The sequence below is a fragment of the Methanosphaera sp. genome (assembly GCF_016282985.1).
Classification (GTDB): Archaea; Methanobacteriota; Methanobacteria; order Methanobacteriales; family Methanobacteriaceae; genus Methanosphaera.
In genome coordinates, this window is record NZ_JAEELZ010000087.1 from 1 (window position 1) to 101369 (window position 101369).

General features: G+C 29.8%; 113 protein-coding genes. 19 read left to right on the top strand and 94 right to left on the bottom strand.

Features of this window, described 5'->3' with window-relative positions:
• The first annotated feature begins 2 nt into the window (after positions 1–2).
• Positions 3–179 (top strand): hypothetical protein, encoded by a 177-nt coding sequence (locus QZZ11_RS09310; protein WP_365952814.1) that lies wholly within the window; start codon positions 3–5, stop codon positions 177–179.
• Here QZZ11_RS09310 and QZZ11_RS04975 read toward each other — a convergent pair.
• Complete coding sequence (locus tag QZZ11_RS04975) at positions 176–976, bottom strand: MBL fold metallo-hydrolase (RefSeq protein WP_292474120.1); 801 nt, start codon at positions 974–976, stop codon at positions 176–178. The two genes, QZZ11_RS09310 and QZZ11_RS04975, sit on opposite strands and share 4 nt — an antisense overlap.
• Positions 977–1091: 115 nt before the next feature.
• On the opposite strand from QZZ11_RS04975, the gene QZZ11_RS04980 reads away from it, so the two are divergent.
• Together QZZ11_RS04980 and QZZ11_RS04985 are read left to right on the top strand one after the other, a co-directional pair.
• The gene (locus tag QZZ11_RS04980) at positions 1092–2189 is read left to right on the top strand and encodes a stage II sporulation protein M (protein WP_292474121.1); all 1098 of its coding nucleotides are present in this window, start codon (positions 1092–1094) and stop codon (positions 2187–2189) included.
• Between the two features lie 45 nt (positions 2190–2234).
• Positions 2235–3023, top strand: coding sequence for a TatD family hydrolase (locus tag QZZ11_RS04985; RefSeq protein WP_365952816.1), 789 nt, complete (start codon positions 2235–2237; stop codon positions 3021–3023).
• Between the two features lie 13 nt (positions 3024–3036).
• On the opposite strand, the gene QZZ11_RS04990 is transcribed toward QZZ11_RS04985, so the two are convergent.
• Positions 3037–4179 carry an aldo/keto reductase gene (locus QZZ11_RS04990; protein ID WP_292474124.1) on the bottom strand — a complete coding sequence of 381 codons (1143 nt, stop codon included), beginning with the start codon at positions 4177–4179 and terminating at the stop codon, positions 3037–3039.
• A gap of 30 nt (positions 4180–4209) precedes the next feature.
• Complete coding sequence (locus QZZ11_RS04995) at positions 4210–4554, bottom strand: hypothetical protein (RefSeq protein WP_292474126.1); 345 nt, start codon at positions 4552–4554, stop codon at positions 4210–4212.
• 252 nt (positions 4555–4806) lie between these two features.
• Here QZZ11_RS04995 and QZZ11_RS05000 point away from each other — a divergent pair, with 252 nt between their 5' ends.
• Together QZZ11_RS05000 and QZZ11_RS05005 are read left to right on the top strand one after the other, a co-directional pair.
• On the top strand, positions 4807–7602 hold the full coding sequence (locus tag QZZ11_RS05000; RefSeq protein ID WP_292474128.1) for a hypothetical protein: 2796 nt from the start codon (positions 4807–4809) through the stop codon (positions 7600–7602).
• Positions 7603–7717: 115 nt separating this feature from the next.
• Positions 7718–8017 (top strand): putative quinol monooxygenase, encoded by a 300-nt coding sequence (locus tag QZZ11_RS05005; RefSeq protein ID WP_292474130.1) that lies wholly within the window; start codon positions 7718–7720, stop codon positions 8015–8017.
• A gap of 19 nt (positions 8018–8036) precedes the next feature.
• Here QZZ11_RS05005 and QZZ11_RS05010 read toward each other — a convergent pair whose 3' ends face one another.
• Positions 8037–8792 (bottom strand): mechanosensitive ion channel domain-containing protein, encoded by a 756-nt coding sequence (locus tag QZZ11_RS05010; RefSeq protein ID WP_292474132.1) that lies wholly within the window; start codon positions 8790–8792, stop codon positions 8037–8039.
• Between the two features lie 126 nt (positions 8793–8918).
• Here QZZ11_RS05010 and QZZ11_RS05015 point away from each other — a divergent pair, with 126 nt between their 5' ends.
• Positions 8919–11468, top strand: coding sequence for a U32 family peptidase (locus tag QZZ11_RS05015; protein ID WP_292474134.1), 2550 nt, complete (start codon positions 8919–8921; stop codon positions 11466–11468).
• Between the two features lies 1 nt (position 11469).
• Here the strand turns inward: QZZ11_RS05015 and QZZ11_RS05020 are convergent, their stop codons facing one another.
• Positions 11470–11913 (bottom strand): GNAT family N-acetyltransferase, encoded by a 444-nt coding sequence (locus QZZ11_RS05020; protein ID WP_292474135.1) that lies wholly within the window; start codon positions 11911–11913, stop codon positions 11470–11472.
• Positions 11914–12087: 174 nt separating this feature from the next.
• Here QZZ11_RS05020 and QZZ11_RS05025 point away from each other — a divergent pair, with 174 nt between their 5' ends.
• Positions 12088–12948 (top strand): hypothetical protein, encoded by an 861-nt coding sequence (locus QZZ11_RS05025; protein WP_292474137.1) that lies wholly within the window; start codon positions 12088–12090, stop codon positions 12946–12948.
• Between the two features lie 195 nt (positions 12949–13143).
• Positions 13144–14169, top strand: a complete 1026-nt coding sequence (locus tag QZZ11_RS05030) for an adenylosuccinate synthetase (RefSeq protein WP_292474139.1) — start codon at positions 13144–13146, stop codon at positions 14167–14169.
• Between the two features lie 124 nt (positions 14170–14293).
• Here QZZ11_RS05030 and QZZ11_RS05035 read toward each other — a convergent pair whose 3' ends face one another.
• The 71 genes from QZZ11_RS05035 to QZZ11_RS05385 form a co-directional block, all read right to left on the bottom strand.
• On the bottom strand, positions 14294–14563 hold the full coding sequence (locus tag QZZ11_RS05035; protein WP_292474140.1) for a type II toxin-antitoxin system mRNA interferase toxin, RelE/StbE family: 270 nt from the start codon (positions 14561–14563) through the stop codon (positions 14294–14296).
• A gap of 9 nt (positions 14564–14572) precedes the next feature.
• Positions 14573–14779 (bottom strand): hypothetical protein, encoded by a 207-nt coding sequence (locus QZZ11_RS05040; protein ID WP_292474142.1) that lies wholly within the window; start codon positions 14777–14779, stop codon positions 14573–14575.
• A 19-nt stretch (positions 14780–14798) separates the two neighbouring features.
• Positions 14799–15998: a hypothetical protein gene (locus tag QZZ11_RS05045; protein ID WP_292474144.1), complete on the bottom strand. Its 1200-nt coding sequence runs from the start codon at positions 15996–15998 to the stop codon at positions 14799–14801.
• A gap of 153 nt (positions 15999–16151) precedes the next feature.
• A complete protein-coding gene (locus tag QZZ11_RS05050; protein ID WP_292474145.1) occupies positions 16152–16364 on the bottom strand; it encodes a hypothetical protein in 213 nt (70 codons plus the stop codon).
• 156 nt (positions 16365–16520) lie between these two features.
• Positions 16521–18362: a hypothetical protein gene (locus QZZ11_RS05055; RefSeq protein ID WP_292474147.1), complete on the bottom strand. Its 1842-nt coding sequence runs from the start codon at positions 18360–18362 to the stop codon at positions 16521–16523.
• Positions 18363–18443: 81 nt separating this feature from the next.
• Positions 18444–19601, bottom strand: a complete 1158-nt coding sequence (locus QZZ11_RS05060) for a hypothetical protein (protein WP_292474149.1) — start codon at positions 19599–19601, stop codon at positions 18444–18446.
• Entirely contained in the window at positions 19594–22110 is a 2517-nt protein-coding gene (locus QZZ11_RS05065; protein ID WP_292474150.1) for a putative glycoside hydrolase, read from the bottom strand. Before QZZ11_RS05065 ends, QZZ11_RS05060 begins: the two co-directional genes overlap by 8 nt.
• A complete protein-coding gene (locus QZZ11_RS05070; protein WP_292474152.1) occupies positions 22107–22439 on the bottom strand; it encodes a hypothetical protein in 333 nt (110 codons plus the stop codon). Before QZZ11_RS05070 ends, QZZ11_RS05065 begins: the two co-directional genes overlap by 4 nt.
• 7 nt (positions 22440–22446) lie before the next feature.
• Complete coding sequence (locus tag QZZ11_RS05075) at positions 22447–24648, bottom strand: hypothetical protein (protein WP_292474153.1); 2202 nt, start codon at positions 24646–24648, stop codon at positions 22447–22449.
• A complete protein-coding gene (locus QZZ11_RS05080) occupies positions 24648–25136 on the bottom strand; it encodes a hypothetical protein (RefSeq protein WP_292474155.1) in 489 nt (162 codons plus the stop codon). Before QZZ11_RS05080 ends, QZZ11_RS05075 begins: the two co-directional genes overlap by 1 nt.
• A gap of 15 nt (positions 25137–25151) precedes the next feature.
• Positions 25152–26516, bottom strand: coding sequence for a baseplate J/gp47 family protein (locus tag QZZ11_RS05085; protein ID WP_292474156.1), 1365 nt, complete (start codon positions 26514–26516; stop codon positions 25152–25154).
• Between the two features lie 14 nt (positions 26517–26530).
• A complete protein-coding gene (locus QZZ11_RS05090; protein WP_292474158.1) occupies positions 26531–27721 on the bottom strand; it encodes a hypothetical protein in 1191 nt (396 codons plus the stop codon).
• Positions 27718–31023 (bottom strand): Ig-like domain repeat protein, encoded by a 3306-nt coding sequence (locus QZZ11_RS05095; protein ID WP_292474160.1) that lies wholly within the window; start codon positions 31021–31023, stop codon positions 27718–27720. Before QZZ11_RS05095 ends, QZZ11_RS05090 begins: the two co-directional genes overlap by 4 nt.
• Entirely contained in the window at positions 31020–32183 is a 1164-nt protein-coding gene (locus QZZ11_RS05100; RefSeq protein WP_292474161.1) for a hypothetical protein, read from the bottom strand. Before QZZ11_RS05100 ends, QZZ11_RS05095 begins: the two co-directional genes overlap by 4 nt.
• 27 nt (positions 32184–32210) lie before the next feature.
• Positions 32211–32513 carry a hypothetical protein gene (locus tag QZZ11_RS05105; protein WP_292474163.1) on the bottom strand — a complete coding sequence of 101 codons (303 nt, stop codon included), beginning with the start codon at positions 32511–32513 and terminating at the stop codon, positions 32211–32213.
• Between the two features lie 15 nt (positions 32514–32528).
• Positions 32529–33578, bottom strand: coding sequence for a peptidoglycan-binding domain-containing protein (locus QZZ11_RS05110; protein ID WP_292474164.1), 1050 nt, complete (start codon positions 33576–33578; stop codon positions 32529–32531).
• A gap of 13 nt (positions 33579–33591) precedes the next feature.
• On the bottom strand, positions 33592–35730 hold the full coding sequence (locus QZZ11_RS05115; protein WP_292474166.1) for an Ig-like domain-containing protein: 2139 nt from the start codon (positions 35728–35730) through the stop codon (positions 33592–33594).
• A complete protein-coding gene (locus tag QZZ11_RS05120; RefSeq protein WP_292474167.1) occupies positions 35727–35987 on the bottom strand; it encodes a hypothetical protein in 261 nt (86 codons plus the stop codon). The genes QZZ11_RS05115 and QZZ11_RS05120 overlap by 4 nt, the downstream gene beginning before the upstream one ends.
• Before the next feature lie 27 nt (positions 35988–36014).
• Positions 36015–36953 carry a hypothetical protein gene (locus QZZ11_RS05125; protein WP_292474169.1) on the bottom strand — a complete coding sequence of 313 codons (939 nt, stop codon included), beginning with the start codon at positions 36951–36953 and terminating at the stop codon, positions 36015–36017.
• Positions 36950–38770, bottom strand: a complete 1821-nt coding sequence (locus tag QZZ11_RS05130; protein ID WP_292474171.1) for a hypothetical protein — start codon at positions 38768–38770, stop codon at positions 36950–36952. The genes QZZ11_RS05125 and QZZ11_RS05130 overlap by 4 nt, the downstream gene beginning before the upstream one ends.
• Before the next feature lie 3 nt (positions 38771–38773).
• Positions 38774–39010, bottom strand: coding sequence for a hypothetical protein (locus QZZ11_RS05135; protein WP_292474172.1), 237 nt, complete (start codon positions 39008–39010; stop codon positions 38774–38776).
• A gap of 1 nt (position 39011) precedes the next feature.
• On the bottom strand, positions 39012–39842 hold the full coding sequence (locus QZZ11_RS05140) for a peptidoglycan-binding domain-containing protein (RefSeq protein ID WP_292474174.1): 831 nt from the start codon (positions 39840–39842) through the stop codon (positions 39012–39014).
• A gap of 20 nt (positions 39843–39862) precedes the next feature.
• Entirely contained in the window at positions 39863–43669 is a 3807-nt protein-coding gene (locus QZZ11_RS05145) for a hypothetical protein (protein ID WP_292474175.1), read from the bottom strand.
• A gap of 3 nt (positions 43670–43672) precedes the next feature.
• Positions 43673–44491, bottom strand: a complete 819-nt coding sequence (locus QZZ11_RS05150) for a hypothetical protein (protein ID WP_292474177.1) — start codon at positions 44489–44491, stop codon at positions 43673–43675.
• 26 nt (positions 44492–44517) lie between these two features.
• Positions 44518–44691 carry a hypothetical protein gene (locus QZZ11_RS05155; RefSeq protein WP_292474178.1) on the bottom strand — a complete coding sequence of 58 codons (174 nt, stop codon included), beginning with the start codon at positions 44689–44691 and terminating at the stop codon, positions 44518–44520.
• A 20-nt stretch (positions 44692–44711) separates the two neighbouring features.
• On the bottom strand, positions 44712–45344 hold the full coding sequence (locus tag QZZ11_RS05160) for a hypothetical protein (protein WP_292474180.1): 633 nt from the start codon (positions 45342–45344) through the stop codon (positions 44712–44714).
• Positions 45345–45491: 147 nt separating this feature from the next.
• Positions 45492–45899 (bottom strand): hypothetical protein, encoded by a 408-nt coding sequence (locus tag QZZ11_RS05165; protein ID WP_292474182.1) that lies wholly within the window; start codon positions 45897–45899, stop codon positions 45492–45494.
• A gap of 11 nt (positions 45900–45910) precedes the next feature.
• Positions 45911–47251, bottom strand: a complete 1341-nt coding sequence (locus tag QZZ11_RS05170; protein ID WP_292474184.1) for a hypothetical protein — start codon at positions 47249–47251, stop codon at positions 45911–45913.
• Entirely contained in the window at positions 47252–47839 is a 588-nt protein-coding gene (locus tag QZZ11_RS05175) for a hypothetical protein (protein WP_292474186.1), read from the bottom strand.
• Positions 47836–48357, bottom strand: a complete 522-nt coding sequence (locus QZZ11_RS05180) for a hypothetical protein (protein WP_292474187.1) — start codon at positions 48355–48357, stop codon at positions 47836–47838. Before QZZ11_RS05180 ends, QZZ11_RS05175 begins: the two co-directional genes overlap by 4 nt.
• A gap of 6 nt (positions 48358–48363) precedes the next feature.
• Positions 48364–48834: a hypothetical protein gene (locus QZZ11_RS05185; RefSeq protein ID WP_292474189.1), complete on the bottom strand. Its 471-nt coding sequence runs from the start codon at positions 48832–48834 to the stop codon at positions 48364–48366.
• Between the two features lie 3 nt (positions 48835–48837).
• Entirely contained in the window at positions 48838–49353 is a 516-nt protein-coding gene (locus QZZ11_RS05190; protein WP_292474191.1) for a carboxypeptidase-like regulatory domain-containing protein, read from the bottom strand.
• Between the two features lie 29 nt (positions 49354–49382).
• Entirely contained in the window at positions 49383–50630 is a 1248-nt protein-coding gene (locus QZZ11_RS05195) for a hypothetical protein (RefSeq protein ID WP_292474192.1), read from the bottom strand.
• Positions 50631–50646: 16 nt separating this feature from the next.
• A complete protein-coding gene (locus tag QZZ11_RS05200) occupies positions 50647–51750 on the bottom strand; it encodes an XkdF-like putative serine protease domain-containing protein (protein WP_292474194.1) in 1104 nt (367 codons plus the stop codon).
• A 219-nt stretch (positions 51751–51969) separates the two neighbouring features.
• Entirely contained in the window at positions 51970–52170 is a 201-nt protein-coding gene (locus QZZ11_RS05205; RefSeq protein ID WP_292474195.1) for a hypothetical protein, read from the bottom strand.
• A 5-nt stretch (positions 52171–52175) separates the two neighbouring features.
• A complete protein-coding gene (locus tag QZZ11_RS05210; protein WP_292474197.1) occupies positions 52176–52805 on the bottom strand; it encodes a hypothetical protein in 630 nt (209 codons plus the stop codon).
• The gene (locus QZZ11_RS05215) at positions 52806–54122 is read right to left on the bottom strand and encodes an Ig-like domain-containing protein (RefSeq protein WP_292474198.1); all 1317 of its coding nucleotides are present in this window, start codon (positions 54120–54122) and stop codon (positions 52806–52808) included.
• A 43-nt stretch (positions 54123–54165) separates the two neighbouring features.
• Positions 54166–55326 (bottom strand): Ig-like domain repeat protein, encoded by a 1161-nt coding sequence (locus QZZ11_RS05220; protein WP_292474200.1) that lies wholly within the window; start codon positions 55324–55326, stop codon positions 54166–54168.
• Positions 55327–55369: 43 nt separating this feature from the next.
• Positions 55370–56431, bottom strand: coding sequence for a hypothetical protein (locus tag QZZ11_RS05225; protein ID WP_292474202.1), 1062 nt, complete (start codon positions 56429–56431; stop codon positions 55370–55372).
• Between the two features lie 224 nt (positions 56432–56655).
• Complete coding sequence (locus QZZ11_RS05230) at positions 56656–56874, bottom strand: hypothetical protein (protein ID WP_292474203.1); 219 nt, start codon at positions 56872–56874, stop codon at positions 56656–56658.
• Positions 56861–57193, bottom strand: a complete 333-nt coding sequence (locus QZZ11_RS05235) for a hypothetical protein (protein WP_292474205.1) — start codon at positions 57191–57193, stop codon at positions 56861–56863. The genes QZZ11_RS05230 and QZZ11_RS05235 overlap by 14 nt, the downstream gene beginning before the upstream one ends.
• Before the next feature lie 7 nt (positions 57194–57200).
• Complete coding sequence (locus QZZ11_RS05240) at positions 57201–58922, bottom strand: hypothetical protein (protein WP_292474206.1); 1722 nt, start codon at positions 58920–58922, stop codon at positions 57201–57203.
• A 21-nt stretch (positions 58923–58943) separates the two neighbouring features.
• Positions 58944–60440, bottom strand: a complete 1497-nt coding sequence (locus QZZ11_RS05245; protein WP_292474208.1) for a hypothetical protein — start codon at positions 60438–60440, stop codon at positions 58944–58946.
• 5 nt (positions 60441–60445) lie between these two features.
• Positions 60446–61879, bottom strand: coding sequence for a phage terminase large subunit (locus QZZ11_RS05250; RefSeq protein WP_292474209.1), 1434 nt, complete (start codon positions 61877–61879; stop codon positions 60446–60448).
• Complete coding sequence (locus QZZ11_RS05255) at positions 61870–62472, bottom strand: hypothetical protein (RefSeq protein WP_292474211.1); 603 nt, start codon at positions 62470–62472, stop codon at positions 61870–61872. The genes QZZ11_RS05250 and QZZ11_RS05255 overlap by 10 nt, the downstream gene beginning before the upstream one ends.
• 230 nt (positions 62473–62702) lie before the next feature.
• Positions 62703–63062, bottom strand: a complete 360-nt coding sequence (locus QZZ11_RS05260) for a hypothetical protein (RefSeq protein WP_292474213.1) — start codon at positions 63060–63062, stop codon at positions 62703–62705.
• Positions 63049–63297: a hypothetical protein gene (locus QZZ11_RS05265; protein ID WP_292474215.1), complete on the bottom strand. Its 249-nt coding sequence runs from the start codon at positions 63295–63297 to the stop codon at positions 63049–63051. Before QZZ11_RS05265 ends, QZZ11_RS05260 begins: the two co-directional genes overlap by 14 nt.
• A complete protein-coding gene (locus QZZ11_RS05270; RefSeq protein WP_292474217.1) occupies positions 63294–63635 on the bottom strand; it encodes a hypothetical protein in 342 nt (113 codons plus the stop codon). Before QZZ11_RS05270 ends, QZZ11_RS05265 begins: the two co-directional genes overlap by 4 nt.
• On the bottom strand, positions 63632–63820 hold the full coding sequence (locus QZZ11_RS05275; protein ID WP_292474219.1) for a hypothetical protein: 189 nt from the start codon (positions 63818–63820) through the stop codon (positions 63632–63634). Before QZZ11_RS05275 ends, QZZ11_RS05270 begins: the two co-directional genes overlap by 4 nt.
• Positions 63821–63824: 4 nt before the next feature.
• Positions 63825–64031 (bottom strand): hypothetical protein, encoded by a 207-nt coding sequence (locus QZZ11_RS05280; protein ID WP_292474221.1) that lies wholly within the window; start codon positions 64029–64031, stop codon positions 63825–63827.
• 586 nt (positions 64032–64617) lie between these two features.
• On the bottom strand, positions 64618–64821 hold the full coding sequence (locus tag QZZ11_RS05285) for a TFIIB-type zinc ribbon-containing protein (protein WP_292474223.1): 204 nt from the start codon (positions 64819–64821) through the stop codon (positions 64618–64620).
• Between the two features lie 162 nt (positions 64822–64983).
• Positions 64984–65343: a hypothetical protein gene (locus tag QZZ11_RS05290; protein ID WP_292474225.1), complete on the bottom strand. Its 360-nt coding sequence runs from the start codon at positions 65341–65343 to the stop codon at positions 64984–64986.
• 49 nt (positions 65344–65392) lie between these two features.
• The gene (locus QZZ11_RS05295) at positions 65393–65797 is read right to left on the bottom strand and encodes a hypothetical protein (protein ID WP_292474227.1); all 405 of its coding nucleotides are present in this window, start codon (positions 65795–65797) and stop codon (positions 65393–65395) included.
• On the bottom strand, positions 65794–66099 hold the full coding sequence (locus QZZ11_RS05300) for a hypothetical protein (protein WP_292474228.1): 306 nt from the start codon (positions 66097–66099) through the stop codon (positions 65794–65796). The genes QZZ11_RS05295 and QZZ11_RS05300 overlap by 4 nt, the downstream gene beginning before the upstream one ends.
• Before the next feature lie 5 nt (positions 66100–66104).
• Positions 66105–66254: a hypothetical protein gene (locus tag QZZ11_RS05305; RefSeq protein ID WP_292474230.1), complete on the bottom strand. Its 150-nt coding sequence runs from the start codon at positions 66252–66254 to the stop codon at positions 66105–66107.
• Positions 66220–66528 (bottom strand): hypothetical protein, encoded by a 309-nt coding sequence (locus QZZ11_RS05310; protein ID WP_292474232.1) that lies wholly within the window; start codon positions 66526–66528, stop codon positions 66220–66222. The genes QZZ11_RS05305 and QZZ11_RS05310 overlap by 35 nt, the downstream gene beginning before the upstream one ends.
• Positions 66529–66530: 2 nt before the next feature.
• Positions 66531–66743, bottom strand: coding sequence for a hypothetical protein (locus QZZ11_RS05315; protein WP_292474233.1), 213 nt, complete (start codon positions 66741–66743; stop codon positions 66531–66533).
• Positions 66733–66975 carry a hypothetical protein gene (locus QZZ11_RS05320; RefSeq protein WP_292474235.1) on the bottom strand — a complete coding sequence of 81 codons (243 nt, stop codon included), beginning with the start codon at positions 66973–66975 and terminating at the stop codon, positions 66733–66735. Before QZZ11_RS05320 ends, QZZ11_RS05315 begins: the two co-directional genes overlap by 11 nt.
• Positions 66972–67658 (bottom strand): ERF family protein, encoded by a 687-nt coding sequence (locus QZZ11_RS05325; RefSeq protein ID WP_292474236.1) that lies wholly within the window; start codon positions 67656–67658, stop codon positions 66972–66974. The genes QZZ11_RS05320 and QZZ11_RS05325 overlap by 4 nt, the downstream gene beginning before the upstream one ends.
• Before the next feature lie 16 nt (positions 67659–67674).
• Entirely contained in the window at positions 67675–67893 is a 219-nt protein-coding gene (locus QZZ11_RS05330; RefSeq protein WP_292474237.1) for a hypothetical protein, read from the bottom strand.
• A complete protein-coding gene (locus QZZ11_RS05335) occupies positions 67880–68404 on the bottom strand; it encodes a hypothetical protein (RefSeq protein ID WP_292474239.1) in 525 nt (174 codons plus the stop codon). The genes QZZ11_RS05330 and QZZ11_RS05335 overlap by 14 nt, the downstream gene beginning before the upstream one ends.
• A complete protein-coding gene (locus QZZ11_RS05340) occupies positions 68401–68679 on the bottom strand; it encodes a hypothetical protein (protein ID WP_292474241.1) in 279 nt (92 codons plus the stop codon). Before QZZ11_RS05340 ends, QZZ11_RS05335 begins: the two co-directional genes overlap by 4 nt.
• A complete protein-coding gene (locus QZZ11_RS05345; RefSeq protein ID WP_292474242.1) occupies positions 68676–68822 on the bottom strand; it encodes a hypothetical protein in 147 nt (48 codons plus the stop codon). The genes QZZ11_RS05340 and QZZ11_RS05345 overlap by 4 nt, the downstream gene beginning before the upstream one ends.
• Positions 68819–69115 (bottom strand): hypothetical protein, encoded by a 297-nt coding sequence (locus tag QZZ11_RS05350; protein WP_292474244.1) that lies wholly within the window; start codon positions 69113–69115, stop codon positions 68819–68821. Before QZZ11_RS05350 ends, QZZ11_RS05345 begins: the two co-directional genes overlap by 4 nt.
• Complete coding sequence (locus QZZ11_RS05355) at positions 69115–69249, bottom strand: hypothetical protein (protein ID WP_292474245.1); 135 nt, start codon at positions 69247–69249, stop codon at positions 69115–69117. The genes QZZ11_RS05350 and QZZ11_RS05355 overlap by 1 nt, the downstream gene beginning before the upstream one ends.
• Positions 69250–69428: 179 nt before the next feature.
• Positions 69429–69917: a hypothetical protein gene (locus QZZ11_RS05360; RefSeq protein WP_292474247.1), complete on the bottom strand. Its 489-nt coding sequence runs from the start codon at positions 69915–69917 to the stop codon at positions 69429–69431.
• A 231-nt stretch (positions 69918–70148) separates the two neighbouring features.
• A complete protein-coding gene (locus QZZ11_RS05365) occupies positions 70149–70442 on the bottom strand; it encodes a hypothetical protein (RefSeq protein ID WP_292474248.1) in 294 nt (97 codons plus the stop codon).
• 240 nt (positions 70443–70682) lie between these two features.
• The gene (locus QZZ11_RS05370) at positions 70683–70880 is read right to left on the bottom strand and encodes a hypothetical protein (protein ID WP_292474250.1); all 198 of its coding nucleotides are present in this window, start codon (positions 70878–70880) and stop codon (positions 70683–70685) included.
• Between the two features lie 83 nt (positions 70881–70963).
• Complete coding sequence (locus QZZ11_RS05375) at positions 70964–71266, bottom strand: hypothetical protein (RefSeq protein ID WP_292474252.1); 303 nt, start codon at positions 71264–71266, stop codon at positions 70964–70966.
• Between the two features lie 41 nt (positions 71267–71307).
• On the bottom strand, positions 71308–71478 hold the full coding sequence (locus QZZ11_RS05380; protein ID WP_292474254.1) for a hypothetical protein: 171 nt from the start codon (positions 71476–71478) through the stop codon (positions 71308–71310).
• Between the two features lie 1659 nt (positions 71479–73137).
• Complete coding sequence (locus tag QZZ11_RS05385; protein ID WP_292474255.1) at positions 73138–73506, bottom strand: hypothetical protein; 369 nt, start codon at positions 73504–73506, stop codon at positions 73138–73140.
• A gap of 441 nt (positions 73507–73947) precedes the next feature.
• Here QZZ11_RS05385 and QZZ11_RS05390 point away from each other — a divergent pair, with 441 nt between their 5' ends.
• Positions 73948–74133 carry a hypothetical protein gene (locus QZZ11_RS05390; protein ID WP_292474256.1) on the top strand — a complete coding sequence of 62 codons (186 nt, stop codon included), beginning with the start codon at positions 73948–73950 and terminating at the stop codon, positions 74131–74133.
• Between the two features lie 51 nt (positions 74134–74184).
• On the opposite strand, the gene QZZ11_RS05395 is transcribed toward QZZ11_RS05390, so the two are convergent.
• Genes QZZ11_RS05395 through QZZ11_RS05405 form a run of 3 tightly spaced genes read right to left on the bottom strand, consistent with a single transcriptional unit; the run spans position 74185 to position 75795 of the window.
• Positions 74185–74616 (bottom strand): hypothetical protein, encoded by a 432-nt coding sequence (locus QZZ11_RS05395; protein ID WP_292474258.1) that lies wholly within the window; start codon positions 74614–74616, stop codon positions 74185–74187.
• A gap of 2 nt (positions 74617–74618) precedes the next feature.
• The gene (locus tag QZZ11_RS05400; protein ID WP_292474259.1) at positions 74619–75023 is read right to left on the bottom strand and encodes a hypothetical protein; all 405 of its coding nucleotides are present in this window, start codon (positions 75021–75023) and stop codon (positions 74619–74621) included.
• A complete protein-coding gene (locus QZZ11_RS05405; RefSeq protein WP_292474260.1) occupies positions 75007–75795 on the bottom strand; it encodes a TIGR04255 family protein in 789 nt (262 codons plus the stop codon). The genes QZZ11_RS05400 and QZZ11_RS05405 overlap by 17 nt, the downstream gene beginning before the upstream one ends.
• A gap of 182 nt (positions 75796–75977) precedes the next feature.
• Between QZZ11_RS05405 and QZZ11_RS05410 the strand changes: the two genes are divergently transcribed.
• Positions 75978–76829 (top strand): AAA family ATPase, encoded by an 852-nt coding sequence (locus tag QZZ11_RS05410; RefSeq protein WP_292474261.1) that lies wholly within the window; start codon positions 75978–75980, stop codon positions 76827–76829.
• Here the strand turns inward: QZZ11_RS05410 and QZZ11_RS05415 are convergent.
• Positions 76815–77960 (bottom strand): hypothetical protein, encoded by a 1146-nt coding sequence (locus tag QZZ11_RS05415; RefSeq protein WP_292474262.1) that lies wholly within the window; start codon positions 77958–77960, stop codon positions 76815–76817. The genes QZZ11_RS05410 and QZZ11_RS05415 overlap by 15 nt on opposite strands.
• Positions 77961–78683: 723 nt before the next feature.
• Between QZZ11_RS05415 and QZZ11_RS05420 the strand changes: the two genes are divergently transcribed.
• On the top strand, positions 78684–82184 hold the full coding sequence (locus tag QZZ11_RS05420; RefSeq protein ID WP_292474264.1) for a hypothetical protein: 3501 nt from the start codon (positions 78684–78686) through the stop codon (positions 82182–82184).
• Positions 82185–82334: 150 nt separating this feature from the next.
• Here QZZ11_RS05420 and cobM read toward each other — a convergent pair whose 3' ends face one another.
• The 3 genes from cobM to QZZ11_RS05435 all read right to left on the bottom strand — a co-directional run bounded on the left by cobM (position 82335) and on the right by QZZ11_RS05435 (position 85149).
• On the bottom strand, positions 82335–83111 hold the full coding sequence (gene cobM, locus QZZ11_RS05425; protein WP_292474265.1) for a precorrin-4 C(11)-methyltransferase: 777 nt from the start codon (positions 83109–83111) through the stop codon (positions 82335–82337).
• Between the two features lie 92 nt (positions 83112–83203).
• Entirely contained in the window at positions 83204–84064 is an 861-nt protein-coding gene (locus QZZ11_RS05430; protein WP_292474266.1) for a glycosyltransferase family 2 protein, read from the bottom strand.
• Between the two features lie 143 nt (positions 84065–84207).
• Positions 84208–85149 carry an NAD(P)-dependent oxidoreductase gene (locus tag QZZ11_RS05435; protein WP_292474267.1) on the bottom strand — a complete coding sequence of 314 codons (942 nt, stop codon included), beginning with the start codon at positions 85147–85149 and terminating at the stop codon, positions 84208–84210.
• A gap of 96 nt (positions 85150–85245) precedes the next feature.
• Here QZZ11_RS05435 and QZZ11_RS05440 point away from each other — a divergent pair, with 96 nt between their 5' ends.
• Positions 85246–86079 (top strand): deoxyribonuclease IV, encoded by an 834-nt coding sequence (locus tag QZZ11_RS05440; protein WP_292474268.1) that lies wholly within the window; start codon positions 85246–85248, stop codon positions 86077–86079.
• Between the two features lie 54 nt (positions 86080–86133).
• Here QZZ11_RS05440 and QZZ11_RS05445 read toward each other — a convergent pair whose 3' ends face one another.
• From QZZ11_RS05445 to QZZ11_RS05465, 5 genes are all read right to left on the bottom strand, one after another.
• Entirely contained in the window at positions 86134–86259 is a 126-nt protein-coding gene (locus QZZ11_RS05445; RefSeq protein WP_292474270.1) for a hypothetical protein, read from the bottom strand.
• Positions 86260–86418: 159 nt separating this feature from the next.
• On the bottom strand, positions 86419–86691 hold the full coding sequence (locus QZZ11_RS05450) for a metal-sensing transcriptional repressor (RefSeq protein WP_292474271.1): 273 nt from the start codon (positions 86689–86691) through the stop codon (positions 86419–86421).
• Positions 86692–86702: 11 nt separating this feature from the next.
• Positions 86703–87386, bottom strand: coding sequence for a ribose-5-phosphate isomerase RpiA (gene rpiA / locus QZZ11_RS05455; RefSeq protein WP_292474273.1), 684 nt, complete (start codon positions 87384–87386; stop codon positions 86703–86705).
• Positions 87387–87394: 8 nt separating this feature from the next.
• Positions 87395–87817: a UPF0179 family protein gene (locus tag QZZ11_RS05460; protein WP_292474274.1), complete on the bottom strand. Its 423-nt coding sequence runs from the start codon at positions 87815–87817 to the stop codon at positions 87395–87397.
• Positions 87818–87832: 15 nt separating this feature from the next.
• Positions 87833–88879 (bottom strand): NAD(P)-dependent glycerol-1-phosphate dehydrogenase, encoded by a 1047-nt coding sequence (locus tag QZZ11_RS05465; RefSeq protein ID WP_292474276.1) that lies wholly within the window; start codon positions 88877–88879, stop codon positions 87833–87835.
• Positions 88880–89519: 640 nt separating this feature from the next.
• Here QZZ11_RS05465 and QZZ11_RS05470 point away from each other — a divergent pair.
• Together QZZ11_RS05470 and QZZ11_RS05475 are read left to right on the top strand one after the other, a co-directional pair.
• On the top strand, positions 89520–90230 hold the full coding sequence (locus QZZ11_RS05470; protein WP_292474277.1) for an aquaporin: 711 nt from the start codon (positions 89520–89522) through the stop codon (positions 90228–90230).
• Between the two features lie 130 nt (positions 90231–90360).
• Positions 90361–90861, top strand: a complete 501-nt coding sequence (locus tag QZZ11_RS05475) for a hypothetical protein (protein WP_292474279.1) — start codon at positions 90361–90363, stop codon at positions 90859–90861.
• 24 nt (positions 90862–90885) lie between these two features.
• Here the strand turns inward: QZZ11_RS05475 and QZZ11_RS05480 are convergent, their stop codons facing one another.
• The 3 genes from QZZ11_RS05480 to QZZ11_RS05490 are packed head-to-tail and all read right to left on the bottom strand — an operon-like array spanning position 90886 to position 93407.
• Complete coding sequence (locus tag QZZ11_RS05480; protein ID WP_292474281.1) at positions 90886–91644, bottom strand: ABC transporter ATP-binding protein; 759 nt, start codon at positions 91642–91644, stop codon at positions 90886–90888.
• Between the two features lie 9 nt (positions 91645–91653).
• Positions 91654–92406, bottom strand: a complete 753-nt coding sequence (locus QZZ11_RS05485; protein WP_292474282.1) for an ABC transporter permease — start codon at positions 92404–92406, stop codon at positions 91654–91656.
• Positions 92407–92462: 56 nt separating this feature from the next.
• Positions 92463–93407: an ABC transporter substrate-binding protein gene (locus tag QZZ11_RS05490; protein WP_292474284.1), complete on the bottom strand. Its 945-nt coding sequence runs from the start codon at positions 93405–93407 to the stop codon at positions 92463–92465.
• Positions 93408–93662: 255 nt separating this feature from the next.
• On the opposite strand from QZZ11_RS05490, the gene QZZ11_RS05495 reads away from it, so the two are divergent.
• Together QZZ11_RS05495 and nifU are read left to right on the top strand one after the other, a co-directional pair.
• Complete coding sequence (locus QZZ11_RS05495) at positions 93663–94898, top strand: cysteine desulfurase family protein (RefSeq protein ID WP_292474297.1); 1236 nt, start codon at positions 93663–93665, stop codon at positions 94896–94898.
• Between the two features lie 10 nt (positions 94899–94908).
• Entirely contained in the window at positions 94909–95298 is a 390-nt protein-coding gene (gene nifU / locus QZZ11_RS05500; protein WP_292474285.1) for a Fe-S cluster assembly scaffold protein NifU, read from the top strand.
• 15 nt (positions 95299–95313) lie between these two features.
• Here nifU and QZZ11_RS05505 read toward each other — a convergent pair whose 3' ends face one another.
• The 3 genes from QZZ11_RS05505 to proS form a co-directional block, all read right to left on the bottom strand.
• Entirely contained in the window at positions 95314–96498 is a 1185-nt protein-coding gene (locus QZZ11_RS05505) for an NAD(P)/FAD-dependent oxidoreductase (protein ID WP_292474287.1), read from the bottom strand.
• Positions 96499–96598: 100 nt separating this feature from the next.
• Positions 96599–96784, bottom strand: coding sequence for a hypothetical protein (locus tag QZZ11_RS05510; RefSeq protein WP_292474289.1), 186 nt, complete (start codon positions 96782–96784; stop codon positions 96599–96601).
• 7 nt (positions 96785–96791) lie between these two features.
• Positions 96792–98198: a proline--tRNA ligase gene (gene proS, locus QZZ11_RS05515; protein WP_292474290.1), complete on the bottom strand. Its 1407-nt coding sequence runs from the start codon at positions 98196–98198 to the stop codon at positions 96792–96794.
• Positions 98199–98372: 174 nt separating this feature from the next.
• Here proS and QZZ11_RS05520 point away from each other — a divergent pair, with 174 nt between their 5' ends.
• From QZZ11_RS05520 to QZZ11_RS05530, 3 genes are all read left to right on the top strand, one after another.
• Entirely contained in the window at positions 98373–100211 is a 1839-nt protein-coding gene (locus QZZ11_RS05520) for an SAP domain-containing protein (protein ID WP_292474291.1), read from the top strand.
• A 52-nt stretch (positions 100212–100263) separates the two neighbouring features.
• Positions 100264–100953, top strand: coding sequence for a 2-phospho-L-lactate guanylyltransferase (gene cofC / locus QZZ11_RS05525; RefSeq protein WP_292474293.1), 690 nt, complete (start codon positions 100264–100266; stop codon positions 100951–100953).
• Positions 100928–101369 (top strand): hydroxymethylpyrimidine/phosphomethylpyrimidine kinase (locus QZZ11_RS05530; RefSeq protein WP_292474295.1); only part of this gene is annotated, 442 nt, incomplete at its 3' end. The genes cofC and QZZ11_RS05530, both read left to right, overlap by 26 nt.

Genomic DNA, 101369 nt, shown 5'->3' on the forward strand with positions numbered 1-101369 from the left:
CCATTAAAGCTAAAGGAAAAACAATTAGGAAAGCTGTAGATGTAGCTGAAACTGTTACAAATAGGTTCATAACTGATGCATATGATAATCAAATAAAAATTTCTACAGAAGAAATAATTCATGACGATGGTAATAAAACAAATGTTTCAACCATTGAAATTGTTATTAAAAGAGATTAAAGAGTAATTATTTCTAAATCATAGGGAACAAATAATTTTCCCTTAAAAATCTTTTCACCTTCAGACAAAAAGGATTCTTTTCTATTTTCTATATTTTTATCAATAGAATGATATAAAACCAAATTTTTTACCTTGAATTTTTCAGCTATTGCACATGCATCTGCAACCGTTGAATGATTCTTTTCATATGGTTTATACAAGAAATCTTCTGATTTAAGACAAAATGCTTCATGAATTAACCAATCTAATTTTTCCAAATATTGTTTATTTAATATATTAAAAGGTTCATCACCACAACAAGTTAATCTATGATTTTCTTCATATTCTATTTGAAAACCAAATTGTTTTGCTTTTTTTGAGCATATATCAAAGAAAGTAACTTTTTTATCATTAATCACAATTGTTTCATTGTTTTTTACTTCAATCAAAAATAATCTTTTATTTAATAGTTCAAAATCACGTTTTTCTAAAAATTTTTTCATAAAATCCTTAATTAAAAAGATTACTTCATTATGAGAATATATATAAAGATTTCCTTCATATTCATTACGATTAATGTGTTGACATGCCATTCTAACAATCCATAAAATTCCTATTAAATGATCCATATGTTTATGAGTAACAATAATTTTATTTATCAATTTCCAATCCAAACCAACAGCTTTTAGTTGATTAAATATATTACTACCTCCACCACCATCAACCAAAACATGTTTATTGTTTTCAGATAATAAAAAACAACTATTATAACATGCTGTGGCTGATGCATTACCCGTACCCAACATAATTAATTTCATTCAAGTAACCTCTTATTCTTTTAAATAATAAATTTTAATACTATGATTTTAAAAATATTTATTTATATTTCTAAAGTTTATAGATTATATTTTTTAAAGAAAAAAGATGTTTAAAATGAATAAAGAAAAAGAAAACAATCAAAAATATTCAGAAGATAATCGTCCAATTATCTTTTTTAATAACAATGAAACATTAATGAAAGAAAAAAATGAAAATCAATCTATAAAAAATTCAAATAATGACGTAAACAATCAAAATATCATTTATTACATTGCAACAAGTATTATTGCCCTAATAATATATTCATTTTGTGCATGGGGTACAAATATTGCTTTTACTGAGATATTAGATTTAGAACTACCGTTGATACTTCTTTTAACCATTGTTTTATCATCATGTATTTTACAAGGTTATTCGAAAGTATCTTATTTAATATACTTCATCATTAGTTGTACTTTGTATTTTATCAGTCCCAGTTATACATTTTTCTTTGTAACTGCACTCACAAGTAATATTATTGTCAAATATATTGCACTCATATGCAATAATAAATATGATTATGGTAATGAAAACTCTGGAAACTCAAAAAATATTGTTTTAAAATTTATGTTGAGGATGAAATATTATGTAATACTCTCATTATTCATATTTATCATATTTTTAATTATAGGTTACTTTTATGCAGGACTATTCCAACCGATTGTCTTACCTTCAGTTCAAGGATTAAGTGAAGGTGTCAAACAAGGAACTGTTAAACTTGAGACAGTATCATTGTTCATAAATAATTTTTCAGTAGCAATGAATATGATATTTGGAGGATTATATTTCAGTACAATGAGTACCTACCTCTTAATTTTCAATGCATTAGTAATAGGTTATTCTGCTTGTGCAACAAATCTGTTCTATTTCATATCATTCACATTACCTCATGGAATAATAGAATTGTTTGCAATCGTTCTAGCATGTGGGGCTGGTTTTAGAGTTACTCATGCAATTTTCGTACTAATCAGTGGTATAAAAATAAGTAAGGAAAATAGAAATGATATATTTGTTGAACATGTTGAAATATGTTGTAAAATGCTTTCAGATGTTTTAATTATGATAGTAATAATAGCAATTTTATTAATTATTGCAGCATATATTGAAGCTAATTTAACTATACCTCTGGGTAAGGGTTTATATGAAATGGTATATTTACCAAAACCTATATAATTATTGAGATAAATAAAAAATCTTAATTAAATAAAAGGAATAAATATTATGGAACTAATAGATATTGGACTTAATTTAATGCATAAATCATACAATAAAGATAGAATAGAAGTTATGGAAGAAGCAAAAAAAGTGGGAGTTTCAAAAGCGATAATAACGGGCAGTAGTATTAATTCAAGTAAAACTGCAGTTGAATTTGCCAGTCAACATAACGACATTGTTTATGCAACCTGTGGTGTACATCCTCATGATGCAAAAACATGTGACGAAAATACAATTGAAACATTAAAAACATTAGCAAAAGAAGATTGTGTTGTTGCAATAGGTGAATGTGGATTAGATTATAATAGAAATTTTTCTCCACAACCAGTTCAAAGAAAATGGTTTGAAAAACAGATTGAACTAGCAGAAGAACTGAATATGCCCTTATTCTTACATGATCGAGAATCTTATGATGATTTTACAAAAATTATGAAAAAACACAAACAAATAGCTTCAAATTCAGTAGTTCACTGTTTTACTGGAACTAAATATGAAGCAGAGGATTATTTGGATTTAGGTTGTTATATTGGTATAACCGGATGGATCTGTGATGAACGTAGAAATGATGATTTATTAAAAGCAATAAAAATCATTCCTCCAGAAAAATTAATGATTGAAACTGATGGTCCTTTTTTATTACCTAGAGATTTAAATCCAAAACCTAAAAAGAATAGAAATGATCCTAAATACTTACCCCACATATTAAAAAGAATAGCTAAAGAAAAGAATATGGACTTCGAAGAATTAGGAAAAATAGTAACAACCAATACAAAAAACTTCTTTAAAATATAAAAAAAATGAAAAATTATTCTTTTGTAAAACCGTATAATGGTTTTTCAAAAGTTTTTTTAACATCTTTCATTACTTCAGGAATATCGATATGTTGTGGACATTCTTTAACACACAATCCACAAGCAATACAATCAGAAGCAATTGAATTATTTTCTATTTTTGAATAATTTCTATATGCATTTCCAACTGCAGTAAACTCCTCATTATTTTCGATTTTTTCATTATTGTACCAGTCAAATAATTTAGGAATATTAATATTTTTTGGACAAGAACTAAGACAATAATTACACTTCGTACAAGGAACTGTTATTTGACTATTAATAATTCCAACCACTTTAGAAATAATTTCAATTTCTTCATCGGTTATTTCTTCAAGATTGTCCATAATTTGAATATTTTGTTCCATCTGCTCAATATTACTTACCCCATTTAAAACCATGAAAACACCATCTAAACTTGAAACATATTTTAAAGCCCAAGTAACAGGTTCTTCATCATTATATTCTTTAATTAACTTTTCGGCTTCTTCAGGAATATTTACTAAAAACCCACCTTTAAGGGGTTCCATAATAAGTATAGGCAGATTATATTTTCTAGCTACTTCATAACATTTTTTTGATTCAATAGCATCATTTTCCCAGTCAAGATAATTTATTTGCAATTGTATAAATTCCAATTCAGGATGTTCTTTTATAATATTTTCTATATATTCTGCATTAGCATGAGTTGAAAATCCCAAATGTTTGATTTTACCTTCTTTTTTCTTTTCTAAAGCAAATTCAAATGAATTTACACCAACAAAGCCTGCTTCGGAAAAAGCACTTACATTGTGTAATAAATAATAATCAAAGTATTCAACACCACAACGTTCCAGTTGTTCCTGAAAAATAGGTTCCAACTGTTCATTTTCAGTTATTAAAAAAAGTGGTAATTTATCTGCAATTACAAATGAATCTCTTGGATATCTTTCTACAACTGCTTTACGTAATGCAACTTCACTTGCACCATCATGATAAGGATATGCTGTATCAAAGTAGTTGAAACCTGCTTGCATATATTTATCTACCATTTCATTTATTTGATTTTGATCCACACTTTTTAAATCATTTTTATCCGTTAATGGTAATCTCATCATTCCAAAACCCATTTTTTTCATACAATCACCTTTAATCTATATTTCAAAAAATTATTCATCATAGTGTTTTTGTAAATATTCTAATTCTAATTCTAAAAAATGAATCTGCTTATTATAATATAATTCCTCTTTTTCTTTAGATTCCAAAAGATTTTTCATCAAGATGTCAATTTTTTTTTCACAATCTTTAATAGAAGCATCTCTTTCTTTTTTTAGCTTTTCAATCTTTAAGGATAAATCATCCATTTTTTGTTGAACATCAGAGACATTTGAAAGATTTAATTCTGCATCCATAGCTTTATCCAATAAATCTTGTAAATTTAAACCTTTTGCTTTAATTAAATCCATTTTATCCTTATTAACTTTAACACAAGTGCATTTATTAAATTCAGTCATAGCCCACCACTATCATGTATATAAATCGTTTATTTAGTTATTATATATACAAAAGATATAATAAATACTTATCATTCAACAAAAGAACGAGTTTATTATTAAAAAAACATCCAACCCCCTATTAAAATTATAAAAAAAATAATAAAAAATAAATAAAAATATAAATAATATAATAAATATTATTAATTATAGTCATTGTTTAATATGACTATATTTTTTTTATAAATTGTACAGGAGTTTTAAAAACAAGAAATGAAGATTAATAAAAAATCTATATTCATTATACTTTTACTAAGTATTTTATTACTTTGTAATAGCATATATGCAACAAACCCCAATGACACAGACAGAGAAATTAATAAAATAGATCATAACTCTCAAAGCAAAACAATTGAAAACAATGAAGACAGTTATATTCAAAATGTAAATAGTGACAATACTTTAAAAAGTGCATTATCAAATGTTACTAATTCCGAAAAGAAATATAATGAAATTAACTTCGAAACAAAAACATATAACTTAAGAAATACTTTTAATACCGAAAATACTAATCAAATTGAAAAAATAATTGTTTTGAATGGAAATAATTCCATAATCGATGGAAACAATAGAAGAAAATTTGCAAATATTGATAAAAGAACCACTTTAATATTAAATAACCTAACCATACGAAATATGAATTTTAACATAGGTGGAGCATTATCAAATAGTGGTACCTTAATTGTAAACAATTGTATTTTCGAAAATAATACTTCTACTGATGAAAATATGTTTGGTGGTGGTGCAATATTTAATGAAGGTTCAATGAATATTACAAACTCTTCTTTCAATAACAATTATGCTTTCAAATCAGGAAGTAGCATTTACACAACAGAAAATTTAATCAACAACACATACATAAATATTGAAAATTGTATTTTCGAAAATAATTACGCCAGTACAGAATCCACATTACATAGTTTTGGATCAACCGCAGTAAATATAATTAATTCAACGTTTAAAAACAATACTGCACTTAGTGGTTCAACTATTGTAAATGAAAACACTAATTTAACAATAAATAATACCCTGATATTAAATGAAAAATCATTAAATATTTTGACAAATAACAAAAACTTAATTGTTAATAACCTAAGCATAACCCAAAATGAAATTAAAAATAACGTTATACTCAATGATAACAATTTATTCATAAATAATTCAAAAATCTACAATAATTATGCCAACAACATTATTGAAAATAATATGAATGCCGAAATAAATAATTCAACAATTAATTACAACAGTGTCAATGAATCATTAATTACCAATAATGTAAAAAACATTTCAGAAACAAACCTAACAGTAAATCAATCTATAATTTCAAATAATGACCTTAACAGTTATGGTATAGTTAATAACTTAAACTCTACAAGCACATTTACGTCCACACTTTTCCAAAATAATACTTCAAAAAATAGTATTATTGAAGATTTTAATGGAAAAACTCGTATTTATAATTCTGAATTTATTAACAATACCTCCTTGAAATTATTTAATGGAAAACAGGAAAATTTTGTTGCTGTATCAAATAATTATTATTCAGGAAACAATTTGAATAGTAAAATAAACTTCAACTATTCATGTATCAACAATGTTGTGATAATTAATGGAAAAATCCAAACAGATGAAATTTATAATACTTCAGTAAATAAAGGATACTTTAGTTTATTACAAGAAGAAAATTTATTGAAGAGTATTGAATGTAATTGTTCAGAATTTAACATAGAATCCCCTTTTAATAAAAATTCCAATTTAACATTAATTCTTTCATATAATGGTGAAAACCATTTTAAAAACCAACAAGAGGATCTTATTGTTTCAAGTTATAACGATGAGTACGAGATAAAAATTACAAATTTAGTAGAAAAATACGTTTATGGTGACTTAATTAATTATGATGTTATTTTACATAATCGAGGAATATTTCCAGTAGAAAACATCCAATTACAATATTTAATACCATCCGAATTAACTTTAATTAACTCGACACATAAAATTGACAATGATAATTCATGTACTATACCTCAACTAAATGTTAACGAAACTCTAATAATTTCTATAAATTGTACACCAAAACATTATAAAAATTTAAATTTAATATTTGACATTTATGATATAAAACAAGATGTTTATACCACTTATGAAAAAAATATTACATTCATCCCGCCAAATATCGAATTAAATAGTACAAATGCACATATTGGAGATATAGTTAACATTAGCGCACATGTTAATAATTATAACAAAAAATCTATAGACAACATTTCCTTTAAATTCCAGTATAAACAAGCAAATGTAGACATATCTTTTGAAAATAACACAATATTCATAAATAACTACAAAATTAATGATAATTTAGTTAACAAAGGATATATTATTGAATTAATTTGTAATGATACTCTTTTAGAGAATACATTTTCAAACTCCTCAAAATTATATCTCTCTAAACTAAATACATATAGTAAAATTAATTATAACTATTCCAATAATTATGTAAACATTAGTGCGATCTTTTATGATGAAAATAATTGTTTAATTACTAACGGTTCTGTTATTTTAAAAATAGATGGTATCAGCATTAAAACATTTAAATTAAATAAGGGTATGTTAGACCTATTTAATTTAAGAATTGATAAAAAAAATCAATTAAATGAATCAGAAATTCTATTTATTTATATTGGAAACAATAAGTATAATAACAACAGAAATTCCAGTTACATAACATTAAACAAAAAAGAGATTAATATAAACGTTTCATATGAAATTAAAAACGGAGATATAACAATATATGCAAACTTAGATGGATTTGAAAATGAAACTGAAGAAAAAGGATATCTTTCTTTTAAAATTAATGGAAAAAGCATGTCCCCCAAAATTTACGTTATAAACAATACAGTTGTTGGAACATTCAATGCAAATTACTATAATTTAAATAATTTAACAATATCTTACTACGGAAATACGAATTATTTAGAAAAAACTATAACTATTCCCCTCAAAGAATAGCCTAAAAAATAAACTACAATTTCTTTTTAAGTATATATTTATATACTTTATTTTTTTTTTAAGTTAAATTATAAATAACTGATTATTTATAGTATTAATTAACGGAGATGTAAAAATGATTATTGTTCACGCTACATTAACACCAAAAGAAGGAAAATTAGACGAAATTGTAGAAAAAGCACAAGATTTACTAAAAGAATCAAGAGAACACAAAGGAAATATAAGTTATAATTTATATAAAAATGTTGAAGAGAATACTTTACTATTTGTAGAAAAATGGAAATGCCAAAAAGGTCTTGACAAACACATGGAAAAAGAAGTATTTATAAAATTTGGAGAATCCATTAAAGATTTATTAGCAAGTGAATTAGATATACAACTCTATTCATCAGAAAAAATAATAGTAAAAAAATAATTTAAAAGGTTAAAAATATTTAACTAATATCCTCCAAAATAATTTCTCTTTTAATTTTTTTAATTAGCTCAGCTATGACTTTATTGTCATCGTTTGGATTTTTAATATAAGATTTAACAGTAACATCTACTCCTGTTGTAGTAATATTTTTTATTTTTATTAAATATTTAGGTTCTTTCAATATTAAATTGGAATTATCCAAAATCTTTTCTAATTGAGAAATTTTTTCATCAAGATCATATTTATTCAAAATCCTAACATCAAAAAATATTGCATAATATCCATTTCTAGTATGATTTATAAATGGTTTAGTGGTAAAAAGAACATTAGGTATAACCATGTAAGTTTTTTTATATAATAATTCTACTGATTTAAAACCTATTTTTTTTACTTGACCTTTATGTCCATCAATCTCAATCATATCTCCTATTACAAATCTTTTTTCCAATAGAATAATTATACCTGATATTACATTGGATAAAGAATCTTTTGCAGCCAATGTTACAGCTAAACTAACTAATCCTAAACTAACTATTAATGAATGTAAATCAATACCCAATACCTCAAGAACAGCTAAGAAAATTATTAACACTACAATATATCTTAAAATTTTGTTTAATGTGACTAGAGACGATGAAGTAATTGAATTTTCATCTACAAATTTATGAATAACATAATTAAATATTTTTAATAATAATATTGGAACAATAATAGACAAAATTAGATTAATTATTAAGCCTAAATTTGTATATACTACATTTAAATGTAAATCCATCATATTTAACACATGCTGATTAATTATTTTAAATTTTAAATTTTTCTTAATTACTAAATTATTTGTATTTAAAGATTTATAAATAATATTAACTGATTTTATGAAATTTTTACCAGGAGTTTAATTATGGTTTTAACAGAGTTATTAGCACCAGCCGGCTCTTATGACATATTAGTTGTAGCTATAAATGCAGGAGCTGATGCTGTATATATTGCTGGTCAAAGATATGGTGCAAGAGCATTTGCTCAAAATTTTACATCAGAGGAAATTGAACAGGCAGTAAATTATGCTCATTTAAATGGAGCTTCAGTTCATGTTACTGTAAATACACTTTTTAATAGTAAAGAAATTCTTGAAGTTTTAAAATATATCCAATATTTATATAGAACGGGTGTAGATGCTGTGATAGTTCAAGATATTGGATTAATCTACTTAATAAATAAGTTTATTCCAGAAATGGAAGTCCATTCTTCTACACAAATGACTTTACGAGATTACAATAGTATTCTCTGGGCTCATGATGAAGGAATTAAAAGAGTAATTCTTCCACGTGAAATGAGCATAGATGAAATAAAGAATATTTCTACCCGTTTAGAAAAAGAAAATATTAAAATGGATTTAGAGGTATTCGGTCATGGTTCACTTTGTTATTGTATTTCTGGTGATTGTTATATGTCTTCATTTATATCAGGAAGAAGTGCTAACAGAGGTGCTTGTGCACAACCATGTAGATCCATGTATAAATTAAGATATCACAACCACAGTATAAGTAACGGTTGTTTAATTTCAACTCATGATTTAGCTACATATAAAAATGTTAAAGCAATATCAGATGCCGGTATAATTTCATTAAAAATCGAAGGAAGGTTGAAATCAGAGGATTATGTTGCAACTGTTGTTAATGCTTACAGAACAATGATTGATCATATGAATGATGAAGACAATTCCGATAGAATTATGCAATTAGAAGAAGATCTGAACCTAATATTCAATAGATATTATACTAATGGATATATTTTAAATGATAATCCAGGACAAGTAATGGGTCGGGAAAGTTCTTTTCATCAAGGATTATATTTAGGAAAAATTATTTCAATTGATAATGAAGATGTTATTATTGAATTTGAAAATAAAAATCACCCAATATTAGAAAAAGGTGATGGAATAGGATTTAAACACAATAATCACATTAGAGGAATCTATTTAGATAAAATTGTTGAACAAACTGAAGAGTTTATCCACATACAAACAACCAGAGATATCAGAGTAGGTTCGGAAGTTTATATTAGTTATTCAAAAAGGTTACATGACAAACAAAAACAGTTCCAAAAAGAAATTATAAAACCACATATACCATTATCTATGGACATTACACCAAATAAAAAACGAAGCTTGACTTTAAATGTCAGTTTTAAAATAGGTAATGATGTTATCAGCTTTGGATATAAATCAGAACGAAAATTTGATGAAGCTATTAATAAACCCCTTGATGAAGAAACTATAATTAATCAAATGAAAAAAAGTGGAAATACCCCATTCATAGTTGAAAATGTTAAAGTGACTAACTTACCAGACAATGTATTTATGCCTATTGGTAAACTTAATAATATAAGAAGAAAAGTTTTAGATATTGCTTCTGAAAAACTCTTAGAGTATTACGTACCTAACCCTAATGAAGCAGGTAGTATACGTAAAAATATTAAAAAATATATCAAGGATTATAAAAATACAAAGAGTAATGTTAAAAAATCAGATTATGTATCACTTAATGTATATGTAGACAACTTGGAATTATTAACTATTGCCAATAGAAATGCAATAGACAGAATTTATTTCGATGCATCATATCTGTATGATAATAAAGAAGATTATTTCAAAAACATTGAAGAATTAATAAGAAAAGCTTACACTATTGCCATCGATAAAGAACTAGTTTGGGTACTTTCTGCATTTACCTCCGATGAAGACTTAGATAAAATTGTAAAAATTAACAACAATTTATTAAAAGACAACATTAAAGTCTCAATAATGGGTGATTCTCCATCATTAACTAGAACTTTCCCTGATAATGATATTTATGGTGCACATAACTTGAATATTTGGAATGAATATAGTGTAGCAATGCTGGATAAAAATAACTTCAAATCAACCACAATATCTAGTGAATTATCACGTGATGAAATTAAAGAATTAGTACAAAAATCCAAAAGATTCAATACACAATTAGAATTAATAGTTCAAGGTAATCAAGAAATAATGGTTTCTAAAGATAATTTTTCAAATCTTAATGAAGGTTTCGATCTTGATATTGAAACTGAAGAATATGTAGTTCTTGAAGATAAAAATAATAAAGCAAAATATAAAATATACTTTGATTATAACAACCAAAGTCATTTCTTTAATAATGATATGTTATGTTTAATTGATGAAATAGATGAATTAAAAGAAATGGGAATCGAAAGCATAACAATAGACGGAAGATTCACAAAAGATACTTATTTATCCAAAATAATTAATTTATACATCCAAAGATTACGTGAAAAAAATCCAAAAAAGAAATATTCAGAAAATGTTGATAGTATCTCGTATTCCAAATTAAATAAAGGAAATTATGTTAATGAAAGAGTACTTGAAGATTTAAATAGTCAAAGAAAAAGAAAAAGAAAAAGAAGTTAACTTAAACATGTTTATATAATAAAATAATATTTTTCTTTTTATAATCTAATTTTTTATTTATTTTACAAAAATCAAAACCATTTTTTAAAAAAAACATACTTGAATCCACAAAAGAATTAGCTACAATATATTCAATCTTGTAAAGATAATTATGTCTTACAGTAAAAAGAATATCATTTAAAACATAAGTGGCAATTGATTTATTTCTACATTCTTCAAAAACATATAAACAAAGTAATTCAATCAGATTATTATTTATATTTAAAGAAAAAAATCCTACTAACTTATTATTATACATAATAAAATAATTTATGGTTTTTTTTGAAAAAAACTTTTTATATTCTTCTTGATTTAATATCGTTTCAAATTTCTTTTTCTGAAAAGTATTTAATTGAATGTTATCTATAGAAAACTTCTGATAATAATATTTTTTAATAAAATTCATGACCTTTATGATAATGTTTAAATATTTATCAATTTCTCCTATTTTTTAATAAATAATTATACATATAATAAAACATAATATAAATAATTTACTAAAAATATAAACAATTTTAATCCCATTAACTATAAAAAAGATTAAACACATAATTATACTTACTATTAAAGATGTGATAATATGTCTGAAAATAATGAAACCAACAATTACAAAGACAACATAACAAGCTATGATTTTTTAGATTTAAGTTATGATTCTATTTCCGGTCTAACCTATGGAAAAAAATTAGGTGGAAAAAGAGGAATTAGTTTCGAAACTAACCCTGAAAAATACCAACAACTTATAGAAAAATCTAAATCAGATAAGAAACTAGCAAAACATAAAATTATAAATCAAAACCCATTGAATATAAAAATTAACAAAATGAACAAAGAACAATTTGATTTCACAGTATGTATAGATACAACTTCCGGTTTAAACGGTATTGATGAAACAAAAATATTATTAGAAAAATCATTACGTTTAAGTAAAAAATTTGTATACATTTCCCAAGTAAATTTTGATTCAGATGTTGTATTATTTAAAAAAGGATTTAAAACAAATTATTCTGATTGGTCTAGAAAAATAAATCATTTAACCAGTAACATCTTTTTCAACATATTATTTGATTTTTATAAACGAGGTTTTATAGAAGATTTTCTGATTTATTATACAATCCCTATTAAAAATTCCAAAGATCCAATCATACATCCTTTAAACAGTCCCAAAAACCAACCAAACTTTAATGAAGAATCACATCCTAGTAAAAATGAAAATATAAAATTTAAAAACATATACAGAAATATCAACGTATTAATTACAAAAAATGGATATAAAAAAATTGATGATATTTTAGAATCTACTAAAAAAGATAACCATATCCTATATGATTCAAGAACAGGAATTTACGATGATTCAACAGAAAAATTTAAAGATAAAACCAATTTTAAAAGCGAAAGCATTATTGGAAAAGTAAATAAATACTTAAACTCAGACATTTAACTAAAAAAATGTTTTTAACAAAATATAAATGATAATAAAATGTTTAAAAAATATTTTTAAAAAATTATAGAAAAGTTTTTATTTAATCTTTTAAATAAATATTAAAGTAAAGACCTTATATAATTTATAAGATTCAAAAAATATGAGATTATTTTAAATAAACTAAATATTATTTTAAAGGAGATATGATTTTATATGACATGTACCATTTTAGTCGGTGGACAGTGGGGAGACGAAGGTAAAGGAAAATGTATTACTTATTTTTGTACAAAAGATAAACCAGACATCATTGCAAGAGCAGGTGTTGGTCCAAATGCAGGACATTCAGTAGAATGTGATGGTGAAAAATATGGTTTACGTTTAACTCCTTCAGGTTTCTTCAATACCGATGCAAGATTATTGATTGGTGCTGGTGTACTAGTTAATCCAGATGTTTTCAAACATGAATTAGAATACCTAAATAAATATTCTGTTGAAGGTAGAACATTCCTGGATGCTAACTGTGCTATAATCACTGACAAACATACACAAGCAGATAAAGATTCTTCTTATCTATCAAAAAAAATAGGAACTACAGGAAGTGGATGTGGTCCTGCAAATGCAGATCGTATAAATAGAACTATAGATTATGCAAAAGACATTCCTGAACTTGAAAAATACATCACAGATGTTCCTAGTGAAGTTAACAAAGCAATTGATGAAGGGAAAGATGTATTTGTTGAAGGTTCACAAGGATTTGGATTATCATTATACTACGGTACATATCCTTTCGTAACAAGTAAAGATACTTGTGCAAGTACTGCTGCAGCAGATGTAGGTATTGGTCCAACAAAAGTTGATGAAGTAATTGTGATTTTTAAAGCTTATGTAACCAGAGTAGGTGAAGGACCATTCCCAACAGAAATATCACCTGAAGAAGCAGAACAAATGGGTATTGAAGAATATGGAGTAGTTACAGGTCGTAAAAGAAGAGTTGGCTTATTTGATAAAGAATTTGCAAAACGTTCTTGTATGATCAATGGTGCTACACAAATTGCTTTAACCTGCATAGACAGATTATACCCAGAATGTGCAAAAGTAAACAAATACGAAGATTTATCTCAAGAAGCTAAAGACTACATTGAAGACATAGAAAAAGATGTTGGTGTTCCAATTACCATCATATCAACAGGACCTGATCTTGCAGATACAATCGATTTAAGAGACGAAAAATTAAATTAGTTCCTCGACTAAAATGTAGGGTTATTGCCCGTATGGATATACTTTTAGTGTAAAAAGTATTACACTTTTAGTATATTTTTTTAAATGAAAAAACAAAGATTATAAAAAAAGTGGAGAAAAAAAATTATTTATATGCTTCATCATGATGAGCATAACGAACAAAATCAACAGTCTTACTATCCAAATAAACTTTAAAAATCAGCACAAAAGAATCATTAACATGAACACGACAATATCCCTGCAAAGGTTTTTTTAAAGGTTTATAATGTGTAGGATTATATTCCAAGATAGTGGCTATTTCTTCTATTTTCTTTTTAAGATTTTCTTGAGACTTTTTATCCTTAATATTCTTAGTATCCTCTAAAAAACCTTCCTTAAATGTTGTTTTATACATGATATCAATTTATTCAAATAATTGATCCAAATCCTTAAGTTCAATGGATTTTTCATTTTCTCGTGCCAATACACTATCAACAAATTTATCATTAAAATCTCTTTCAGTTACTTTAGAAAAAAGATTATGGATAGTTTTTTTAGCCATGATGACCCCATAATCATAAGGTAACTCCTTATTTTCAAAAAGAGAAACCTCATTATACAAACTTTTCATATTATCCCCCTCAATCATATTATTTATTGAAAAATTGTGGATTTAATTCTGGTTTGAAATAATGTTTTCTTTTTGTCCATACAAATCCATCATTTTTTGTTATAATGGCAACATCAATATCGCCACCAACAGTTTCTATACCATCTTGTACTTTTCTTTTTAAAGAAGTTACATTTATTAAAGATTCTGCCAAATTACTTAACTCCTCTTTAGGTAAACTAGTAATATAATCCAAAATTTGATTTCGATTATTAAATTTTATACCCGAAACCATATCATCAAAACCTGTAACAAGAATATTTTCTTGTTTACGCACCATACTCATTACTCTATCCAATTCATCAATAATTTCAGGAGGTATAATATCATCCTCATGTATTATATTAATTAAAGCAGCATGATATCTTCTAAACATATCTAAAAAATATGTTTTTAAATGATATTCAGTATGTTCATCAATACCGTTTAAAAATGATTCAATAACATCAGTCTGAGCAAGAGGTAAAAATATTACCCTTTTTTTTCCAATAGAATCTTCTTCAAGAACTTCTAGCGTAAATTTATCCTCATACAAATATTTAACATGGAATAAAGTGAAAGAGGGTAATAATTTATCCTGATCAAAACCTACAATGGCAACTCCTGTAAAAGGAGCATTAATCATTACCTCAATGAACAAATTTTTTAAGATTGTGTTAAATAATAATTTTTTCTCTTCTTCTAAAAATGTTGGAGAAATCATATCAATTTGATTATTTAAATAATTTAATAACTCTTCAGAAAAGATATGAGTATATTCTTCAAAAATATTCAATTCTTTATTATTTTTCATCCATTCATCCAAAGTATCTTCATTAAAATTGGAGATATCACCATTTATTTTCCTAATAAAAATATCTATTTTATCTTTTAATGTATGTTTAATTAAAAAGTTCTTTTTAGTTTCTGTTTCTAAATATTCTCTAAATTTTTCTCGAAATTCTGTTACAGTATTTACATTTTCATCAATAATTTTTGTTCTAAAATGTTTAATTATTGTTTCATAAGGAATTCCTAAAAATTCAGAATTATTAAAAATCATTATTCCCATAGGAGGATTATTAGAAAGCATGAATAACTTATTAACTCCTTCATAAGTTTTATTGTTATTTACAGTTACTACACTATCTGCTGCCATTGCTATTGCACTTGGTGTCATAATCAATATTTCGGATGTCATGATTATTTTCCTTAAAATTTATTATATTTTTAATTTTCCTCTTTTTAATAATATTTTATTATTTTGAGTATTTATCTTTTATAGTCATACCAATTACGATAAAAAGTATTACTACACTTACAAAAAAAATATAACTGATGAAAAACCAAATCATCAGTAATAAAAAATACCCTTCCACTGAGGAAACTTCTGAAGTAACCATTCAGTATACTCATTAGGAGACATAAAATGATCATGTCTCCACATCCTATTGTATTTTAAATTATATGTAGACCATGGTTCTTGAGCAAGTAAATTCTGTGCTTCCTCAGAAAGAGAGTCGTTTCTACCAAGAGCATATGTGTAAAAATTAATAAGCTTATACAAATTAACCTCTTCAGGATGTTTCTTTAGATAATCAATAATCTCTCTTAAATAATCCCTATGCAATCGAATACTTTTTTCAGAATATCTTGGATGAAACTTTACCATAGTTACCCCTCTATAATAATATATTGATAATTAATTAATATATAACTTATGTTACAACAAACGTGAGTCTCTAACAGAGTATCCCCTCTCTTTATAATATGAATCAATTTTATATTTGTGACCCTTAGATAGTAATAATTCAGATTCATCAATATAATCTCTCTGACTCATTTGTAAGATAGGTGTGATTTTTGTTCCTTTTGGTACATAAATACGATATAAAACACTTTTATTTTCTTCATCATCAACAGCATATTTTTCTCCACTTTGTCTAAACAATCCTAAACTAATTGTATTTTTCCATTCACCTATATCTTTTAGTTCTTCTCCATCACTTGAATATATCTTTTTTTGTCCATGATACATAATCATATCTTCATCTAATTCTATTTGCATATTTGTTAAAACATTGAAATTTTCTTGAAATAAATTTTTTAACTCATTTACATTTCTTCCATATAATGGACTATTTTCATCATTTACTGCTTTTTCTATAGTATTCGTAGAAAAATCATCCCTTTGCCAGGCATTGAAAGTACTGTAATATTCATCACGTGAATAAAAATCTAATGCATTTAATTCTTTTTCAGAATATTTATTTTTATCAATCAATCTTCCGTTTAGTAATCTCGAAATAACATTATAACTATGAGAATTACTTTTTTGAGATAAAGAATCTATGTTTAACATATCCCTAGAAGATACAGTATGGTCTAACCATATTTTACCGTGTGCTATTTCTAAGTTAAAATCACTTTTTAGATATCCTTTTTGCAATAGTTTATCTCTTTGTTTTAATGCTCGATTTATATCTGTTATTCTCATACGATTGCGTTCTTTTTTTCCTATTTTTAATCTGTTTATTATCCAAGGTATGTCTTGTTTTGTTGCTAGTAATGTTGCATTATCAACTAATCTTATTCCTTTATGTGATAATAATTTTTTTAATTTTTCTGTTTTTTCTTTTAGTTCATTAAATGCATCTGTTACTGAGTATTCTTCTGGTTTGTATAAATTTGAGTCATCATTTGTGAATTCTATGGTGCATAAACAATTTGCTGTATTTGCTGGACTTCCAGTCCAATCCCCTGGATAATCCATCATATCGATTTGTCCTGTTTTATCGTTTATAACTTCAAATTTTTTTTCTAATGGTACTTTTTGTCCCTTGGTTATTGTATGTCGTGTTTTTGGGTTGGGGTGTTGGTTCCATACTTTGTATGTTGGTTTGTATTTGTCGTCTAGTAGTCTTGCTTTTTGCCATAGTATTCTGTTGGTTTTGTTTTTTTCTAGTCTTTTGTTTTCTCTGGTTATTTGTTTTTCTAGTTTTGTTAGTTTTTCTTGTAGTTTTTTGTTTTGTTTGATGTTTGGTACTTCGATTAATCCGTTTTCTTCTATTGCTTTATTTAATTGTTTTATTGTTTTTTCTATTGTTTGTTCGTGTTGTGTTGTCAGGTCTATTGTTGTTTCTCTTAGTATTTTGTTTAGGTCTACGTTTAGTTGCATTGTGTGTTTGATTCTTTTGTCTTGTCTGATTTGTCGGGTGTCATTGATTAGTCTTTGGTAGTTGATTTCGTACATTTTTTGATGTCTGAGTTGTCTTGCTTGTTGTTGTTTTCTGGCTCCATTGATTACTGCCATGTGGATTAATGCTTGTGTAAAATTTGGATGATTTTCAATTAATTCGGGGAAGTATAATTCTATGAATTGTTGGTATAAATAGTAGTTTGCAAAAAGTTTTGGGTTTTGGAGGAGAAAATATAATGTTTCTTTGTTTAGTTCGTTTTTCATGTATTGGGTCATGGGGTCACGACGTGTTTTTGCTGTGTACAAGAAGTTGACTAGTTTTTCTACTTTCTTTTTGTTCCATTTGTGTTTAATTATTATGGTCATTGGATCACCAAGATAACTGTTTTTAGTACTAAAATGTTGTGAAAAAAAAGAGTATGATATGATGGAGAATAAAATTTTTTTTTATGAGTCTTTACATTCTGTGTTATGCCATATATTTGGACAACTTGTAGCAGTATTATCAACGTATGTGTTTTTTTGTTTGAAGAAAAACTTTGTTTTAATATACATTGCACCACCTGTTTTACTAGTACAACCCTTGAACTTACAATTATTAACCAAAACCTTTTGATTTGCTTTATCATATTTGGTAAAGTCTGTGAATTCTATGAGTGAATCTTGACTATTTATCACGGTTATAGGTATGTTAATTACTGTGTTTCCTGTTGTTACCTTGATTTCTTGTCGTCCTGGTTGAACCCCTGGATAAATTGGTATACTAGTTGTTCGTGTACTTCCACTTAACTCATCCGGCATATTTAGTACAGGGCATGTATATGAACTTGCCTTGTTACTACCAATTTTCAAATTTTTACTGGATAAAATAACTGTTGGTGTATTTCCTCCTACATACTGATTATTGCTACTTAATAAATGAGTGTATTTTACATTTACGTTCAAAACATCATTACTGTTATTGATATCTAACTCACTTTTACTGGCTGTTGCTTCAACTAGAAAATTAGGTTTAACAGTAATGTTCTGAGTAACGGGCAAATTATAATCAATCTTCATACGCACATAAGCTACACGTGGCAAACTCCAATACCCATAACCTTTATGACCATTACTCAAACCAACACATTGGAACACACACCCAAAATTACTACTATTAATAGTAGACGGAAGTAACGTTAAGCCCCATTCAGATGGAGTAAATGAATACGTTTGAGTAGTCCAGGTAGGCCGGACTGCCCACCTGTCACTACTTGCTTTATTGTTTCCAACTCCCCAATCTGTTGTACTGGCACCAGTCTTTAACTTTAATACTTTTGTTTTTAATCCTGCAGTTAAAGTTTGTTCTTGAACAACTAATTGTACATGTATTTTAGTAATTGTTGCATTACTTGGAATATTGAATTGAAAATTATTGAAATATAATACAGGACTTGCACGATAATCGCTTGTACCATTATTGTTAATACAGTAACTATAATCGTTAGTGTTTTGTTTTTTCATTGCATTAATATTTGTAAATCTGTTAGCAGTTCCACCATTCACAATTTTATATCGGGAATCTTGAGTAATATTGTTTGGTGATTTCCATTCAGTACTAACCATTTAATTCCTCCTGTATTTGTTTAAGACTTCTTGGATATTTGAGTATTAAACCTTCTCTGAAAAATGTTATTCCTTTCATATTTGTTGGAGCAATTACTTTCATAGTTGCTTCAAGATTTGCAACAGTCCTTAGTTCTTTATTAATTTTGGATTGATCTTTAGTTTTTAATGCATCTTCTAAATCATCATCATTAGTGTATGTTTGAAGTATAGGGATAACTTTCTCTGTGTCTTCAACTTCATTTGCAATATACAATGCAACTTTTTGTACCCATGAATCAGTAGCTTCTTTACCATTTGATCCATAATTTCCTTTATATACCATAGGCATCATATAATCAGCATATTCGCATAGTTCTTTGTAATTTTGTCCATAATATGTGCTGTTTATATCCATTTCAGGCATTACACATACACTGACTAAATAGTTTTTATTCTTATTTTGTATGAATGATTTGATTTCTTTTAATCTGTTAGTAATATTAGTATGTTTATTTTCATTTGGACCGTCTGTTCCAGCATATCTGAAATAATCTAAGTTTATTCCAATACAACCAGTGTTGTCAATAATTTTACCTATTTGATTTTTAATCCAGTTAGTTCTTTCATCAGTAATTCCTGTGAATACTCCTTGGTTCATATCACGATAACAACTTATTGTAGCATGTATTCTTAAATCTGTATTTTTTGAATATTTAAGTACTGATTCTAGAGTAGACCTACTGGATGAACTATCATAATCATTGCATCTGACAAATATGTCAGTTACTCCATTATTTACCCATGTATTTATGTTACTCTGAGTAATAGTCATTTTATTTACAAATACTCCCGTGATATCTTTTTCGATTACTGTGATTGTCCTAATGATTGGTGTACATAGTTTATCACTTACTTTGAAAGTCACAGAGTATTGTTTTTTATAGCCTAACTCGGGTATTGGGAAATCTAAGATGTATTTATTATTTGATATTGTTGCTTCATATTCCGTTCCGTCGATTGTGAAAACACCTCTTCCAGTAGTGTTATTGTTACCGTTTTGATCTTTACTTGTTACTTCTAATCTGACTGTTGTCCCTACATGTGGTACTGTTATGTTATCCATAGTGAAGGAAAGTATTGTTGGGTCTTTTATGAATAATGATGCCTGGATATATGTTGTTTCATTAGTTTCTCCTCCATCGTATAGTGCTGTGATTATTTGTTCGGATGTGGATAATGTATCTGGTATTTTGTATTGTATTGTTGCTACTCCATTTACTACTGTTCCTGTTCCAATTTCTGTTTCACCGATATAGAAGTGTACTTTTCCTTGGTCAACTAGTTCATTGTCTTCTTCTTTTACTGTTACTTTTAATGTGATTGTGTCGCCTCGTTTTCCTGTTACGTTAGGGAAGGTTAGTATAATTGATTCGGATATGTATGTTATTGCTCCACCTGTTGTTGTGCTTGTACAGTTTGTGAATCTGCATGTGTCAAGATATATTCCTGCATGTTCGGAGTATATTGCTCCTCCATAATTTGCTGTAGTATCATTGTATATGGTGTTTATTGATTCTAATTGTCCAAATGTTTTATCATCTTTTTCTACTAGTATTGTACCACCATATTCTTTTCTATAATTGGATTGTTTGGAATTTCCATTAATTAATTGTACATCCCGTAGTACTAGTTTTCCTCCTGGTTTAACTAGAAATAGTCTACCACATTTACTTGAATCAATATTAACCCTTTTACTAGAATCGTTGGTTACTGTTCCACCATTGGTCCCTCCACGTATTTCTATGTTCATTCCATTTTTGATAATTAATGTACTATGGGGTGTGTAATATTTGTTTGCATCTAACCTGTAGATTGCTTTTTCATTATCTGTTGGATGATTTTTTATCATTAGTTCTAGTTTTGAGATGTCATCTATCAATATTTCATCAGATTGGTTTGCTTTTCCATTGTTTATATCAATATAGTTTTTTTCATTGAATCTAATTTCTAATTTTATTTTCCGGGATAGTATTGTTTCTTCTTTTATTAGACCCTCGGTTCCATTTATTAATGGAATTATGAGATATGTGTTATTTCCTTCTTTTTCTTTGGTGCATGGAACGGTTAATGATGTGTATTCATTCTCTTCATTAAAGATAGGTCTTTTTAATTCATCCATTACTTCAGGAAGATCTTTTGATGAAAAATCATTTGAATCAATTGTTTTTGATTCATAGTAATAAATTGTTGCATAATACGTGCTATTAGGGTTTATTTCATTTGTCAATAATATTTTCAAATGATTATCAGATGCTGTTAATTGTTGATTTAATTCATATGTGTCATATTTCCCTAGGACTAATTTCGAATGTTCCTGATATGTATAGGACGCCCATGTTTTTTCAACTATATTATCAGGATCCAAATATAATATATCTGTAAATCGCATATTATACAATAAATGTTGTATTGCATTAAACTCATCAAGTGTTAATTCATCACCTAAATGTTTTGGTTTGAGCCTCATATGTAATCACCACTATCTTTTGTAATTTCACATACAAAATCATCTTCATGTTGTCCTTTATAATTTTCATCATATGAGCATGTAATAAGTGTATCAGGAGTATTTTTACATAACACAGCATAATCTTCTAAGACTTCATCTTCAAAAAAACTACTATTTATCTTATTAAAAAGTATTAATGGGATGATTAAAACTCTATTTGTATGAGGATTTTGTTTAAATTCAAAAAAAGGATTATCACATTCATCAATATGTGTTTCTGCTCCACGCGGAGTTATATGTTCACAATAATAAAAAAATTCATCATGAAATTTGTTACGAAAATACATATATTCATCACCATTTATCAGCTATTACTTTTGCACTGTTATTATTGTATGTGCTTACATGTGGATCATAATCAATTAGTAAAAATTTACCAATTACGTTGTCATATACTCCCATGTTTCCAGGTATAGTTAACTCTTTTTCTGACCATGGATTCTTACGATTACCCAATCCCGCCGAACGTCTAATGAATGTGTAACCATCATAGAATACCCACCGTTTCAAGCTTGAAGCATGTCCAGTAGCTCTTCTTTCTTTTCCACGTACGGGACTACAAACAATAGTCGTTTTTACATTATCATATGGATAATAATAGATACAATAGGTATATGCTTCATTGTAATAAGGTTGTCCAAATAATGGTAAACTATTGTCTCTACCTAATTGTGATGGTCCTTTTCCATTGAATCTGGCATCTTTATATACATAGGCTAAGGCTTTTGCAAAACTATGGTTAGTACCAAGTGATGTTGTACCCGTGTCGATATAGGATTTATTGTACTTGTATTCAACTTCACCTGCAACTACATTTAGAACTTTTGGTTCTGGTTGTTTAAGACAGGAAGCACTAGTTGTTTTAAACAAGTTATGTTCAATATATGCATATCCTATACTTGTTATCTCATTTCCGATATTATTGTTGAAATAACTTTGTTTCACATGCAACTCTAGTAAATTCTTATTTCGAATATTGTCTGTTGTCATATTTGCATATATACAACCACCTTTGAATTTACTACTTGTATTTGTATTATCTATGAATATGCACCTATCAATAACTAGACTTGTTCCCTTATTATACTTGATTGCAGGGTTTCCTCTTTTTATTGTACAACCTATTAATCTGAATTTTATTAGGTTATCTTTTTCTGAGGAAGGATTAGTTATATTAAAAATAGTGTAATTTTTGTTTGCATCTATAATTGTTGGATTATCTCCTCTAAGTGACATGAGAGTAATGTCACGTTTTATGTTAATAGTATTATTACAATTGTATGTTGATGCATTCAACATTATCCAATCAGGACCATTATTATTTTCAGCTAATGATTTCAGATGGGAATAATCAGATGCTACGGCATACACAAGTGTTACGGTTTTTTCATAAGATACATAATCATAAATATCCGTCCTGTTCATTGTAACTCGTAGTATACAACGATAATCATAATATCTTCGGAAGCTTATCTGTGGATGTATTTTATTGTTTGAATCTATTGTACATGTTTGATGTTCTTCTGTTTTTGTGTATGGATTATATTTAGTAACTGTAACTCTTGTTCCGATTAGTTTTTCATCTTTATTGTCATCTTCATCGTATTGTCCGTATTTGTTGAGCGTAATAATATTAATATCAAATGTTTTGATACTACCTTTATAAACATTATTATACTGTGAATCTGCTCCCCAGTTTACTCCTCGTAGCCCATCATTATATTTATCCACTTTAACAATTTTTGTTGTAACAAGATTATTATAAGTAGCAGTAAGTTTAGCATAATAAGTTCCGGGTATATTTACTTCACTATATTTTAAGGAATACCCTCCCTTGCTATCACTTAATACATTTAAATGTTCTTTAAATCCTTCACTAGTTTCTAATCCTGCTGATGTACATGGAGTTAAACTTACTATGGCTCCTTGTACTGGTTTATCATATTCATTAACAATCATACCTGTATGTGCAACTTCTTTATCATATTCATCGGAATATTCATTTTCATTTTTTATTATTAAACTGCTTTCATGAATAGTTCTTCCATCACCCACATTACTATAATGAAAACTTACACGAACATCTTTATGTTTATTTCCCCCAATGAGTACTGCTATAGTGTTTTCATTTATTTTTGAAATTTGTACTGTTCCTTCATGAAGTATGTCATCATCAGAATCTTCATTCTTTGAATGTACTATTTTATAATTTCCATCCCATATGGCATTCCGTACTTCAAATGTGTATAAATAAGCATCAGAATAGAGGGTAGTGTTAATATTTACAATAATACTGTTATACCTTATATCCACGACATTGCTTGTTACTTCACTGCTTTTTGGATCGGATTTATTATATGTACCACATGAGGGCAAATATTCAATGAGATCTTTTGTATCGAAAACTTCCCAATACTCATAATGCTGATTATTATAAATAACTTGATTAATATGTTCAAGTTGTGCAAAATCATGTTCAATTAAACGTAATGCCATTATTTATCACTCCATAATTTGATATAATGAACAATGTTGTACTCATAAATTGTATCATTGAGCAGGAAATCTCTGGCAAGATTATGACGAGGTAAAGCCATGTATAAATTATTAAGATATGGGTTATTACTAGTAACTTTTGTTCTTATATTAGAATCTAATGTATCAATAGTGTATAATATTAATCCTTGTTTTTTCATAAAATTTACTGTTAAAAAAGAAGAAATCATGTTAAATATTCTTTGACGATATGATGCATCTGTTTCATCTTTTTCACGTAATATTCCATATTCTGCACCTCTTATATCTAAATAATATCCAGTACAAGATACTAAAAATGATTCATATAACAATTCATCAATTTCTGTTTCTAAATCATCAAATAATTCATTTACGCATGCATCCATTAGTTTATAAACACTATTCTCTGGGTATCTAAGACTTGTTTCTTCATGTAATCTCTGAGTAATATGTTTCCATCTATCCATAATTATCCTCTTCCATTAGTATACTGTAAGTCCAATTCGTTCTCGAGTAGAGTCATCCACATTTCGTTTATACCCTAATGAAGCGACACTTGAAATACTTGGAGAAAGAGTAACAAAATTTGCTTTACCCCATTTATTAATAGTATCACCATTTCTACTATAAGTGTAACCATTCTTTGTATAAATGTATTCTTGATTTGCTACCTTTGTCCATTGTGACACATCACTAGGAAGACTATTGTTATAGTTAATTGCAGTAATACTTTCCACTTGATCTACGTTGTCTAATTCTTCAATTGCATCCATTAAACTTTGTTTACGAAGTGCTTCTCCTATCTTTAAACCAGGATATGTTCTAGTTCCTATTGTTCCACCATTAATATATGCGAGTATTGCTGTAATTATATCATCTTCAGTTACACTTCCATTTGGAAATATTCCTATATCAAATATAAAATTACTGAGAGTTGCTTTTTGTACATGAAATACATGTCCAAATATTTTATTATTCTGGTTTGAAAGATAAGTTTCAACTTCCTGCAATACTTCTGTAGGACAAGGTTTGCTATTTGCATTTACTATCACAACTCTACTACAATCGGTACATTTAACATTAACATTTTTGTTATTTGCATCCTTTTCAACTTTATAATGATTACTTAAATTATTTGGATTAATAAATGCTACATCGTGTACATCATCACAAAATTCTATAATGTTATTAGAATACGAAGGTAACGTTCCAAAAGCTTTTTCCTTTTTACTATCAAAACATCTCTGCCTTAGAGATTCATCAGTTTCAGGATCTGTTCCCCCAGTAATTTCAGAATTATTGGTAACTTTCAAATCATATCTTACCCGATGAATATTTTTAAACGCTGTTAATTTATCTGAAAGAGCATTAGATGCCGTACCTATTACTTTTGCATAGACAAAACCATTAGCAGAATACGTTCCGGCAGCAATAACAACATCTGATGAAAGAATATATTCATTCCCATTATCTCGGTGTAATATTATAACACCGGCTGGTATAATGTAATCTTCATTCAATAAATTAGGGATACTGAATGTTACTTCTCCTTTTGCTACACTACCTTTTTTACGATTTATTTTTTGTTCACAGGATTTCATGTCTAAATAGTTACCTGTTGCATATTGTAAAAAAGTTTGTTTAAACATTTCATATGAATTTGATTCCACATCACTTGTTTCTACTGTGAAACTTTCAAGTAAGGTACGTAATTCACTGCCAATACTTAAATCACATAACTTTGTCTCTTTATTATAATGTTTTTCCTGATACCAGTTAATCATTTTTAAGACTTTATCAGCACGAGATATTGTTGTTCCATCTAATTTTGTAATTATATCAGTCATATTATTGTTCCCTCCTATTCTATGGGTATACTTTGTACAAATGGCGAATACATTAAATCAAGTAAGGTAATGTTTTGTCCAGATGAATACACAAAGAAATATAATTCAGAATTGGTTATATTTGATAAATCAATGGTTAAATTTGTGTCTGTATTATCTATGTATACATATCCTATATTATCCCATATTCTAATTTCAAATGAATGTACTCCCGGATTTATTCCTTGATTTAACATGGTTCTATTAACTGAATATCTTTTTGTCATAACGTTTTCAAGTATTGTAGAAGAAGTTACTTCTTCAAATGATACATTGTTTTTGTTTATGAAGTTCTCTTTATTTATCTCACATAGTCCAATATTCCAATACTTTGAACTATCCATGTGAAGTGTAGCTTTTAATGTCCCATCAGCTATTTGTCCATGTTTGGTAGGCAGAGGTTCCTTAAATACTGTGAATACTAAACCACCCATATCTACTCCTTTGCTTTTAATTGTTTCATTACCGTTACTATCATATTCAATTCCATGTTGGTAAGGATAACTTACCTCTGATTCATATTCTTTTTTATATTCTTGGATGAACCAGTTTTTAAGAGAATCAGAATATTCGTAATTTTCTGAATAAATAGGTAAAGTTCTATATGTATCCACAGCGATTTCTGTGACATATATTAATTCTGTTTCATCAACCCGTTTAAAGAATATGTGTTGTTTCTCATCAAACCAAACATAATCTGCAATTTTACCTTGATAAACACCATCAACATACCAAGAACAATCAGGAAAAGAATATTCAACAAGATGATATCCTTGTAAAGTACCTGAAGGAAATTGTTGAAAACTAGTTTTGTTAGTTATGCCAATTAGATATCCTGTTTCAGACTTGATTTTAACACGTATAACAAAAGAAAAATCAGGATAAAGAATAAATCCTTCATAATGTATCATATTATTTATTTGACCAAAATGTAGTACAACTTGTCCATTCTCTATAGATAAACTTGCAGAATTATTTGCTACACGCCATTTTTCAAGATTTAACCAGTCAATTTCTTCTATGATGGATATTTTTGATGTTTTTTCTGTTTGATTATAGGTTTCATCTTTAAGAAAATTTATATTTAAGTTATAATTTCCGAAATTATAGTTGTTACATCGTTCTAAGGATAGTATTCTTCCTTTGTTTATACTTTTTGTTTTCATTCTTCTGCCTCATTAATTTCATAATTCATTGTTCCCGTTTCTATTAATTCTCCTTCACTTGTAAAGAAAATTGGTATCATTATAGTGTCTTTTTTGAAGAGTAATAAATTAGGAGAATCAATTGTTACAGTTTTTCGTTCAATGTCGTAAACTAACGAGAATCTAAGACCATAATCATTTCCTACATTGAATAAACCACCATTTTTACCAATAATAATTATAAATTCAATTTGGTTCACTTGTGCCCATTGTTTGCCTGAGGGTATTGTGAATTTCCAATAGGAATATTGTGTGTATCTTAATCCTGATTTACCAATAATTGTTCCCATTCCATCAAATTCTTCGCCAGCTTCAATATCCATATCATTTGTATCATTATGTATTTGTGCATCTAATTTCATATGAACATCATAGTTTACACCTCCAACTAGAGCATCCACAAGATGATTAATTGTTGAATTTCTTAATTCATCAGGACATTGTCTTGCTAGAGCACCCAATACGAAGTAAATTGTTTGTCCTTGTTTTATTTCTCCCATGCTGAATTTTCCATCAGAGAATATGTTTGAAGGATATCCATTATTAACTGAATCTATACGAACATCATAATCATTTGCTGTTATAGTAGGAATTAATGATTGAATATTCAATGAATCATCGTCATCTATTAACATTTTCATATACAATTTTTGTTCTACTGATTGAATTGCTACTGCACCATACTCTGATTCCTTAGTGGATGGTAAATATTCATCATTACCTATATATTCTGCTGTCATTGTATATCCTGTATAAAATAAGTAATTTTTTTCTGCCATTGCAGTATATAATTCATCAAGCAATAAATCTTTACGTTTTAATTGTAAATTATTTCCGTTTAAAACATAAGATCCTACTAATGTGTTTGGAACTAATATTGTTGTAGTGTCACCATTTTTCTTTTCACGTCTTAAATATAGGTTCAACTTACCTGAAGTAACTGGTTGTAATTCAGAATATACCGTTGTGAAGACATTTACTCCTATTTTATTACCATTATCCCCAGTATATGGAATTGTTGCAGGTATTAATTCTATTGATACTGGTTTTTTATTTACTGTTATTTTAAAAGTAGTTTTATTGTAGTTATATCTGTTTGTTGCGGAATATTCTATTGTGTATGTTGTAGTACCTGATGTGGTTGGAGTAAATTTGTATGTAAATGTTCCGTTTTGAATAGGAATATTATTTATTATGTTAGTACCTTGTTTAAGAACTACTTCCCCTGGTACATTTTCTCCTCTTTGATCTGTTATTTGTCCCGTAATTGTTGTGACATCATTTACATATGTGTTAATATTTTGGGTATTTATCATTACATCCAGTTTGATTACTGTTACAGTTGTGCTAGTTGTTGATGCGTTATATTTATATGTTCCATCGAATGTTGCTGAAATATTTATTTCACCACCAATGGTATGTTTGTGATTGATTATAGCTTTACCGTTCACATCTGTGGTGATTGTATACGTTTTTGTGCCAATGATTATATTGATTGTTTGATTAGATAATGGAGTATTTTTACAGGTTAATTGGAAGGTGTATGTTATGGTATCATCAACGAATATTTGCTCGGGATTAGATATTAATTCAAGGGTTGTGTCTTTTTTGACAACAGTAATTGATTTTATACTTGTGTTGTTCGAGTATTCATATTTATGTCCATCATATTTAGTTTGAATCTTCCATAATCCACTTTGAGTTAGTTTTACTTTATTTGTGGCGTAACCATTTGCATCTGTAATTTTGTTTGTTGTTGTTTGTGTTCCTTCTGGATTTGTTGTTATGAATTTTAGAGTTCGATTAGGTATCCCTAGTTCTTTATTACTTGATAATGTAGAGTTTATATTAATGTAATCATCAACTTCATAATTATTTGAGTTAACTGTAGGTGCCATGTGTTCTATTATTATCTTTTGATTTGTTTTTGTAGGTAATTTTTCTAAGTCTAATATTAATAATCCATCGTTGACCAGTTTATTTGGATATTTTGAATTGATTACATTCCCTATTATTTCTGGGGTAACAATAGGTATCCCCGATAATGAGTTGAAAATTCTTTCATTAAATGGATTTTCATTATTTCTGCCTATATAATCAAAATCTATAGTAGATGGGAACATTATTAACATGTCATCAAGCCATTGGTAATGAGTGATTCCAGTACAAGTATCCGTATATTCCCAGAATACTGCATGTGTTCCTTCAACTGCCCATCTTTTTGAGGGACTTACAGTTTCAGGTATTGCAAAAGATACATTTACAGTGTTATTTTCAACAGTTTTAGTATGATTATTAGTTGTTGTAGTTCCGATTATGGATACAAGTTGATCATCAACATATAATCGTAATCCATCAATACATTCTATTTTATCAAGAGTTATGTCAAAAGAAATAGTGCTGCCTAGACTTGTGGTGGGGATGATTGCATTTGCATGAACAATATTTGGACTTTTCGGTAGTACACATAATGTGTTTGCACCATATCCTTTATTGTAATGTTTCGTATTTGTTGGAATATATTCTACACGATATTCATATACTCCTATATTTTCTATAATTTTATAATCCAATGTGGCATATCCACTTTCCCAGAAATCAGTTTGTCCGATATAACGATTATTCACATACCATACCAAATATCCATTATCTGGGATATCTTTAGGAGCATCAATACTTCCATTATTAATTGTTTTATAAACCCTTGCAATAAGTTTTACCGTGTCACCCTTTGCTCCCATAACGGGGTATGTTTTAATAGATATGGGTATCTTATTGGGATCATCGTCCACGAAAATTACTCTGGCATTATCATATCTCACTGGTTCACGATATTGCTCATCAATTCCATCATAATTAAATCCATACAAAAAATAAGGTATAGTAGTTTTCTCATATAGTTTTAGTGAATAATCATAAAATGCACTACCATTAGTTACGTTTCTTTTAGTATCAAGTATAACATTTTCTACAATGAAATTTCCTTGTCCTTCATTAAGTAGATTATTATTACTGAATAAATTTGCTATCAACTTCGCATTTTCATCTATGCCCCTATGTACATATATCGTAGGGCAATGAATGAATGTTTTATAAACATGCCATAATGAACCAAAAGCATCACTACCCTCATAATAATCATTTTCAAGATATTTAATTTCAAGAGGATATTCTCCATTAGCATAATCAGGGTCTTCTATTTTGAGTGGAATTTTAGCTTTTCCTTCTCTAACTTTTTCACTTCCAAGTTTTCGTTTCGTCATGCATACACCTTCAAAACATTATCAGTTTTAATATCTTCACTGGTATGAACTAAATAAAAACGATTGTTATCATAATACACTTTCAATGTATCAATAAGAACATTATTGTCACTTATCAGTTTAAAAACGGCTCCACCATAGAATCTATGATTCATAACAAAAATGTATCTTTTTGTGTAATTTATCAAGTTCCGTAAAGCAATTATAGTTACATCTTCTTCGTACAATTCAGCAGTTTCATAAATAATTGGATGTTCAATAGTAACTGTTTCTGGAATATCATCTTCAGCATAAGCTTCAACTACACCTATCGTTACACCTTCATAATTCACATCATCAACTGCCACAGGTATTCCTTCATGACTTCTATCTACTTCATTAATATAATATTTGCCCATATCATCATCAAACATTGTACTTGTAGGTAGTTTTTCAAGAACAATTAAATTACAATTATAAGTACATGGATTATATCCCTGTTTTCCATGATATTTTATAGTCATAACATGTTTTCCATAATGTAAATGTAATGGTGTGTGAACTTTGAAGGTTACTGTACCTGGTTCATTTGTTCCACTTTGTTCAATTTCTAATGTTTCAATGTATTGTTCCCCAAGCCATATACTTACTTCCCCTATAGGTACAAATCGGTCTTCTTCATCAAGTATATGTGCATGAACAGTAACTGTATGATTATGTATTGTATAATAACCTCTTCCCCTAGTTATTATATGTGTATCATGGAATGTTCCATTCCATACATCTATTTCTGGTTCTTCTTGATTAGTGAATAGGAAATATTCTTCAAATTTACTTCCATCTTCAACTACAATTGCTTTTACTTTAAGTCCTACCCCCCAATAACTGTAATCCACTATGGATACGGATACTTCCCTTAATCTTATATCTTCAGAAACTCTTTTTGTTACTTCTTTAAGTAGAGTATCATGACGATAAGGATCATTAGGTTCTCCTATCCAGTCTCGTACATAACTTCCATAACCCGGATAACACCATGAAAGATTATTAAAATAACAGGTTAATCTATTTCGTATTGCTTGTGTTAGATTTTCACTTCCGGTTACTAATTGTAAATTACCCCTGTTGTCAATTATCCAGTTACGGTCTATATCTGTTCCTAGTTCAGATTCTTTTATCATTGTTATCAACTAGACTTATCACTTTTTTTATTGTACAAATCCTTTTCCATTATCTATATAAATTATTTCTCTTGGATCTGTAATATCATATTGATTTCTTATCTGATTAATCCATACTTGAAGTTCAAGAATTTCATCACTTACTCCATATTTTGCATAGTATCCATTACATATTTCTTGAATTTTCTCTAATTCTATACTTATTTTGTCAATAAATTCTTCATTTTCTAATTTTTTCCAAGATTGTAATAATTTTTCATAACATATTTTTTCATTTTCGTATTTTTTGAAAAGTTTTGTTATTATTTTATCTAATCCTTTTACATCCATATTTTTTTCTCCTTCTTATGCTTTTGTTATTATACAAATACTTTTCTGACTGATTTTTGATAAATATCTTGCTTGGTCACTAAGTTTTCTATTTTCCATATATCCACAATATGCTGGTGAATTGCATTTATTTCCTAAACTGTTTGCGATTATACCATACATTGTAGATATGTTTATTGTTCTCGCTAAACTGTAATGTCCATAAGCATCTCTATACATTTCATGCCAAAATACTGCTTTTTTAGGGTCTGTCATCAGTTCACCTAATTTTTTGAATCTTGATTTTTGGTCTGGACCTAAATCTGAGAAATTTTTCCATTCTACTTTGAGATTAATTCCTTCTTTTTTTGCTATCGTTGCAATTGCGGTTTCGAGTCCTCCATGCCCTGTACCTGCGGTGGTTGTTCCTGCATATCCTGCTATTGTAGCTTCAGTATATTTTGTTATCCCAAATTTTCGTAATGCTTGTTTGATGCTGTGTGGTCCGCAATGATATCCTGTGATTTGTCCAAGGCAGTTTCCTCCTTGTTTTTCGCATAAGTGGGATACTGTGAATGTTGTTGTGTTTGTATTGTTAGGTTGTGTTGTGTTAATTTTTGTATTTTCTGTTTTGTTCATGTATAATATGTTAGGTTCTTTTCCATTATTTTTTATCCATGTGTCATATCTTGTTTTTAGGTCTTTGTATTTTTCAAGTGTAACATGTTCATATGGATTTTCTTTATCGATGTATATTATTTTAGGTTCTGTTTTATTTTCTTTCACATACTTTTCAAATCTTGACATCATATCTTTCCAAATTTTTAAAGGAATTTCCATGTTTGTTTTACTTACATCTTTTCCATTGATACTGGATGCTTTGCATGTTATTGGTCCAAAATTACCATCGATTTTTACTTTTAATTCTTTTTGTAGTTTTTTTATAGCATTTACTGTGTAATCCCCACATTTTCCATCAATTTTTCCATCATAAAACTTACAATATGTTAAATATTTCTGTAATTCTTTAACTTTTGTTCCTGTGCTATTCTTTTTTATATTTACTTTGTTACAATCTATTGTCATAAATCTCCATCCATTATCTTGGAATTATTTTCATTTCTCGTATAATAAGTTCAGTTCCATTAGTAAATGCAAATATATACGGATATAATCCTACGAAATTACTGCTTGAATTGGTGAATGAGGTTGTACCATTAAGTTCTAATACGTTTATTTCTGTTTTAGTACTTGTAACATGAATTTGTACTGTATATTCTACATTTTCCATGAAATTATATGCATATCGGTTACTTGTTAAATTTCCACCATCTACGATACAATATGAGTTTCTTCTATATACTTCTAATCGTACTGGTGCAAATTCAGCAGTTGTTGCATCTTCACGCATTAATCCAAAATGTCCTCCAAATTCTCGAGGTACTGCTGCTTTTCCAGTTGTTTTTTCATTTATTCCATTATATGCAAATTTCAATTTGAACTGTATTGTGCAATTTTCTGTTGTTTTAAGATATTTACTACGTAATATTACTCCAGTTGGTGCATGTAATCCATTATTATCCTGTGTTGCTTGGTTTTTCAAATCATTACAATAATTTCTTAAGAAAAGATGTTGATAACCCCCACTAGATTTTGGTATGTCATTTACTCGACTACAATTTCTTTTGTATGTACTTGGTGTGGTTAATCCTTCATATTTTCTGCAACGTTCTTTTTGAGTTTCACCTTTGTTGATATTATTTACATCTAATCCGAATGTTGATGTGCCATCACTAGCATACCAATTTTCTAGTATGGTACTCCATGAACGTAAATCATTACATGTATCTATAAGGAATTCTGCTGTGAAAGTGAATGATGTTTCACTAGCACCATAAACAGTTGTTCCTTCAAATTGCGCTTTAATATTATGGTTACCAATTGAAAGGAATGCACCATTACATCTTGCAATTCCATTTCCATTAGTTTTTACCGTATCTAATAATGTTGTTCCTTCAAAGAATTTGATGGTCATATTGGATAATTCTTGTCCTGAATTTGTGTCAATAAGTTTTACTAATAAATCATTCCCATCACTTTCTTTTCTATTAGTATATTCAGAGAGAGTAGTTGGTATCCCTCCGATTGCTACTTGTATTGATGTACTAACTAGGGAATATTTCTGTGATGAAAAACTAGAGTAGATATCTAATGTCCCAGTAGTATTTACTGTATACGGTATTATTGTTTTTCCATTTGTATCAGTATTGTTTGGAACCGTTATTGTTTTATTATTGACTTTAAGAGTTGGTTTAACATTACTGATTGCAGCACCAGACTTATCTTTAAGTGTGATTTCAATATTTATACTTGTTCCATAGGTTGCTCTATCTATTTTTGTAATAGTTATACTGCATGCTTCTTTTGGGAGTACTGTGAGTGTTCCTGTTTTAGTTGTACTGTTATAATTATCACTATCTTTAACTCCGCCTACTGTTGTATTATTTGGAGTATATGAGGCATTAATTGTGAATGTTCCCACATTAGGATTATTAAAACTAGGTGTTGTTACTTGTCCTAAACTATTGGTTTTAAGTGTGTAACTATTCCCTTGTACATTTATAATGAGGGTTTTATTTGGAATAGGTATTCCATCTTGAGAAAGAGTGGCTGTAATGGTACATGTATTACCTATATACACAGATAGATTATTAACTGTAATTGTAGGTGTAACCTTGTTTATGGTGATATTGATTGTTTTTTCACATGGGGCGTATTTTTTAGTTCCTTCATAAGTGAATTGTAGTTGAATGGTTCCTCCACCTTTAGCAACATATGGAACAGTGATTTTACCTTGATGATCTGTTATTGCTTCTACTTCTTTTTGTTGACTGAATTTATATTTAATATTTTGATTAGCAATAGGATTTCCATCAACATCTTGAAGAATAGCTGTGATATTAGTACTTGTAAATGCCACAAGTGACACATCATTTACATTCCATTCAGCATAATACCTTAAATCAAATAATCCATAAAATTTTTCACCACGCCCCCCTTCTTGATAATCTTGAGGAGTCTCGGGTGGCCAAATAGCTGGTGCAAAGATAACACTTCCATCAAAGTTTGCTTTAGCAGAGTAATACCCTGGTACAATATCTTTTATTTGATACGTAGCATGAGATTTTTGTACATTTTCTTTAAACTCTGAATAATCATCATAGTTAGTTTCAGTCATAGTTTACGTCCCACCTTTTTGATATACTCCCATTGGCCCATATCGTAATATGCTCCCGTTAATTCTGTGAACATTAATGATATTTCACCATATCCGTCTCCTTGAGTACTTCCAGGATTTAAACAAATTATGTTCTGTCCATTTTCATGTATTACATATACTTCTTCAAACATTACTTCTATTTCATTCCAATGTTCTTCTGCAAGGTGTAATTTTAGTTGGGGCATGATTAGTTTTTTTAATTCTTCATTTATCATATAATTAACTCCTATGTTATTTTTTTATTATAATTTTCCACAGGTATTCCATCCTGCTGTGTTCCTTCGATGGCCATCCCACAGTCCATTACCATTAGTGCAAAGATCAATACTTTCCCATTTACCATTTATTTTCACATAATTCCAATAGTGGCATGTACCATGGAAAATCGCACAGGGTACGTTTTTTACATCACAAATACATTTCACCAATCTTGCATGATCCGCACAGTTAGCATAAATATTAGGCCAATTTTCAGCTAACTTCTCAGGACATACCCAATTATTCAGATGCTTATGGTAACTGTATACTATACTTTTTATTGCTTGTTCACATGTGAGGTTTGCTACTTTTTGTGCATAATTACGTGAACTATTTCCAATGATTTTTTGGCTGTTTTTCTCAAAACTTTCTGCACCCCATGAGTGAGTAGCCCATGTACTTATATCTGCACCACAATCCTCACCATGAACATTTGCATTACCTGTACCCCCTGTACTAGAACCATTACTTAAAGCTTGTATTAATGATTTTTCAGCTTCTTGCTGTGCTTTCATGTAACTACTATAATTATTTGCTAATGGGTTTACAGTTATCTTTGAGTGTTTACCTTTTTTTCCACCACCCCATACATATTTTTCAACAAAAAACCGTCCTTTCTCAAAACCAGCATAACGAGTGAATTTAGTATCTTTGATGGCTTTGATAATATCTTCATAATGTTTTTCATAGAACTGGTCTGATAATTCCATATACAAGAATTTGTTTGTATGTAAACCTTTGAATACATCAGGCATATTAAATGTTAACTTATATTTATCACGTATTGATTCCATCATCACTATTTCTGCTAGTTTTTTATTATTTTCAGGATTATTAGTTACATTATTTTCTGCAACCATATCTGTACTGGTTGTTGTATCTGCAGTTGTTATCTCTGTTCCTACACTAGTTTCATCCGTCATGAGGCATCACTATCCGTTGTTACAATGTTAGTAGTATTATTTGTTGTGAATAATTCTGTGAGGTGATATTTCTGTCCTTTACGGTCATAACCACAGTATTGGCAGTATTCCGTTTCACATTCTGTACATTTTGTTGTTCCATCCCCACTTGTATCATTTTCAAGTGTTCCCTCCACATCACATTTAGGACATTCATTAAACCAGTATTTAGTGTATTGTTGAATTGCTGGTTTATCTTTAAGACAATGATTACATGAAGGCTGCCCATTTGTTGTTAAAACTTGATTTGAAGTATATTTATTACCACTACTATCTTGGTATGTTCCATTACTATTATTAGATGAGCTATTATTCGCAGGATTATCTACTATTACTCCCATTCTTCCTTCATAATCCTGTATTGGAACACCTAGTAATTGTTCTGCTGTGTATATTTCTCCTGTACTGTCTGTTGCACTTATATTTTTTACTACTACTTGAGATACACTGTTTGTAATATCATAGCCATATTCATAGTCATTTTCAAATCCTCTCCTTGGACTGAAAATATACACATCTTTTTTCCAGGTTTCAAGATCAACAATTTCAAATATGGGAATTCCGTTGGGATCTCCATAAAAATCTATGTTTACTCCATAATCATATAGTAATTCACAGAAGAATTCATATATTGTATCACAATCATAGATTCCTTTAGGTTTTCTTTTTAGAGGATTTAATTTATCATCTTTAATAGTTGATTTCCACGTTCTCTTATTTTCAGGGTCATAATCACCTGAATTTTCTACCAGATCTTCATCTGCTTTTAATAATTCTTGATTTTCTTTAGTGATTGCTGTATTATAATCTTCAAGAGGTCTAAGACCTGTACTTGGGACTCCCAAGTCTGCCAGTACTTCTGTTATAATTTCATAAACTGTTTTACTTCCATTATATACTGCATATATTCCATTTGCCATTATACGTTCCATGAATCCCTGACATTGATAAGAGTATAAATGAGTTTTACTATCATATTGTTTATCTATTAATATGCCTCCAAAGGTGTTACAATCACCTTTAAGTAGTACTGCAACTCTACCACTAGTCAAGTCTATGTTTTTTGTTGTTTCAAATTCCATGGTTTGGGTTCGAGGAAATTCTTCTGTGACTTCAAAATCAGTGAAAGGAACCTCATAATAAGGTTCATAATTTGTATTATTCCAAAATTGTGGACTACTTCCCTTAGATCCTCCTCTCCCACTTTCTATAAATCCTTCAACAACAGTTACGCTACTTCCACCAGCACCTTGTCCTGTGAGGAATGCTTGAGCAAGACTTTTTGCGTCTGGTCCTGCTACCCACCCACAATTTTTGGCACTGGCCATCCAGTCTCCACTACTTTTAGCCATCATTGCACTTCGTGCATCAGATTTAGCATAACCTGCATCGTGAGCATTTCTCAAATCTTGTTTATTTATATTTGCAAGTGTACAAACTCCTGGATGTCCTGTGTGAAATCCTACAACTATATTATTTCCACTACCTTTCCAACCAGAATCTTTTACCTCTGTATAGAAGTAGTAACACATTGCGTGGTCTACTCCGTTTACTATCCAAAACATGGTAGTATTAGTTTTTCCACTAATTGCATTGTATTCACTGCTGGGACCTACACCACCATATGTTGCTGTTTTTCCTGCACTATTAATATGGCTTACTACATCTTTTGCTAGTTGAGCAGCTCCCGTATTACTGTCACTACATACTATTATGTTGTTGTTTATTTTCCATGAGCCTCCACTACCTGTTCCGTTATCTCCTTTACGGTTAGCCATGTTTTATTTCTCCGTCGTTTTTTCTTTGTCTTCAGATTGTGTATTACCTTGTGTACTGTATGGAACGGCACTTGTTTCTGTGCCCATTTTTTGGTGACTTATGAATATACGGAATTCCGGTCTGTCAGGGGCTCTTTGTTTTTCTGTTTCTACTATCGCTTTTTCCCAGTATGGTTTGTAATCATTTGCATAATTTTTTACTTTGTTTTTTGTTTTATCTTTAGTAGTTACATCAGTCATATTATTCACCTTCACTTTGCGATAATTTAAGTAATGCTCTTCTTACTTCTTCATTACAATCTCCATTGATAGTTAATCCAAAGTCTTGTTGTAATTGTTTAAGTGCTTGTGTTGTGTTATAACAATACTTACCTGTGATGTTTATACGACCATACTGACGGGAAAATATTGGTAAATAGCCGTATCGTCTTAAATATTTTTGTAATGTTTCTACTTCAGGTAATGATGGTGCTATGCATAGTTCTGGAGGACTGTCTTCTACACAGTTACAAGATTGTTGCATATCTGGTAATTCCTGTATTTCCTGTGCTGTTGCACTGATGTTTTTATTATTTTTTGCTAATATTTTTATTTCATCTGTAGGAGACCAGTATGTTTGTTCGATTTCATCTGGTTTTTCATATTGTGTTAGTTCAAGATGTGTTTTTATTAAACTAAACGATATGTTTGATTGATTAATTGCTTTAATAATATATGTTCCACTTTCATATGCTTCCAAGTTAGTTTTTACATTACATGGTACTCCTCGTTGAGACCAATACTTTAGTACGGCATGTGGTGTTTTGGGAGTATTGTAAAATGTTTCATCACCTGAATGATCATTAGGTTGAACAGGTAATCCTAAGTATGTGTCAGTAATTCTTGTGTAAACATCAATAGGTAATTCTTCTCCAGTGAAATTTGTCCATTGTATGTCAGTATACCCATAACTATCTGCTGATACAAACATTTCATTTTCAACTATGCCTAGTTTACTTTCACTTTCTGCTTCATATTCTATTGGAAAATCATGACCGTTAATATAAAAATAAGGTTTTAATTCAGTACTCATATGTTATCACCTAAGGAGGATTAGGAATGGTACATTGTTGTACCAACTGTTCTTCCAGCACGTGTTGTTTCAAAATTCATTGCTCGGATTACCTTCTTAATAAATGCATTCTCATCATCGCCATTAGCTATTGTAACAGACTCTATATTAACATTATTATTCACAGTAACATTAGATTGGCTAGATGAAGTTCCACTATGGTTATTCCCAACATTACTTACTGCTGGGAACATATTTGAAGCAACATTGCCCTTAAATGGGGATACCATTCCTTGAGCAATTTTACTAACAGTACCCACCATCGGGTCTTCATATGAAGCTAAACTTTTAAAAGCACCTTTCATCTCAGCCTCAGTTGTTCTCCAAATAATACCAGGACTACCAACATCAATATTATCAGGGTACGCTGCTGCCATATCAGCTGCTATCTGTTTCATCTTTGCAACCATTTTGTCACCCCAACTACTAAGACTTTGGTATGCCCCCCTCATTTCTGCATCAGTTACTGCAGCAATACCTTTAAAATTAGCTCTATAAGCAGATACCATTTGTTTACCCATGTTACCAATTATAGTAACGGCTTTCTTTGCAAAACCATTAATAAGGTTAATACAAGCAGAGACACTACTACTTACTATTCCGGGGAAAGAACCAAAGACACTACTCATAACAGGTTGTAAAGTAGCAATGGCAGAACCCATCATAGTCATCATAGCAATAGCACTAACTAAACTAGCACTAATCATGTTAACACTTGCAACTATAGTTATAAAACCAGCACTCATCAAGGTTACACTAGTAGCAGCCGCAACTAATTGAGCACAAACACCCATCAAGGCAGCTCCCAGAGGCACAATACTAGCAGCCATAGCAACAAAACCTGGAGTACCCACGGCAATAAAAGCAGTGACACTGGCAGTCAATGTAACAAAACCTGCAGCAAGTGCAGCTACACCAGCAACAAGTTGACCATTAATAACACCGGCTACCTGTGTGAAACCTGCAACTATTGCGTTCACAACACTAACTACTCCACTAGACAATGCTCCTATAACACTAGTAATAGCTCCGGCAACTGTGGCAATAACACCACTAATAGCACCACCAATACTACCAACAATTCCACTGATGGCTCCACCAATACTACCTATTACAGTTGCAATACCTGTTGCAAGAGAAGTGATAATACCCATAATACCAGCATATACCGTACTAAATATACCCATGATATTACCACCAATAGTAGTGATAATACTTGTAATACCCATTACAACAGTATTTATAATACCCATAATATTAGCACCAATAGAATTAATAATTCCAGTAATACCCTGTGTAATAATATCAAACATACCACTAGCAAGAGTAAGAATTCCACTAGTCATAGTACTAATAACTGTACTAATAATTGATCCAACAACTTCAGATATACCACTTAAACCCTGACCAAGTCCACTAAAATCTAATCCTTCGCCAGTTCCACTAAACAAACCACTTAAAGAACCTGCAATACCTTGAATAGTACTGGCCACACCACTAAAATCAAGATTATCAATGAAATCCACTACTGGTTGAAGGAATGATTCAACATTCTCTGCAAGACTACTAATAGTACTAGCAAAATCAGAAGCACTATCACCAGCAGGACCAAAATTCAATTTACTAAGAACATCATAAATAATATGCCCCACTTTATATAATGCTTGACCAATAGCCGTAAGAACTGGACCAATAGCAGTCCAAATAGCTTTACCCACAGTGTATAACATTTGGAATCTGGTGATAACATCATTAATTATAGCATTACCAATCATACCAAGAACAGGTTTAAGAGCATTAAAAGCTTCCCCAATAGCATTTATAGCAGGTTGTAAACCATTCCATATGTCTGTGAATGCGTTCTTTAAATCATTAAATGCAGGTCCCAGGGTACTCATTAATTGTGAACCTATATTGCCTAATTCAGTCATGATAGTATTACTTAGGCCACCAAAAGCCTCCTGTAATGGTGTTAACCAATCAATGCCTAACATGTCAAGAATTCCAATTAATGTAGTTACAATCATTATAACTGCTCCAATCGGTCCAAGTAATCCCATGAATGAACTGCCTATACCTCCAACAGCACCACTTATTTTTCCAAGTGTTCCACCTAACCCCTTGGTTAATTTACTTCCACCACTTTTAAAGGATTTTCCCATTCCCGATAAGAATCCTTTACCCGCAGTTTTACCACCTTTTGAGAATGATTTACTATTACCTAATTCTGTTCCTAAATGGCTTTTTTGTTGTTTGGGAATTTTAATATCACTTGCAAAACCTTTCTTTGAAGCTTTCCGTGTTGTTTTCTGTTCAGGTGTATCATTATGAAAGCCAAGTTTTCCCTTGACACGTTCTAGTGCTCCTTTTTTCTGTTGTTTCTGATTTTTCTGAGTAGTTTTACCATTCTTCTTTTTCTGTTTACCCAGTTCCTTAGCACTATCAACACAAACATCATCACAACATTCAACATCTTCACAACCACTATCCAACCCTTTACCACGAATTTTATCCATAATAGTACCTTTCAAACCTTTGGAAGAAATACTGTCACGTAAACCTTTAGCCCCCGCAATAACACTTTTGATAGCACTAAAAGCTCCAGTACCTGCACCTTTAATAGTACGAAAAGTATCGGCCACTGTACCAAGTGCATCAGCTGCAGGTTGAACAGCACTAAAAGCCATAAATGCCCCCATCAAACCTTTTGCCCAAGTGTTAGGTATTTTATTTCCTTGTTCATCAACATCAGTTAAAAAATCTGTGACAGTTTGGATAATTGGGCGTAATTGAGGTAATATTTCTTTTCCTAATTGGCCCCCTGCACTACTCATAGTCTTTTTAAGACCTATAATATCCCCTTGGAATGAGTCCATATATTTACTTGTCTCTGGAAGAACTTTACTTACTGCTTTGAAGTATCCTTCAACATCATCTTCCTTACCTGTCCATAGTCCAGTGGCCATCAAAGAAGCTTCACTAATACCATACTGATCCAAACTAGCAAAAGCACCATTTAAACCTTTTGTCAGATCATACATTGCACTCGTTGCTTCGGCTTCACTATAACCAAGAGCCATTACTGCATCACTAACTTGTACATATGTATCAACATATTTTTGCATATCTTTCCCCGTACTTGAATGTCCAGCATTCAACGCAGGAATAAGATTATTCATTCTAGTCATAGACTTACTGGTTAACTTATCAATATAATCAGTATCTAAATTCAGATTTTTAGACGTGATTGCATTTATTTCTTTGGTCATTGCGTTTCCTATGGTGTTTTCATAGGAACTACCCAATCCTAAGTATGACATCATCCCATTACCTGATAGTCCACTGCTCATGTTTTGGAAATTACTTGACAGATTATTCCCACTACTTCCTGCACTTTTTGCAGAACGTGCCATTTTATTGAGTTTGTTAGCAGTTTGATCCGCACTTCTTCCAATATTATCTATACTGTTGGAATCCATACTGTCTATAACTTGTTTTGCATTTCCAGCTTCATCTTCCATTTTTTGAAGACCTGCAACTCCATTTTTAGTGTTGACATTAACATCTTGACCATCTAATCCTTTAATACCCTTTGTAGTATTTCCTATTTGAGAATCTAAAGATTTTAGGTTACCATCTGCTTGTCGTGTATCTAGGTCTATTTTACGGTTGCCTATTGTTTTTTCTAGTTGGGCTACTGTAATCAATTGTTTTACTACATTATCTAATGCTTTCGTATCTGCTTCAGCTTGTACATTTAATGTGTAAGAATATGATTGTCCTGCCATCTTTTATTTCTCCATTTGGTCATTAATACTTGGATAATACGTTTGATCCGTGTTTTCATCAAATACTACTAGCCCATCTATGAGCATTGTTGTGAACATTTGAGTTTCTGGTGTGGTGTTGGTTATTTCTATTATAATCTTTTTATGTGTGGTTCCCTCTTCTATTCTAGGGTAAGTTTCTCTGTTGTAGACATATGTCCATCTGCTTCCTTGTGTTAGCCATGTTTTCTTATTGTATCTCATACTGTATGGTAATGTTTGGATAATTTTTCCTGTGTCTGCATCTTTGCAGGTTATGTCTAATTGGCCTTGTCCCCTGTAGTAACATTGGAATTTAAAGTATTGACTATTACATTCGCTTATGTCTACTGTTTTTGTGATTGTTTGTCCGGTTTCTAATTGACAACAGTATTGACTGGTTGTTGTAAATGATTCATCGGTTATTATGGTAAATTCACCAGTGAATCCTTCTTTTTGGTTATGAAAATCTCCATTGTCAAGGTAATTATGACAATCTTTAGTATAATAATCATTCAATACATCTTCTGGTACTGGTAATCCTCTTGGACATATTGCTAGTGCTTGTTCATAATTGCCTTCAGGGAATACTATTAGTACACTATCTCCGATAACGGGTATTCCCATGCATATTACTCCATCCATGATTCCATTATTTGATGTAACTAGTTGTATGTCTGCGTATCGATGATGCCCTGTTGTGTTTATAATGTACCCCATAATTGGTGGAGGATTTGTTGTTTGTATTGCTCTTGTGAATTGAGTTGCACTGTTAATGAGTTGATTTATATTTTCGTCGACCATGATATTTTTCCCCCACAGGGTTTTTTTTATTGTTCTATTACAAACAGGTTTCCTTTAGTTATTTTGTTTTTATGTTCAAGTATTTTCTGATGTAATATTGGTATAATTGCTTCTTGATACAATGTTAAATTAGGATAATTGAAGAAAATTAGTTTTAAATCATAATTTGAGTACCAGAATAAGAATGTGATGTGAGACATGTTTCCTTTATGGTTTATGTCTAATTTTTTAGAAAATTTTCAACTACTTGTTGTATTCTTGGGTCTTCACCAGTTGTTCCACTTGCAAGGCTTATGGCTTCACCTATTTGTTCTACATAGTCAAATCCTATTTTTTCAAAGAATTCTTTTGGTAGTTTATTCCCTTTGCTATCTTCACAAATATCTACTGCTACAAGATAATTCATGCTTTTCTTTTCTCTTACTTGTTTTAACTGGTATTGATAATATTCATTACTGTTTATGCTTCTTATGTATATTTTGTATTGTTGTCCGTTAGGCATGGTTATTGGTATTGGAATTCTGTAGTCTGTACCCATCCGGATATATTCTTCTGTTTTTAGAAATTCTGTTATGTCGGGTAATTGTTCGGGGTTGTCTTCTCCTTGGAGTAGTTCTGTCGTTGTTTTTATTCGTTCATTATATTCTGTTTCTTGTTGTTTTATTTTTTGTTGTTGAATTTCTTCTTTGTGGTCTTCTAGGTATTTTTTGTGTTTTTCTCTGTTTTCTTCTATGTTTCCCTGTTTAGGGAGGTATTCATTGTTTTGTTTGTTGTTTGTTTGTGATTGTATGAACGTTGGTTTGTTTTCTGTTTTGATTTTATTTACTTCTTCTTGGTATTCTTTTTGATTCATATATTATATCTCCATAATTGTTTTTGGTGTGTATTAGTTATTTTTTTCAAAAAAAAGTTAATAGGGTGAAAAAAATAATTTATTTATTTTAACATGTTTTTATTATATAGGGGTGGTGAAATTATTTCTATTGTTCTTGGATAATTTTTATAAGAAGTATTCTTCATAGGATTCACTAACAAGATCAATACTGTTTTCCATTAATTCTCCAGTACTATGGCTCCAACTTCTTTCATCAGGAATAGTACCATAACCATTCACAACAAAAGTACCGTTTGGTTCATTTACCATGAAAGTAACTACTCCTCCGTTTTTATATGAGAGTTGCTTAATTGTTTCTATGATTTGATTTTCTTTTTCTGATTCAAAACGGGTATGTCTTGTAATACTGAATTGTGCACCTGGATTTCTGTTGTTTGTTGTGATGTTTCCACTGTCTGTTTGAACTGTATCCGCATCATGACTTATTGTTATTTCTACTTCAGTATTCCAGTCAATTGTTACACCATCTATTAGAAATACTGCATCATATAATGTTTTACTATTTTGTACCATAATACCATCTCTTATTGTTCTATTTGTGCTGAAACTTCTACTGCATTACTTTCATCAATAATTTCCATGCTCACACCCAGTTTTATAACGTTGATGATTCCTCTCAAACGTACTCTGATTGGGATGTAAATTTTCCATGGTGAAAGTATTTTTTCTTTACCTATTGTTACTTCGATAATTAATCTGTTACTGAGTTTTCGTACTTCTTCACTTTTTGCTTTTATTTGTGCTTTAAGAGCTTCAATAGGTACGTTATCATTTGTTTCTCCGATAGTGCTAATAAGATCATATTGTCGTAGGAGGTAAGCTATTGTTCTTACATGAGCTACATCATACCCACTTGGTTGTATACTATTCTTGATACAATATGTTTTATCTTTACGATTGTATGGTTTTATTACTTGTACCCCACTATTCATTAATATTTCACCAGCATCCCCTTTACCAAAGAACATTTCCTCACCGGAAGGGATACCTGTTATTCCAGGAATAACTTTATTGGTTAAACTAGTCCCTATGGGTAATGTTGCCATAAATCCGGCTATATGTGCTGCTGCTTCCATTCTTGTTACATTTGCTCCATGTATTTCAAGTGGTTGGCAATACCATCCTGCTGTTCCAATACTTGTTTTATCTATACTGTCATAGTATTCAGTTTCTTCTTTTGCGTGTGGAACGTTGACAATTGATGTGTTAATTCCTGTAACTGTGCTGTTTCCATTAGTTCCTGGTAAATCATTTAACCAGTTAATCCAGTATACTGGTTTTTGAATACTGAATACGTTATTTTGATAATATGCTATTAATTCATATACATCATTGATTGTTCCTGCTTTACTAAATGTTTCCCCTTTGAAACTTACTTCATCTTTCTTTGGAATTGCATTTCTTATATCACTACTTATCATAAAAGCATCAATATCTTCATCACTTAATTTTATTAATGCTTCTTTTAAACTAGTATAACTTAATTTCGTAGCAGCTATTTCTTTAATAGCAGTACTGTAACTACCACTATTTACAACAGTTGTACTTAGTTCTGAAGATGCTATTGAGCTGTCAGTAATATTTACACATGTAAGATTTGTGACTCCATCACATTCTTCTGTGTCTTCATGGAAGAGATAATGTGCTGCACGTGGTCCATCAAAATTGTACCAACTATTACTTTTAAGTACAACACCATATTTATCATATACTTCTTCTATACTACCGAAACAGTAAACATCTTGATTGATACTTGGAAATGCACCGATAAGTCCCATTTTTCCTGCTTGACCTGGTGTTGCAATATCTTTTACTGTTTCGTTTGTAATTTCTATTCTTGTATTTATATCACTATTAATTGTCATTTATACGAAACGGCTCCTTTTTTTAGTTTGTTTTTTGTTTATTTCAAATTTTATTGGAGGATAATGTTTATCCAATTCATGTGTTCTTTCTACACTACTTTCAACTTCGAAAAATACTTCATAATCATCATATCCATAATCAAGTAATGATTCTTCAAATTCTATACTTGTAAAGTCAATGGCCAGTTCAAAGATTCTTCCTTCTTCATCAAAGAGGGGAGTTCTTTGACTGGTTTTTGTATATGCCCAAAAAGGTTCTTTTTTCATATAATTCTTGATGCGTAGATATGTACTTCGTAGTTTTTCTATTGCATCAAATACACTGATGTTACTTGTATGAAGGATTACTTGAGTATGTGTTTCGAACCATTCACTTTCTTGGGCTTTTTTCAATAAAGAATCTTGTCCTCTTATAACATAAATGGTATTTGTTTCTTCAGATTCATCATCTTCTTTTTGAAAACCGAGAATTAATCTGAATTCAGTTAATAAGGGGTCACCTTCTTTTTGTTTATCCCGTATCATTTTGAAGATTTCTATATCAGTTCTCCAGTTTTCTACTCCTTCTAGTTCAGGTTTCCTTTTCATCCATATCCCTCACTGAATGCTTCCATAACAATAGTCATTACATCATCAATTTCATTTTCCAATAAAACACTACTTTCTTTCAGATAGTATCTTGGCTTGGCAGGTCCTACATACTTTGTACGTATCCAACCCACTCCCGGAATTTTGAAAGTAAGATAAGGTTTATTTTTTGGTGTTACAGGTCCTCTACCTTCTTCAACATATTGAGCATAAAAAAGAGTGGTTCCAATACTTGCCCGGTATTTAGATTTTCGGTTTATCTTAATACTGTCATGTAATGTTCCTGTGATGATACTTCCTTTTTCTGCTAGTTTAACTCTTTGTTTTAACCAGCTGAAAGTAGCTAGTGTTGGAATAATTAATTCCAACTCGTTTTTTAATTGTTTTTTTCCTGCTCTGAATTGTTTACGAATTGTGGTGGTTAATTCTTTGAAAATTGGAGTTTTAGGTATTTTTAAGTCTTTAAACCCTTTCAAATCTGCTTTGACTATAATGTCATGGGAATATTTGCCTGGCATCTTATTCTACTCCAAACTATAAATTGTAAATAATAGATTATTTTCATATTCTACTGGATAATGTTTTATATGATTTCCCAATACATGGAATTGATAATTGTAGTAAGGTTTAATCATTTTCTGTGCATCTGTTATAAGTTTGGAGTCTCTTGTTTTGAATTTGTATTTTTCTTCAAGAACTCCTGCAGTCCACATGCACAATGCATTGTAGCAAATATTAGTGTTTGGAACTTGTTTTCTGTTGAGATATGTTGCAGCTTTTATTTTAGTGATGTGGAATGTTTTTAATATTTCATCTTTACTTATGTGTTTACGAATGTTAAGATCTTCATAATATTCCTGTTCAGGTTTGTCTTCTTCTTGGAATATTTTGAAGTCGTTCTCTTCCATAAATGCATTGACTTTATTTCTATTTTTTTTAGGTCTGATTGTCCATTCTGGGAGATATAATAACACATCATCCACGATTGTATTCAATATTTATTCCTCCACTAAGATTGGTTGTAGCTTGCAACGTATTTTTCGGGTAAATTTGTTGTTACTGTTGACTAATATGTCTTTATTGAATGTATGGTAACCTGTTTTGGTTATGATGATTTCATAGTTTCCGAAAGGTACTTCTTTGAATATTATTTCCCCTTTTTTGTTTGTTTTCTTTGTTTCACCATCATCACTGTCAAGTGATACGAGTGATACTTCAGCATTAGAAACCCTTGTTTGGATAATTAGTGTTCTTGTATCTTTTTCTATAATTTTATCCTTTTTTATTGGATCTAATCTTATGTTGTGATGGTGATTGTTTTTCTTATTTTTATGTATCTTTAAAGGTTGTGGTAACAAGTATTCCTGGTACCCTTCTTTTGTTACTAATACTGTGTAAGTATCAGGGGGTACATCTTTGAATTGTACTTCCCCTTTACTGTTGGTTTCTTTTACTATGCTATGATTTTTTCCTTCAAGGGTTACTGTAGCATTAGCTAGTAATTTTTGTTCCATAATCCTAGCCTCCCACGATTATGGTAATATCAGGGAGAATCATCACCATCTTGTTGTGCTATCATGGTTGGAAGATTTATTACTTCTGCTGCAAGTACATCCTGTTCACGTTCGAGGAGGGTACCTAATTCTACGAAGGTAGATACTTTGTACATGAATGTGTCAAAGTCATAGTTAATTTCTGTGGTGAAGTCTTCACGGAATCCATTGGTTACTCCAGATTTGAAATTACCTAGTAAAATATGTTGTTTGTAATTGTTTCTTGGTAATGCTAATTCCATACATGGTGTGATTGGTGTACCGTTTACTCTGAGTACTCCTCCATCTAATATTATTTGGTCTCCACGTGCAGTTTCACGTCTTCCCGCAAGTTTTCTTAGTTGACCATATCCTTCAGGTGATACAAGGAATTCTTGTCCTGTATTTCCTAGTTGGGTGTAATATTGTGTTTCCATGTCTATTAATTGTTCGATGATGTTTCCATTTTCTTCTTTATCCATTTTTGAGAAATCAATTGGAATTTTGTCTGTTCCTGTTCCATAGATTCCACAGTAGTATCCTTGGCCATATGTTGATGATTTGTTGTCTTCAATGTTTTCTTTCATGAATTCATACTGGTCATCTAATTGTTTGAAAAGTCCATCGTTGGCGTGTAATCCATCTGTGTTTGTTGCAGTTTCATCTCTTATACTATAAAGTTCTAACATTCCCATGTTCCAGTCTCTTTTTTGGCTGACTGCATTAATGTATTCTTGGATGAATCTTTGTCCGGTAAGGTGGTTTTTAAGGTCTTCACGCGTAAAGTCTGCTGTTTCCACGTATGGTTCACTTACAAGTACTTTGTCTTTGTGGATGTGTTTGTCTCGTGTGATATCATCACGTACTCTTTGTTTACCATTTTGTACACTGGTTAAACTTTCCATGTTTTCATCTACATCATAGTATGCTCTTTTTGTTCTTTTTGCTACTATTCTTTCGTAGTTACATTTTTGGTGGAATACGCTGTTGTATGTTCTTTCTGCTAGGAATGTTGTTGCTTCTACTGCTGGTAGCATTCCTGGTTTTACTATGCTTCCATTGTCAGTGTGGTAGAATGGGTCTCCTACATTGGATATGAATTCTAGTTTTCTGTTTTCTGCTTTAGCTGTGTGTATTGCGTTGAGCATTTTGTCTTGTGGTAACCACCTGATGGTTGCATGTCTTTCTTTTTGTAGTTCATCATATGTTGGAATTACTCCTGGCATGTATGCACTGTCTGGTAATATATATTGTGACATTAGTTTTGTCCTCCTATTATCTGTTTTTGATTAGGTTTTCATAGCTTCTGTTTGCTATGAATTTCATTGCTTCTTCTTCATATTGGTCTTGATAATTGTTGTTTAGTCTTAGTGGTTTGCTTGTTTTTGCTGTGTGTTGTGGATTACCTTCTGGTGGTTCTGGATCATCAGGGTCTTGAGGGGCTTCAGGATCTTTTGGGTCTTGAGGATCTTGTGGAGGTTGTGGATCTTTAGGTGGTTCAAAATGTTGGCCTTTTTGTGTTGGGTCGGGATCTCCTTCTCCATCTTGTCCATTTGGTTTCTTTTGTGGTTTTTGCATTTGCATTTCACTAATATCTAATTGTAATTTTTCAACATCCCCCCCTAATTTTGCAATTGCTTCATTGCTTTTTGTTTGTGATTCTAATAATTTTTCAAGCAATTCATTCTGTCTTGGTATGCTCTTGTTTGCTTCTATCATGCTTTGCATGAATTCATCTGCATTTGCACCAGTACCAAATATGTCGTTTGCTTGTGGTACTGGTGCTGTTGCTGTATTTTTTGCTGTGAATAATTTTCTCCAGAAGCTTACTTCTGATTCATTATTTTGATGTTGATCTGTCATGTTATCATTTTTCCTATTTTTTCGTGTTTGTGTCTTAGCTGTATATTCATTATAATTCATTACTTCCATGGGTAATTGGTTTGCAGGGTGGTCCGTGAAGCTGATACTGCTTGGTTGCATGGATTCCTTGTTTTTGATATTATTATAAGGTATTCTTCCACTTGTTGTATCATACAACACAACATTTTCGCCAAGTTCAGTTCTTAAACTCACTCCGCTTATTTCATTGTTAATTAGTTGTTCTTGTAATGTTTTATTGGTTATGGCAAGAACTTGTAGCCAACTACCAGCAGGTATTAATGTATCGTTTATGTATTCATCACTTTGATTGATGTATCGTTCGTGTTCTCTGACACCGTCTAGGTATTTGTTTCCGTGTTCGATGTCGTAGTTGATGTTTTTTGTGTTTGTGAATATTTTTTTGATGTCCTCTCTGAGTAGTAGGTCATCTTCTGTATCTTTTAGAGAATTAGCTAGGACACAACATTTTACGTATATTGTGTCTTCTTCTGTCATTTGGTGGTCACATATTATTTTTATTTTTTTAGGTTTCCTCAACACATTTTTCTGTGTATCATTGGTGTAATTTTATTGTGGCATTTCCCATCCTTTTTCATCCAGCATAGTTGTGAATTCTGTTTCTAATTCTGGGAAATAATTGCATATTTAATGTCTGTGGTGATTGAAATGTTTATATTATGTCCTATCCATCCAGCCATGCAATCACTACTCTTTTTACTTCGTAATGTGTCCAAGAATTGCAGAAATAACTAAGTAAAATAAAATTACGAATGCCCACCATACTATTCCAGTAAATCCAAGTAGGTTTGCGAATGCTGTTCCTACTATTATGGTTATTATGAATGGTATTAAAAATATGAAACATATTAATGCACATATTCCTGCAAAACCTAATCCTATAAGAAAATCAAACATTTTTGTTACTCCTCACTATATGCCGTTTCAAATTCACCAAGCCAATAATTAATATCATACTCAGAATTCGCTAAAACTGTATCAGTTTCGATATGAATACCACTCAAAGTATACATAAAATAACTGAAATACCATGTACCTATAAATACGTATGGTTGTTCATTAGAAACAGGCACTCTTGATATTGGTTCATCTAAATTGTCTGTAAACTCAAGAGTTTCATCATCCATAATTATTTCTGCTGTATAATCTCTTAATATAATTTCAAAATGATGAGTTTCATCATAACCTATATTTAAATCTATATATGAACCTCCGTCGTTTCCAATAACCATTATTCTCATTCTAATATCGTTTTGATTTACATAATAAAATGTTAATTCAATGATAGGTGTATCGAATCCAATTAAACAGACTAAATTTACAGCACCATTCGTCCTAATATCTTGATAATTTGGCATCGCATACACGAGTTCCTCAAATGAAGGTATAATTAAATCAAAAGACACAGAAGAATCAACAAGAGAAATAGGATGTGGTAATACAGAATGTAAAGGTATATTGAATGGATTTACAAATATAAATCCATTGTTTCCATCCCATCGAATTTCTCTAAAATCATAGTTGAAAGCCATTTATTCCACACTCCATGTATCATACTCATTATATTGAGGTTGTTCATAATAACCTGTATTTATCCAATCTTCTGGTTCTGTTGAGTCATAAATATACTTTCTGTGTACTCTAATGTAATCGGATTCTGGGTTTTCTCTTGAATCTTCATAAATTCCTTCTTCAGTAGCATCAACCCATACAGGATATATATAAATTTCTGAAACATCTGGATAATTCTCATAAATGTCATATATCGGAAAATATATACCTCCCAAACTAGTGGTAATTCCTGTCTGTTGGGAATAACCTTCTTCTGGAATAGAATAATACCACTCTAACTCTCCAGATTGTACTTCGTCACCATTTTCATCATATACTGTAACATATATGTAAAGGTCACCATCTTCTTCGTTCCACCGAGCAACTGGTCTTTCTTCACTATTAGAATCATAGGTTACACCATTTACCATCTCATAAGCAATATCGCTTATTTGAATTATTGATGGATTCACTATTATTGGTATTTCGAGCAAAGCACTTTCAAGAATATTATTTCCTTCATAATTTAAGGTAATAACTTGTTCATTTGCCAATTCAGAAGGAATTTCATATCCAAAAAGAAAAGAACCATTTGTGTTTGTACTAATAGTGTCAATTAAACTTCCATTATAATCATACACGTTAAAAGATAATGCTCCTACAGAACCATGTAATCCGTTATCATTTGCATAAGTCAAATACCCATGTATTTCGATGATTTCATCTATTTTTCCTACAATCATTCCTTCATCATTAGTAACATCATCGTTTGTGTTTGTAATTTCTTGTATGTCAAAAATCATTTCTAATTTGGTTACTGTGACATTTAGATGATTACTGGTTGATGTGTTGTATTCAATTCCACTATCTTCATAAATTACATATAAATCATGAGTTCCTGCAACATTAGAAGTATAACTTATAGATGTGGTTGTGTTTGTAACAGGTATGGTTTGAACTAATGAATTTCCATCATACAATTTTAAACTTCCTCTTGACAAAGAAGTATTTCCATCATTTTCCTTAACTATTGCAGTAATAGTTAAACTTTCACCTACTGGTATTTGTGAATTTCCACTTAACGTAGTTGTTGTATTGCATTTTAGCATTTCAAGAGTACCAATTCCTTCTGCATAACTGTAATGGTTATTTTCTTGGTATGCTCCGTTTATTTGGTATGTATTTCCTGGAATTAAGTTTGAACGAGAGTATCCTTGAGAATAGTTCAATGTACTTGTACTTGATTTTCCATTAGAAACTGTAGATGTTGCAGTTGCTATGATAGGTTTTCCAGCCAATGGTTTCACCTCCATTAGAAGTGATTAAGAATAGGATTTAATCCTATTCTATTTCATAATTGACTGTACCTTCATCAACTAATGCAGAGTTTTCATCAGTTATGGTTGCACCGAGAGTAATTTCATCTCCAAGTTCAGCTTTAACTGAATCTACAACAATAGTTACTCCTTTACGTACTGTAATTACTCCATTAGTTGCCATTACGCTACCTTGGTAATTTACGTTTTCAACATAGGTTGCTGTGAAACTGATTGTGCCAGATGCGTTGCTTGGAATTTCGTATTGGATTGTTGCTTCTCCACTATTTCCAACAGTTGCACTTTGTGGAGTTCCTTCACCTACAGTTATGTTTACTGTACCATCAATAATAGCACTATTGTTAGGGTCAGTTACACGAATAGTAACTGGTACTGTTGCTCCTTTGTTTCCAGATACATTGACTGCTGTAAGGGTTGTAGGAGTTCTTACTGTTAATGTAGCTGTTCCTTCTGCTGGGTCGTAGGTATCGTTTTGTAAGTAAGCTACTTTGATTGCGTGTCCACCAACAACTGCGTTGTTTGCTACTTCGTAACTGAAGGATACACTTCCACCTACAACATTTACTGGTTCTCCAGATAATGTGTTGTCAATGTATAATTGTGCTTGACCTGTTGATACATTATCACCATCTGCATCGGTAACTGTAGCTGTAATTGTAGCAGTTGTTCCTCTGTTTGCAGATAAGTTTTCTACAACAACGTTTGTTCCTTCACGTATGGATAATACTCCTGCTGCACTTGTACTTGCACCGTATGTCAAGGTTTCAATAAATATTGCTGTAATTTCAGTACCATCTTCGGTGTTTGATGGAATTTCATATTGTAATGTTGCAATACCGTTGGATACGTTTACTGGTGAACCGATGTTTACTCCACCTAGTTGGAATTGTACTGTACCTTCATTTACATTTTCTGTTGTGTGATGTTTTACAGTTGCTGAAAATGTTGCAGTTTCTCCTATGGATGCTAATACATTACTTACTGTGGTTACTGTTGGTATTCTTACTTCAAGTGTGTTGTAGCCTTCTGCATTTACGTAATTATCGTTTTCTTGGTATACTCCGTAGAGTGTGTGACTTCCTGGTGTTGTGTCTCCTGGTATGGTATATGTTGTACTTGCTACTCCGTTTTCTACTGTTGCTGTTCCTATTTGGGTTCTAGTCATATTATCGTCTCCTTATTATTTTTTTAAATTGTTGTTGTGTTTGTTAATCTTCTAAGTAAAATGTTATTGTTCCATCATGATTATCTCCGTACGGATCAATAATTTCTGCTTCAATATTTATTGTTTCATCAAGTTCACCATGAATTGGTGAAATTTCTACTTTTAATTCATTAGTATCAAATTCTAGTACTTTATTCATTAATTCTACTAATACAATGTTCAGAAAATCTACAAGACAATAAACGCTGTTACTGTACTCTGATTTTCCTTCAGGTATATCTAGATAGAAATAGAATAGGTCTAGTTGTCCATAAATTGTATCATATGAATCAGTTACGGTATCCGGTAAAACAAAGTTATGTTTTTTACCATTTGCTGCACTGAACTGGAATAGAACATCACTGTATTGCGTAGTGTTTAGTTCCTCATATGCTTTGTTTATGATTACTTTGTCTAGTGACATGTGTGATAATGTTATGAGTTCATCATCTTTTAATCTGTACTTGAGGGTGTTGTTTTCTTTGTTATTGTAGTAATCGTGGTTTTGATGAGTGTTATGATAGTTTGTTTTAATGGGTAGTGTTATGATTGTTTTGTCTGATGTTTTTTTGAGGTCATACTTGTTATGTTTTGGGTATGGTTTTGGTGGTCTGTGATGATTTTGTAGTTCATCTCTTAGTTCCATGTTGGCTTTTTCAATTACTCTCATCATTATTTGGTTCATGAATTCATTGAAGTATTTGTTGATGACTTGTAGTCCTTCTTCATAATCTCTGTAATGGTCTACATCATGATAGAGTAAACCGTTCAGGTCTGTTTTGTAGATTTTTTTTGCTGGTACTGTGATGGTGTTTTGTTCTTCATCTTTGAATATTACTTTGGTTACGTGTGTGACTCTTGTTTGGTTTTCGTTGAGTCGTAGGTGCATTTCCTTGATGCTTGCTTCTGCTATTCTTTTGTTGTCACCATCTGGTTTTTTTAGGTATATTCTGTGGTTGAGTGTATTGTTGATGTATATTCGTTGGTTGAATTTGCTTCTTAGTTTGCTGGTTCCTTCGAATTTGGCTATTATTGTTTCGTTTATTCTGTTGATTGTTATCGTCAATTCGTTTTCACCTCCAAATCGTGGGTGATATCTTGTTTTAAAACTAGTTTAAGTTTAGTTTTTCATGTGAAAATTAGTTAATACTATATTATGGGTGGTGAATTGAAGTGTTCCATGGTGGAACACTATGGTTAAACAAAGACAAAATTTTGAGAATATAATTCATGTATCCTCAATATACTATGTAACGATTATAGAAAAAAATTGTCAAAAATAGTTGGTGGTTAAATATATCCTTCAATTATTTCTCTTAAGGGAGATTCATTGACATACCAATGTATCTCTTTATCGGTATCACTAAGTAAATCTGGACGATCAGTTGCATATACACCAGAGACAGTAACACAACAATATATCATATCTTCAAGTAACCATAATGGTACTTCTCTTGTTTCATCATCAGGAACTTCTTCTAAATACTTACGTGGATTACGATTTATCATCAATATTCCTCCTTTTATTCATCAGAGACAAATATTTTATTGTAGGATCATAATACTTTTCTTCATGCATTTTTTCAAAAAAATCTATATCTAATGGATTTTCCCCCCCCATTTTAACATACCATCTTCCTAAATCCGCATCAGAATCACAGAACAACTTTTTTTTAATTGAATCAATTTTTTCAGTTTGATCTTCTATCTTATGATTTTCTGCTAAAAAATCATCTAACTCGTTTAACCATTCACATTCAATAGGAAAATCTTCTAAAAACTGTAATTTTCTTTTTTGATATTCCCTTAACTTCAACATCATAGTCATTTAAATATCACTCCAACAAAACCCTATCTGTTTCTATGCCCATTTTATTCAAATAATATATATACTGTTTGCTAACTTTTTCATTTCTTTCTTTCCTAAATTTATTGTGATATTCTTGAATAAGTCTTCTTCTATCAGAATCCAATTTTATTTTCCAATGTCGAGGACTAATTTTTTTATATTCTTCTTCAAGTAATTTATATTCTTCATTTATTATTTTATTAACTCTATCTATATTATCATAATATTCTTCATTAAAAACATTAAATATTTTATCCATATGTTCTTTGATTTCTTTTGCCTCATTTTTTGATAAATTAATTGATTTCATGAACCATACTTCACCATACATATTTGAAACTAAAACATAATTTACTTCAGGATTGGTTAATAAGTGATAAACATCTTGTCCACTAGGTGCGGATAATCCATAAGTATGTTTATAATGTTGATGAATAGATAAAACAGTTCCACTAATCCACCCACCATATAGAATACGCCCTCGTTCAGGGATACCTTTTATTTCTTTTGAAACCCTACCTGAAATATAATCATAAATTTTAGCATACTCCACAGTTTTCCCCTTGTATTCATTATAAAAATCTTTTATAAACTTAAATGTATGTTTTTTAAATTCTTTTGGTAAAAAGTATTTTTGATGGGTGTGTTTTTTGGATTCTTTATTTAATTTTTTTTCATCTTGTTCTATTACTGAATAATCAAGAACTTCATAAGTATCTTTATTATTCATCATTTGAATAATATTCTTATTTATTTCTTTTTGTTTCTTATTTAAAGTATTTTGTGATTTGATCTTTTCTGATTTCTTTTTATAATATTCATTTAATTTTTCATGTGGTTTGTATCCTTTGGGGTCGTTGGTGAAGCTTAGTGTGCATAGGCAGTTTGCACTGTTACTTGCACTACAAGTCCAGTCTCCAGGGTAATCCACATAATCAATATCACCAGTTTTATCATTTATTACGATAAACTTTTCTTCTAGTTTTACTTTTTGTCCGTCAGTAAGATTATGTCGTGTCTTAGGATTAGGATGTTGATCCCAAACTTTGAATGTTGGTTTGTATTTGTCATCTAGTAATCGTGCCTTCTGCCATAGCACACGATTTGTCTTATTTTTTTCTAATCGTTTATTTTCACGTATAATCTGTTTACGGTACTTTTCTAGTTTTTCTTGTAACTTCTTGTTCTTCTTGATATCAGGGATATCTATTAATCCTTCTTTTTCTATTGCTTTATTCAATTGATTTATTGTTCGTTCAAGTGTTTGTTCATGTTGTGCTGTTAAGTCAATTGTCGTTTCACGAAGTATCCTGTCTAGGTCAACGTTTAATTGCATGTTATGGGTAATTCTTTTATCATTACGAATTTGCCTAGTGTCATTTAATAATCTTTGATAGTTGATTTCGTACATGCGTTGATGTCTTCTTTGACGTCGTTTCATATCATTTACCATTGCCATTTGTATTAGCATGTTGGTATATGTTGGATGTTCGCTAGCAAATTCGGGGAAGTACATTTCTACGAATTGTTGATAAAAATAGTAATTTGCAAAATGAGAAGGATTTTGGAGGAGATAGTATAACATTTCATTACTTAATTCTTTGTTCATGTAATGAGTCATGGGGTCATGACTCGCCTTGGCAGTGTAAAGGTAGTCTACTAGTTTTCTGACTTTCTTTTTGTTCCATTTGTGTTTTAATATTATCAAACAGTATCACCCCACCCATGTTTATTCTGTGGTGATATGGTTCATGGTGATACCTGTTTCATCACGAAGGTATTCATTCAAATCATCAATAACCTGATTATACTTGTTTTCCTGTTCAATGTTTTCTTTTGTGTCACCTAGTGTATGTCCATTGTAGAAACGCATTTGCATTAATTCATCATCTGGGTCAATGTTTTCTTGAATATCTATTTGTGGATATATATCTGCAACAAGTTCTAATGTATTACCTAATGTTAGAATACCATTATTAAATCCTTTCAGAATATTATCTAATTTTGTAGCAGTATTATCTACAAATTCTGGAGTAGATATGGTTAAGTTACTTTTTACTTTCAAGAACTTATTATTAAACAAGTTCAATGGACTTTTATAGAACATTTGATTCGGTCTAACCTCATGAGTAGCATAAGTTTCAAGTATCTTCTCAGACTGATTACTGTTCATACTTTCCTTGTTTTCCATGAGCATTAATCGTTGTGGAGGAACCCTGTAACTTTTGTAGATACTTTTTTTATTTGCTTCTTCTAATCCTTCAAGGTACTGGTAATTGTTATCAGTTAATGCTTGATATTGCATTGTTACTCCACGTTCATCGTTATCTGTGGTGAGATATGCAAACATTGTTCCACCATTTGTTTGATCCATATATTCCTCAAGGTAATGGTCAATACGTTTTTCATCAGGGTTTTCTGGATCAGGTAGTAGTGGTGGTCCTTCAAATAATAATATTCCAGCAGGCACATTTCCTCTTCTTATCTTAGCAAGATTCATTTTCTTGATTGCTATGTTAGTGTAAATTTTCTCAGATACACTTTCCCACTTAGGTATGTCATAAAACATGTCTTCCTGACAACCTCCAAACCATAAACACCAGTTCATATTATGATAATCTAATTCTTCAAGGATTTCATCATCACAATATTTTTCTAGTAAGGAGTAGTCTTTTCCCACTATCTTTAGTAGTACTTGGTTGCCATTGTTGTCACGGTGTTCTACAAAGTAGAATTCATATTCTTTTCCTGTTACTTCACTTATGAATTTTTGTACTAGTATTCCGTTGATGGTTGTTACTGGTATTTGTTGTAGTTCGTATGTATCATGGGGTTTGTGTTCTATGATTTCACATGAACCGAATCCTGCATATGCATGTTCTAGTAATGAGTAGTATAGTTGTATTTTGTTTTCATTGTTGTTCCACATTCTGTTGATTTTGTCTATTTCTTTTTCATCTGCTTCTTTGTCTTCTAGTCCGAAGTCGTTGAGTATGATGTCTTTGATGTATGTTTCTATTACTGCGTTGAGGTCATCACATCGGTGGTATACGTATCTGCATATGTCTACGGGTATTATTGGTTGGATGTATATACTGTTTTTATCGTGTTTCGTGGTGGTTGGTGCTTGTGTGAGTGTCAGGTATTCTTCTAGTCTTTGTTGGTATTCTGTTGCTTCGGGTAGGTAATCTACTCCTTCTTCTTTTTCTGTTGTTTCTATCTTCATATTTTTTATGCCTCGGCTTTATTGTTTCTGTTATAGTATTCTTCTACGCTGAATAGCTTATTTATCTCGTTATATGCTAATGTGCAACTGTCCAGGTAGTCTGGGCTTTTATGTTTTTTCATGATTTTCTTGTCTGGGTGAACATACATGAATTGGTTTTGTAATAAGTGCTTGTTGGGTATGTTATTTCTTATTTGTACATATCCTTGTCTTATTCCATATGCTAGTGGTCTTGCTCTTTCGTACTTGTTTTTATGAACTGGTTTGAGTTTTACTGTGAATGGGTATTGGTCTTGTATTTTTCGTAGCACTCTTTTGTAATGTTTTAGTGCGTCTTTTCCGTAGCTTCCTGGTTCTCCTTCGAATATTATTCTGTTGAGGTTTACTTTTTGTTTGCATGTTAGTATGAATTCTATTAGGTTGTCTTCGAATGTTGATTCGTTGACGTGTATGTTGTCGTCTAGTATTACTCTTCCATCTTTTTGTAGTAGTTCTAGTGTCATGCTGGTATAGTCTCTTCCTTCTCCAGCTACATCTATACCAACTATACTGAATACCGTGTCTTTGTAGTTGTAAGTGTTTATGTTGCATTCGCTGTTACTTAATTGTTCTCGTGTGAGTAGTAGTCCTTCGTTTGGTACGTAGTCCCAGTCACCAAATCTCATGAATGCTTGTTGTACTGGACTCATCTCAGATAGTCGTTTATCATATGCTAATCGGTCAACGTAGGGATTCATCATAAGGTTTAACTGATAATGTTTATGCGGACTTTCCGGGTCTATGAAGTTTTTTCTTAGCCAGTCTACTCCGGGACCAAAACTTGGGTTACTGTTTAGGATATATGTTTCAGGAATGTAATCAAAACCATTCCATGGCCTGATACTACGGGGTAAAAATTCAAGAATATCTCCTGGTATTTCACTTGCTTCTTCCACGAAAATAATATGATAACTGGTTCCTCTTATCTTATCCATCTGATCTTCACGGTCACAGTACCCATAGTATATACGTGCACCATTAGGTGCTTCAAAGTACATTTCAGTTTTATTTTCACGACAAGCATATTTACCTAAACGTCGTTTATCTAATAACCAGTTACGTAGTTTATCTACTGCTCCACCAGAGGATACTACTTGTTTATATGTATTTCTTAGTATGATTGATCTATAATTAGGGTACATGAGGTAACGTGCAGCCATGATTGCTATCATCTGACTTTTACCACTAAATGCTCCACCAGATATTAATTTATAATCAGGGTATTTCTGTTCACATTCATCAAGTAATATCATCATTTGTTCAAAGTAGGGTTCTACTTTATGATTAGGATATTTCTTGCTTCCTTTTGGAATGTAAGGGTTTCGTAGTATTTCATATGCGTATGTTGATTCTTGTAGTGGCGTGATTGTCTTGTTTAGTTCTGTGTAATTTATTTGCAATCTTTGTCACCATCTTTTATGTTTTCTGCTGGGTGTTGTATTTCCGTACTTCCTTGCATTCTGGCCATTGTGATTTTGTTATGTGCTTCTTCGTTGTTTAGTATTGTTTCTATGTATTCTGATGCTTCATCATTTGGTTCTTCGTCTGGTGTCATTTTGTGTCCTGTTATTGTGTAGTATCTGTTCATTGTTATTTGTGCACTTTCTTCTGTTTTTTTTAGTGTGTTGCTTATGGTGCTGCTTTGTAGTGTTTTGTTGTTGAATCTTTCTTGCTGGTCGTCTATTAAATCTATTTCAAGGTGTGTTGATTTTATTGCTAGTTGTAATTGTGACCAGTTTAAATCTAGGAATATTCCTTCTTGTTTTTTGAGTCTTTTGTTTCGTACGTGTTCTAGGTAATTTTGTCCTCGGGGTATCCAATCGTTTTTTGAGGATAGTTTTGTGATTTTGCTGTAACTGTATTGGTTTTTTTGGCTGAATTTTTCTAAGGTGATTGTTGGGTCGTCGAGTAGTTCGTGGTAATATAATTCTAGTATATCATATCCTCTTTCGTGTTTTCGTTTGTGGTAGTCATATTTGTCCACATGTCTCATCTCTCCTTTATTGTTTCATTTTCTTTCATTTTCTTTCATTTTTGATACCTAGTCTCCGCCTTGGTATGTGGGGTTTAAAAAAAATAGTTTGTTCCCCTTTTTTTGAACATTGTTTATTGTTGTCAGATAAATTACGGGGTTTTAGTTTTTTTGTTTGAACAATGATTATTTTTTTTGTTTATTGTTGTTTATTGTTTGTTTAGTTTATATTGTGTTTTGAACATGTTGTGTTATATGAATTTTATTATCTCAATTAGTAATGCTGCTCCGACTCCTGTTCCTAATGCCATGAGTATTTGTTTGTATATTTCTAGTCTTTTAGATATTGTTCTTATTTCTTCTCCGTGTTTGGTAGCTACTTCTTTGAGTCTGTCAATGCATTGTATTTTTTGTTCAACTACTTGTTGTCTTTGTGTTAGTTCGATGAGTGTTTTGTTTTGTTCATTTTGTCCTTGTTGCATTATCTGTAATGTTTTCATTAGTTCTTTGAAATTTTCTTTTTGAGCATTTTCAAGGTGGTCTAATCTGTATAATATTATCAGGTAATCTTTGTATTCTTCTTCGTCATGTTTAGTTTCATTGCACATCATCTCTGACCCCACGTAGTATGTTTTGTTCTAGTATTTCTGATTCTTTTTCTGTCATGTTTTTGGTGTTTAGGAACGTTAATAGTCCACTGATGATGCTGGTTACTGCTCCGAATAGAAGTGTTATTGCTATATTATTTTCGGGAAATAAACATGTTACAAGTATTGTTCCTATTAATGCTATTGTTCCAAGTAATCCTACTTCTTTAATTATGAGTTCTTGCATTTTCTCGTTCATAGGTAGTATTCCTCCTCTTCTAGTCTGTTTTGATTGTAGTCTATTATTAGGTTGTCTCTGCTTGGTTGGTAAATTATGAGATCTTCAACACCCAAGTAGTTTTTGAGTATTCTTAAGTTTTTGTAGGTGAGTATTGAGTTGTTGGTGTCTTGTCCTGTGATGATTATTGTATGAGTGATATGGTCTATGTTTATCTGTGATTGTTTTGATTGTGTTAGTTGTGCTATTATCTGTGTTACATTTCCTAGTAATTCATTATAATCTTGGTTGGTTTCTTCTGTGTAATTATTATTGTTAATTAGTTCTTGGAATGTTGTGAATGAGTCTTCATTTATCATTGTTCTAGCTCCATTGTGAGTTTTCCTATCATGAATTCCAATTGAGTAAGGGTATTATCATAATGTTTATACTCCTCAGAATACCTGTTTTCACATGTGTCATCCCTGTAATTTTTATACATATGATATAATTCTTTGGTTTTTTTAATCATCTCTTCTGTGTAGTCTTTTGTTATGTTTTTCATATTTTTATTCCCCTTGTATTTGTTCTAGTATTTGGTCTCTTTCAAGTTTTAATATGTTTATTTGTTCTTCTGCATCTTCCCTGATGGATAGTGCAGCTATTTGTTGTCTTATTTCCATTAGTCTATGTTCATAATAATTCATAATAAAGTCACTCCATAAGAATCTAGGTATTGGAAATTGATCTTTATACCAATTTGCTGATAATGTCATTATAATCACAGCATTAAAAAAAAAAAATAGTTTATATTGATTGGTGTTGTGGGGAATTGAACCCCATAGTTATAATTTTTTTTACAAGACACTTTCATAACTTAAAATTTTTTGTTCCTTTCAACACCACAAAAAAAAATAAAGTTATATGAAGTATAATATTATCCTTTTATGAGATGTAACGTTTTATTAGTATTCTTCCATAGGATTTCTCATTGAATATTATATCATTTTTATTGTTCGTATATTTACTTTTACACATCCAATGGTGCAAAGATTTTTCCCAAAGGTCACATATTAAACATCAAGTTTTTGATAACAACTTTACTATATATTTTTTGAGGAGTCTATGCCATTTATTTAATAGGTACTGCTTAAAACATTTAATCCTATGTGTAATATTCTAGACAAATTTTCATCTCTTATTAAAAAAAGGATGATATAACTCTTCCCGTTGATTTTAGTTAATATATTATTATTTTTTTTTGATGGAGAAAAAATTAAATCTTAACCGGATCTGATTAGGTGGGAGGATTACCTTCTAAGGTAATATTACTCACATCAATATAATGTGCCTCCCATATTATTATTCTTTTATACTTTTTTTAATTTTTATAACATTAGGATATATTATCCCATATTCTGGTGGAGCTTTGAGTACTAATCCACACTTACGACAGGTTGTTTCCATTTTTTTGTAATCATATTTTGTTTTTAGTCTCGTCTTACAATTCGGACATAAAATGATTATTTTATATTTATGATTATCAACTTTGGGATTTGTACTCATTCTCTCCACCACCAATATTTTTTTTTGGTGATTTAAAAGTTTCTTATAATATTCATTAAAAGACAATTTACGATTTCTATGTGGGGGGGACGTAGTAGATGATAAAATATTACGGAAAAAAATATTGTGTCCCTCAATATACTATGTAACGATTTTGACTTTTCATAAAAGCCCATATTTTTTCATTTCATTATGAACTTTCTTCTCTTCCTCAAGTGGATCATCAAGCATATGTTCACCCAGATTACCCGTACCAAGAGTGGTATATGTAAACCATGATAATACCTCCTTGTATTTTTTACGCCATCTTCGGATACGTTCACGACCATGTTCCTGATCACTATACTGTCTACAATCAGCACAACAATACTTCTGTGCACTACTCATGGGATTAAACAATTTTCCACAAGCTTGACACGGCTTTGGCTGGTACACATATAATCTTTTGATAATCTTATCATCTTTTGATATCCCCGTAATTTTATTGTTTTTGTTCACATGAAACTTTGTCTGAACATCCATTTTTAACACAAACTTGTCTAACACACATTCCTTATTCCAAGTTTTCTAATTATTTTCCATTATATATTAATTCCTTGTACTGTAAGAATTTCAGTCTTAACTGATATTCACAAGTATGTATACATGCTTTGAGGATACTAATCTGTTTTTCAATGCTTAATAATTGCAACTTACTTTCTTTTAAGTCATTATGGGCATGTTCTTTTGCTTCTGTAGCTTTGAATTTTTTAAGATACTGTTCTTTAAGAATTAAAAACTGATTCTCATACTCTAATGATGTTTTGTCTAATTCATACTCTTTTTCTAAGAGCAAATATTTATAAGATTCATACATTGCTATTAGATTTATTATTGTAGGTTTCGGATTAGACCAACCATCAAATTCTATTTTTTCATGGTATTCGGGGTTTAATTTCTGAAATTTTTCAAATAATTCTTTGTCTTTTGTTATCATATTACTTCACGCTCCCTTTCATATATTATTCCTAACTCTTCAATTACTTCTTCATGCCCTCTTTTAATGCATTCCAGGTATGCTTCATTTTTTGAGATAATTTCCCCATAACTACGATCAGGGTAATGTGTATCATAGTACATTAAAACATAAAATCCAGGATACCTTCTCCCAGGATACTTAGTTAATCCTATTCTACAATTCAAGTTAACATAATCAGGAACATTTTCCTGAGTAAGATTATCTTTGAATTGACAATTAGAGAGTAATTCATCATTTTCATCAAATACTGGAATATTCATAATCTTTATCCTCCCATACTAATAGTTACAAGTAACCATATAATGAACTCTAAAAGACCAATTACTATACAAATTACTAAAATAATTATTAAACCAACACAAAGATAAGCAGTGATTGTATCAACTGCTTCTTCCATTTCCTTTAACGATTTCATAGCGTAACTCTCCATAATATAAACCCATATCTTCTATTATTTCTTCATCAGATTTTCTTAAGTATTCATGCAAAGCATGTTTTTCTAACAAACCCACATCTACGATAGGATATTTCTTCTTGAAATCTTTGATTCGGTTCTTGTTAGCATATTTCAAATGTGTGAACATTTTTCTATTCACCAATGGTGGTACAGTAGTATCCATATACTTATACCAGTCCATAATCAAATACCTTATTTCATCAACAATACTCTTAATAACATTTCCAAACATTCCTATTTCACTCCTTTAGAAAACCATTCAAATATCGTGTCATCAGTTACAATAGCATCCACTGATTCTACTTCACGTAACTTCTTACTAACATCATACATATCCAGTACTGTTTCTTTACTGAAATCTATCATTGCAAGCATCCTAATAACACTTGTAATAATAAACTCTCTCTCTTCCCAACGCTCCTTCTGAGATAATCTTTCATTCATCATCCACCAACTCCAAAAGTACCAAATCAGCATAAAAGGTAGTTGGACTGTCAAGGATAGCTCTGATTACATCTTTTCTCTGAGATTCTTTAGTCATACGAACATCAGGTAATTCATCCTCCTCATCAAAACTTATATGAGTATAATTTATTTGAAAGAATTTATGAGGATGTTCTGATTCCTCATTAAATTCATTTATTGTTATTTTTCGTTCTTTTACTCTTTTGCAACTCATGTTTTGTTCACCTTGTCTGCTGTTTTAAATCGTACATGTTGACTGCATGCATTGTATTCCTGTTCATTTTTGCACATACGTTTGATTGTGCGTCGTGCCTTATCCCATGTGAATGGTACTGGTTCACCTTCTGATGTATGTTCTGCTATGAAGTTGTAGGCATCATCAATAATTTGTGTTACTCGTTCTGCTGTTACTTCATCATTGTCATGTTGTTCCTGGACTGGTTGTACTGGACTGTATTGTGTATTCTTCTTTGGAGATTTATGTGATGACTTTTTGGGTACATTATTAGTACTTGTTTTTTGTTGGTTTCGGTTGTCAATCTCATCCGGTACGGCAATTTCAAATACCTGGATATACAGGTATCTTTGTGCATATGTTTGACAACGTCCTATATCCTGCATGTACTTTCCTGCATCACCTACATTTACTGGTGCAACTGGGATGGTAGATACATCTGTACTACCATCTTCTAAGTCTTTTAATGTTAATTCCATAATGTTTTGTTCGGGTTTCCAGTCAAATTTGGACCTCATTTTAAACTTCTTGCATACTTCCCTGACAATGGGGAAGATGTCTTTGACTTCCATATAGTTATATTTTTGATAATTGTTTCGTCCACTTTGCTGGATTTCTTTGAAACAATTCTTTGCTTCTTCAATTTTTAGATCTATTCCCATAATTCATCAAACCCTTTTATTCAAACCATTCATATTTGTCTCCAGTTTTCTTGACAAAACCCAGTCGTACAAGGTACTCTAAAACTTCCAATATCTCATCATCCACATAGATACGTTGATGTTTAAATCCACAGTTAGTTACCTTGTGGATTAATTCATCTTCAGGTAATGGAGTGATTGCATTACCCAACGTGTTAATCAGGTCATGCTGCAGTTGCACATTATGATAATTCAATTTCATCAACTCCTTCTAATTCATCCACAACCAGTTTACCATAATGCTCATATAATTCACTGAGGATACTGTTTACATGATCCTCGATACTTGGTGAAACATACTTCAATTTATTCAGGTAATGTTTTGTTAAGTTAATACTGAATACCATGTCAGTAATGTTATCATTAACTATTACTGGTTTAACATTTTCTAACTCTTCTGCTACACTATCACGTAGTTGATTATGTTCATTTAATATTTCATCGCGTTTATCCCAGGAGGCATGTTGTACTTTTCTGAAATCCACATAACAGAATCCAGCATCATTCACACCGGTACAAACTATCTTGTATCGTCCTTTGTGTAGTGTGGCATCACTTTCTTTAATGTTGACATTGAAGCTTTGTTCTGCTCCTTCTGCCAGTACACGTGCATATGGTTTATGGTTCTTGGTGTACTTGATTTCTAATAGTTGTACTGTTACTTCTTCTCCTACGTTGAATTTTCCGAAACCGCTTTCTATTCTCATCTTGTTAACCCCACTCGTACTCCGTTTATTGCTGTTACGGTGTATAATATGTCATCATGTTTCATTTCTTCTAGGATTTCAACTATCTGTGAACGTGTATAGTTTAGTCTTAGTTCTTCAAGGTGTTCACTACATCTCTGGACTAATAAGTCATAGTCCATTGTTTTTAATCCTATTGCTTCAGTGTTTCGTATTATGTTGTAGATTGTGGTTTTTATTTCACGTGTTTCTGCTTTTCTTGTTTTTCCTCTTATGTATCCATGGTTTACTATCATGGTTGTGCCTCCCTTATTTCTTGTAGTTGTTTCATGCATTCTGGGACTAATTTTTTGAGTCTTTGATAGTCCTCATATTCTTGGATACCTAGGAGGTATCCGTTGTAACTTGCTTTGTTTCCTTTTTTGATTTGTTTAATCATTTTTTATCACCTATGTATGTGAGATTGTATCCTACAACTCTGGTTCGGGTTATTGGTTCCCGTTTTATTTTCCCTTTTTTTACTTGTTTTTCTATCCACTCGTAGAATGCCCAGTGACAGGTATGGTTTTTGTCCTCATCGTATGATGATACAAGTTGGTTGTATAGGTATGCTTGTTCTACTGCTCTTCCTTTGTGGTCTTGGAAGTATTGTGTTAGTACCCTGTTTGCTTTTTTTCGTTGTTTTCTATCTCTTGCCATTCCTTCTGAATAACCTTCTTCACAGTATGCCATTATATCACCATTAGTTGTATTGTGGTGAGGAAGATTGTTATTATGGTTATTAGGGTTGTTAGGTTTGTTTTGTTGATTTTTTCCCATTTTACATCGTTGTTGATGATGTGTTGTTTTTGTTTTAGTGTCATCATTTGGGTAACACCTCTTTCTTGTTTTATGTTTTTGTTCCTTTTAAGTGTAATATTTTTCATATTTTGAGAAGTAGAAATTGAAAAAATATATCCTATCAAACCCAAAGTTACTTTTAATAAATACAAAAAGTAACATTTTTAAAGTAACTAGTACAATTTTGAAAAGTAACTAGTAACCTTTATTTGGATTCCATATTAGTATAACCATCAATGTATACTTTCAATGCACTAGGAATTCTATTTAATACGGATTCTACACTCACATTATTCTCTTTACAAATCATAGTTACTTCGTTTAATGAAACTTTCTTCAAATCCCATTTATTATTTTCTTCTTCTTGAAGTATGTTTCTTAAACGAATCGTTAATGTCTGTAATGCATTATCAAATTGTTTTGACTGCACAGGGGTATAATTCCTTTTCAGTTCATTTATTTTAATTAGTTCATTATCCACATCTTCTACCAATTTTTCAATATTTTTCTTTTCATCTAACAGTTCATTTTTCTTGTCTTTCAATAGTTGTTCTTTCTGAATAATTATTGGCTCTTTTGTCACCAACAACAATGCATATTGTTCTATCGCTTCAGAAGGTTTTATTCCATACGTTTTCAGTATTTCTAGACTTGATTGTGTAACTGTTGGATGAATTTTTTTCATTTTATCCATGTTTAAAATCCCATAAATTATACTAATCTATTTATACTATAAAAAACAACTACATATCATAGACTGTTTTTATTAGAATTTATTTTGACTGTTATATACCCAACATGAGGATATTCTTTCGTAAAATAACAAATGAAGTTACAGGTAACTTTTATGGATGGTAACTAGTTACCTGCAAAAAGTTACTTTTTATGAACGTTGAATGTTACTTTATAATTTTCATTGAGAAGATTATGCTATCAGACCTTCTTCTTGAAAGTAGTTTGAATGTACTTTTCTGATGATTTTTTTGTTGTTGTTTTCTAGGACTAAATCTAGGATGTATGGTTCTATGTGTCGTGTTTTTTCTAGTGAGTTGCTACCGAAGCCTATTCCCGGTACTGCATATCTTTGTACTTCTCTTCCTTCTAATGTCAGTTCAGTTGTATACTCTTTGATTAGTTGTGTAATCATTTGTTTTGCTTTTTTGCTTATTTTCATGTTTTGTTCTTCACATAGTGAAGTAACATGTTCTTCAATATTCATTTTTATTCACCTTTTATTGAAAAAATAGATTAAGAGTAAAGGTAAATTGTGTGGTGGTTAATCCCAATTGACTACAAGTTGTAGTCAAATAAGTAACATCATAAAATATAATAAGGTAAAAATTATAAAAATAGTACATGAGTACTATTGATGTACTTAGGTATTAACCGACACTTATTCTATTATTGTTCTACCGTCCAAAGTGAAACAGTAATAGAATTGGTTGTACCTTTACCGAAATCATTTTCTTGTTTTTTTATATAATTTTGCATATTTTTTTCCATTTTCTTGGTAAATTTCCCAAATTATTTCATCTTGAGGAGTTATATCCATCAATTCTCTAATTGTTGTAGGAATTGCAATTCTTAATGACTTCGGCCTATTTTTTGCTACAGGTGAAACTTTTGTTGTTGTTTCAAATATTTTTTCGTCAGTCATTTTTTTTAACTCCTTAATTAGTGCCTCTTATGTAGGCACAATATTATATTGTACTCAAGAGTATATAAAGGTTTGGTATTTAATCAGAAGTATTGTATTTCAATTACCTGACATTTAGGTACTACCTTAAACCCTTCTGTTTTTGTCTGTATTTCAAACGTTTGATCCGTTTCAACTATACGTACACAATCCTTTATCTGAATACAAGGATAAATATAATTACAACCTCTAGCTTTAAAATATTCAAAAGTTTTACCATTACCTCCATTTGGAATATTTCTTACAATAGCTTTAGGTAATCCTTCAGTAAACCAACTGTTTTGTGTTCGTATGTCCATTTCTACTTCTTGTGCTTTTTCTTCTTTACTTTTTCCAAATAATGCCATATTATATCACCATTACATTTTTTTTCTAATTTTTTTTAACTTTATTGTATTTGTTTTATTATTCTGATCTCATTTTCATTTACCATTGTCCATAACAATTTATCACCAGTTTTCAAATCCATTATATCTCGATAGATTGCTGGAATATTCGTTCGCATAGCATTTAATTTTTTATTTCCACATATAACGGTGGTTTCTTTTTGAATTTTCATAGTATACTCCTTTATTTTTCAATCTGTTTGTAGAATCGTACAGTGTTCTGAATTTGTTCTTTAAACCCATACAAATCAGTTATTCCTTGAATAACATATTTATCTTCAGTAGCTTTACCTTTAATACTTGTATTCTTATCAAATAAGCTAATTGTTAATTTATCATTTATTGAATAAATTTATATATTATCATCACCTAATATAGTAGCATGAGAAATGAAACCTCAAACATAAAGACTTCTCGTGTCAATGGAGTTAACTTCTCATATAAGGTGCGAAAACAGAACAAAATTACATGAACAATTCCCATGGGTAGTTTTTATGTAATTTATTGTTCTATTTTCTGATAGAACACCAATATTATTTAACTACTTATTTTTATACAACTTTTAGCTGATTATTTTAATTATTACAACCCATATGATTCTGGAGGAGAAACAAGTGTAAATTTTATACTATAACTGAGTAATTCCCTATTTGAAATCCAACTTTTTAGACAGTAAAAGACATAATACCTTGAATTTACATGCTCACCTTACATGTATTTCTAATGTATCTATGATTACTGTACTACTATAAAAGGAGGTGAAAACTCCAATATGACACGAGAAGATTTAGATACAATTTTATCTATAGTCGCATCAGTAATTTCCATTTTAAGGGAGATTGCACCTTATCTCTTATTGATCTTCTTAAGATAAATCAAAAATTGACAGACGAACAGTTCAGGGAATACTATGGTTTAACAAATTTTACTTACTTTTTTTCTCCTCCACATATTTTATTCCTATCTTTTGTTCTTTCTCAGAGTTAAGTTTTATTTCCTCATGTGCATATAATGTACAATTATTATCACCCCTTTATTCATGACTTTCATCTTTTTATTGTTTTATGTAGTTTGAAAATGTTTTTGTGTTATGACATTTAACGTTGTTCAATTGTTTTTGATTTTTTTCTATTTTACTTGATAAAAAGTAAAGTTTTTATATAATGAACAAATTACATATTACTATGAACATGTGTTCATCTTGTTTGGTATTCAAGGTAGTTAATCTTCCTTGTGAAAATCGGAGGAGAATAGAACCAACATAAATGAAGGGGAAATTTGATTATTATCATATTACTCCTTTATTGTTTTTCTATTCTGATTAAACCAACCAATACTTATTTTATATATATTTTCATTTATTAACAAACTATTTTATTTTTATACGAACTAATAATACTAAATTATTATAATCATTTATTAACAAACATACAAATATGTAAACAATTCAGGATACAAACATGATTCAATGACAGATGAGTAATTACCTCTTATAAACTTTAATATACTATACTCTCCGGCATTAATGAAAACGACAACAAATTATTATCTTCATGGTTACTCCGAACCACGTTGAATAATAATTGATTGCCACTTAATGTACACAACAATAGGAGGAAACTACAATGTCTACCAAACAAATAGAAACCGTAGTTAAAGTGATACTTGTTATTGCTGCAATAACTACTATCATTGTTAATATTCCAAAGATCGTAGCATTCATATTATAAATGCAGAATTGAGTACGAAATTAAACAATTTTGATTTCATAAATGTTTAAAGTTAAAGACTTAGGTATTACTATGAGTCTCCTCTGTTTGTGATATTGTTTACTAATTATTTTTGATTATTTTGCCCTCCAATTTACTTAATTTGATATTCAATAATGCAAATAAAATATTTTCTGAGGTATAATCCGGATTTGAAGAAATCTTAGAACATAATATTTTTGCCAACAATAATTCTTCTTGATCCAAATATTCTTTATCAAAGTTTTTTATTTTATCCACTATCTCTTGCACTTCTTTACTATTAAATTGTGCCTTCTCTGGACTTTCAATATATAATGAAATTAATAAACTTTTAAATGATTTTTCTATCTCATTTATTGAAAGTATGTTGTTTAGCTCACTATTGTTAGTCTTTATTTTTTTAAATACTTTTTCTGCAGTTATTCCTGCATTATCTGAATTTTCTATCATGTTTATCGTTTTTGTTTTTTATGATTTTTATATTATTCAATACTCTTGTTAAAGTATATTTTTATTAACAATTGTGTACAAAAATAGTAATTGTAATATTCTTATTACTATTTTCCTGGTGATATGGATTATTACATTGTAGTGTAAAAATGAATTGTGGTATACTTCTCGTATAATTCCCTTTTGATATCATGATTTGGTAATAATATTGTTTCTTTATCTTTTGTGTTGTGTGTTGAAAAAAATGGATTTGGAAACCTATCTTACCTACTATTTTTATCAAGGATTATTTGTTATTTACCACAAATTTTACACTATTCTTATTATCAAACCTCCAAAAAAAACTCTTTTAAATATACTGCTTTTCAAATATAACACTTATTTCAACTTCTACTCAGCAGTACAATAACACTATTTATCACACATAGTATATAAAGCATAATGCAAACAGTAAAGTATGAAACAAGCAAAGTACGGTCTTTAAAAAGTATGGTCAACAAAAAGTATGATACAGTAAAAGTATGGTCAACAAAATATGATATTGCAAAAGTAAGGTCAAGAAAAAGTATAATCCACAAAAAATACAAAAATCAACAAAAAAAAATAAAAGAAGGAAGAAAACAATAAAAGGTAATTACAAGAAAATGTAAAATAAGGAAAATAAGGATTTAATCCTTATCAAGAAACTTCAATTTCATCTACATATCCAATAATTGATTGGGCAATATTAAATGCATCAGTAATACTTTCAAAAGTCCATTTTGAATATTCTTTTGACCCTTCACATGGAAGAGTTATAAAATAATCTGCTTGATGTCTTAATTTTTTTAATAATTCTAAATCATCAGCAATTTGAGTATTAAGAATAAAACCAAATGGACCCCTTGAACGTATGAAATTTATCATTTGGGTATGATCTTTAGAAGTAGAATTATACCCCCAATATTTCTTTAACCATTCTCGAACATATAAAAAAGTTCCATAATAAATTCTACCATATATCACTCTATTAACTGCCGAATTTGAAGTAAATAATTGAGCAGAATCATATAACTCTTTGGAAAAGTCTAAAAAATATTTTGGTTCAAAATCATCAAAATTTTTAAACATAATTACTTATTCCTCGTTAGGATAATTGTAATCTCCTTAAATGCTGAAGGAAATTTGGATTTTTTACAATATTCATTAATTTTTTTTAATATTTCAAAATGTAATTTATTCCTTTCTTCAATATTTAAATTGTTACTGAAACGTATATAATACTCTTTAGATAGATTACCCATAACATCTTCATCAAATAAATCACAAGAAATTAATTCATCATATTCTGGAAGAATATCCGTTAATATATAATTATAAATTTGAGAAAAGTGATTTGATTCAGGAACTTCTGATTCATATTTCCAAAAGAAATTTTTATTATCTTTGATATAATTTTCACTTAATGAATCTAAGTCGAATAAATAATTACTATTTTTAATATATTGAGTAATAACTTCTTCAACCATTAGTGTCATATTCTTCACCCATTTTATCCACAAATTTTTCTGATATTGAATATTCAAATTTATTGAATATGTATTTATTCATTTTTTTCAATTTATCAAAAGTTTCATCAATAGATACCTTACTTTTACAAACACAATCATAATCTAAAATAAAATGTTTTTCATATCCTGAATCTATTGTGGGATTAAAAAAACCATATTGTAATGTTAAATAGTAATCTTCTTTTTGATAGTCCAATCTTGAAAATAATTGTATTAATTTTTCATCTTGACGTTCTAAATCATCAATAATTTTATTATTGAACAACTTAGGATTAATATACTGTTCAATATTATTATTTATTTCATTATCAGTTATCTCATTAATATATCGTAAACCTAAAAAATTTATTTGAAAATGGTTGTATTCTTTTAGAGCAGATAGTAATAATAATATCTCTGTTAAAAATGCTTTGAATCCAGAATATGCTCCTTTATGATAATTTAATATTAGACTATTTGAAGTTAAAGATATTTGTTTGTTTCCTTTATTATTCCTGAAAACCCAACATAATTCACCAAAATCCATTTTATTCTCTGTAGTTCCCTTGTTAATATTTATATTTAAATTGACTTTTTGTTGTTGTAAAATTTCCAAATTGGGAAATTGTGCAATTATCCTGTTTCTAAATTTTTTTGCTGATTCTTTCTGAGTTCCAGCAAGTTCTAGTATAGTGGTAAAATCAATTCTAAATATAATTTCACTTAAAAAATTGTCTTTTAGTGTTACTCCTTTTTCCATAATTTTACCTTCTTTTTTATTGAAATTATTTTTATTTATATTTCTATTGATATTTAATCATTCGCTTTTTGAAAAAAAAATTTTTTATTCTGTGAAGGAAGATGAAGAGGAGGTCTTGATAAGTACTCAGGGGGGATTTACTAAGTTTTATTCAAATACTAGCAACAATAAAACAATATAATATGTCATACTTTAAACAATATAACCAAGAAGAAAATGTGTTTAAAAATAGCCAATACCTAAACCCCTCATGTCTTCCAAGAGAATTTCACTATCGTGATAATGAAATGGCAACTATAGCAAGTTACATCCAACCAGTATTCGAAGGAACAATACCCATACACGCAGTCATCATAGGTGGAAATGCAACAGGAAAAACAACAGCTATACAAAAACTATTCGAAGAAATAAACGAAGTACTAACAGAAGCCGTAACAGTTTATATTAACTGTAGAAAAAACAGGACGGAATACAGTATATACTGTATAATCTATGAAAAAGTAACTGGTAAACAAGCACCACGAAGAGGAAGTAACAACAATCATTTATTAGAAGCTATCATGAATAGTTTACATGAATCACATAAAGCATTGATTGTATCACTTGATGATGCAAATTACTTATTAGGAAATGATGATACAGCAAGTCCACATAGCCAAAATGTAATACGTAACCTCACTAGAGCAAATGAAAGCTACGATGTAATAATAGGAATATACCCCATAATAACAAGTCATGAATTCAATTATCATTTTGAAAGTGAGGTAAGTACTTTATTCACACCACTTGAAGTTTATTTCAATCCATATACTAGTAAGCAATATTTTAACATCATCAAAGAAAGATGCAAATGTGCATTCAATATAGAAATAGACGACTATGTAATTAAGAGCATAGTAGAAAAAGTTGAAGAAACCCAGAACATCAGGTTAGCCTGGGACATACTTAAACAATTCGGAATATCATTAAACAATAATCCTAAAAAAAGTCAAAAGGAAGTCATAACTGACATCCTACAATTAAGGGGAGGATAACTTCATATACTCATTAAGCAATTGTTCCATGTTGTGTATTTTTTCATCAATCACTTTTTCTTTTTCACGATACCTTATCAATTCTTCTTTTTCAGAACTAGTTATATCATGATATTCAACATTATTAAAAAATGTAACCTTATCCAATACACGCATATACTTTTTCTTTAATTCATCAGGTTTAGGTTTGTAATATGCTTGTTTGGTATCCCCAACACTACGTCCTTCAAGAAAATCAATAGTTAAGTCAGATAATCCTGCATCAAATAGTCTTGATCCAAACATTTTTCTTAAACCGTGGCTGTGAAAAAATCTGCAATGATCATTTTTCCAACCGAACATACATGCATCATTTAATCGTTCAAAATTTGTTTGAATAGATTGAGCAGAGATATTGAATAATTTGGATTCAGGTTTTAATTCTCTTTTCATTAATTCTTCTGCAAGGTACGTTAGTATTTGTTGGGTTGCTTCAGGACTGCAGAATGTGAAGTATGGTGTTTGGGTTTTTTGTCGGATTATGTTCCATGTGGGTATTATATCGTCTCTATGTTTTAATGCATATATGACTTGTTCTATTTTGGTTTCTTGATGGTATTCCCTGGTTGCATCTATGAAGTCTTGTATTGTTATGTTACTTGTTTCTTGTGCTGCGGTTCCACTGCTTGCCATGAAGAGTATTATTGCCCGTGTTTTATTGTTTTTACTTGTTTGTACTGCTTTTCGTATTTGTTTAGGTTTTATTATGTGTTGGTATGTTTCTATTACTTTGACTTTGTTTCGTGTTATTTTTGGGGGTGTTATGTCGAATTGTGCGTAGAATGTTCTTATTTTTGTGATTCTGTCGTTGATTGTTCTGTCGCTTAGTTTTTGTTCTTGTAGTTTCATTTTGTAGTTGATTAGTCTTGTTTTTATTTTTCTTTTGCTTATGCGTATTCCCTGTTCTTCTTCATCATCTGCTTCTCTGATTAGTTCGTCTATGTTTGTTTGTTGTATTTGTGTGTAATTGTTTAGTACTACTGCGTATGATTTTTGACTGCTTTTTTTGAGGTTTCTTATCATGCAAAACTCTTTGAAGAGTTGGTTTTTATATATTGTTTCTATATTATTATTTTGTGTTTGTGTTGTCATGAGTATTAGTATGTAAAAAATAGTATAAAAACTTACATTTCTGAGTAGAAAGTAAATTAATCTCCTTTAAATATTCTTTTTTTAAATATTGAGTGTCAGACATAATTATTTTTTTTGTTATTTTGTATTACTTTTTTTTGGATAAAATGATTTAATATTTATTTTGTATTCATACCAAAATTAGAGTCTTATTTACTAAAATATAAATGATATTTCATTTTAATAACAATATAATACATGTAACTAATTTTATATAAATATTAGCATACATTAAATCTTTTTACTAATATAAACTAAAATACAAATGTATTTTTAAAATCCAATACTATTTTTATGAAAAAATTAATAAAATAAGAAAGTAACGCTATCAAAAAATTATACTTTATAAAATGGGATTGAATATTATTTTAACCATACAGTTCAACTAAATCCTATAGAAGAGGTATGGAAACAATAAAAAGAATACTATTTATTCCAATTATAATACATTAGATAATAAAAATATTTAAAACATTATTTTATGAAATAATCAATAATAAATCATTTAATAAATGAATTTCAGAATACTATGACATAAAATTTTGATAAGATACTAATAATATGGAAAATAGTCAGTTACGATAAAATAAGGGATTTTGGTTTTAGTATTAATAACTGTTAAATATTCAACATTTTCTAATATAATAATATAAAAGTTAAAGGGAGGAAAAAAAGAGGATAAAAATGACAAAAATTAAAAAGGCACTACTCTTTGCAGCACTGATTGTAGTACTAATGGGAATATCATACGCAACTGAAGCATCAAATAACAACGTAACAGACATAAATGATGCAACAATGATAGTAAAAGATACAACTACAATATCAGAAAGCGATACAATAATACAGGAAAATATAGAGGAAGTAAAGACAGCTGAAAGTACAACAAAAACTATCCAAAAAAGTAATATTGCTAAGTCTAATATTAAAAAGGACAATCTGATAACAGTATCCTCATGGGATGAACTAAGTGGAAACATTACTGCTCTAACATCTGAATCAGGAGATACAACAATCAAATTAAACGAAGACACATATACAAATAATGGTATAATCAGATGGGAAGGCACTAATATGATACTGACCATTGACGGAAACGGACAGACAATAAATGGAAACCAGAAACGGGTATTTTATATCAACAGTGGCTCTTCACTAGTTCTAAAAAACATCATCATAAAAGATGCCAAAGAAAATGGTGGATTTGGAGGTGCAATATACAACAGTGGAAATTTAACCATAATAAATTCCACACTCACACACAACATAGCCTCATATGGGGGAGCAATAATCAACGTGGAAGGTAATTTAACTGTAAGCAACTCCATACTCACACACAACACAGCCTCATATGGGGGAGCAATATACAACTGGGGTAGTTTAACTGTAAGCAACTCCAACTACACAAACAACAACGCAACCAATGGAGGAGCAATACACAACTACCATGGTACTTTAACTGTAATGAACAATTCCCTGTTTGAATGTAACCAAGCAGTTTATGGTGGAGCAATATGCAACAATGGTACTTCATTTGTTGCTTATTATAATGTGTCTGTTTCTAATTTCACAAAAAATAATGCAAGTTACGGTGCTGCACTATACAACACCGAAAATACAAGAGGTAACTTAACATATAACAATTTTACTAAAAATACTGCAAAAGCTGGTGGATCTGGAGGTGCGATATATAACAAGGGAAATTTAACCATAATAAATTCCACACTCACACACAACACAGCCTCATATGGGGGAGCAATACGTAATGATTATGGTCCTTTAACGATAAACAACTCCAACCTCACATACAACAACGCAACCAATGGAGGAGCAATACACAACAATGATGGTCATTTAACTGTAAACAACTCCAACTTCACACACAACAATGCAAAAAAATATGGAGGAGCAATACACAACCCAGAAGAACAATATTATATTGATATAGTTAATTCTAATTTCACACAAAACCATGCAAACACAGGTGGTGCAATAAATACTATGGGGTTTTTAAATGCCACAGATAATAATTTCATTGAAAACACTGCAGATAACAAAGAAACAATATGGTTAAATGGAATTTGGAATGGACTCTTTGCTACTAATCATTATTATTCTACTGACATTAATCTTAGTGAGATAAAATTATCTGTTAAAGATGATAAGAAATCATTTACATATTGTGAAAACATAGAACTAAACTTTACTATAAAACTCAGTAATCCTAATGATTATGAAGACTTTTCAGAGGGAATTGAAGATATAACATTGAACATTAATGGTGAAGAAAAGGTTATCAGAAAGTATGAAGCATACAATTTAACACACCTGAAACCAGGAAAATACAATGTTTACTTTACTAGTTGTAACAGTCAATCAAACACAGTAACCTTTACAATAACAGGTGATTCAGAAATTACAACAGACAAGAAGTCTTATGACTACTATGACGGCATAAAAAATATGGTACAGCTATTTATTAATGATGAAATTGAAGAACCAGGAACAATTTACGTATGTGTAAAAGATGTTGATAAATACGATGAACTGTTTACATGTCATAATGTTAAAGACGGATACACACTTCAAACAGCAACATTGGCCGAAGTACTGGAAAACATCTACGATAACTTAGACTCATCATACACAATAAATGTTACATACTATAGTGACTATGTAATTCCTAGTTCAACTGAATTCACATTAAACATTATCAAACAGAGAAACACCACTATAATCTATGACATACTTAACAACACAGAAGGTAATTTGCAAATTAATATCACAGTTATCGATGCAGTTAATCATTCCATAATAGAAGATTCGGGCATCAAAGTAACAGGTGATATCAACAAGAATACCACAAGTAGCGTGCTCATAGACAACACTCTAACACCTGGAGACTACACAATAAACGTTCACTACAATGAAACAGATGGATATAAGTCATCAGATGTTAGAATTGAATTTACAGTAGAAATTGATTATGATAAGAAAATATCAGAACTGAAAGAAACCATAACGAATCTAACAGAAAAAATAAATGAAACCAATAGCCAGATTTATAACTTGACTAATCAACTGTATGAATCAAAAAACAAAATCAATAACTTAATCAATCAGTTATCACAAGCCAATAACCTAATCAACAAACTAAACAATAAAAACAAAAATCTACAGGATACTATAAATGATTTAACACAACAACTAATAGTTGCAGAAAAAAAAATCAACGACTTAAATGACACAATTAATGAACTGTTAAATAAAATTCCACTAAAAACAACAATTACAATTAACCCCATCAAGTCCAGCGTAGGTAATATAGTTAATCTCTCAGCCAACATCATTGATGAGAATAATACACCTGTAACAGGTGGAAAAGCAATATTCAAAGTAAACGGAATAACACTAAGGGACGAAAACAACAATGTAATCTACGCAATGGTAAATGACGGAATGGCATCCATATCCTATAAAGTACAAAGCGTATGGTTCAAAGACACAAGCTACCTTCAGGTAGTATACGGCGGAAACGAAAACTACACATCCACACGAACAACCGCATCAGATGTTTTAGACATTACCGAAGGTATTGCAAGAATAACCTTGGATAAAACAGACATTACGGCCAAATCAGGACAAACAATTACACTAAGAGCAAAAATAACAGATACAACCGGTACAAGTATAACCGGTGGAAAAGTAGTATTCAAATTAAACGGCAAAACACTAAAAGGTGAAAACGGAGAAGTACTATATGCACAAGTTATCGATGGCAAAGCAGTACTGGACTACATAATCACTACGAAATATTCTGCAAAAACATATACACTAACAGCAGTATATGGTGGAAACAACTATGAACGTACCGAAACAAACGGAACATTAACCTTAGAGAATAAAGAAGTAAACATAAACGTTGAGAGCATAACAACAAATAACAATAAAACAAGCATCAAGGCAACCATTACTTATGAAACAGGATTATTACTTGTTACCAGTACAAAAATGGCCATTAAAATCAATGGTAAAACAGTTTTAAGTGGTGTTAACAGTACAAATGGTAAGATTGACATCTCATTTACTACAACATTAAGGCCTGGAATGTATGAGTTACTAATAATATCCGGAGAAAATGGAATATATAAAGCAGGAAAAGTAACAACTATCCTAAAAATTTAACAAAAAATAGATTACAATAAAGGTACGAATTAGATCGTGCCATCCACTTTTTTTTATTTTCTAAAAATGGATACTAAATTAACTTGAATTCAAATAGGGTTATATAATGTTCTTTTTTTAGTTTTTTTTATAAAAAAAAGTATAAGATGCTTATTCAGCATCTCTGTACATATGTGCAAATTTTGGATCATAAAGTTTTGATTGTTCTCCACTTTGTTGATCTAAAACATCACCTACAACAATCATAGCTGTTTTTGTAAATCCTGCATCATGTACTTTTTGAGCAATATTAGTTAAATTTCCACGAACAATTTCCTGATCAGGCCATGTAGCTTTTTTAACAACTGCTACTGGAGTATCTTCCCTATATTCTTTTAATAATTCTGTAACAACATCATCAATCATGTGAATTCCTAAAAAGATACACATTGTTGCATTATGTTCTGCCAATTTGCATAAAGCTTCTTTGGATGGTTTAGGTGTTCTACCTTCAGGTCTTGTGATAATAATAGTTTGTGAAACTTCAGGCAATGTTAACTGTGATTCTAAAGCTGCTGCTGTTCCAAATAAACTACTTACTCCCGGAATTATAGTATAACCAATATCCAATTCTTTTAATTGATTAATTTGTTCAGCTATAGCACCATATATTGCAGGATCTCCAGTGTGAACACGTGCAATAATCTTATTTTCTTCATGTGCTTTTTTAATTACATCAATAATTTCATCCAAATTCATTTCGGCACTGTCATAAATATCTGCATCATCTTTTGCAATATCCAACACGGCAGGATTAACTAAAGAACCAGCATAAATGATTACATCTGAATTTTTAATTGCTTCAGCACCTTTTACTGTAATCAATTCAGGGTCACCAGGACCAGCACCAATAAATATTACTTTACCTTTATAATCTTCAAAATTCATATAAATTCTCCATTGTTTTTTAGGTTACTATAGATTAGTATTTATTTTATAAATAATATATTTTTTTTTAATAGTAGTTTAATGACAGTAAATTAATGTTTAAATCGATTTAAATAATCAGTTAAGACACCTGATAATATTAAAACTATTCCCATCAAGATTACAAATATTCCAACTGCATTTAAATAAAGATTTCCTGCAAGGCTTGTTGCATTTATAGATAAATATATTAAAATACCAAAGAAGGTTATAATAGCACCACTTATTCCATAGAAGTATAAAGGTCTATTAAATCTCATTAATTCCAGAACTCTTAAAAGAACACTTACTCCTTGAATAACTGGATTAGCAGTAGTTGTATTTACATCATATCGGACTGTGATTGGAACTTCTTTGATTATTAAATTATTATTGGATGCCTCAATTAACATATCACTTTCTATACCAAAACCTTCAGGATTAAAATTAAAACAATTGAAACATTTTGAAGAAAAAGCTCTGAAACCACTTTGTGAATCTGTTAATTTTACCCCTGAAGCAACATTTGTTGCAGTATCTAAAACTGTTTGACCTATCCTTCGATATGTAGGCGTTGACGTATCTTGATTATTTATATAACGACTTCCATTTACTAAGTCAGCAACTCCATCTTCAATTGGTTTAATTAATAAAGGAATTTCAGAAGGATTATGTTGACCGTCAGCATCTATTGTAACTATAATATCAAAGTTTTTAGCATATTCAAAGCCAGTTTTTAAAGCAACACCTTTACCTTTGTTGAATTTATGACTTAAAACTGTAGCACCCGCTAATTCAGAGACTTCTTTAGTTCTATCTGTACTACCATCATCTATTACTATTACTTCATTAGCATATTTAGAAGATAATAATATCATACTAGCTATTGCTACTTCTTCATTATATGCCGGTAATAAAATAGCCACATTAGTCATATTCTCTACTCCAAATAAATAATAAAAATAATATTATTATTTTATCATACAAGTATCTTTATTAATTAAATCTATTATAATTATTGTAATACGTAAAAAATAAAAAAAATAGTTCTTGAAAAAATATTAAAAGAAAAAAAGGATTAATCTAATCTATAATACCATTTCATCCAATCTACTGTTTTTTGGATACCTTCTTTAGGTTTGACTTTTGGATCATGTTTTAAATCACGTATAGATTTTGAAAAATCAATTGTTTTTACTTTAGTTGTAAAAGGTTCAGCTTCTTCATAAGTAACTAAACTATCATCACAACCTACTGCATCTAATACTAAATCCGAATAATCTTTAATATCCATTTCCCAATCTTGATTTCCACCAATATTATATGCTTCACCAGGTATGAAATTATCAACTATATTAGCAAATGTTCGTGCTGTATCTCCAACATAATCAATTATTCTTTTATGTCCTTTGAATACTGTATAAGGTTTGTTGTGTAATGCCAAGTAGATGAATTTAGGAATAAAACCTCTATAAGGTGTGTATCTTTCTCCAGGACCATAACAGTTTACTGGACGAACTCTTACTGTTTCTGTTCCAAACATCTTTGCAGAATTCATACACATTAATTCTCCATCCCATTTACTAATAGCATAATCATTCATTTGATAAGTATCTTTTATAGGATTATTTTCCATTACATCTTCAGACATTTTTCCAGTATAATCTCCATATACTTCTGCAGAAGAGAAAAATATCATCCTAAAATCATTTTTTTCTTGTAATCTAAGCATATTTTTTGTACCTATTACATTAGTCTGCCATAGATTTTCATAATATGCTTCTCCGTTCCATCTTCCATATTCTGCTGCTAAATGATATACATAATCAAAAGGACCTGTTTCTTCAAAAGTTCTTTCTAATTGTCTATAATATCGAACATCTGTACGAACATAATCTTCACGATCATTATTTAATAAATCTGCTGCGATTACTTCATGTCCTCTGCTACGTAATTCATTTACAAGATTTGTACCGATGAATCCTGATCCTCCAGTAACTAATATTTTTTTTGTTTCCATAATCTTCCCCTAAAACAATAATATATACAATTATATAATTAATAATATTAATATTTTAATAGATTATTATAATGAAAATATTTTGGAGAATAAATAATGTTTACAATTGGCGCTCATTTATCAATAAATAAAGGTTTTGAGAACATAGGTCGGGAAGCTCTCAGTATAAATGCAAATACTTTTCAATTTTTTCCACGTAGCCCTCGAGGTGGAAAAGCAAAAGCATTAAACCCTGAAGACATTGCAAACTTTGAAGAATTGATGAGTAATTCCAATATTAATGTAATTTTAGCCCATGCACCTTATGTAATTAACTTAGCTTCAAAATCAGAAAAAACTAGAAACAATGCTTATGAAATTTTTGAAGATGACTTAAAAAGGTTATCACAACTACCCAATAATTTATATAATTTTCATCCAGGAAGTCATGTGGGACAAGGTGTTGAAAAAGGTGTTGAATTAATTAGCTGTTCTTTAAATAAATTAATTGATGAAAATCAAAAAACAACAATCTTACTTGAAACAATGGCAGGTAAAGGTACTGAAATTGGTAGAACTTTTGAAGAATTAGAAATGATTATTGAAAAAGTTGAACTAGATGAAAAAATAGGAGTATGTTTGGATACATGCCATGTTTATGATGCAGGTTATGATATCAAAAATAATTTAGATCAAGTTATTGATGAATTTGACAATGTAATTGGTTTAGATAGATTAAAAGCAATCCATTTAAATGATAGTAAATATGGATTAAATAGTCATAAAGACAGGCATGAAAAAATAGGCTTAGGTGAGTTAGGTTTAGATGCTATTTCCAATATTATAAACCATAAATCATTTAGAAACCTTCCTTTTTATTTAGAAACTCCTAATGATGTTGAAGGTTATAAAGAAGAAATTAAATTGTTAAGAGGATTATATAAAGAATAAAATTAATTCTTTTTCCCCTTAAAATTATCGTGAATAGTAATTTAATAATAATATTTAATCGTAAATTGGTTTATAAATTGGATTGAATTCATAGTAATTTAAATAAAACATAACCAATAACATAAATAAACATCCTGATAAATTTACGATGAAACTTTGTGCTTTTTTAATCATGTTCATTTTTATCACCTACAAATTTAATTATAGTAAAAAATATAACATTGTTATATATTAATACCTATACCCCTTTGGGTATATAATAATAGGAATCAGAAGTATATAAATGTAGTGATAAATATATAAAAAAAAGATTTAAAAGTAGTAAAAAATAATTGAAAATTAAATTCTGGAGTAATAATCAATAATTTTAGATAAATCTTGAATCGCTTCAGAACTATCTCCTTTATCAATTGCATCTTTAACGCAATGGTTCATATGCCCTTCAAGAATTATGCTGCCCACTTTATTTAATGCAGATTTAGCTGCATTTACTTGCATTAGAACATTTTCACAAGGAATATCCTCTTCAATCATACGATCAATTGCTGCAACTTGACCTTCTATTTTTCTTAAACGTCTATGTAAATTGTCTGTATCCATACACTGTTTCATAATATCACCGATTATTTTTCAATTACTTCTATTCCAGATTCTTTACCAACAATTACTTTGTCTGTAATTCCAGCAAAAATTCCATTTTCCAATACACCTGGTATTGTATTTAATTCAATTTCTAATTCATAAGGATTTTCTATAGAATCAAATTTTGTATCTAAAACAAAATTTCCATTATCTGTTATAACAGGCCCATCTTTTTGAATTCCCATTCTTAATTCAGGAACTCCACCCATTTCTAAAACAGCATTTTTTACTAATCTTAATGATTCAGGAATTATTTCAATAGGAACAGGGAATGCACCTAATTCATCAACCATTTTACTATCATCAACTATTACTACAAATTCATCTGCAGAACTATCTACTAATTTTTCAATAGTATGTGCTGCTCCACCACCTTTTATTAAATCTAAACTAGGGCTAACTTCATCTGCACCATCTACAGAAATATCAATGTCATATTCATCTAAAGTAGTAACTTTAATTCCAGATTCTCTTGCAAGAATTAAAGATTGGAAAGAGGTTGGAATACCTAAGATATCTAATCCTTCATTTTTTACTCTTTCTCCCAAATATCTGATGAAATGATGAGTAGTAGAACCAGTACCTAAACCAACAACTTGTCCATCTTTAATTAATTTGGATGCTTCTTTACCAACATTTTCTTTTAAAATATTACTATCAACCATAATTACACCTAATGACTCAATATTACTTCAGTTAAATTTTTTCCATTTTTACAAACCAATTCTGGACCAATTTCTTCAATTTGACATTTGTCGTCATTGTATAATCCTTCAGGATGACAAATATCATAATTTTCACAATCACCCATACATTCAGGAATTCTGAATATTATTGTTGATCCTTTATATGCCTTTTTAGTTTCTACAACAGTTCTTATTGTTGCAGGTTCTACTTCAACAGTTTGAACTGTTCCGTCTTTATGTAAAGGACATTTATGAGTTACTCGTTTAACATTGGTAATAACATATTTTCTTCCTTCCTCAAGGTTTAAACAAGTTCTTTTAAATCTACAAGATTCACATTTAGTTGAACCACCATTAAATGTGAAAACTAATCCATTTTTAGCTAAACTAGTTCCTATCAACGTTATCATAAAATTTCTCCATTATTATTTAATTACTCCAGTTTTCAAAGCAATATTTAAAGCTGCTTCTTCAGTTAAACCTCTATCACCCAGAATAGTATATCTACCTTTTCTAATATTATGGGCTTGTGTTAATGCTTTAATAATATAATCATCTTTAATTTTTAACTCTTTTGCTGTGGTTGGAGCATTTACTTCTTTTAATACAGATTTAACTTTTTTCCAATCCCCACCTTGTAAGTACATCATCATTATAGTACCTACACCACATTGTTCACCATGTAATGCAGGTTTAGGTGCTATTTTATCCAAAGCATGACTAAATTTATGTTCTGAACCACTTGCAGGTCGACTACTTCTAGCTATACTGATTGCCATACCACTACTTATTAAACCTTTAACAACTATCCCTGCGCTTTCCGGATGCCTAGGCCTAATATTATTAGCTTGCTCAATTAACAAATTTGCAGTCATTAATGATAAAGCTGCAGCTGAATCACTGAAAGGCTCATTTATCAATTTATAAGCCAATTTCCAATCTTCAACAGCCGTTAAATTAGAAATAATATCAGCAAAACCTGAAGCAGTGAATTTATAAGGTGCATTAGATATTATTTGAGTATCAGCAACCAATGCAAAAGGAGCATTAACCTCTTTGGAAACATTATCATGATCATTTTTTATAGAAGCACGAGGAGATACTAATCCATCATGTGCAGCAGTAGTTGGGATGCTAATGAGAGGTATGTTATTATTTGTTGATGCTACCTTAGCAACATCATTTACTTTTCCCCCACCTACAGCCAAAATAGCATCAGAATTCTTTGAAAGATTAGTTACTTGTTCAACGGAATCATCTGTTGCTGAAGAAACTATTATAACTGAAATATTATATTTTTTTTCTTCTAATATTTCAATTACTTGATTTCCAGCTATTTTTTTAGTTGTATTACCTGTAACTAATGTAATATCTTTACCAGATAATAAATTATCACATACATCCCCTATTTCAACAATAACGCCAGGCCCTGTATGTATTTCTCGTGGTAACTGAACATTTCTAAAATCCATTTTAATTATCCTACCATAACAAAATAAATAATTAATTAAAAAAATATTATTAATATTTATATTTTTCTTCATTATTAATCTATTTTATTTTAAAAAATATTTAAAAAAGAAAATTAATCAAAGAAATTAACTGCTTAATAATCATATAACATTGATTCAACATATTGAAATAAATCTATTGTAAAACTTTTCATAGAAACTATGTTATAATAAACTATAAAATCTTATTTGAAAATACAAAATTAGTAATAATTAAACTTTGATAATACTCCTATAAATAAGTTTTGAACAATAAATTTTGGTATAACTAAAAATTTTCATACAAATCTAACAAAATAAATAAAATATTAAAAAAAATCAAGTAAAAATAATAATATATTCAAAATAATAAAAATTTTATAATTCAATTAAAGCAAAATTAAAAAAATCAAACTATAATTTAAATAGTCCTTTAAATAAAAGTTTGAAGTAGAGAAAGCACAAATTATTGAATATGTTTCGATGTACACATAACTATACGAAATCAAAATACAAAATTGATTGATACAATACTGTACATAATATTTTTGAAATATTATTTAATCGTAAACATTACCAAAAGTTTGTGTTTCTTAGATTTTTAAATTTGGAGGCTAATAAAATGGCAAGTACAATTCAAAAATTTTTAGCAGAATTAATTGGATCATTTATATTAGTATTCTTCGGTACAGCTTCAGTTGTATTAGTATTACTAGTAAACGGTGGTCTTAAAGTAGCAGCAATCACAATGGCTGATTGGGTAGCAATCGGATTAGCATTCGGTTTAGCTTTAACAGTAGCAATTTATGCATTGGGTCCAGTATCTGGTGCACACTTTAACCCAGCTGTAACTATAGGTTTATGGGCTGGTAAAAAATTCCCTACATCTGACTTACCAACTTACATAATTGCTCAATTTGTAGGTTCAATCATTGCATCTGCAGTATTACTTTTCGTTGGAGGACCAGATGCTTCAGCAATAGGTGCTTTAGGATCTGTTGGTGATGTAGCAGGAATTGGAATGGTAGGAATTTTCATTATCGAATTCTTAGGTACAGCATTATTAATGTACTGTATTATGGCAGCTGCTGTTGACGGCCAAGCTAAAGATGCAGCATTAAGTATCGGTTTAGTATTAGCTGGTATCATCGTAGCTATCGGTGGTTTCAGTGGTTGTGGTATTAACCCTTCAAGGGTATTCGCACCTATGCTTATGAACACTGTAGCAGGTAACGCAGCACCTTGGGAATTATTCCCAGTATACTTAATTGCACCAATTATCGGAGCAATCTTCGCTGTATACTTATACGATTACTTAAAAGTAGAAGCATAAATAAATGTAATAATTTAATTATTACTTTCTTAAACCCCTTTTCTGAACTATTTTTATTAATTTTCTGTTCTAAAATACTATTAAAGATAAAAATCATAATAATATTAGAGATGATTTTATAGGTATTATTATGATTAACGAAAAGAATATAAAAAAATATGCCAGCACAGTACTAATCAACACTGTTGATGATCTATTTGACCATAACCCAGTATTAATTAACAATTTTTATAAAGATTTTATTAAAACAAATAAAAGAAATAAACATTTAAAAAATAATTACAAAGATAATGAAGTAATTGATGAATTAATACTAGAAGAATTAGAAAAAAGTTTTACACAAAATGATATAGGTAGAACTTTACAAAAAAATATGGTCGAAGAAAATGATAAAGCTATAGAAGATTTAGCATATATTTTAGATGAAAAATTAAGACCTATAGCATATGATTTAAGAGTTTTATTTAATGATAATAAGAAGTATGATGAATTTAGAAAACTTGTTACAGAAAACCTTGTTGTTTCCAATTTAAATTTAACTTCTTCAGCAATTAAAGCATTAAAAACTATGGGTATGACAGGTATTGAAACTGCAAAAATTATTCAGTTAATCACAGAAATAGATAATTAAAAATAAAATAAAAAAAATGATGAATCAATCATCTTCTGATTCATCTATTTGATCAGTAACTTCATTAACAAAATCCTGGAACTCATAAGTTGACCTATCTCTTGGACGAGGTAAATCATTTTTATAAACTTTTTTTATTCTACCAGGTCTTCTTGAAAATACAACAATTTCATCAGACAAAAATGCTGCTTCTTCCACATCGTGTGTAACAAAAATTATTGTTCTATCATTACGTCTCCAGTTACTAACTAATTGTTCTTCAAGTTTATGTTTAGTTTGAACATCTAATGCACTAAATGGTTCATCCATTAACAAAGTTTTTGATTCATTAATTATTGATCTAATAATTGCTACCCTTTGTTTCATTCCCCCCGATAATTCATGAGGATATTTTGTAGCAAAATCTCTTAAACCAACAGCATCCAAATATTTATAAGCTTTTTCTTTACTTTCTTCAACTGGTTTTCCTGCAATATTTAATCCGAATATAACATTATCAAGTACATTCAACCATGGGAATAAAGAATAATCCTGGAAAATAAATCCCCTTTCTCTAGATGGCTTTGTAACTAATTCACCATCATCTTTAACTGTACCTTCATCAGGAAATTCGAATCCTTCCATCAATCGAAGCAATGTTGTTTTACCACAACCTGAAGGTCCTACAAAACAAACAAATTTACCTGTTTCAATAGTAAGATTAATATTTTCCAATGCAACAATTTTTTCTTTGCCGTTCTTGGAAATATAACTTTTTGATACGTTTTCAATTTCAAATGTCATCTTCTCACCTTACCAGAATATTTGTTCTTGAATTTTTGTGAAAATATAATCAAATATTATTCCTATAACTCCGATAACTAACATTCCAACTACTGTAGAACCAGTATCAAAAAGACTTGTAGAAGTTAATATTCTATATCCTATTCCAGAACTAGAACCTATCATTTCACCAGCAATAGTACACATTAATGCAATACCTATACCTACTTTCAATCCAGAAACAATATACGGAACTGTTGCAGGTAATATTACTTCAGTTAACATCTGTAGATTTGAAACCCCAAATGATTGGGCTGCTTCAATCAATACACCCCTAGTTCTATGTACTCCATCAATGGTTGATACCAATATTGGAAATACACAACCTAAAAAAATAATAAATACGGCAGGTGCTGTACCTATTCCAAACCATAGAATAGAAAAAGGTATCCACGCAATAGGAGGAATTGGTCTTAAAACACTTATGATTAAAGAACATAACCTTTCCAATCTTCTTGACCATCCCAAAATTATTCCTAAGGATATACCAACAACTGCTGCTAAAAATAAACCAAGGAATACTTTATATAAAGTATCTATTATATCTTTCAATAATTTTCCGGAGACCAATAGATTAATAAATGAATTTACTACTTCTATTGGTCCTGGAAACATATAACTAGGAATTAACATCAGTAAATCACATATAATATACCAAATTATGATTAATATTACAGGCAATATTAATACATCAAGTTTATCATATAATTTAATTTCTGTCATTAATTCATCTCAATAAATCGTTAATTATTAATTTTGTTTTTAATAATAGAAATATTTTATATATCTGCATATAATTTAGAATCATCTAAAGTTTGATTAATTATTCCTAAATCTTTTTCTATACTTAAGAAATTATTTACATTATTCTTATATGCATCATCCATTTCAGTTACCCATTTAATATGAGATAAACTTTCTTTTTCAACTGTTTCATTTGAAACTATATTAGATGGTAAATATTGAATAATTCCTTCCGGATTATCTATAATCTTTTGTGTAGCTTCTTTGTGTATTTCTACAATTTTTTGAGCTTGATCATGATGATCTGCAAGGAATTTATCACTCATAACAACTACACAACATGGATGATTAGGAATAATATCCCCAGATCTTTCAACAATGTGTTGATTGTTAGATTTTTCAGAAATTGAAACAAATGGTTCATAAGTTAACATTGCATCAATACTACCAGTTTTTAAAGCATCATTCATTGATGCCACTTTCATACCCGGACTTTTTACATCGGAAGTACTCATTCCATTTTTTTTCAAGTCATATTTAAGTAAAACACTTTGAATTGATGCTTCTCCAGGTGTTGCAATAGTTTTTCCTTTTAAATCTGCAACAGAAGTAATTGATGAGTCATGAGATAATAAACCACTTCCCTCATTTTGAGCTCCGGCAACAATTTTTGCAGGAACTCCTTTAGAAATTGAAGAAACTACGGGTGCTATACCAACATAACCAACGTCAAGATCACCACTTGCCATTGCACTCATTAAATCTCCACCATTATTATATTCATGTAATTCTACATTTATACCAGCGTCTTTATACATTCCAGAAGCATCCGCTACAAATAATGCTGCATCATGATCTGATGGTAAGTACCCAATGTGTACTGTTTCAGAATTATTTGTCAATGAGTTAAAAGCAAAGAATGCTACTAAAAGTAAAACTACAACTGCTATAATTATTCCTATAATCTTTTGATTAGACATATTAATTACAGCTCCTAAATTTAATATATTATTATAGATTTAACTATATTAATTGGTTTGGATAATGTTAATAATAAGTTTTATTAAGTTTTTTATTTTTTTTATAATTTAAAAGAGTAAGTTTATATAAAAAAATAACATTGTTATAAACATTTAAATATAACCTATATTAAATATAACATTGTGATATAACAACGTTAAAAAAAATAATTATTATAAATTTATTAAGAAGGGAAAAAAATGTCAGAAAAATTAATTTATATGGATAACTCAGCAACATCCCCTGTTGACCCAGAAGTATTAGAAGAAATGTTACCTTATTTTAATAAAGAATTTGGAAATGCATCAACATTATACACATTAGGAGTAGAAGCAAAAAAAGCAGTTGATAAAGCAAGAAAACAAGTAGCAGATTTAATTAATGCAGACCCAAATGAAATTACATTTACTAGTGGTGGTTCTGAATCAGATAATATGATTATTAAAGGAGTAGCATTAAAAGAAATACAAAAAGCCACAGAAGAAAATCCTAAAAATCATATAATTACTACAACCATAGAACACCCAGCTGTTTTAGAAACATGTAAATTCTTGGAAAAATTCGGTTTCGAAGTAACATATTTACCTGTTGATGAATCAGGAATAATTAATTTAGAGGACCTTAAAAATGCGATAAAAGATAGTACAATCCTCATAACCATAATGCATTCAAATAATGAAATTGGTTCAATACAACCTACAAAAGAAATTGGAGAAATTGCAAGAGCAAATAATATATTATTCCATTCAGATGCCGTTCAAAGTGCAGGAAAAATACCTGTAGATGTAATTGAACAGAATATTGATTTACTATCAATTTCAGCACATAAAATTAATGGACCAAAAGGTGTTGGAGCAGTATATATTAAAAAGGGTGTGACTTTAGAAGTACTTATACATGGTGGAGGTCAAGAAAAAGGATTACGTTCAGGAACAGAAAATGTACCTGGAATTGTTGGATTAGGAAAAGCTGCAGAACTAGCAAACATACATTTAGAAGAACGTATGAAACATAACCAGGAAATTAGGGATGCATTAATGGAAAAAGTAACAAGCAATATTAAGGATTCCTATGTAAATGGAAGTATGGAAAACAGGTTACCTAACAACATTCATTTCAGATTTTCAGGAATTGAAGGAGAATCACTGATTTTAAGATTAGATAAAAAAGGAATAAACGGAGCAACAGGTTCAGCCTGTTCAACACATGATTTAAAAGGTTCTCATGTACTAGCAGCAATAGGAATTAAACCTGCATTATCACATGGTTCTTTAAGATTATCAATAGGTCCTGAAAACAACATTGAAGATGTAGATTATATTGTAGAATCTATTGATGAAGTTGTAACGTACCTAAGAAAATTATCACCATTATGGGATAATAAAAATGACAAATATATTGGTGACTTATTCGAAAAAGAAGTTGATGAAGAAGATTTAGACAGATACTAATGGTGATAACATGGAAGAATATAGCGATAAAGTAAAAGATCATTACATGAATCCTAGAAATACTGGGATTATTGAAAATGCAAGTGGTGAAGGAACAGTAGGTAATCCTGTTTGTGGAGACATAATGACAATTTATATAGATGTAGATGAAAATGAAGTATTAACAGATGTAAAATTCAGTACATTTGGTTGTGGTGCTGCAATAGCCACCAGTAGTATGATTACAGAAATGGCTGTGGGAATGACTGTTGATGAAGCATATAACATTACCCGAAACGATGTTGCTGAGGAATTGGATGGTCTTCCTCCAATTAAAATGCATTGTTCTAACCTAGCTGCTGATGCATTACAAGCAGCCATTGATAATTATAGGTATAGAAAAGAGAATGGAGAAATTTAATTCTCAATTCTTTTTTTAAAACAATTTACCTAATTTAAAAATCGATTTAGGAGACGATTTAATAATTATTTTAAATAAAGTTGTTAAATTAATTCTATTAAAATCTGTCTTTAAAATTTCTTCAATTATATTATTCAAACTTTGATCATCTAATGTTAAAAGGAATTCCTTAATTTTATTAAATTTATTGAAAGATTTACCTATTTTTTCCTCTGTTAAATCATAATATTCCTTTAATATATTTCTAGAATAATCTTTCATTTTTATTGATTTACTTGCAACAATTCCAGCATACTTTCCACTTAACATAGCTGTTCTAATACCGTCACCTGTTAACGGATCCACAAATCCTGCTGCATCACCAATAATCATTATGTTATCTGCATATCTATCGTCTAAAAGGCCACCTATTGGATCACCACCGACATTCATTTCAATACACTGAGCATTTGAAACATATCTGTTCGTTTGAACAAAAGAATCCAAATGATATTTTGCTGTTTTATCCGTATGTGACTTTAATACACCCAATCCAACATTAGCAATATCATCACCTTTAGGAAAAATCCAAATGTAACCACCAGGACAAATTGTACCAATATGTATTTTAACATGTTCTGATTCATCCATTTCAACATTAACCATTTCATATTGTATACAAGATGCCATATTATCCAACATAGTATTGGATTTCAAACCAGCCTTTCTGCCAATTTTAGATTCAGGACCATCAGCAGCAATAATTATTTTTGTAAAAATTTTAATTTCTTTACCAAGATTATTTGCATATACTAAAAAACCATCATCAATCCTTTCAATCTGATTAGCTTTGGTTTTGACCATAACTTTGGAACCATACCTAATTGCATCCATCACCAAATGTTTATCAAAAACTTTTCGTTCAAGTATGTATCCCGTATCTGGTAGTTCAAAATTGTTTTGATCTAAAATTAATTTTTTATTATTGGGGGCTACTATTTCAATACCTGTGATTTCTTTCGTAATCCATCTTTTGTCAGGTTTAATTTCTAATTCATCCAATGTTGATTTTAAAATACCCTCTGCACAACGTTTTGGAGTACCTATTTCTGATTTTTTATCAATTATTAAAGTTTTAACCCCGTTTTTACTAGCTTCTCTTGCTGCAATTGAACCGGCAGGCCCTGCACCTATAACCAATACATCTGTTTTTACTTCCATAAGCATCACAATATATCATTAAGACTATATATAATTAGGTTTAAAAAAATATAAAAAAGTTTTTATATAAAAAATAAAAAATTTGAAGGTGTTTAAGTTGTTATCTAAACAAACGCCCAGTTTTATATAGGAATAGTTCTACAATAACTAAAAGAATTCCAATTATGGAAATGATTATGTTTGTTGTACCACCTTCCATTAACAGAAGTATGGCACAAATCAGTATGATAATATCTGTAACAATCCAAACATAACTCATTATTTTCTTCTTATCTTTATTATTCATAGTATCACTAATAAGTTTTTGAAATTAGGACTTTATGTTTTGCAGTTTCTCCACAGTGAACACAGTTTCCTTCAACTATAGCTTCCTGTGTTCCTAAAATATCAATATCATATTTTTCTTCCATGTCTTTACCACATTCCGTATTTCCACACCAGTTACAAGTTATTATTCCACCTTTTTTATTGATGGTTTTCTTAATTTGTTCTGGTTTTTCAACGTGGAACGTTTTTTCTTCCTGGAATTTATTGGAGGCTGCCTTAAGCTCTTTTGAAATGTCATCCAAAATATCATTTACAGTATCTACAATAGTGTTTTCATCATAGTCAATAAATTCTTTATTTCCGGTATCTCTTCTTATTGTAACTATTGAACCATTTTCAATATCTCTAGGACCAACTTCAATTCTTAAAGGTACTCCCCTTTGTTCCCATTCATAATATTTTTTACCCGGTCTCATATCACGTTTATCTTGTTTGGCACGTATGCCATTTGATTTTAATAATTCTTCCAGTTTATCTGTGAAATTAAGTACAATTTCTTCTTTTTCTTTAAATATAATCGGAACAATAATAACTTGTTCAGGAGCTACAACAGGAGGTAATTTAAGACCTTTTTCATCACCATGTGCCGCAATTAATGATGCTATTACACGATCAGATAATCCATAGCAAGTTTGATGTGCATATTCATGTTCTCCTTCCTCGTTTTCAAATTGAATGTCGAATGTTTTTGCAAATGTTGTTCCAAGGTTGTGTACTGTACCTATTTGTAAAGTTTTTCCATCAGGCATAATTGTATCAAAAGCCATAGTATATTTTGAACCAGGGAATTTATCCCATTCCGGTCGTTTACTGATAGAATAAGCTATTCCAAGTGAATCAAAAAATTCTTTATAAATTTCAATTCCTGTTTTAACTTGTTCTTCTGCTTCTTCTTCAGTTGCATGTACTGTGTGTGATTCATTAAAAGTTGTAATTTCTCTAACCCTGATTAATGGCCTTGTATGCTTAGTTTCATACCTGAAAGTATTAACTGTTTGGTATACTTTAATCGGTAAATCCATATGTGAACGTACCCACAATGAAAACATAGGATACATTGCTGTTTCACTAGTAGGTCTTAAAGCTAATTGTTCATTTAATTCCCTTAATCCACCTTTAGTAACCCAGTAAACTTCTTCTTCAAATCCTTTGACATGTATTGCTTCTTTTGCTAATTCACTTTCAGGAATGAGCATTGGAAATAATGTTTCTTCATGTTCTTCATCAAGTAATTTTTGCAGTAATTCAAGGGAGTATTTTCTAATTTTAAACCCTCTTGGTAACCATACACTCATTCCTTTAACTGGATATCTAGCATCCATCAATTCTGCATCTTCTAATATATTATGAAACCATTCACTAAAATTTTTCATTTCCTCACCATATCTTTTTATTAAATTAGTTAGTATGATAAAAATAGTTTATTTTAATTTCTCATTAATAAGATATATTAAACAAATTTATTAAAATTTTTTATTAAGTGAAATATTGATTCTTCCAAAAAAATTATTTGTACCAAAATATAAAAAGAATAATAGGTTTTAAACATGGTTAAATATAATTGCATAATACGGGAAGATAATATTGGTAAAATTATTTCTGAAGATGCTATGCTGGATGCAGTTGATATAGAAGAAACTTTAAGAAGTAAGTATATTTACCTATATAATTCCATTAAAGAAACAAATTATAAATTAAAAGTTAACCATTGCACTTATTTTAAGGAAATAGTATTCAAAAAGAAAGTAGTTGGTTTTTTTGCTTATACCATAACAAACAGTGTTACTAACTTATCTTTAATTGCAAGTTATATTTTACCTGAGTTTAGAGGAAAGGGTTTATTTTTTGATGAAATAAATAAAATATTCGAAGAAGGAAAAGAACTGAGCATATATTATCCCCCATTTTTCATTATGGAATTACTTGTAAAATATGGATTTGCTAAGACTATTGATAAAAAAATAATAGTCAGTTCTATTAAAATAGACATTCCATCAAATACCATCAGTAATATATTTGGAACAGATGAAAGCGATTTAAATGATCTTATATTTACTTCATATTTATATGACTCAGAATTATGTGGTTTTTTAATTATTCCTGAGGAAAATTCGGACATACTATATCTTTCAAATTATTATCCTGAAGATGATAAAAAACGTTCCTGTTCAGAAAAACGTGAAAAACTTGACGATTCATATATTGAAGAAATCAAAAATACATTGAAAGATAATGATGAAGAAATACAAGATTTTTTAAGGAATATACGGAAAAATTATTCATATTATAACGATTCAAATGTTGAAAGTGATGAAAAAATAGACTTCGAAAAACTTAAACAAATAAATATTAATAAAAAATACAATGAAGATATTTTCGAAGGAAATACATCTATTGAAACTTATAAAAATTCAATACTTTACAATACAGAAGACATTGATAAACAGGAATACATTAAAACATATCTAAATGTAGGAATATATGATTTTATAAGAATTTTTAATGAAAATAATAATTTTGATTTGACAAACAGTATCATTAATATTGATTACGAGTTTAATGCAGATTTCATTAAAAATTTAGTTATTAAAGATGGATACATCAGCAATGAGTTAAATTCATTAGAAAAAGAGAATTATTTAAATAATTTAACCGTGAATGAATTAAAAGAAATATTAAAAAGGAATAATTTAACCGTTACTGGAAATAAATCTGAACTAATTTCTCGGATTATAGAATATGTTCCATCAAATTTTTTACCTGAAAAAGAATATTATGTTACAGAAAAAGGAATTGTATTTATTAATAGTCATGAAGACATTGATTTTTATAACAAATTCTTAAAAAATTTCTATTACTATGAATTTAAGAAATTTATAGATGAAAATAAGGGAGATATAACTGAAGTAACAGAACTCTTCCTAAATAAACATTTGGAAATAAGTATAGATAAAAGAGACAATAAAGCTTATAAAGATTCTCTTAAAGCACTAGCATATCTTAATGCTTTGAAAAATAATATTGAACAAGAACTTCATTATGAATTAAAACAGTTTATCGTTGGTTTGAATCCTATCTTTAGAGATGAACGATTATACAATTATTATCAGCCAATCAATGAAAACAATGTTGAAAACATTAGAAAATTATTATCCGAAAATGATTTTAAGATCGAATATGAATTTAACAAAGCTTGGAAATCCATGGAAATAAAGAAATTTATAATTCCTTCAAAAAAATCTTTGAATATTCTTTCTCAAATGATTTCTGGTGAAGATAGAGATTATATGAATGATAAAATTCGTGAAGAATATATAACCAAGGAAAAAATTATCCATGATAAACTTGATAAATCTAAACAGTCAACATTAGACTCATACTTCTAATAACCTCCCTTAAACAATTAATTTTTTTAAGTTTTTAAAACAATATATTAATATGAAAGATTTAGTTGCTATAATTCCTGTATCTAGTTTTAATGAATCTAAAACAAGACTTTCTCCGTTTTTAAATGAAAAAGAAAGAATTCAACTATTAAAATATATGTTGAAAGATATCATCACAACGATTGAAAATGAAGTTGATGAAATTGTTTTAGTAAGTAAAGATGAAAATATAAAAAATTTTGGAAAAGAATTAAACGTAAATTTTGTTAAAGAAAAGAAACATGAAAATGACTATCTGAATAACGCTATTTCAGATGCCGTTGATGAAGTAAAAATTAATTTTCCTAATAAAGATATTTTAGTATTGCCTTCGGATATACCTCTATTAAAACAGGAACATATCTCAACTCTAAAAAATATGAAAAATGATTTTGTTATCTGTCCATCTAAAGGTGGTGGTACCAATTTATTATGTTTTAATGAAAAATACGATTTTAAAACACAATTTGGTCCAATGAGTTATTTTAAACATTTGAATTATGCTAATCAATTAGGTATGTCCATAAATATTATAGAATCTTTTTATGTTTCATTAGACATAAATACTCCCGAAGATTTGGGGGAATTACTATTACATGGCAATGGAACTTATAGTTATGAATATTTAAGCAGTATAAATATTGTTGTAAAAAGTAGTCACGGTAAGGAGAGATTAGATGTACAAAGAGAAAATGAAAGATAACTGTTCAATGAGTATAGCTGGTTTAGATCCATCCGGTGGTGCCGGAATACTTGCGGACTGTAAAACATTTCATGCACACAATATTTATGCTAACTGTGTAGTCACGTGTATTACTGCACAAAATCCTTTTGGTGTGATTAACATACAGGAATTAGATTTAAAAGTTATTGAAGATGAAATTAATCAAATATTGGATGTTTATCCTATTAAATATTTTAAAACTGGAATGCTTTACTCCAAGAACATTGTAAAACTGGTTTCTAAAAAAATTAACGAATATAATCTTAAAGCCATTGTTGATCCTGTGATGATTAGTGAAAGTGGTAGCAATTTGACTTCAAATGATTTTCCCAAACATCTTAAAAAATATATATTGAAAAAATCTTTTTTAATTACTCCTAATATCCATGAAGCAG

Coding starts and splice junctions, on each gene's coding strand:
- QZZ11_RS04975 (WP_292474120.1), bottom strand. CDS start 976: ATGAAATTAATTATGTTGGGTACGGGTAATGCATCAGCCACAGCATGT.
- QZZ11_RS04980 (WP_292474121.1), top strand. CDS start 1,092: ATGAATAAAGAAAAAGAAAACAATCAAAAATATTCAGAAGATAATCGT.
- QZZ11_RS04990 (WP_292474124.1), bottom strand. CDS start 4,179: ATGAAAAAAATGGGTTTTGGAATGATGAGATTACCATTAACGGATAAA.
- QZZ11_RS04995 (WP_292474126.1), bottom strand. CDS start 4,554: ATGACTGAATTTAATAAATGCACTTGTGTTAAAGTTAATAAGGATAAA.
- QZZ11_RS05000 (WP_292474128.1), top strand. CDS start 4,807: ATGAAGATTAATAAAAAATCTATATTCATTATACTTTTACTAAGTATT.
- QZZ11_RS05005 (WP_292474130.1), top strand. CDS start 7,718: ATGATTATTGTTCACGCTACATTAACACCAAAAGAAGGAAAATTAGAC.
- QZZ11_RS05010 (WP_292474132.1), bottom strand. CDS start 8,792: ATGGATTTACATTTAAATGTAGTATATACAAATTTAGGCTTAATAATT.
- QZZ11_RS05015 (WP_292474134.1), top strand. CDS start 8,919: ATGGTTTTAACAGAGTTATTAGCACCAGCCGGCTCTTATGACATATTA.
- QZZ11_RS05020 (WP_292474135.1), bottom strand. CDS start 11,913: ATGAATTTTATTAAAAAATATTATTATCAGAAGTTTTCTATAGATAAC.
- QZZ11_RS05025 (WP_292474137.1), top strand. CDS start 12,088: ATGTCTGAAAATAATGAAACCAACAATTACAAAGACAACATAACAAGC.
- QZZ11_RS05030 (WP_292474139.1), top strand. CDS start 13,144: ATGACATGTACCATTTTAGTCGGTGGACAGTGGGGAGACGAAGGTAAA.
- QZZ11_RS05035 (WP_292474140.1), bottom strand. CDS start 14,563: ATGTATAAAACAACATTTAAGGAAGGTTTTTTAGAGGATACTAAGAAT.
- QZZ11_RS05040 (WP_292474142.1), bottom strand. CDS start 14,779: ATGAAAAGTTTGTATAATGAGGTTTCTCTTTTTGAAAATAAGGAGTTA.
- QZZ11_RS05045 (WP_292474144.1), bottom strand. CDS start 15,998: ATGACATCCGAAATATTGATTATGACACCAAGTGCAATAGCAATGGCA.
- QZZ11_RS05055 (WP_292474147.1), bottom strand. CDS start 18,362: ATGACCATAATAATTAAACACAAATGGAACAAAAAGAAAGTAGAAAAA.
- QZZ11_RS05060 (WP_292474149.1), bottom strand. CDS start 19,601: ATGGTTAGTACTGAATGGAAATCACCAAACAATATTACTCAAGATTCC.
- QZZ11_RS05065 (WP_292474150.1), bottom strand. CDS start 22,110: ATGAGGCTCAAACCAAAACATTTAGGTGATGAATTAACACTTGATGAG.
- QZZ11_RS05070 (WP_292474152.1), bottom strand. CDS start 22,439: ATGTATTTTCGTAACAAATTTCATGATGAATTTTTTTATTATTGTGAA.
- QZZ11_RS05075 (WP_292474153.1), bottom strand. CDS start 24,648: ATGGCATTACGTTTAATTGAACATGATTTTGCACAACTTGAACATATT.
- QZZ11_RS05080 (WP_292474155.1), bottom strand. CDS start 25,136: ATGGATAGATGGAAACATATTACTCAGAGATTACATGAAGAAACAAGT.
- QZZ11_RS05085 (WP_292474156.1), bottom strand. CDS start 26,516: ATGACTGATATAATTACAAAATTAGATGGAACAACAATATCTCGTGCT.
- QZZ11_RS05090 (WP_292474158.1), bottom strand. CDS start 27,721: ATGAAAACAAAAAGTATAAACAAAGGAAGAATACTATCCTTAGAACGA.
- QZZ11_RS05095 (WP_292474160.1), bottom strand. CDS start 31,023: ATGACGAAACGAAAACTTGGAAGTGAAAAAGTTAGAGAAGGAAAAGCT.
- QZZ11_RS05100 (WP_292474161.1), bottom strand. CDS start 32,183: ATGATAAAAGAATCTGAACTAGGAACAGATATAGACCGTAACTGGATA.
- QZZ11_RS05105 (WP_292474163.1), bottom strand. CDS start 32,513: ATGGATGTAAAAGGATTAGATAAAATAATAACAAAACTTTTCAAAAAA.
- QZZ11_RS05110 (WP_292474164.1), bottom strand. CDS start 33,578: ATGACAATAGATTGTAACAAAGTAAATATAAAAAAGAATAGCACAGGA.
- QZZ11_RS05115 (WP_292474166.1), bottom strand. CDS start 35,730: ATGACTGAAACTAACTATGATGATTATTCAGAGTTTAAAGAAAATGTA.
- QZZ11_RS05120 (WP_292474167.1), bottom strand. CDS start 35,987: ATGATAAATGAAGAATTAAAAAAACTAATCATGCCCCAACTAAAATTA.
- QZZ11_RS05125 (WP_292474169.1), bottom strand. CDS start 36,953: ATGACGGATGAAACTAGTGTAGGAACAGAGATAACAACTGCAGATACA.
- QZZ11_RS05130 (WP_292474171.1), bottom strand. CDS start 38,770: ATGGCTAACCGTAAAGGAGATAACGGAACAGGTAGTGGAGGCTCATGG.
- QZZ11_RS05135 (WP_292474172.1), bottom strand. CDS start 39,010: ATGACTGATGTAACTACTAAAGATAAAACAAAAAACAAAGTAAAAAAT.
- QZZ11_RS05140 (WP_292474174.1), bottom strand. CDS start 39,842: ATGAGTACTGAATTAAAACCTTATTTTTATATTAACGGTCATGATTTT.
- QZZ11_RS05145 (WP_292474175.1), bottom strand. CDS start 43,669: ATGGCAGGACAATCATATTCTTACACATTAAATGTACAAGCTGAAGCA.
- QZZ11_RS05150 (WP_292474177.1), bottom strand. CDS start 44,491: ATGGTCGACGAAAATATAAATCAACTCATTAACAGTGCAACTCAATTC.
- QZZ11_RS05155 (WP_292474178.1), bottom strand. CDS start 44,691: ATGTCTCACATCACATTCTTATTCTGGTACTCAAATTATGATTTAAAA.
- QZZ11_RS05160 (WP_292474180.1), bottom strand. CDS start 45,344: ATGAATCAAAAAGAATACCAAGAAGAAGTAAATAAAATCAAAACAGAA.
- QZZ11_RS05165 (WP_292474182.1), bottom strand. CDS start 45,899: ATGGTACAAAATAGTAAAACATTATATGATGCAGTATTTCTAATAGAT.
- QZZ11_RS05170 (WP_292474184.1), bottom strand. CDS start 47,251: ATGACAATTAATAGTGATATAAATACAAGAATAGAAATTACAAACGAA.
- QZZ11_RS05175 (WP_292474186.1), bottom strand. CDS start 47,839: ATGAAAAGGAAACCTGAACTAGAAGGAGTAGAAAACTGGAGAACTGAT.
- QZZ11_RS05180 (WP_292474187.1), bottom strand. CDS start 48,357: ATGCCAGGCAAATATTCCCATGACATTATAGTCAAAGCAGATTTGAAA.
- QZZ11_RS05190 (WP_292474191.1), bottom strand. CDS start 49,353: ATGGAACAAAAATTACTAGCTAATGCTACAGTAACCCTTGAAGGAAAA.
- QZZ11_RS05195 (WP_292474192.1), bottom strand. CDS start 50,630: ATGTCACAATATATATTACCAGACAGTGCATACATGCCAGGAGTAATT.
- QZZ11_RS05200 (WP_292474194.1), bottom strand. CDS start 51,750: ATGACAGAAGAAGACACAATATACGTAAAATGTTGTGTCCTAGCTAAT.
- QZZ11_RS05205 (WP_292474195.1), bottom strand. CDS start 52,170: ATGTTTGATTTTCTTATAGGATTAGGTTTTGCAGGAATATGTGCATTA.
- QZZ11_RS05210 (WP_292474197.1), bottom strand. CDS start 52,805: ATGGCTTTCAACTATGATTTTAGAGAAATTCGATGGGATGGAAACAAT.
- QZZ11_RS05220 (WP_292474200.1), bottom strand. CDS start 55,326: ATGACTAGAACCCAAATAGGAACAGCAACAGTAGAAAACGGAGTAGCA.
- QZZ11_RS05230 (WP_292474203.1), bottom strand. CDS start 56,874: ATGATAAATCGTAATCCACGTAAGTATTTAGAAGAAGTTCCTGATGAT.
- QZZ11_RS05235 (WP_292474205.1), bottom strand. CDS start 57,193: ATGACTATGATGTTGAAGTTAAGGGAATATCAAAAAAGAAAATTACAG.
- QZZ11_RS05245 (WP_292474208.1), bottom strand. CDS start 60,440: ATGAAGATAGAAACAACAGAAAAAGAAGAAGGAGTAGATTACCTACCC.
- QZZ11_RS05255 (WP_292474211.1), bottom strand. CDS start 62,472: ATGAGACATGTGGACAAATATGACTACCACAAACGAAAACACGAAAGA.
- QZZ11_RS05260 (WP_292474213.1), bottom strand. CDS start 63,062: ATGATGTGCAATGAAACTAAACATGACGAAGAAGAATACAAAGATTAC.
- QZZ11_RS05265 (WP_292474215.1), bottom strand. CDS start 63,297: ATGAACGAGAAAATGCAAGAACTCATAATTAAAGAAGTAGGATTACTT.
- QZZ11_RS05270 (WP_292474217.1), bottom strand. CDS start 63,635: ATGATAAATGAAGACTCATTCACAACATTCCAAGAACTAATTAACAAT.
- QZZ11_RS05275 (WP_292474219.1), bottom strand. CDS start 63,820: ATGAAAAACATAACAAAAGACTACACAGAAGAGATGATTAAAAAAACC.
- QZZ11_RS05280 (WP_292474221.1), bottom strand. CDS start 64,031: ATGACATTATCAGCAAATTGGTATAAAGATCAATTTCCAATACCTAGA.
- QZZ11_RS05285 (WP_292474223.1), bottom strand. CDS start 64,821: ATGAGTACAAATCCCAAAGTTGATAATCATAAATATAAAATAATCATT.
- QZZ11_RS05290 (WP_292474225.1), bottom strand. CDS start 65,343: ATGGATGTTCAGACAAAGTTTCATGTGAACAAAAACAATAAAATTACG.
- QZZ11_RS05295 (WP_292474227.1), bottom strand. CDS start 65,797: ATGATAACAAAAGACAAAGAATTATTTGAAAAATTTCAGAAATTAAAC.
- QZZ11_RS05300 (WP_292474228.1), bottom strand. CDS start 66,099: ATGAATATTCCAGTATTTGATGAAAATGATGAATTACTCTCTAATTGT.
- QZZ11_RS05305 (WP_292474230.1), bottom strand. CDS start 66,254: ATGAAATCGTTAAAGGAAATGGAAGAAGCAGTTGATACAATCACTGCT.
- QZZ11_RS05310 (WP_292474232.1), bottom strand. CDS start 66,528: ATGTTTGGAAATGTTATTAAGAGTATTGTTGATGAAATAAGGTATTTG.
- QZZ11_RS05315 (WP_292474233.1), bottom strand. CDS start 66,743: ATGATGAATGAAAGATTATCTCAGAAGGAGCGTTGGGAAGAGAGAGAG.
- QZZ11_RS05320 (WP_292474235.1), bottom strand. CDS start 66,975: ATGAGTTGCAAAAGAGTAAAAGAACGAAAAATAACAATAAATGAATTT.
- QZZ11_RS05325 (WP_292474236.1), bottom strand. CDS start 67,658: ATGGGAATAGATCTAAAAATTGAAGAAGCAAAGAATTGTTTCAAAGAA.
- QZZ11_RS05335 (WP_292474239.1), bottom strand. CDS start 68,404: ATGAGAATAGAAAGCGGTTTCGGAAAATTCAACGTAGGAGAAGAAGTA.
- QZZ11_RS05340 (WP_292474241.1), bottom strand. CDS start 68,679: ATGATAGTAAACCATGGATACATAAGAGGAAAAACAAGAAAAGCAGAA.
- QZZ11_RS05345 (WP_292474242.1), bottom strand. CDS start 68,822: ATGATTAAACAAATCAAAAAAGGAAACAAAGCAAGTTACAACGGATAC.
- QZZ11_RS05350 (WP_292474244.1), bottom strand. CDS start 69,115: ATGGCATACTGTGAAGAAGGTTATTCAGAAGGAATGGCAAGAGATAGA.
- QZZ11_RS05355 (WP_292474245.1), bottom strand. CDS start 69,249: ATGATGACACTAAAACAAAAACAACACATCATCAACAACGATGTAAAA.
- QZZ11_RS05360 (WP_292474247.1), bottom strand. CDS start 69,917: ATGGATAAAATGAAAAAAATTCATCCAACAGTTACACAATCAAGTCTA.
- QZZ11_RS05365 (WP_292474248.1), bottom strand. CDS start 70,442: ATGAATATTGAAGAACATGTTACTTCACTATGTGAAGAACAAAACATG.
- QZZ11_RS05370 (WP_292474250.1), bottom strand. CDS start 70,880: ATGACTGACGAAAAAATATTTGAAACAACAACAAAAGTTTCACCTGTA.
- QZZ11_RS05375 (WP_292474252.1), bottom strand. CDS start 71,266: ATGGCATTATTTGGAAAAAGTAAAGAAGAAAAAGCACAAGAAGTAGAA.
- QZZ11_RS05380 (WP_292474254.1), bottom strand. CDS start 71,478: ATGAAAATTCAAAAAGAAACCACCGTTATATGTGGAAATAAAAAATTA.
- QZZ11_RS05385 (WP_292474255.1), bottom strand. CDS start 73,506: ATGATAGAAAATTCAGATAATGCAGGAATAACTGCAGAAAAAGTATTT.
- QZZ11_RS05390 (WP_292474256.1), top strand. CDS start 73,948: ATGCAAACAGTAAAGTATGAAACAAGCAAAGTACGGTCTTTAAAAAGT.
- QZZ11_RS05395 (WP_292474258.1), bottom strand. CDS start 74,616: ATGTTTAAAAATTTTGATGATTTTGAACCAAAATATTTTTTAGACTTT.
- QZZ11_RS05400 (WP_292474259.1), bottom strand. CDS start 75,023: ATGACACTAATGGTTGAAGAAGTTATTACTCAATATATTAAAAATAGT.
- QZZ11_RS05405 (WP_292474260.1), bottom strand. CDS start 75,795: ATGGAAAAAGGAGTAACACTAAAAGACAATTTTTTAAGTGAAATTATA.
- QZZ11_RS05410 (WP_292474261.1), top strand. CDS start 75,978: ATGTCATACTTTAAACAATATAACCAAGAAGAAAATGTGTTTAAAAAT.
- QZZ11_RS05415 (WP_292474262.1), bottom strand. CDS start 77,960: ATGACAACACAAACACAAAATAATAATATAGAAACAATATATAAAAAC.
- QZZ11_RS05420 (WP_292474264.1), top strand. CDS start 78,684: ATGACAAAAATTAAAAAGGCACTACTCTTTGCAGCACTGATTGTAGTA.
- cobM (WP_292474265.1), bottom strand. CDS start 83,111: ATGAATTTTGAAGATTATAAAGGTAAAGTAATATTTATTGGTGCTGGT.
- QZZ11_RS05430 (WP_292474266.1), bottom strand. CDS start 84,064: ATGACTAATGTGGCTATTTTATTACCGGCATATAATGAAGAAGTAGCA.
- QZZ11_RS05435 (WP_292474267.1), bottom strand. CDS start 85,149: ATGGAAACAAAAAAAATATTAGTTACTGGAGGATCAGGATTCATCGGT.
- QZZ11_RS05440 (WP_292474268.1), top strand. CDS start 85,246: ATGTTTACAATTGGCGCTCATTTATCAATAAATAAAGGTTTTGAGAAC.
- QZZ11_RS05445 (WP_292474270.1), bottom strand. CDS start 86,259: ATGAACATGATTAAAAAAGCACAAAGTTTCATCGTAAATTTATCAGGA.
- QZZ11_RS05450 (WP_292474271.1), bottom strand. CDS start 86,691: ATGAAACAGTGTATGGATACAGACAATTTACATAGACGTTTAAGAAAA.
- rpiA (WP_292474273.1), bottom strand. CDS start 87,386: ATGGTTGATAGTAATATTTTAAAAGAAAATGTTGGTAAAGAAGCATCC.
- QZZ11_RS05460 (WP_292474274.1), bottom strand. CDS start 87,817: ATGATAACGTTGATAGGAACTAGTTTAGCTAAAAATGGATTAGTTTTC.
- QZZ11_RS05465 (WP_292474276.1), bottom strand. CDS start 88,879: ATGGATTTTAGAAATGTTCAGTTACCACGAGAAATACATACAGGGCCT.
- QZZ11_RS05470 (WP_292474277.1), top strand. CDS start 89,520: ATGGCAAGTACAATTCAAAAATTTTTAGCAGAATTAATTGGATCATTT.
- QZZ11_RS05475 (WP_292474279.1), top strand. CDS start 90,361: ATGATTAACGAAAAGAATATAAAAAAATATGCCAGCACAGTACTAATC.
- QZZ11_RS05480 (WP_292474281.1), bottom strand. CDS start 91,644: ATGACATTTGAAATTGAAAACGTATCAAAAAGTTATATTTCCAAGAAC.
- QZZ11_RS05485 (WP_292474282.1), bottom strand. CDS start 92,406: ATGACAGAAATTAAATTATATGATAAACTTGATGTATTAATATTGCCT.
- QZZ11_RS05490 (WP_292474284.1), bottom strand. CDS start 93,407: ATGTCTAATCAAAAGATTATAGGAATAATTATAGCAGTTGTAGTTTTA.
- nifU (WP_292474285.1), top strand. CDS start 94,909: ATGGAAGAATATAGCGATAAAGTAAAAGATCATTACATGAATCCTAGA.
- QZZ11_RS05505 (WP_292474287.1), bottom strand. CDS start 96,498: ATGGAAGTAAAAACAGATGTATTGGTTATAGGTGCAGGGCCTGCCGGT.
- QZZ11_RS05510 (WP_292474289.1), bottom strand. CDS start 96,784: ATGAATAATAAAGATAAGAAGAAAATAATGAGTTATGTTTGGATTGTT.
- proS (WP_292474290.1), bottom strand. CDS start 98,198: ATGAAAAATTTTAGTGAATGGTTTCATAATATATTAGAAGATGCAGAA.
- QZZ11_RS05520 (WP_292474291.1), top strand. CDS start 98,373: ATGGTTAAATATAATTGCATAATACGGGAAGATAATATTGGTAAAATT.
- cofC (WP_292474293.1), top strand. CDS start 100,264: ATGAAAGATTTAGTTGCTATAATTCCTGTATCTAGTTTTAATGAATCT.